Raw genomic sequence first — 115,343 nt, 5'->3', positions numbered from 1 at the left:
TCTGCCCCTGCCCGCCGCTGCTGGTGCCGGAGGTCGCCGCCGGTGCGGCGCCGGAGCTGGAGCCGCTGCGTGCGGCCTGCGCCGAGGCGGTGGCCGAGCTGGTCGCCGCGGGCCCCGAGCTGATCGTGGTGGTGGGCACCGGGCCGGAGCCTGACGTCTGGACCGAGGGCGGGGCCGGCTCCTTCCACCGGTACGGCGTGGAACTCGCCGTCCGGCTGCCGTCCGGCGGCGTGGAGGGCCCGGAGCTGGCGCCCTCGCTGACCGTCGGCGCCTGGCTGCTGGAGCGCGCCGGCGTGGCCCTGCCGACGCACGCCTGCGCCGTCCCCGCGGACGCCCCCGCCGACCGGATGCTGGGCCTCGGCACGGGCCTGGCCGGCCTGGCGGACCGGGTCGGGCTGCTGGTGATGGGCGACGGCAGCGCCTGCCGCTCGCTGAAGGCACCCGGCTACCTGGACGAGCGCGCGCAGCCGTACGACGAGGCCGTCGCGGCCGCGCTCGGCGCGGCCGACCTCGCCGCACTGGCCGCGCTGGACGTCACGCTCTCCGCCGAACTGCTGGCCGAGGGCCGGGCGCCCTGGCAGGTGCTGGCCGGTGCCGCGGAGGGCGCCGGGCTCGGGGCACGCCTCGGCTACCAGGACGCGCCGTACGGTGTCGGGTACTTCGTCGCGTCCTGGCGTCAGGAGCCGTAGGAGCCGCAGGAGCCGCAGGAACCGGACGGGCCGCCGACGGCCCCGGTGGCGTCCCGCTCAGGAGGCCGGGCCCTGGCCGTTCCCGTCCCGGGGCGACTGCGGCTGGGACTGCGACGGTGACCTGTGCGCGAAGTCCTCCACGGCGTCCTTGGCCTTGCTCGTCCCGTGTTCGATCTTCTCGCTGTACTTGCCCTTGGTGACCTTGTCGATGGCCTCGCCGGCCTTGTCGACCACGTGCTCGATCTGCTCGCTGTGCCTGTCGGTGAGCTCGCTGGCCTTGTCCTTCAGTTCCCCGGTCTTGACCTTGAGGTTGTCCTTCAGGTTCATGGTGCCCACTCCCTGTCCCTCGCCGCGCCGGCTCACGGCCGGCGCCTGCGCCCGCTCGGCTTGCGCTCCTCGCCTTCACCATTCCCGACCCTCGCGACGCCCGGCGCCGATGCTCTCCGGCACCGGAGTGCCGGCCGTGGAGAGTGTTGAGTGTGGGACGAAAGAGGTGAAAGCACTCATATCCTCCCTCCGTCCGCCCGTCGCGGACCACTGCGGCGGGCGCCGGACCGCCACCGCCGCGCTTTTGGGAGACTGGTGGGGTGAGCAGCTCCCTCCCCACCCCGCCCCGCGTCGTCTCCGTGGTCGGCGCGACCGCCGCCGGAAAGTCCGACCTGGCCGTCGCCATCGCCCGCAGCCTCGGCGGCGAAGTGATCAACACCGACTCGATGCAGCTCTACCGGGGCATGGACATCGGCACCGCCAAGCTCACCATGGACGAGCGGGCCGGCATCCCGCACCACCTGCTGGACATCTGGCCGGTGACCGAGGCGGCCAGCGTCGCCGAGTACCAGCGCCTGGCCCGCGCCGAGATCGACCGGCTGCTCGCCGAGGGCCGCACCCCGGTGCTGGTCGGCGGCTCCGGGCTGTACGTGCGGGCGGCCATCGACGAGATGGAGTTCCCCGGCACCGACCCGGCCGTCCGGGCCCGGCTGGAAGGCGAGCTCGCCGAGGCCGGCTCCGGCGAACTTCACCGGCGCCTGGCCGCCCTGGACCCGGCCGCCGCCGCCGCCATCCTGACCAGCAACGGCCGCCGGATCGTCCGCGCGCTGGAGGTCATCGAGATCACCGGGCAGCCGTTCACCGCCAATCTGCCCGGCAACACCGCCGTGTACGACGCCGTGCAGATCGGCGTCGCCCTCCCGCGGCCCGAACTCGACGAGCGGATCGCGCTGCGGGTCGACCGGATGTGGCAGGCGGGGCTGCTGGAGGAGGTGCGGGAGCTGGAGAAGCTCGGCCTGCGCGAGGGCCGCACCGCCGCCAGGGCGCTCGGCTACCAGCAGGTGCTCGACCACTTCGCCGGCGACTGCACGGAGGACGAGGCCCGCGCCGAGACCGTCCGGGCCACCAAACGCTTCGCCCGCCGCCAGGAGTCCTGGTTCCGCCGGGACGAGCGCATCCACTGGCTGTCCCGCCCGGCCGGTGCCGACCCCGCGGAGCTGCTGGAACGCTCACTCGAGCTGATCCACCATCAGATCTAGCCACGGCGGACGGCGAGATCCGGCCAATCGGCGGTGCAGCTGCGCGCGCAGGTTCCCGTGCAGGACGAACCCGGGGTTACAGGCGGATCACGTCATGGCCACGGATCACCCGCCGACCCCTCCGAGCGCCCTGTCCGCCACCCTGGACATGCCATCATCGAGACAATGGTGGCCGGCCGCGCGGGCCTGCCGCACCGGCCGCAAGTCCGGACTCGTGTCGAACTGTCAGGGGAGGCCGCGTGTCGACGGGTACCGGCCCCGAGACGGAGCAGCGGACGGGCGCCGCCGCAGGCGGCGAGGAGCTGCCCGATCTGCCCATCCTGCCCGGCCTTGACGCGCCGTCCAGCTACGCGATCGCGCTCCCCGCGCTGGACGCCCCCGCCGGGGTGGTGCACGAGCGGGAGATCCGCCCGCGTCGCAGACTCCGCTGGTGGCAGACGCTGCCGATCGCCCTGCTCGCCACCCTCGGCTCCCTGATGTTCGCCTTCCCGCTCGCCTTCGGTTCCGGTGACGGCGGCCCGATGGTCGGCATGCTCGGCCTGCTGCTCACCGCCGCCTCGGTCGGCTGGGGTGCGATGGCCGCCCGGCACGCGGGTTACAAGTGGCCGGGACTGCCCCGCCGCGGCTCCGGGCTCCGGGCCGGCTGGCGGGCCATCGTGATCTACACCCTGATCGCCCTGGCCGCCCTCGCGCTCGCCGTCTGGCGGGTCGCGCACCTGCGCGGCTGACCTCGCGTTCGGTCGGCTGACCACGCGCCCGCCGAGGGGGGACGTGCCGGGACCCGGGTGGTCCGCGCTCCGCCGGGTGGCGGACACCGCCGAGCCCTACCGCGTCCCGCGCGGCCGACCACCCAGCGGACCGCCCCCGCCGACCCCGTCCGGGCTCAGTACCATCGGTGACGTGAGCGAATCCCCGGTGCAGCAGGCCGGCCTCCCCTTCCTCAAGGGGCACGGCACCCAGAACGACTTCGTCATCCTTCCCGACCCGGACGGCGTGCTGACCCTCGGCCCGCGGGCCGTGGCGGCGCTGTGCGACCGGCGGGCGGGCATCGGCGGCGACGGACTGCTGCGCGTGGTGCGCTCCGCAGCCGACCCGGCCGCCGCCGCGCTGGCCGGCGAGGCCGAGTGGTTCATGGACTACCGCAACTCCGACGGCAGCGTCGCCGAGATGTGCGGCAACGGGCTGCGGGTCTTCGCCCGCTACCTGGTGCACGCGGGCCTGGCCGAACCCGGCCCGCTCGCCGTGGCCACCCGGGCCGGGGTGCTGCGGGTGCAGGTCGGGCAGGACGCCGCCGACGGCACGCCCGGTGGGGTCACCGTCGACATGGGCAGGGCCGCGCTGCCCGGGCCCGAGGACATCCAGGTGACGGTGGGGGAGCGGCGCTGGCCCGCCCGCAACGTCAACATGGGCAACCCGCACGCGGTCGCCTTCGTCGAGGACCTCGACCACGCCGGCGACCTGTTCACCGCCCCGCTGACCAGCCCGGCCGGGGTCTACCCCGAGGGCGTCAACGTGGAGTTCGTGGTGGACCGCGGCCCGCGCCACGTCGCGATGCGGGTGCACGAGCGAGGCTCGGGGGAGACCCGCTCCTGCGGCACCGGCGCCTGCGCCGTGGCCGTCGCGACGGCCCGCCGGGACGGCGCCGACCCGGCGGTCACGGGCGAGGCCGTCACCTACACGGTCGACGTGCCGGGCGGCCGGCTGGTCATCACCGAGCACCCGGACGGCCGGGTCGAGATGACCGGCCCCGCCGTCATCGTCGGCGCCGGCGTGCTCGACCCGGGCTGGCTGGCAACCCTGCCCTGCTGACCCGGAGCCTGGGCCACGGGGGCGGCGGCGTGGCTCCACGGCGCCCCCGCCGCCCCGGGATCGCTGCCGGGGCTGGCCCGGGGGCCGGTGCGATGGGGTGGTTTGCCCAATTCGTTCCGTGGCGAATCCCCCCGATCGGGTGATCTCGATGACAGCTGGGAAGCAGCGCGTCGCGGAACGTGTTGTGCTCGGTAGCATGGACCACCGGGTCGGGAGTCGCTCCGGTGATCGCTGCCGGAGGTGCCGATGACCATCGAAGCCGGGCAGCCCGGGACAGGGCAGCTCAGTGCCGGGCACGCGGGTGCCGAGCGGGCCGGTGCACCCAGGCGCCCGCTGGGCGGGCTGGGCCGGGTCGCGCTGGGCCGGGCCGGCCGGGCGGCGCTGCTGGCGACCGGCCGCGCGCCGGTGCCCGACGCCATCGAGCCGATCGTCCAGGCGCACCGCCGCCACCACCCCCAGGCGGACCTGGGCCTGCTCAGCCGGGCGTACCGCACCGCCGAGGCCAGTCACCGCGGCCAGACCCGCAAGAGCGGCGAGGCGTTCATCACGCACCCGCTGGCCGTCACCATGATCCTGGCCGAACTCGGCGCCGGCACCACCACCTTGGTCGCCTCGCTGCTCCACGACACCGTGGAGGACACCGAGGTGACGCTCGATCAGGTCAGTGCGGACTTCGGCCCCGAGGTGGCCTATCTCGTCGACGGTGTGACGAAGCTGGAGAAGGTCGACTTCGGCGCGGCCGCCGAGGCCGAGACCTTCCGCAAGATGCTGGTCGCCACCGGGGACGACGTCCGGGTGATGGTGATCAAGCTCGCCGACCGGTTGCACAACATGCGGACGATCCGTCACATGAAGCCCGCCAGCCAGGTGAGGATCGCCAAGGTCACCAGGGACGTACTGATCCCGCTGGCCGAGCGGCTGGGCATCCAGGTGCTGAAGACGGAGCTGGAGGACATCGTCTTCGCCACCCTCCATCCGGAGGAGTACGCCCGGGCGCGGTCGCTGGTCGCCGCCCACGAGGCCGTCCCCGACGCGCTGCTGGAGCCGTTCGCCGCCGCGCTGTCGCGCCAGCTCGCGGAGGCGGGCATCGCCGCCGAGGTCACCCTGCGGCCCCGGCACTGCGTGTCCGTGCACCGGGTGCTGCTCAAGCGCTCCGCCGCGCCCGGCCCGGACGGGCTCCCGCAGGGGCTGCACCCGGCGGACTTCGGCCGGCTGCTGGTCGTCGTCGAGGAGAACGCGGACTGCTACGCGGTGCTCGGTGAGCTGCACACCTGCTGGCTCCCGCTGCCGGGGGAGTTCAAGGACTTCGTCGCGGCGCCCAAGTTCAACCTCTACCAGTCCCTGCACACCGCCGTCACGGCGGAGGGCGGCGAGGTGATCGAGGTGCTGGTCCGCACCCGGCAGATGCACCGGGTGGCCGAGACGGGAGTGGTCGCGCTGGGCGACCCGCACCAGCCGGGCGGCCAGAGCGCCGGTGACGAGCTGGACCGCACCGACCCGGCGCGCCCGGGGTGGCTGAGCCGGCTGCTGGAGTGGCAGCAGGAGACCCCCGATCCGGACGCCTTCTGGTCCACCCTCACCGCCGATCTCTCCGGAGACCGCGAGATCACCGTGGTGACGGAGGGTGGCGAGACGCTTCAGCTGCGCGCCGGAGCCAGCTGCGTGGACGCCGCGTACCTGCTGGGGGAGGAGACCGGGCACCGATGTATCGGTGCCCGCGTCAACGGCCGGCTGACGGCGCTGTCCACCGTCCTGCGGGACGGCGATGTGCTGGGCATCCTCACCGAGACGGGGCTGTCCGGCCCGGTGCCGGAGTGGCTAGCGCACGCGCGCACGCCCGGCGCGCGGCTGGCGATCGAGCGCTGGCTGGCGGACCATCCCGCCGGGGCGCCCGTGGTGCACACCGGTCGCTCGGCCGACCAGCCGCTTCCCCCGCCGCCGCCGAGCGCCCGTCGCGGGGCGGCGCCGGTGGCCGTCCCCGCGTTTCCCGGGGCGCCCGTGCGGCTGGCCCGCTGCTGCACGCCGGTGCCGCCGGACGAGGTGACGGGCTACCTGATCCGCGGCGGCTCGGTGGCCGTCCACCGGGCGTCCTGCCCGGCAGGGGAGCGGATGCGGGAGGCCGGCCGCGGCCCGCTCACCCTCTCCTGGGTGCCGGACGCGGCGCCGCCCTCGGGGTACCGGGTGACGCTGCGCGCGGAGGCGCTCAACCGCCCCCGGCTGCTGGCCGACCTCACCGCCGCGATGTCCGCCGAGGGGGTCGGGATCATCTCGGCGGACGTCGAGCCCCCTCAGGAGCTCCGGGTCCGGCACACCTACACCATCGAGCTGCCGGCCGCCGCGGCGCTGCCGGTGGTGATGCGCGCGATGCTGCGGGTCTCCGGCGTGTACGACGTCTGCCGGCCGCAGCCCGCGCCGCCGGGCGAGCCGCAGAGCGAGCCGCAGGCCGAGCCGCGGCCGGGGCCGGGTGCGGCGGCGCCGCGATCCGGCGGTGGGAGCGGCGGTGGAAATGAGGATGACCGGCTTGGGCCGGGCGTGCGACCATCATGGGGAATTCACGGCCGGTCCGCGGCGTTCTCTGATCACAGAAGTGTCAGTGGCACCCGCGGTCCCGAGGGGTAGCTCATTCCCCGCCCGTACGGTGAACGGGCCGGCAGCTGGGCAGACTCCATGTGCGGGCCGTCCGACACGGTCCCACACTGGCCACCCTTACCAGCTAGCCAAAGGACAGAATGACCTCCACGTTCGACACCCGCGACCAGGCCGAGGACGCCACCCGGCGCGTCGGCAACCTCCGGGCGGAAGCCCTGATGGACGAGGACCTCGCGGCCATCGACGAGGACCTCGGCAACCACTACGACGGCGACCAGTACGACCGGAGTGAGCGTGCAGCGCTTCGCCGTGTCGCCGGACTCTCCACCGAACTCCAGGACGTCACCGAGGTCGAGTACCGCCAGCTCCGTCTGGAGCGTGTGGTGCTCGTCGGCGTCTGGACGGACGGCACCGTCGAGGAGGCGGAGAACTCGCTGGCCGAGCTCGCCGCGCTCGCCGAGACCGCCGGCTCCGAGGTGCTGGACGGCGTGATCCAGCGCCGTGACAAGCCCGACGCCGCCACCTACATCGGCTCCGGCAAGGCGCGGGAGCTGCGCGACATCGTCGCCTCCACCGGCGCCGACACCGTGGTCTGCGACGGTGAGCTCACCCCCGGCCAGCTGATCCAGCTGGAGGACGTCGTCAAGGTCAAGGTCGTCGACCGGACGGCCCTGATCCTGGACATCTTCGCCCAGCACGCCAAGTCCCGCGAGGGCAAGGCACAGGTCTCACTGGCCCAGATGCAGTACATGCTGCCCCGGCTGCGCGGCTGGGGTCAGTCGCTCTCCCGGCAGATGGGTGGTGGCGGCTCCGGCTCCTCCGGCGGCGGCATGGCGACCCGTGGTCCCGGTGAGACCAAGATCGAGACCGACCGGCGCCGGATCCGCGAGAAGATGGCGAAGCTCCGCAAGGAGATCGCCGACATGAAGAAGGGCCGCGACACCAAGCGCCAGGAGCGCAAGCGCCACCAGGTGCCGTCGGTGGCCATCGCCGGCTACACCAACGCCGGCAAGTCCTCCCTGCTGAACCGGCTCACCGGCGCCGGCGTCCTGGTGGAGAACTCGCTGTTCGCCACCCTGGACCCGACCGTCCGCCGGGCGCAGACCCCCAGCGGCCGGGTGTACACCCTGGCCGACACGGTCGGGTTCGTCCGGCACCTGCCGCACCACCTGGTCGAGGCGTTCCGCTCGACCATGGAGGAGGTCGCCGACGCGGACCTCATCCTGCACGTGGTGGACGGCTCGCACCCCGAGCCGGAGACGCAGCTGGCGGCCGTCCGCGAGGTGATCGTCTCGGTCGACGCACAGAACGTGCCGGAGATCGTGGTGATCAACAAGGCGGACGCCGCCGACCCGCACGTCCTTCAGCGCCTGCTGCGCCGCGAGCCGCACGCCATCGTGGTGTCGGCCCGCAGCGGCCTGGGCATCGAGGAGCTGCTGAAGCTCATCGACGAGGAGCTGCCGCGCCCCGCCATCGAGCTGGCGGCCCTGGTGCCGTACACCAGGGGAGACCTGGTCTCCCGGGTGCACGCGGAGGGTGAGCTGCTCTCCACCGAGCACACCGGTGAGGGCACCCTGCTGCGCGCCAAGGTGGCGGCGGAGCTGGCGGCCGAGCTGGAGCGCTACGCCGTGGTGACCCAGGGCTGAGCGGGCGGTCCACGTAACGGCCGCGGGCCCCGATCTCGGGAGAGATCGGGGCCCGCGGCCGTCGGCATGCCGGAGTCCGGTGGGCCGGTGTGCTCCGCGCGACTACTTGGCGCTCTTGGCGAAGTAGTCGAAGGCGCCCTTGGCGTTGTCCAGCAGCGCCGGGCCCGCCATCCAGGTGGCCGGGTCGTCACCGATCGAGTTGACGCTGATCAGGTTGGCCTTGCCGTCCTTGTTGATGAACCAGCCGCCGCCGCTGGAGCCACCCGTCATGGTGCAGCCGATGACGTACATCGGCGGGCGGGACTTGTCGTAGACGATGCCGGCCGGCTTGGTGGTCGAGTCGCAGTGGTTGAGCTCCATGCCGTCGAACGGACGGTCGGCCGGGTAGCCGTAGGAGAAGGCGGTGGTGACCTGGTCGCGCGGGGCGTTGAACCAGATCGGGACCGAGCCGCCGATGGTCTCCTCCAGCGACTTGCCGCCGCCGGCCTCGTTCACGACCTTGAGGATGCCGTAGTCGTACTGGTTGTGGGCGCCGACGCCGGTCTCCTTCACCCAGGTCGGCGAGACCATGGCGGAGGTGGCCTTCCAGCGGCCGTACGGGGAGACCTGCTCCTCGGTGTACTGCTTGCCCCTGCTGGCCTGGCCGTTCTTGTTGTAGGACGGCACGAAGGTGATGTCCTTGTAGAACGACCCGCCGCCGCCCTTGTGCAGGCAGTGCGCGGCCGTGTAGACCAGGTTGCTCTTGCCGGGGTGCTGCGGGTCGCTCACCACGGTGCCGGAGCACATCGAGTCGCCCTCCGGGGTGGTCATGAAGATCTTGCCGACCACGGCGGTGCTCGGGCTGTACGGGTGTGCCACCGGCTTGGCCGGGATGGCGGCCGGGAACTGGTCCTTCTGCGCGGCGGCGCCGGCCGACTTGGCGGCCGGGGCGGGCATGCCCTTGGCGTTCTCCATCTTCGTGAGGTTCCAGAAGCCCTGGACGACGTCGTTGTTGAAGACGTTCTCGTTGACGAACTTGGCCCAGTCGTCGAGCTTCCAGTTCGCCAGGTCCTGGAGGCTGGTCGGCAGGCCGGCGCCCGGCTGACCGGTCGAGGTGGCGTCAGCGGCGGCGGTGGCCGCGCCTCCGGCGACGTCCGTGCTCTGCTCGGCGTTGTCCGGCCCGCAGGCGGTCGCCGTGAGCGACAGTGCGGTCAGCAGTGCGGCGGAGGCGATCGCGGAGCGCTTGCTGATCGAACTGCTACGGCTGTTGGCTGACATGGTGTCCGTTCCCCGTTTGGTCGTCGTCGGTCGATGCTGCTCGGGTTGGTGGTACTTCGTACGCGCGGCGTGCGCGGATTGGTCTCCCGGTGCCGGAAAGTCGGCGGGTGTGCCCGCTACTTCTTCGAGATGTAGTCGAGCGCCTGCTTGGCGACGGTCTCCAGGTACGGGCCGCTCAGCGAGGTGTGCTCCGACGTGCCGATCGACGTGTTGCTGACCAGCGCGGTCTTGCCGTCCGGCATGGTGGCGAACCAGCCGCCACCGCTGGAGCCCTGGGTCATGTCGCAGCCGATGGTGTGCATCGAGGGCCGCTTGGCGTCGAACGAGAGCCGGGACGGCTTGCCCCCGTCGCACTTGTAGAGCTCCTGCCCGTCGAACGGTTTGACGAGCGGGTAGCCCTGGGCCGTGATGGTGATCTTGTCGCGCGGGGCGTCGAACCAGACCGGCACGGCCGAGCCGACCGTCTCCTCCAGGGACTTGCCGCCGCCGTTCTGGTTGTGCACCCGCATGATGGCGAAGTCGTACTGGCTGGCGGCGTCACCGCTTGGGCCGCCCTCGGCCGTCCACTGCGGCGAGGGCACCACCTTGTCGGCCCACCAGGTGCCCAGCGGTGCCAGCTTGTCCAGCGTCGCCTTCTTGCCGCCGCTGGAGGCGCCCGAGTTGTTGTACGCCGGTATGAAGACCAGGTCCTTGAAGAAGTCGCCGCCCTTGCCTGCGTGCACGCAGTGGCCGGCCGTCCAGACCAGGTTGCTCTTGCCCGGGTGCGCCGGGTCGGCGATCACGGTGGCCGAGCAGTTGCCGCGGCCACCCTCCGCGCTGAAGAAGACCTTGCCGGACGGCTGCTTGGTGTACGGGCGGGGCACCGCGGCGGCCTTGACCGGGGCGGGCTCGGGGTCGGTGACACCGTCCTCCTTGGCCGGCGCGGCCGTCGGCGGCGCGGGCTCGGCCGGCTTGGAGTCGCCCATCTTGTCCGGGTTCCAGAAGTCCTTGATCACCGGGTTGTTGAAGACGTGCTTGGACGCCCAGCTGTCCCAGTCCTCGAACCGCCACTTCTTGAGGTCCTCCCAGTTCTTGGGGAGACCCTCCAGCAGGCTGGTGGGGATGCCCGAAGGCAGCGTCAGACCGCCGATCACACCGCCGCCGGAGGTTGCGGAGCCGGTCGCGGCGGCCGGGGTGGCGCTCGGCGGTGGAGCCGCCTTCGAGCCGCTCGGGTCGTCGGGTCCGCAGGCGGACGCGGTCAGGAGGACAGCGGCGGCGACGGCCGCGCCGACTGCGGTACGACGCGCGCGGACCGACCCGGAGGCCGCCCCCTGCACGCGGTCGACTGATCGGCGGATCGATGACATGAGCTGCGCTTCCCCCTGATCCTTCGCTTCCGCGGCACCATCCGCGGCTGCTGCACCCTGCGATTCTCCCATTGGCCATCAGGACGAGGGTGGTGGCCCCCTGGTTGCGGTCCCTGAGCGACAGTCATCACTTCGTGACGGGCGACCGAGCGCGGCCGTGATCGGCGGCCCGCTGCCGCGCCGGACGAGGGCGAACTTCCCTCCTGCGGGTGAGGAACCGCTGGTCTTCCACTCCAACGAGTGAGCCGTCCTTGTGATCACCCGTCAGGGATAGGTAACCCTTACCTGAGGCCCCGACGAGATCCGCCCGCCGAGCGGTCCGCCGCCGCCGCGCAGTCCCCAGCGCCCCAAGGAGCAGCCTTGAGCACCGCCCTCACCGGAGCCCCGCCCGCCGCCCCGTGCCCGTCGGCCCAGGCCGGGCACACCCTGCCGGCGCCGGCCAGGCCGGAGCCGGTGCAGCTGGACCGGTTGCTGCATCCCGATCCGGCCATCGCCGCCGAGCACGCCGCCCTGGAGAACCTGCTGCGCTGCTGGGCCCGGGAGACCGGCGCGACCCCGGGGACGGACGGGCAGCTGCACATCCCGGTGCTCGGCGGCGCGGCCCGCCTGACCACGTCCGTCCGGCACTGGTCCCCCTGCGGGTGGCACCGCTTCGGCGCCGCCACCCTCGCCGGCGCCGACGGCGCCGACGGCGCCCCGGTGGACCCGGTCACCGTGGCCGCGCTGCTCGCCGCGGCCGCCGCCGACCGGCCCGACCCCGGCCGGATCGCCGACCTGACGGCCCGGGTCGCCGACTCGGTGATCCGGACCACCGACATCCTGGCCTACCGCAGGCAGGCCGGAGCGCGGCCGGCCTCCCCCTTCCTCAACGCCGAGCAGGCCCTGCTGCTCGGCCACCCGCTGCACCCCACCCCCAAGAGCCGCGACGGGCTCGGACCCGCGCAGAGCGCCGCCTACTCCCCGGAGCTGCACGGCTCCTTCCAACTCCACTGGTACGCGGTCGACCGCGAGCTGCTCGCCACCGGATCCGCGCTGCCCGAGAGCGCCGAGACGATCACCGCCCGGCTGCTCGGCGCACCCGGCCTGCTCCCGCCCGGCACCGCCGCGCTGCCCCTGCACCCCTGGCAGGCCCGCGAGCTCGCGCTGCGCCCCGCCGTCGCCGGCCTGCTCGCCGCCGGCCGGCTGCACGACCTGGGCCCGCACGGCCGGCCCTGGCACCCCACCTCCTCCGTCCGTACGGTCTGCCGGCCCGGCAGTCCGTGGATGCTCAAGCTCTCGCTGGGCCTTCGGATCACCAACTCCCGCCGGGAGAACCTGCGCAAGGAGCTGCACCGCGGCCTGGAGGTGCACCGCCTCCTGGAGTCCGGCCTCGGCACCGAGTGGCGGGCCGCGCACCCGGGCTTCGACATCGTCCGCGACCCCGCCTGGATCGGCGTCGACCTCCCGGCCGGCACCGACCCGAGCGGCCTGGACACCGTCCTGCGCCGGCAGCCGTTCGGCCCGGACGAGCGCGCGCTCTGCGTCGCCGGACTGGTGGCGGAGCGGCCACTGGGCGACGGCCGCGAGCAGCCGCCCGCCCAGCCGTCGTCCCAACTGGGGGACACCCTGCGCACCCTGGCGGCGCGCTGCGGCCGCCCGCTGCCCACCGTCGCCACCGAGTGGTTCCTGCGCTACCTGGACGCCGTCGTCCTGCCCGTGCTGTGGCTGGACGGCCGGGCCGGCATCGCGGTCGAGGCCCACCAGCAGAACAGCCTGGTGCTGCTGGACGCCGAGGGCTGGCCGGTCGGCGGGCGCTACCGCGACAACCAGGGCTACTACTTCCGCCGTAGCTGGGCCGAGCGGCTGGACGCCCGGCTGCCGGGCATCGGATCGGCCAGCGACACCTTCGTCGAGGACGAGGTGGTCGACCACCACTTCGTCTACTACCTCGGGATCAACCACGTGCTCGGCCTGATCGGGGCGTTCGGCTCGCAGCGCCTGGCCGACGAGACGGTGCTGCTGGCGGCCCTGCGCCGGTTCCTGGCCGGGCCACGGGTGGCGGCCACCGGATCGGCACTGCCGGCCCGGCTGCTGGACTCGCCGTCCCTGCCCTGCAAGGCCAACCTGTTGACCCGGCTGCACGGCATGGACGAGCTGGTGGGCCCGGTCGCCACCCAGTCGGTGTACGTCGACATCCCCAACCCGGTGGCCGCCGTATGAGGCCGGCCGCCGGCACCCGGGCGCGGATCGCCGCGCCCCGCGGCCCCGCCGACCTGCTGGACGGCATCGCCCGCTGGGGCACCATGCCGACCGACGCGGGCGACTTCCGGCTGCGCCCGGTGCGCCTGCCCGCCGACCTGCCCCTGCTCGTCGACTGGATGAACGATCCGGAGGTGGCCGCGTTCTGGGAGCTCGACGGGCCGCCCGCCACCACCGAGCAGCACCTGCGCGAGCAACTCGACGGCGACGGCCGCAGCGTGCCCTGCCTGGGCCTGCTGGACGGCACCCCGATGAGCTACTGGGAGGTCTACCGGGCCGACCTCGACCCGCTGGCCAGGCACTACCCGGCCCGGCCGCACGACACGGGGGTCCACCTGCTGCTGGGCCCGAGCCGGGCCCGCGGCCGGGGCCTGGGCAGCACGCTGCTCGCCGCGCTGGCCGAGCGGATCCTCGACGTCCGCCCGCGCTGCCGCCGCGTGGTCGCCGAGCCGGACGTGCGCAACCTGCCCTCCGTCCGGGCCTTCGAACGGGCGGGCTTCCACGTCGCAGCGGAGCTGGACCTGCCGACCAAGCGCGCCGCCCTGATGATCCGCCCACGCCGGGCCGTCCCGGGCCCCGCCGACCCGCGCGCGGCCGACGCACGCCCGGCCCGTCCGGGCCAGGACGACCCGCGCGCGAACCGTCAGCGGGGGCAAGACCCGCTGCCTCTCCCCTAGGACACCCTCTTCCTCATGCCCCTCCCCACGGACAATCCCCCTGGCGAGACCTACGACCTGCTCGGCGTCGGCATCGGCCCGTTCAACCTCTCGCTCGCGGCGTTGGCGGACCAGGTCGCCGGTCTGTGCACGCTGTTCTGCGACGCCCGGCCGGAGTTCCGCTGGCACCCGGGCATGCTGGTCGAGGGCGCCAGGATGCAGGTGCCCTTCCTGGCGGACCTGGTCTCCCTGGTCGACCCCACCAACCCGTGGTCCTTCCTCAACTACCTGCGCGAGCAGGACCGGCTCTTCCCCTTCTACTTCGCCGAACGGTTCCAGCTGCCGCGCCGCGAGTACGACCACTACTGCCGGTGGGCGGCCGAACGCCTGCCCGGCTGCCGGTTCGGCACCGAGGTGACGGCCCTGGACCAGGCCGGCGGCCTCTTCCGGGCCGAGCTGCGGGACACCGCCACCGGCGCCACGACGGCCGTCACCGCCCGCAACGTCGTGCTGGGCGTCGGCACCCGGCCGGTGCGCCCGCAGGCCTTCGCCGCGCTGGAGGGCCACCCGCGGGTCTGGCACTCGGCCGACCACCTGGAGCGCCGCCGCTCGCTGGACGGCGCCGGGGACATCACCGTGGTCGGCTCGGGCCAGTCCGGCGCCGAGGTCTTCCTCGACCTGCTGCGCGGGCGCGGTGGCGACGGCACCCGGCTGCGCTGGCTCACCCGCACCCGCGCGCTCGCCCCGATGGAGTACTCCAAGCTCGGCCTGGAGCACTTCACCCCCGACTACACCCGCTACTTCCACGGCCTGCCGGGCGCCGTCCGGGACGAGCTGGTCGCCGCCCAGTGGCAGCTGCACAAGGCGGCCAGCGCCGAGACCCTCGCCGAGATCCACGACCACCTGTACGAGCGGACCATCGGCCGCCCGCAGGCCGAGGACACCATCGAGATCACCCCCGGCACGGCCGTCACCGATGCCACGGCCGGCCCGTGCGGCGGCCTCGAACTGCGCTGCCGGCACACCGACTCCGGCGCCGAGCACGTGCTGCGTACGGATGCGGTGGTGCTCGCCACGGGGTACCGGGCCGCCCGGCCGGCCGCGCTGGAACCGCTGGCGGACCTGATCGACTGGGACGAGGCCGGCCGCTACCAGGTCGACCTCGACCACCGCGTCGCCACCAGGCCCGAGCTGACCGGCGGGCTGTACGTCCAGAACGCCGAACTGCACACGCACGGCGTCGGCACGCCCGACCTCGGGCTCGGCGCCCACCGGGCCGCCGTCATCCTCAACGCCGTGACCGGCCGGCGGATCCACCGGCTGCCGGGCCGCACCGCCTGGACGAGCTTCGCCCCGCCCGCGCAGCCGGGACCACCGGCCCGAGCGGCCGCACCTGCCGCGCCCGCCTCATCTGCCCAACCCGCCCCACCTGCCGTAACCGTCGGCGCCCCCGTGCCAAGCGGAACATCCGTGCCACCCGGCGATCCCGGGCCGGCCGGAGCCTCCGTGATCACCGGAACCCCCGCGACCCCCGGAAGCCCCGCGGCCACCGCCGCAGGCCTTCCGCGACCCCAGGAGTGGAACCGTGCAGCAGCCGCCAGCCGCTGAGCCAGCGCTGTACCTGCCCCCGCAGCTCACCCCGGAGCACTGGCAGCGGGCCGGCCGGGCCATGCTGGCCAAGATGCTCGGCGAGTTCGCCTACGAGGAGCTGATCACCCCCGAGCCGACCGGCGAGGACGCGGCGTCCCCCAGCCCGTCCGCGCCAGGCCCGTCCGCCTTCGGCGCGGGCCGGACCGGCTACCGCCTCGTCCTGCCCGGCGCCGCCGACTACCGGTTCGCCGCCCGCCGCGGCGCCTACGGCAGCTGGCAGGTCGACCCGGCGTCGATCAGCTGCACCCGCGAGGACGGCCTGGACCCGCTGCGCTTCGTCCAGTACGCCAGGCACCGCCTCGGCCTCGGCGGCGACACCACCGGGCACCTCGTCCGCGAGCTCACCGCGACCCTGCTCGCCGACGCCCACCAGCTCGCCACCGCGCCGACCGCCGCCGAACTCGCCGACCTCAGCCACACCGACCTGGAGGGCCGCCAGGGCGGCCACCCGTGGATCGTCCCCAACAAGGGCCGGCTCGGCTTCTCCGCCACCGACGCCGCCCGCTGGTCACCGGAGGCCCGTACGCCCCGGCCGCTGCCCTGGATCGCCGTCCACCGCCGGCTCGCCAGCTACCGCGGCGTGCCCGGCCTGGAGCGACCCGAACTGCTCTACCGGCGGGAACTGGACGACCCCGACGCGCTGCGCGCGGTGCTCGGCGACGCCGCCGAGGAGTACCTGCTGCTGCCCGTCCACCCCTGGCAGTGGGACGAGACCGTGGTGCCGCTGTTCGCCCCCTGGATCGCGAGCGGCGAGATCGTCCCACTGCCCTGTGACGGCGACCTGAGACTCCCGCAGCAGTCCATCCGTTCCTTCTTCAACATCACCCGGCCCGAACGCTGCACCGTCAAGCTGCCGCTGGCGATCCTCAACACCCTGGTCTGGCGTGGCCTGCCCACCGAGCGCACGCTCGCCGCCCCCGCCGTGACCCGCTGGATCCACGGGGTGCGGGACGGAGATTCGTTCCTGCGCGACGAGTGCCGGGTCATCCTGCTCGGCGAGATCGCCTCCGTCACGGTCGACCATCCGCTGTACCGGGAGCTGCCCGAGACGCCCTACCAGTACAAGGAACTGCTCGGCGCGATCTGGCGTGAGCCGCTCGGCCCCTTCCTCGACCCCGGCGAGCGGGCCCGCACGCTGGCCGCGCTGCTCCAGACCGGCTCGGACGGCCGCGCGCTGGCCGCCGAGCTGATCACCCGCTCCGGCCTGAGCCCCGCCCGCTGGGTGGCCCGGCTGTTCGCCGCCATGCTGCCGCCGCTGCTGCACTTCCTCTACCGCTACGGCACGGTCTTCTCCCCGCACGGTGAGAACGCCATCGTGGTGTTCGACGCCGACGACGTCCCGGTGCGCCTCGCCGTCAAGGACTTCGTCGACGATGTGAACCTCAGCGACCAGGACCTGCCGGAGCTGCGCGACCTCCCCCCGGAGATCAGCGGCGTGCTGCTGCGCGATCCGCCGGACTTCCTCTGCCAGTTCCTGCATTCCGGGCTCTTCATCGGTGTCTACCGCTATCTCGCGCCGCTGCTCGAACAGCAGCTCGCCCTGTCGGAGGCCGAGTTCTGGGCGCTGCTGCGCGCCGAGATCCTGCGCCACCAGGCCCGGTTCCCCGAGCTGGCCGAGCGCTTCGAGCTGTTCGACCTGTTCAGCCCGGCCATCGACCGGCTCTGCCTCAACCGCAACCGGCTGCTGCTCGACGGCTACCGGGACCGCCCCCACCGTCCGCACGCCGCCGTGCACGGCCAGGTCGAGAACGCACTGCACCCCGGCGTGCTGGCGGCGATGCCGGGGGCGGTGCCCCCGGCCGGAGAACGGGGAAGGGGCCGGATTGTCACCACCGCGCCGTAGGGTGGGAGCGTCATGACGAACGACTCCGAACCCCAGCAGCTGCCCGGCGACGACGCCGACGCAGCGCCCGCCGCCACCGGCCGGGCCCGCCTTCCCGAGCTGCTGCACGCGGCGGTGGCCGCCGTCGGCGGCGTCGAGCGGCCCGGCCAGGTCCGGATGGCCGAGGCCGTGGCCGACGCCGTCGAGCACGGCGAGCATCTGCTCGTCCAGGCCGGCACCGGCACCGGCAAGTCCCTCGCGTACCTGGTGCCCGCGCTCGCGCACGGCGACCGGGTGGTGGTCGCCACGGCCACCCTCGCGCTCCAGCGCCAGCTGGTGGAGCGGGACTTGCCGCGCACCGTCGAGGCGCTGCACCCGGTGCTGCGCCGCCGCCCGCTGTTCGCGATGCTCAAGGGCCGCTCCAACTACCTCTGCCTGCACCGCGCGCACGAGGGCACCCCGAGTGAGGAGGGTGAGGGCCTGTTCGACCCGGTCGACGCCCTCGGCGGCCCGACGGGCAAGCTCGGCCAGGACGTCCTGCGGCTGCGCGAATGGGCCGACGAGAGCGAGACGGGGGACCGCGACGACCTGAGCCCCGGCGTCTCCGACAAGGCCTGGGCGCAGCTCTCCGTCACCTCCAAGGAGTGCCTGGGCGCCTCCAGGTGCGCGTACGGCCAGGAGTGCTTCGCCGAGAAGGCCCGCGAGCGGGCCAAGCTGGCGGACGTGGTGGTCACCAACCACGCGATGCTGGCGATCGACTCGATCGAGGGCGCGCCGGTGCTGCCGGAGCACGAGCTGCTGATCGTCGACGAGGCGCACGAGCTGGTGAACCGGGTGACGGGCGCGGCCACCGCCGAGCTGACGGTGGGCTCCGTCAACCGGGCGGTGAAGCGGGCAGCCAGGCTGGCCAACGAGAAGGCCGTGGACGCGCTGCAGGCCGCCGCCGAGAGCTACCACGGCCTGATGGAGACGGCCCAGCCCGGCCGGGTCGAGGAGTTGCCCGAGTACCTCGGCTACGCCGTCACCGCGATCCGGGACGCCGCCCGGCAGGTGATCACCTCGCTGGGCGAGACCAGGGACAAGGCGCTCACCGACGAGGACGCGGTGCGCAAGCAGGCGATGGCCTCCGCCGAGACGCTGCACGAGACGGCCGACCGGCTGCTGTCGGAGTCCGCGTACGACGTGGTGTGGATCGAGCGCAGCGACCGCTTCGGCCTGGGCACGGCCTCGCTGCGGGTCGCCCCGCTGAGCGTCTCCGGGCTGCTGCGGGAGAACCTCTACCGGGAGCGCTCGGTGGTGCTCACCTCGGCCACCCTCAAGCTCGGCGGGGACTTCAACGGGGTGGCCGCCTCGGTCGGGCTGCCGGGGGAGGGCCGGCTGCCGGACGAGCGCGCCCCGCAGGAGCCCGCGCCCGAGCAGGGCGAGGACATCCCGCCGTACTGGCGCGGGATCGACGTCGGCTCGCCGTTCGCCTACCCCAAGCAGGGCATCCTGTACGTCGCCAGGCACCTGCCGCCGCCGGGGCGGGAGCCCGACCGGCCGGAGATGCTGGACGAGCTGACGGAGCTGATCGGTGCGGCGGGCGGCCGTACGCTCGGGCTGTTCTCCTCGATGCGGGCCGCCCAGGCGGCGGCCGAGGCGCTGCGCGAGCGCCTGGACAACCGGATCCTGCTCCAGGGCGAGGACACCCTGGGTGAGTTGATCCGGGAGTTCGCCGCCGAGCCCGAGACCTGCCTGTTCGGCACGCTCTCGCTCTGGCAGGGCGTCGATGTGCCCGGCTCCGCCTGCCAGTTGGTGGTGATGGACCGCATTCCGTTCCCGCGCCCCGACGACCCCCTGATGAGTGCCAGGCAGAAGGCCGTGGAGGAGGCGGGCGGCAACGGCTTCATGGCCGTCGCGGCCACCCATGCGGCGCTGCTGATGGCGCAGGGCGCGGGCCGACTGGTGCGGGCGGCGGACGACCGGGGAGTGGTCGCGGTGCTGGACCCGCGGCTGGCGACGGCCCGCTACGGCGGCTTCTTCCGCTCCTCGATGCCGGAGTTCTGGTACACCACCGATCGCAACCAGGTGCGCCGCTCGCTGGCCGCCATCGACGCCTCGGCGCCGGAGCCCCGGCCGGTGGCCAGGCGCGCGTGAGCCGGGCCGGCCAAGGCCCGGCTCACGGCCGAGGCGCGGTCGGGAACGACAGAGGGGGCTCCGGCGGGACGAACCGCGGGAGCCCCCTTCATCTGGGGTCTCGGCTTGGCCTCAGCCGAGGTTCGGCTGACGTACAGCCTGAGTTCCAGGCCCGAGCTTGGGGCCCGACCACCAGGGCTGAGCCATCAGCCGGCGGCCGGGGAGCGGCCGCGCGGTGCAGCCGGCTGCGGCTGCGGGGGCGTCAGAGGCGGCGCAGGACGGCGACCACCTTGCCGAGGATGGTCGCGTTGTCGCCGTTGATGGGCTCGTACGCCGGGTTGTGCGGCATCAGCCAGATCCGGCCGTCCTCCCGCTTGAGCCGCTTGACGGTCGCTTCGCCGTCGATCATCGCGGCCACGATGTCACCGTTCTCGGCGACCGGCTGGCGGCGGACGGTGACCCAGTCGCCGTCGCAGATGGCGGCCTCGATCATCGAGTCGCCGCGTACGGTGAGCGCGAAGAGCTCCCCCTCACCGACCAGCTGACGGGGGAGCGGGAAGACGTCCTCGACGGTCTGCTCGGCCAGGATCGGACCGCCGGCGGCGATCCGGCCGACCAGCGGCACGTAGGAGGTGGAGGGCCGGCCGGCCGTCTCGGCGGTGTTGGGGCGGGCCACCTCGACACCGCGCACCTCGTAGGCGCGCGGGCGGTGTGGGTCCCGGCGCAGGAAGCCCTTGCGCTCCAGGGCCATCAGCTGGTGGGCGACGGAGGAGGTGCTGGACAGGCCGACGGCCTGGCCGATCTCACGCATGCTCGGCGGGTATCCGCGGCGCTGGACCGAGTCCCTGATGACCTCGATGACCCGGCGCTGGCGTTCTGTCAGCCCGGCCTCGTCGGTGCGGATGCCGGGCGGGCGGCCCGGGAGGGAGCGGGTGGGGGTCTGCTGGCCGAGGCCGTCGTCCGGGATCGGGGAGTGCTCGAGCACCTGGTCGGGGACGCGGCCCGTGGCGGCGGCCTGGCCGACGAGGCGGTGTTCTTCGCTACGGTCCATGCTGTGGTCCACACTCTGCTGGATTGTGGTGCGCTGCCCCACCTTGAGCTGGGAGTGTTCCTGCACCGGGATGGTGTTGCTTTCGATCGTGTTCACGGCGGCCCCTCTCGACGGATGTCCTCCCCTTTTCCAGCCCAACGGCACCGCCTATCGAAAGGTTGCGCCAAACACACGTTCGAGTGAATTATTCGGGAGTTGACTGACTCGATCAAGGCTTTGTTGTACATCGATTAAATGTTCGACTCACGCAGTCTAATCCGTGTCGACACGCCTGGGGTCGAGCCTCCCTCAAAGACCTAGATCTAGTGGCTACAGTGCTCCCCGGAGCCCACAAGTTGTGGTTGGCCGCCCGGTCGGGTTGTCGAAGCCGGGCTCTCATCGCATAGACTCGACCGGTCCGCACGTCACGCCAGGGAGGGACTCCTCAGGTGCACTGCCCCTTCTGCCGGCACTCCGACAGTCGCGTCGTCGACAGCCGCACCACCGATGACGGCAGCTCGATCCGCCGTCGCCGGCAGTGCCCCGACTGCAGCCGCCGATTCACCACGGTGGAAACGGCAGCGCTGATGGTCATCAAGCGCAGCGGCGTCACCGAGCCGTTCTCCCGGGAGAAGGTCATCTCCGGCGTCCGTAAGGCCTGCCAGGGCCGTCCGGTCACCGAGGACGCCCTCGCCCAGCTCGGCCAGCGGGTCGAGGAGTGCGTACGCGCCAGCGGCAGTGCCGAGCTCTCGACGCACGACGTCGGGCTGGCCATACTCGGTCCACTCAAGGACCTCGACGTCGTCGCCTACCTGCGCTTCGCCAGCGTGTACCGGGCGTACGACGGACTCGAGGACTTCGAGGCGGCCATCGCCGAGCTCCGCACGGAGCGGCCCTTCGCCACGGAGGACACCGCGCCCGTGCCGGCCCCCGCGGCCGCGCCCTAGCGGCAGCACCCAGCACCAGACCGACCCGTAGCACCACCCCAGCAGCACAACCGGGCCCCGCGGGGACCACGCACGCCCGAAATCGGCGCGCAGAACACTACAGACCGTGCGTGAGCGACCGGCGACTCCGGCCTGCCCGCACACCAGGAAGAGCGAACGGGCACCCGGAAGCAATGGGGTGCTCAGGGCGTTTGCCCAGGAGGAGGAGAAGAAGTGACAGACACGACGAGCGGTTCCGCACGCGGGTCGAAGTCCGACAAGGCCACGAAGGGTGCCGCCAAGGCCCCCAAGGGCGGTCTGCGGATGGAGCGCATCTACACCACCCCTGGCGTCCACCCCTACGACGAGGTCAGCTGGGAGCGCCGCGACGTCGTCATGACCAACTGGCGCGACGGCTCGATCAACTTCGAGCAGCGTGGCGTGGAGTTCCCGGCCTTCTGGTCGGTCAACGCGGTGAACATCGTCACCTCCAAGTACTTCCGCGGCGCGGTGGGCACCCCGCAGCGCGAGTGGAGCCTCAAGCAGATCATCGACCGCGTGGTGCTCACCTACCGCGCCGCCGGTGAGAAGCACGGCTACTTCGCCACCCCCGACGACGCCGAGATCTTCGAGCACGAGCTGACGCACGCCCTCCTCCACCAGGTGTTCAGCTTCAACTCGCCGGTCTGGTTCAACGTCGGCACCAAGCAGCCGCAGCAGGTCAGCGCCTGCTTCATCCTGGCCGTCGACGACTCCATGGAGTCGATCCTCGACTGGTACAAGGAAGAGGGCATGATCTTCAAGGGCGGCTCCGGCGCCGGCCTGAACCTCTCCCGGATCCGCTCCAGCAAGGAACTGCTCTCCTCCGGCGGCAACGCCTCCGGCCCGGTCTCCTTCATGCGCGGCGCCGACGCCTCCGCCGGCACCATCAAGTCGGGCGGCGCCACCCGTCGCGCGGCCAAGATGGTCGTGCTGGACGTGGACCACCCCGACGTCGAGGCCTTCATCGAGACCAAGGTGAAGGAGGAGGAGAAGATCCGCGCCCTGCGCGACGCGGGCTTCGACATGGATCTCGGCGGGGACGACATCACCTCCGTCCAGTACCAGAACGCCAACAACTCCGTCCGGGTCTCCGACGAGTTCATGACCGCCGTCGAGAACGGCACCGAGTTCGGCCTGCGCGCCCGGATGACCGGCGAGGTCATCGAGACCGTCGACGCGAAGAAGCTCTTCCGCAAGATGGCCGAGGCCGCCTGGGCCTGCGCCGACCCGGGCATCCAGTACGACTCGACGATCAACCACTGGCACACCTGCCCGGAGTCCGGCCGTATCAACGCGTCCAACCCCTGCTCCGAGTACATGCACCTGGACAACTCCAGCTGCAACCTCGCCTCGCTCAACCTGATGAAGTTCCTGCGCGACGACACCGCGTCCAACGGTGGGCAGGGCTTCGACGCCGAGCGCTTCGCCAAGGTCGTCGAGCTGGTCATCACCGCGATGGACATCTCCATCTGCTTCGCCGACTTCCCCACCGAGAAGATCGGCGAGACCACCCGCGCCTACCGCCAGCTCGGCATCGGCTACGCCAACCTCGGCGCCCTGCTGATGGCCACCGGCCACGCGTACGACAGCGAGGGCGGCCGCGCCCTGGCCGGCGCCATCACCTCGCTGATGACCGGCACCGCCTACCGCCGCGGCGCCGAGCTCGCCGGCGTGGTCGGCCCGTACGACGGCTACGCCCGCAACGCGGCCCCGCACCAGCGGGTCATGCGGCAGCACGCGGACGCCAACGCCGCCGCCGTCGCGGTCGATGACCTGGACGCCCCGGTCTGGGCCGCCGCCACCGAGGCCTGGCAGGACGTGCTGCGCATCGGCGCGCAGAACGGCTTCCGCAACGCCCAGGCGTCCGTGCTCGCCCCGACCGGCACCATCGGCCTGATGATGGACTGCGACACCACCGGCGTCGAGCCCGACCTCGCCCTGGTCAAGTTCAAGAAGCTGGTCGGCGGCGGCTCGATGCAGATCGTCAACGGCACCGTGCCGCGGGCGCTCAAGCGCCTGGGCTACCAGCCGGAGCAGGTCGAGGCGATCGTCGCCCACATCGCCGAGCACGGCAACGTCGTCGGAGCGCCGGGTCTGAAGACCGAGCACTACGAGGTCTTCGACTGCGCGATGGGCGAGCGGGTCATCTCGGCGATGGGCCATGTCCGGATGATGGCCGCGATCCAGCCGTGGATCTCGGGCGCCATCTCGAAGACGGTCAACATGCCGTCCTCCGCGACGGTCGAGGAGGTCGAGGAGATCTACTTCGAGGCTTGGAAGCTGGGCGTGAAGGCTCTCGCCATCTACCGCGAGAACTCGAAGGTCGGCCAGCCGCTCTCGGCCAAGAAGAGCAGGGACGAGGCGAAGGCCACGGAGATTGCGGCCGCCGTCGAGAAGGTGATCGAGTACCGCCCGATCCGCCGCCGCCTGCCCAAGGGCCGCCCCGGCATCACCACCTCCTTCACGGTGGGTGGCGCCGAGGGCTACATGACCGCCAACTCCTACCCGGACGACGGCCTCGGCGAGGTCTTCCTGAAGATGTCCAAGCAGGGCTCGACCCTCGCGGGCATGATGGACGCCTTCTCCATCGCCGTCTCGGTCGGCCTGCAGTACGGCGTCCCGCTGGAGACGTACGTCTCCAAGTTCACCAACATGCGCTTCGAGCCGGCCGGCCTGACCGACGACCCGGACGTGCGGATGGCGCAGTCGATCGTGGACTACATCTTCCGCCGCCTGGCGCTGGACTTCCTGCCGTTCGAGACCCGCTCCGCCCTGGGCATCCACTCGGTGGAGGAGCGCCAGCGGCACCTGGAGACCGGCTCCTACGAGCCGCTGGACGCCGAAGAGCTCGACACCGAGACCCTGGCCCAGTCCGCCCCGCGCGCCGTGGAGCCCACCGCGCCGGCCAGGCCGGCCGCCGTACAGGCCCCCAAGCCGGCCCCGGCCCAGGCCCACAACTCCACCGAACTGATGGAGATCCAGCTCGGTCTCAACGCCGACGCGCCGCTCTGCTTCTCCTGCGGCACCAAGATGCGCCGCGCCGGCAGCTGCTACCTCTGCGAGGGCTGCGGCTCCACCAGCGGCTGCAGCTGATACCGGGCGGAATTGCGTTGGATGCAACATCCGACGTAGTCCGCACGGGTAGCTGACCAGCAGCTCACGAAGGGGACCGGCCGGAGGCCGGTCCCCTTCGTCGACGTCGCCCCGCCGGGCGCCCTTCTCCGGCGACCTGCCCGCACCGGTCCTCGCGAGCATCCTCGGACCGCACCCCAACACCGCCGTTCGCTGGGCCGGGTTCGCCAAGACCTCCTGGGCCGACTACCCGGCCGCCCGGGCCCGTGACATCCGGACAAGTTCGGGCAGGGCCACCCAAGACGGAGGCACTCGCTTCCTCCACCAGGTAGAAACGCGACTGACAACTGCTGCTGACTCCGAAACCATCAGGCAGCGACTACAGAACCGCATCGGCTGTCCCTCCGCGTCGTCGTGCCACTACTCGGAACCAGGCAGGCCAGCGTGGAATGCCGACCGATCGTCGACGGACGAGACGTCCTGACCGACGTGTTCGATGAGGGCCCAGCAGCGGACCCAGGCGCGCCTCACGGCCGAAGATCCCCGCGAGGTCGCTGAGGTCTGCGCAGGCTCGAAGGAGCTCGCCGACCAGCTCGGCTACCCCTGGCCTGGGCCCCGACGACGCGCGTGAGGAACGGGCGGGGCGAGGAATGCGACACCCCGGGAACAAGTGATCTCCGCCAGTAGAAGCGCGCAGCCGTAGCGACTACGGCACCCGGCGGGTCTGACCTGATTCGCCGGTACCGAGGGAGGGCGTGGGCCATCGGCCCGCGCCCTCCCTTCGTGCGCTCCGCGGGACTCCGGCGAGGCCTCGTTGTCAATCAGGGTTGACAGCCGAGTGGTGTCAACCTAGGTTGACATTATGAGCGAGAGCAAGGAGCTCGCGGCAGCCGCGAGCAGTCGTGACCCCGCTGTCGGGTTGAGGGCGGTCCGTGCGCTGCGTGATCTGGCGGACCGCCTGGAGGATCTCCAGGTCGGGAACGCGCGTGGCCTGGGCTGGTCGTGGCAGGACATCGCGGTGTGCCTGGGCGTGAGCCGGCAGGCGGTCCACAAGAAGTACGCCCGGCGTGAATTCGGGAAGGACGGAGGCTGAAGGATGTTCGAGCGATTCACCACGGCCGCACGGGATGTGGTCGTCCGGGCGCGCGAGGAGGCGGGCGAACTGGGGCATCGCGGCATCGGCACCGAGCACCTGCTGCTCGGTGCGCTCCGCCACCCCGAGGACCCGTCCGCCGCCGTCCTGGTCGAGGCCGGCCTGGACCACGCCGCCGCGCGGGCCGCCGTCGTCCGGCGGCTCGGCAAGGGTGACGACACCGAGGTGCTGGCCGCGATCGGGGTGGACCTGGACGCCGTCCGGGAGGCGGTCGAGGCCGCGTTCGGGGAGGGTGCGCTGGACGCCCCGGCCGAGCCCGAGCGGCGCCGGCGGGGCTGGTTCAAAAGCGACGGCGGCCGGAGCCCGTTCAGTGCGGCGGCGAGGAAGACCCTGGAACTGTCGCTGCGCGAGTCGATCCGGCTGGGATCCGGGAACATCGCCGTCGGGCACATCCTGCTCGGGCTGCTGCGGGAGGGGGAGGGGCTGGGGGCGCGGGTGATCGCCGATCACGGCCTGGACGCGGCGGCCGTCCGGCGGGCGATCGAGAGCAAGCTCGGCTGACGGCTGACGGCTGACGGCTGACGGCTTACGGCGGGCCGGGCTGAGGCGGCCCGGCTCCGGTCCCCGTGCTTCGCGTACGACGGCCGTGCGGTTCGGGTGAAGGCCGCGCGGGCGTCCGCGGCGGTGGGTGGCGCCTGACGGCGGTGAGATGTGTGAGCAGCGTGAACGTCCCAGGACTGATCGTCAACTCGCTGATCGGTGCTCTCCGGTGAGTGGATATGATCGCACGACCGCGTGTATTGATCAGTCAGCCCGAGGACGCCCCAGCATCCGCCGGGTGGTCGCGCGCTGTCCGCCACCCTGCCGTCGACGCCTGCTGCCGAGGACCGGATTGATGAGAGCACGCACCAGCCCAGCCGGCGGGCCGCTCCTGCGGCCTGCCGTGCGGACCGCAGCCCTGACGGTGGCGGCGGTGCTGCTCGCCGGTGTTGCCGGGCCGGTGGCCGTCGTCCGGGCGTCGGCCGCGCACCAGCCGCTGACGGTCGCGGCGGTCTGCGCCGTCGTCGTCCTGTGGTGCATAGCCGTCGGCCTCGCCGCCGTCGGCGCCGAGCGCGCCCGCAGGCTGGCCGCCGGGCTGGCGGACAGCCAGGCCGAGGCGTCCACCGCCTGGGCCGACGCCGCCGCTGCCAGGGCTGAGGCCACCAAGGCCAGGGCCGCCACCGAGGCCGCCCGGGCCGAACGGGACGCCGCCCGCACCGAGTGCGAGACCGCCCGGGCCGAGACCGAGGCGGTGCGCGAGGAGCTGGCGCAGGCCAGGGAGCAGGTCGAGGCCGAGCGGGCCGAGCGGCTCGCAGTCGACCGGCTGGGCGAGGAGGTGCTGCCCGCCCTGGTGAAGCGCCTGCGCGACGGAGCCTCGGTGGAGACGGTGCTGGCCGACCACCGCGCCCACCCGCAGGCCGCCCTGTTGCGAACCGTCGCCGAGGAGATCGGCCGGGGCGAGCGGCTGCGGTTGGCCGCGCTCGCGGTCTGCGCCACCGCGGCCGGCCGGGTCCAGGCGCTGGCGACCAGCATGCACGCCGAGCTGCGCGAGATGCAGCACCGGCACGACGAGGAGGTGCTCGGCGACCTGCTGAGCCTGGATCACTCCACCGCGCAGGCCGGTCGGATGGCCGACAGCATCGCGGTGCTCACCGGCGCACGCTCGGGCCGCCGCTGGACCAAACCGATCGGCGTGGAGTCCGTCCTGCGCGGCGCGCTCGGCCGGATCGGCGCCTACCAGCGGGTGCGGCTGCACAACGCCAGCTCCGCCGCCGTCGCCGGGTACGCCGCCGAGGGCGTCATGCACGCGCTCGCCGAACTCCTGGACAACGCGACCAACTTCTCCGCCCCGCCGGGCGAGGTGCACGTCTACGTCGAGGAGGTGAACGCCGGCCTGGTGATCACCGTCGAGGACGGTGGGCTGGGCCTCAGCGACAACTGGCTGCGCCGGGCCGAGCGCGCGGTGGGCCCCGAGTCGCTGGACCTCTCGCTGATCTCGGCCGGCACCCGGCTCGGCCTCGCGGTGGTCGGGACGCTGGCCCGCAAGTACGGCCTACAGGTCTCCTTCAGGCCGTCCTCGCGCGGCGGTACGGGGGTGGTGGTGCTGATCCCGGAGCAGCTGATCACCCACCCCGAGCAGGCGGTGGCGACGCCCGCTCATGCGCCGGCCCCCGAGTCCGCAGCGGCTGATCCGCACTCGGCGCCGGCCCCCGCCCTGACCAGCGCGCCCGCCGGCACCGGGCCGGCCCTGATCTCCGGCGCGCTGCCCGCGTCGGCCGCACTGCCCGCGTCCACTCCCGCGCCCGTCCGCGCGGCGGTCGAACGCAGGTCGGTGGAGCGCGCGCCCGAGGCCGTCTCCGACAGCGGGTTGCCGCAGCGGCGCCGCGGGCAGACCCTCGCGGCCGCCACCCAGCAACCGGGCACCCAGCAACCGGCCACTCAGCAATCGGCCACTGAGCCTGCGGCCTCCGCCCGGGCCGACGCGGCGAGCGCCGCCGCCCGCTTCGGCGCCTTCCGCAAGGCTCTGCGGAGCGCCCAGGACACCCCCGACGATTCCCCCGTCTCCCCGAAGGACGACTCCCGATGAGCAGCGCAACGGACCGTGATCTCGACTGGCTGTTGGAGAACCTGCTGGCCGCAACCCCCGGCGCCCGGCACGCCCTGGTGCTCTCGGCGGACGGCCTGAAGCTCTGCCACACCGCCGGCCTGAGCGTCGATCAGGCGGACCAGCTGGCCGCGATCGCCTCGGGGATGCAGAGCCTGGCGCACGGCGCCTCGATCGAGTTCGGCGACCGCAGCGGCGGCGTACGGCAGTCGATGACCGAGTTCCACGGCGGGATCCTGTGCATCGTGGCCGCCGGTGAGGGCGCGCACCTCGCGGTCGTCACGGACGACGACGCGGACGTGGGCGTGGTGGGCCACAACATGCACGGCCTGATCGAGCAGATCGGCGCCTACCTGAGCGCCCCGCCGCGCGAGGACGCGGCCGGTGCCCCGACAGCGGGTGCCCCAGGCCCCGGTGACCCGACCGCCGACGTCCCCGCCCTGACATGAGCGGGCGGCCGGTGCTGCCGGGCCGTGACGAGGACCCGGACCGCCTCTACACCGTCACCCGGGGGCGCAGCCGACCGCCGGAGAACGCCTTCGACCTGGTCACGCTGATCGTCGCGGAGCGTGAGCCGACGGCCGGCATGCAGTCCGAGCACGCCAGGATCCTCGGCATGTGCGCCGCGCCGGTCGCGGTGGTGGAGATCGCCGCGGTGCTGGGGCTGCCGGTGTCCGTGGTCAAGATCCTGCTCGGCGACCTGCTGGAGAGCGGGCAGATCACCGCCCGCCACCCCCGGTTCGCCCCCAGCAAGGCCCGGTTGCCGGACCTCGACACGTTGAAGCAGGTGCTGCATGGACTCCAACAGCTCTGACCGGGCCGCCGCGCCGTCCGCCCCGGCCGCCCCGCTGCGCAGCACGGCCGACAACGGTCTGAAGATCGTCGTGGTGGGCGGGTTCGGCGTCGGCAAGACGACGCTGGTCGGCGCGGTGAGCGAGATCCGTCCGCTGAACACCGAGGAGACCATGACCAGGGCCGGCGAGGGGATCGACGATCCCTCGGCGGCCTGGGGCAAGCGCTCCACCACCGTGGCCTTCGACTTCGGCCGGATCACCCTCTCCGCCCGCAACGTGCTCTACCTGTTCGGCGCCCCCGGGCAGGAACGCTTCTGGTTCCTCTGGGACCGGCTGTTCAGCGGGGCGCTCGGTGCGGTGGTGCTGGTGGACACCCGCCGCTTGGAGGAGTCCTGGTACGCGATCGACCGGCTGGAGCACCACGGCACGCCGTTCGTCGTGGCCCGCAACAACTTCGGTGAGCCGACGCACAGCCTGCAGCAGGTGCGGGACGCCCTCGACCTGCCCGCCGACGTCCCGCTGGTGGACTGCGACGCCCGGGACCGCGAGTCCAGCAAGCAGGTGCTGATCGAGCTCGTCCGCCATCTGCAAGGCCTTGCCGAGAAGGAGAGCACCTCGTGACCGAGCCCGCCGTCAACCCGCCGCCGGGCTGCCCGGCGCACGCCGGGGCCACCCCGCTGTACGGGCCGCGCTTCCAGACCGACCCGGCCCAGCTCTACCGCGAGCTGCGGGCCGCACACGGCCCGGTGGCGCCGGTCGAGCTGGCCGGCGGGGTGCCGGCCTGGCTGGTGATCGGCTACCGCGAGCTCCAGCAGGTGACCGGGCAGCCGCAGCTGTTCGGGCGGGACTCGACCCGGTGGAACGCCTGGCCCTCGATCCCCGAGGACTGGCCGCTCCGCCCGATGATGACGCCCGCGCCGTCGATCCTGTACGTGGAGGGCGCCGAGCACCGGCGCCGTGCGGAGGCCATCGGCGACGCGCTCACCGAGGTGGATCCGTACGAGCTGCGCAAGTACTGCGAGGAGATCGCCGACGCGCTGATCGACGAGTTCGCCGGGCGGGGTGAGGCGGATCTGGTGGCCGAGTACGCGCACCGGATGCCGCTGCTGGTGCTGTGCCGGATGCTCGGCATCAGCGAGGAGCAGGCCCCGGCGCTGATCAAGGGTCTGCTGGCGATGCTCGACGGCGGCCCCGACGCGCAGGCCGGTGCGCAGCAGCTGATGGCGGGCATGCAGGCGCTGGTGGAGGCGAAGCGGGACTCGCCCGGTGCGGACGTCGCCTCCCGGATGCGGGCGCACCCCGCCGGGCTGAGCGACGACCAGATCATGCGGGACATGCGGGTGCTGCTGATCGCGGGCCACCAGCCCTGCGCGTACTGGATCTCCAATGCGCTGCGGCTGATGCTCACCGACGAGCGGTTCGCGGCCTCGCTGTCGGGTGGACGGCGCAGTGTCAGCCAGGCGCTGAACGAGGCGCTCTGGGAGGACACCCCGACGCAGATCTTCGCCGGGCGCTGGGCCACCCGGGACACCCAGCTCGGTGGTCAGCGGATCGCGGCCGGCGACATGCTGCTGCTGGGCTTCGCCGGGGCGAACTCGGACCCGTCGGTGCGTCAGGCGGGCGGGGCGCCCGCCGAGGGCAACCGGGCGCACATGAGCTTCTCGTACGGCGAGCACGGTTGCCCGTTCCCCGCGCAGGAGGCGGCGGAGGTGATCGCGACCACGGCGATCGAGGTGCTGCTGGACCGGCTGCCGGATCTGCGGCTGGCGGTCGCGGAGCACGCGCTGGTGTGGCGTCCGTCGGCGTGGGTGCGCGGGCTGGTGGCGCTGCCGGTGTCGTTCACGCCGGGGTACGTGGCCGGCTGAGCCGGGCCCGGACCTCCTGACCGTCGTAAACCTGAAGGAGCCTGCCGATGACCGTCCCCCGTGTCCCGAGCGTCCCGAGCAACCTGGGCGAGCCGACTGGACCAGGTGCGCCGAGTGCGCCGAGTGGCCTGGGCGCCCTGAGCGATCCGAGCGCCCCGGGTGGCGTGCGTGATCCGAACCCGCGGATCGTCCTCGACCCGCTGGCGCGCGACAACGCGGCCGAGGGTGCGCTGCTGCGCGCCGCCGGCGCGGTGGTCCCCGTCGAGCTGCCGGGCGGGGTCTCGGCCTGGGCCGTGGCCCGGCACGCGCAGGCGCGGGAACTGCTGACGGACTCCCGGCTGGTGAAGGACGCGGCGCACTGGGCGGCGTTCCAGCGCGGTGACGTGCCCAGGAGCTGGCCGCTGATCGGCCTGGCCGTGCCCGGGCGCAGCATGGTGACCACGGACGGGGCGGAGCATCGGCGGCTGCGGGCGCTGGTGGCGCAGGCGTTCACGCCCCGCCGGGTGGAGCTGATGCGTCCCCGGGTGGAGGAGATCACCGCCCGGCTGCTGGACTCGCTGGCGGCCGCGCGGGAGCGGGAGGTGGACCTCAAGACCGAGTTCGCGTTCCCGCTGCCGATGACGGTGATCGGCACGCTGCTGGGTGTGGACGAGGCGGACCACGCGTATCTGCGCGAGCTGTACGAGCGGTTCTTCGGCAGCAAGCCCGACCCGGCGGGCATCCAGGCGACCATCGCCGCGCTGAACGCGTTCGTCGACGACCTGGTGGCGCAGCGCAGGGCGGCGCCGCAGGACGACCTGACCAGCGCGCTGCTGGCGGCCGCGGTGGAGGGCGGCGCGCTGACCGACGCCGAGGCGGCGGCGACCCTGCGGGTGATCATCGCGGCGGGCCACGAGACGACCGTCAACCTGATCAGCAACGCCGTCCGCGCGCTGCTGGCGCACCCCGAGCAACTGGCGCTGGTCCGCGCCGGCGAGGTGTCCTGGGACGCGGTGGTCGAGGAGTCGCTCCGCTGGACGCCGCCGACCAGCAACTTCCTCTTCCGGTTCACGACGGAGGACGTCAAGGTCGAGGACGTGGTGATCCCCGCGGGCGAGCCGGTGCTGATCTCGTACAACGCGATCGGCCGGGACCCGGCGCAGCACGGCATCACGGCCGAGGTGTTCGACGTGACCCGTGACCCGATCCGGCACCTGTCGTTCGGTCATGGTCCGCACGTCTGCCCGGGCTCGCCGCTGGCCCGGCTGGAGGCCGCAGTGGCGTTGCCGGCGCTGTTCCAGCGCTTCCCGGACCTGGCGCTCGCCGTGCCGGACGGTGAGTTGCAGCCGAGCCCGTCCCTGGTGGTCAACAGCCTGCGGGAGCTGCCGGTCCGCCTCGGCGCCGCGCGCTGAGCCCCGAGGGGCCGGCTCCGCCCTGCCTCGCCCGCCCCGCTCGCAGACCCCGCTCGCAGACTCCGCTCCGCCCCGTCCCGCCGCCGGTGTCCATGTCCACGGCGGGGTGGGGCACCTCGCGTTCACGCACGGTGAGCCGGCCGCCGAGGGCGGCCACACGGTCACGACCTGCCCCCTCCGATGACGGTCGAACGAACACCTTGGCGGCGGGTGGCGTGTGGGTTAACGTCTTCAAGCCAGCCGTCGCTGGATACAACTCGATCTCCGGTACAGCGCAGTGTCGTTCTGTCTTATTGCTGGCGTTCGCCGCCCTGGCAAGGAGGACCGCATTGACTTCCACCCCGATCGTGACCGAGGGCTGCCGATGAGTGCCCGCCGACGCCTGCTGGTGGTCCCCGCGGCCCTGGCCCTGCTGCTGACCGCCGCCTGTTCCAACAGTTCCGGCGGCTCGGGCGGCGGCTCGGGCTCGGCCGCCGCGCTCACCGGCGACTGCGCCGCGTACCAGCCGTACGCGGGTCACTCGGGGACGAAGGTGACGATGTTCGCGTCGATCCTCAGCCCCGAGTCCGACAATCTGGAGAAGTCCTGGGCCGACTTCAGTAGGTGTACGGGCATCAAGATCAGCTACGAGGGTTCCAACGACTTCGAGTCCCAGCTCCCGGTACGGGTGACCGGCGGCAACGCGCCGGACTTCGCGATCATCCCGCAGCCCGGCCTACTGGCGCAGATGGTGAAGACCGGCAAGGTCGTGAAGCCGCCGGCCGCGACCGTCGCCAACGAGGAGAAGTGGAGCCCGGTCTGGAAGACCTACGGTTCCGTCAACGGCACCTTCTACGCGGCGCCGATGAGCGCCAACATGAAGTCCCTGGTCTGGTACTCGCCGAAGACCTTCGCGCAGGCCGGCTACGCCGTGCCCAAGACCTGGGCGGACCTGATGGCGCTCAGTGACAGAGCCGCCAAGGCCGGTGCCGGCAAGCCCTGGTGCGGCGGCATCGCCTCCGGCACCGCCACCGGCTGGCCCGCCACCGATTGGCTGGAGGAGGTCGTGCTCGGCTCCTATGGCGGTGAGGTCTACGACCAATGGGTCAACCACCAGGTGAAGTTCGGCGACGAGAAGATCACCACCGCGATGCAGACCGTGGCCGGCTGGATGCAGAACCCGGCCTGGGTCAACGGCGGTTACGGTGACGTGAAGTCGATCGCCACCACCACCTTCCAGGACGCCGGGGCGCCGATCCTCACCGGCAAGTGCCTGATGCTCCAGCAGGCCTCCTTCTACAAGGCCCAGTGGCCCGCCAACACCAAGGTCGCGCCGGACGGCGACGTCTTCGCCTTCCACCTGCCGGCGGTGAACCCCGCCGTCGCCAACCCCGTCGAGGGTGGTGGCGAGTTCCTCGCGGCCTTCGCGAGCCGCCCCGAGGTACAGGCGGTGCAGAACTACCTCTCCAGCAGCGACTGGGCCGGCAGTCGGGTGAAGACCGCCACCGGCTGGGTCTCCGCCAACCAGGGCGTCGACAAGAGCCTCTACACCGACGCGATCGACCGGCTCTCGGCCGACGCGCTCACCGACCCCGCGGCGACCTTCCGCTTCGACGGTTCGGACCTGATGCCGGCCGGCATCGGCGCCGGGCAGGAGTGGAAGTCGCTGACCGCCTGGTTCGCGGAGGGCCAGTCGATCCAGAAGGTCGCCTCCGACATCGACGGCGCCTGGCCGCAGTAGCGCGGGCCGGACGCCGCCGGGTGCCCGCGGCCGCCCCGGCGGGCTGCCACCCGCCGGGGGCAGCCCGGGGGCAGCCGTCCTCACCCGAGGGTGCCGGCTCGCCGGCAGCGACCGCCCTCCTCCCGGTGACCCCAGGAAGGGAACAGCCATGTCCGCCACCAGCGTGCTGCTCGCCGACGGCGCGTGGAGCGATGCGACCGTCAAGCTGGGCAACAGCCTCGGTGCGATCGCCGGCTTCCTCGGCATCCTGCTGCTGGTCTTCCTCGCCGCAGGCCGCGCCTCCGGCCGGATCACCCGCCCGTTGGCCGTGGCCGTCTTCCTCGGCCCGGCCGTCCTGCTGCTGATCGTCGGCCTGGTCGCACCACTCGTCCGCACCCTCTACCTGAGCTTCTACAGCGACGACAGCAGCCGCTTCGTCGGCGGCCGCAACTACGGCTGGGCGCTGACCAACGACTCCGTCCACCATGTCCTGCTCAACACCCTGATCTGGCTGGTCGTCGCGCCACTGACCGCGACCGCCCTCGGCCTGGTGCTCGCGCTGCTGGTCGACCGGATGCGCGGGCAGGCCGTCTACAAGTCGCTGATCTTCATGCCGATGGCGATCTCGCTGGTCGGCGCCAGCATCATCTTCAAATTCGTCTACGAGGCCCGCGACGCCTCCCAGCAGCAGATCGGCCTGCTCAGTCAGCTCGCCATCACCCTGGGCTGGGAGCACCCGCCGAACTGGATGCTCACCCAGCCGCTGAACACCTTCCTGCTGATGGCGGTGATGGTCTGGGTACAGACCGGCTTCGCCATGGTGGTGCTCTCCGCCGCGATCAAGGCCATCCCGGACGAGGTGACCGAGGCAGCCAGGCTGGACGGCGCGGGCGGGCTGAAGCTGTTCTGGTTCGTCACCGTGCCGATGATCCGCACCACGGTGGTGGTGGTGCTCACCACCGTCATGATCACCACACTGAAGGCCTTCGACATCGTCCGCACCATGACGGGCGGCAACTTCGGCACCCAGGTGCTCGCCAACGAGATGTACTCGCAGTCCTTCGTGCAGTTCAACACCGGGCGGGGCAGCGCCCTCGCGGTGATCCTCTTCCTCGCGGTGCTGCCGCTGGTGGCCTACAACATCGTCCAGCTGCGTAAGGAGCGTGCGGTCCGATGAGCAAGCCAGTGGACACCCCGCCCGCGCCCGCGCCCGCGCCCACGCCGGCGGACGCCCGGCCTCGGCCCGCCGGCGGGGGGCCCGTGCGCCGCGCCTTCAGCAGCCCGCTCGCCTCGGTGTTCGTGATCGTGGTGACGGTGCTCTGGACCGTACCCACCCTCGGCCTGCTCGCCACTTCGCTGCGCCCCAAGCAGGACGTCGCCGCCAATGGCTGGTGGAACGTGCTGGCGCACCCCGACCTCGGCCTGTCCAACTACCACACGGTGCTCTTCGAGGGCGGCTTCGGCGTCAGCGGCGGCCTGCTGCCGTACCTGGTCAACTCACTCGCCATCAGCGTCCCGGCGACCGTCTTCCCGCTGGTGCTGGCGGCGATGGCGGCGTACGCGCTGGCGTGGGTGCGCTTCCGGGGGAGCGACACGGTGTTCTTCGTGATCTTCGCGCTCCAGGTGGTGCCGTTGCAGATGGCGCTGATCCCGCTGCTCCAACTGTTCTCCGGCGGTGCCCACCTCGGGTCGCTGACGCTGATTCCGGCGCTGGACCTGAGCGGGACGTACGCGCCCGTCTGGCTGGCGCACACCATGTTCGCCCTGCCGCTGGCGACCTTCCTGCTGCACAACTTCATCTCCCAGCTGCCGCGCGACCTGATGGAGGCGGCGGTGGTCGACGGCGCCTCGCACTTCAAGATCTTCCGGTCGATCGTGCTGCCGCTCTGCACCCCGGCGCTGGCCTCGTTCGCCATCTTCGAGTTCCTCTGGGTCTGGAACGACCTGCTGGTGGCGCTGACCTTCGCCGGCGGTACGCCGGAGGTCGCGCCGATGACGGTGCGCCTGGCCCAGCTGTCCGGATCGTTCGGCGGGCGCTGGGAGCTGCTGACGGCGGGGGCGTTCCTGTCGATCGTCATCCCGCTGGTGGTGTTCTTCAGCCTCCAGCGCTTCTTCGTCCGCGGGCTGCTGGCCGGGTCCGTCAAGGGCTGACCCGGGTGGCGCGGGCGGGCAGGCGCGGGGGCCCGGGCGGGGGCTCGGCCAGGCGCGGTCAGGCGCGCGATTGTGTCGATTCCGAGGACACGATCACCCCGCAGCCGGTACACCGTTAGGGGCAGTTCGCCGAAGCAGCGGTGGGGGCGGTCATGGGGTTCAGAACAAGACTCGCGGGTCTGGTGGCGGCTCTGATGGCGGCGGCGGCCCTGGTGGCCACCCCGGCGCAGGCCGCCACCGCGACCCTGGGCAACACCTCGGTAGGGGCCTCCACCGACTCCGACGACTCCAACTACCTCAACGCCTCCCGCTACGTCACCGGCGCCGCCGGCGGCACCGTGAACAGCGTCAGCGTGTACCTCGGCGCGGTGGGCGCGGCCCCGAACAACCAGTACCAGGTGGCGATCTACCGTGACAGCGCCGGGAAGCCGGGCGCCCTGCTGGCCGCCGGTGCCGGCGCCACGCTGACCGCCAACAGCTGGAACACCGCACCGCTGACGGCCACCCTCAGCCCCAACACCCCCTACTGGCTCGCCTACAACAGCAACGGCGCCAGCGGGGCGGTCAACAACCTCAGGTACAGCCCCGGCGGCACCAGCGTCTACGGCAACGGCGGCTCCCCGTACGGCAGCTGGCCCGCGAACTTCGGCGCGGCGACCTCCAGTGGCCTCAGCTTCTCCATCTACGCCACGTACACCCCGGACGGCAGCACCGGCACCCCGCCGCCGGGCGGCGGACCGGGCGGCGAGGGGCCGATCCTGCTGGTCGGCGGCGCCGCCAACCCGTACACCCGGTACTACGCCGAGATTCTCAGGGCCGAGGGCCTCAACTACTACCGCACCACCGACCTGTCCGCGGTGACGAGTGCCGTGCTCGCCTCCTACGACGTGGTGCTGCTCGGCGAACTCCCACTGACCGCAGCCCAGGTGACCATGCTCACCACCTGGACCAACGGGGGCGGGCGGCTGATCGCGATGCGACCCGACAAGCAGCTCGCGCCGCTGCTCGGGCTGAGCCCCACCGGCGGCACCCGCTCGGACGCCTACCTCAGGATCGACACCTCCGCCGCCCCCGGCGCCGGCATCACCGGCGACACCATGGGCTACCACGGCCAGGCCGACCTCTACACCCTGGGCGACGCGGCGGCGGTCGCGAGCCTGTACGCCGACGCAGGCACCGCCACCGCCAACCCCGCCGTCACCCTGCGCACGGCGGGCAGCGGCCGGGCCGCCGCGTTCACCTACGACCTGGCCAAGTCCGTGGTGCAGACCCGCCAGGGCAACATCGCCTGGGCCGGACAGCAGCGCGACGCCACCGACGGCTACGAGGCGAGCGAGATGTTCCTCGGCACCGGCGGCCAGCCGGACTGGAACAACCTCGACAAGGCACTTATCCCGATCGCCGACGAGCAGCAGCGGCTGCTGGCCAACCTGATCACCCTGATGGACTCCGCGAGGAAGCCGCTGCCCCGCTTCTGGTACTTCCCCCGGGACGTCAAGGCGGTGGTGGTGATGAGCGGCGACGACCACGGCATCGGCGGTACGGCCGGGCGCTGGGACGGCTACATCGGGCAGAGCCCGCCCGGCTGCAACGTCGCCGCCTGGGAGTGCGTGCGGGCCACCTCCTACCTCTACACCGACGGCCCGCTGACACCGGCCCAGGCCCAGGCCTACTCCGACCAGGGCTTCGAGGTCGCCCTGCACGTCACCACCAACTGCCGCCCGTGGGGCAGCGCCGGCGCACTCCAGGGCATGTACGCCGACCAGCTCGGTGCCTGGAAGGCCAGGTACCCGACCCTGCCGACCCCCGCGAGCAGCCGCACCCACTGCGTGGAGTGGGACGACTGGGCGACCCAGGCGAAGACCAAACTGGCCAACGGCATCCGGCTGGACGAGGACTACTACTTCTACCCCTCCTCCTTCACCCGGGACCGGCCCGGCTACTTCAACGGCACCGCCCAGATCATGCGGTTCGCCGACACCGACGGCAGCCTGATCGACGAGTACCAGGCGACCACCCAGCTGACCGACGAGTCCGGCCAGTCCTACCCCGCCACCATCGACACGCTGCTCGGCGCCGCGTACGGCAGCCAGGGCTACTACGCCGCGCTGACCGCCAACATCCACACCGACTACGCGGCCTCCGACGCCTCCGACGCCATCGTGGCGGCCGCCAGGGCGAAGGGCGCGCCGGTGGTCTCCGGCCGGCAGATGCTGACCTGGCTGGACGCCCGCAACGGCTCGGCGTTCAGCAAGCTCGCCTGGAGCGGCAGCTCGCTGACCTTCGACATCACGGGCGGGGCGAGCGGTCTGCGGGCGATGCTGCCGCTCTCCTCCGCCGCCGGGACTCTGGCCGGCATCTCCACGGGCGGTCACCCCGTCGGCTACCGGGTCGAGACGATCAAGGGCGTGGCGTACGCGTTCTTCGACGGCGCGGTGGGCTCGTACACCGCGACGTACGGCCAGGACACCACCGCGCCGACGGTCACCGGGACCTCGCCCGCGACCGGCGCGACCGGCGTCCCCGCCGGCACACCCGTGCGGTTCAACTTCAGCGAGCCGCTGGACCGGGCCACCGTCACCGCCGCCACGGTCACCCTGCGCACCACCGGCGGCCAACCGGTCAACGGCACGGTCGGGTACGACGGCGCGAGCAGCAGCGCCGTGTTCACCCCGGCCGCGCCGCTCGCCCTGACCACCGGGTTCACCGCCACCGTGCAGGGGGTGCGGGACGCCGCGGGCAACGCGCTGGCGAGCCCGTACAGCCTCTCCTTCACCACCGGCGGGGCGCCGCCGCAGACGCTGGGGAACACCGCCGTCGGCACCCTGATCGACGACACCGACTCCCACCACCTGAACGGCAGCAGAGTCACCACCGGGCCCGCCGCCGCGCCGCTCACCTCGCTCAGCGTGCACGTGGGCCCGGTGAGCCCGGCGCCCGACAACCAGTACCAGCTGGCCGTCTACACCGACGTCGCGGGCTCACCGGGGGCGCTGGTGGCCTCCACCGGCAGCGGCGCCCTGACCGCCAACGCCTGGAACTCGCTGCCGGTGAACGTCACGCTGGCCGCCAACACCGCCTACTGGCTGGTCTACAACAGCAACGGCAGTGGCTCGCAGGTCAACAACATGAACTACGGCGCGGGCGCACAGGGCCAGGGCGCGTACAGCAGCGGCGGGGTGCCGTTCGGGACCTGGCCGGCGAGCTTCGGGCCGGCGGTCAAGGACCGGCTCGTGTACTCGCTCTACGGCTCGTACTGAGCCGCGCGGGGCGGCGCCGGGCGGCTCAGGCGACCGGCCGCCGCCCGCCCGTTCCCCGCGCTGCGCCGGTCCGTCCCTCGCGCGCCGTCGGCACTGTGTGCTCCGGCCCCTGACGCGGCGTTGACCAGGGGGTTTCCCCGGGAGTTGCCCCCGGCGTTGTGTCACAACTCGGTGACACAACCACTCCGAGCCGGATTTGAACCTGTTCAGAACGATCGTGATGCCCGTAGAGTCCTCGTCGTGCCGCGGCGCCTCTTCGCGCCTGCCGGCGGGCTGCCCCCAGGGCGGTTTCCGTATGCCCACCCGACCTCTGAGGGGGACTCATGTCCGGAATGTCCACACCCGCAGCCCCGCCGCCACCGGCGTCTGCGGCGCCCGACCCGTTCCGGGCGCCCATCGTGGAGAAGCGCAGCCTGCTCACCGGCACGGCACCCGACCGGCGCGCCGCAGCCACCCCCCGGGTGCTGCTCGCGGCCCTGGCCGCCGGGGTGGCCACCGCCTGGACGATGGGCGACGGACTCGGCGCCAACCTGCTGATCTGCGCTCTCGTCGGGGCGGTCGCGGCCTCCCTCGCCGCCTGGTCGGCGGGCCGCCGGCTGCGGCCCTGGACGGTGGTGTGGAGCGTGCTCGCCCTGGTCCTGCTGGTGGTCCCGGTGATCTACGAGGCCGGCTGGCCGACGCTGCTGTCGGTGGCCGCGGCCGTGGCGCTGACCTCGCTCGCGCTGCACGGCGGGCGCCGCTGGACCAGCATGCTGCTGCCGCTGCCCGCCGTCCTCTGGCAGCTCGGTCCGTCGGTGGTGTGGGCCCGGGAGGGCCTGAAGGGCGGCAACTACCCGGCGACGGGCAAGGTCCTGCCGGTCATCAAGGCCGTCGCCGTGGCGGTGCTCCTGCTGGCGGTCTTCGGCTCCCTGTTCGCCAGCGCGGACGCGGCGGTCGCCGACATCATGGAGAGCCTGACCCCCTCCTTCGACGGCGGCGACCTGCCCCGGCGCGCCCTGCTGCTGGCACTGGGCACCGTCACGGCACTGGGCTTCGCGCACATGGCGGCGGGCCCCCGGCGCTTCGACCGCGCGGTCACCAAGCCCGGCCCGGAGCGCGGCCGCCTGGAGTGGGCCCTCCCGCTGGCGGCGCTGAACCTGATGTTCGCCGGCTTCGCGGTGGTGCAGCTCGTGGTGCTGGTCGGCGGCCCCGAAGCGATCATGAAGAACACCGGGATGAGCCGCTCCGAGTACGCCCGGCAGGGCTTCTGGCAGCTCACCGTGGTGACGGTGCTGACCCTGATCGTGGTGGCCGTGGCCAAGCGCTGGGCGCCCCGGACGACCCCCGCCGACCGGCGGCTGGCCAAGACGCTGCTCGGCTCGCTCTGCGTGCTGAGCCTGGTGGTGGTCGGCTCGGCGCTGCGCCGGATGCAGTTCTACGTGGACGCCTCGGGCCTGACCCAGCTGCGTCTGTGGGTGCTGGTGGTGGAGATCTGGCTCGGTGTGGTCTTCCTGCTGCTCATCGCGGCCGGCGCGCTGGGCCGGGCGTCCTGGCTGCCGCGCGTGGTGATGCTGAGCGGCGCGCTGACCGCCGCGGTGTACGGGCTGATGGGGCCGGACGCGATGATCGCCGAACAGAACGTGGCCCGCTTCGAGCAGACCGGCCAGATCGACCTGCGCAACGTCCGCGACCTCTCGACCGACGCGGTACCGGCACTCGACCGGCTGCCCGAGGACCAGCGCACCTGCGCGGTGGAGCTGATCTGGTACAGCGTCGGCGGGGAGCCGGCGCCGTGGTACGGGAGGAGCATCTCGCAGGACCGGGCCTGGGAGATCCTCAAGTCGCGTCCGCCGGGGCAGCGACCGGGTGAGGCCTGTCGGCGCGCTGGGCTGCACGACTACTACTCGGGTGGGTACTGACCTGGGCTCGGGCGGGTACTGCCCGAAGCGAAACGGTGCCGGCCGGCTGCCTTGGATGGCTGCCAGCCGGCACCGTGCGTGTTCCGTGCGTGTTCCGCGTGTGCTGCCGGGGTCGTTCCGGGCGTGCTGGTCGTCCCCGTGCGTACTGCGTTCCGTGCGCGCTGGTGGGGCGGCCGTCAGAGGACGGCGCCCGCGGCACCATCGGTCGGCAGGTCACTCGCCTTCGCCTTGATCGCGAAGACGGCCACCAGCAGGGCGACCCCGGCCATCGCGGCGCCGGCGATGAAGCCGTGCGAGATGCCGTACGCCAGCACCTCGTTGGCCCAGTTCGACCCGACGGGAAGCTCGTGCTTGCTGAGGAACTCGGCCTTCTGCTCGGGCGTGGCGCCGGCCATGAAGGCAGGGACCTGCCGGGTGGCCTCCTCGCGGGCGGCGGTGGCGAAGACCGTGGTCAGGATCGACAGACCGAGCGAACCACCGATCTGCTGCATCGAGTTGAGCAGGCCGGAGGCCGCGCCGGTGTCCTCTCCCGCGACACCCGCGACGGCCAGCAGCATCACCGGTACGAAGATCAGACCCATGCCGAAGCCGAACACGACCGTGGGGCCGAGCACCCCGTCGAGATAGCCGCTGTCCGCGCTCATCTGGGTGAGCCAGCTGAGGCCGGCGGTCACCAGCACGGCGCCCGAGACCATGAACGGCTTGGGGCCGTACTTCACCTGGAGGGTGGAGGCGATCTGCGCGGCCACGATGATCGAGGCGCTGATCGGCAGGAAGGCGAAGCCCGCGCGCAGCGGGCTGTAGCCCAACGGCCCCTGTACGAACAGGGTGATGTAGAAGAAGATGCCGAACATGGCCGCGGCCAGGCAGAGCATCATCACCAGGCCGCCGGTGCGGTTGCGGTTGGCGAACAGGTGCAGCGGGGTGATCGGCTGGGCGGTGCGCCGCTCGATCACCAGGAACGCGGCGACCAGCAGCACGCCGACGGCGAAGGACCCCAGCGTCAGCGGGTCCGACCAGCCGTCCGACGCCGCGCGGATGAACCCGTACACCAGGCTGACCAGGCCGACGGTCGAGGTCAGCGCCCCGGGGATGTCGAACCTGCCGGCCCGGCGCTCGGACTCGGCGATGTAGCGCGGCGCGGCGAACGCGATCAGCGCGGCGATCGGGACGTTGACGAAGAACACCCAGCGCCAGTCCAGGTACTCGGTCAGCAGACCGCCGGCCAGCAGGCCGATCGCGGCGCCTGATCCGGCCACCGCCGAGAAGACCCCGAAGGCCTTGTTGCGCTCGGGCCCCTCCTCGAAGTTGGTGGCGATGAGCGCGAAGGCGGTGGGCGAACAGATCGCGCCGCCGATGCCCTGCAGGGCGCGCGCGGCCAGCAGCATCTCGCCGTTCTGGGCCAGGCCGCCGAGCAGAGAGGCGAAGCCGAAGAGCAGCGTGCCGGCGATGAACACCCTGCGCCGCCCGAGGATGTCCCCGGCCCGGCCGCCCAACAGCAGCAGGCCGCCGAAGGTGAGCGTGTAGGCGTTGATCACCCAGGACAGGTCCGTGGTGGAGAAGGCGAACTGGTCCCGGATCTGCGGGAGTGCGATGTTCACGATCGTCGCGTCGAGGACCACCATGAGCTGGGTGGCCGCGATCACCGTCAGGGTGATGGCCTTGTTCCTGGCCTGGCCGTCGGGTGGTGAGGTGTGCTTGCTGAGAGTGTCTGAGATAGCCAAGATGTGCCCCCTGCTGGCTATTGCTTTGTATGCTGCCGGCCGGCCCCCGGGCGGTGTGCCGCGCTGCGGCCGCAGGCTATGAAGGAACGCAACCGTTCACTAAAGTGGACGATAGCGGCTGCGTGATTGTGAACGCAAGCGTTCTCTAGGGTTGGTGGCGATGGATCAGATGATTCGGCGGACAGGCGCGGCGGATGGCCACGCGGCCCGGGCGCAGCAAGCGAGTTGCTCGCTGAGGTCCGGTGTGGCCGAGGTGTTCGCCAGGCCGGCGCGCCGACGAGGCAAGGAGCTGGAGCGCGCGATCTTCGACGCCACTCTCGACCAGCTCACCTCCGGCGGGTACGCGCGACTGACGATGGAAGGCGTCGCCGGTGCGGCGCGCACCGGGAAGGCCGCGCTGTACCGGCGTTGGACATCGAAGGTCGAACTGGTCCTGGACGCCCTGGACTCAACTCTCCCACCCTTTACCGACATCCCCGACCTCGGGTCCGCCCGCAGCGAGTTCGTGCAGCTCATCGACCGTTTCATCGAGGCGCTCAACTCCCGTGCGGGGGGCGCGATGCATGCCCTGATGTCCGAACTGGAGCAGGAGCGGGCCGGAGTCTTCCGGGAGTTCGTCATCGAGCGGGTGGTCGACCCGGCCAAGTGCGCCACCTCGGGCATCCTGCGGCGGGGCGAGGCGCGCGGTGACGTCCGCCCGGGCGTGGCCGGGTCCATGGTCGTCGACGTCGCGCCGGCGATGCTGATGTACCAGTGGAAGATGTGCGGCGGGACGCTGGGCCCGGGGTTCACTGCGGAGCTGGTGGACGAGGTGCTGCTGCCGCTGGTGCGAAGCTAGCGGGTGCGGGTGCGGGTGCGGGTGCGGGTGCGGTGCGGTGGCTGACTGGTCCCGCTTCGCCCCTTTTGCTCCTGTCCGGCCGTCCGCCGTGGGGCTTGTGCCGTGGGGCTTAGGCTGGAGGCAGCCCTAGCTGAACGGACAGACCGATGCCCTACGTCCCCCCGACCCACTCCGTCGAGCGCTCCCTGCGTCGCGCCGGGGCGAAGCTGGTCGCCGGTCTCGACGAGGTCGGGCGTGGAGCCTGGGCCGGTCCGGTCACCGTCGGCGCGGCGATCACCGGGCTGCGCAGGGCGCCCGAGGGGCTCACCGACTCCAAGCTGCTCACCGAGCGCCGCCGCACCGCACTCGCGCCGATTCTCGTGGACTGGGTCACCGCGTACGCCCTCGGCCACGCCTCGGCGCAGGAGTGCGACGAGCTGGGCATGACGGCGGCGCTGCGGCTGGCCGCCGTCCGGGCGCTGGAGGCCCTGCCGGTGCGGCCCGACGCGGTGATCCTCGACGGCAAGCACGACTACCTGGGCGGCCCCTGGCAGGTGCGCACGGTGATCAAGGGCGACCAGTCCTGCGTGTGTGTCTCGGCGGCCTCGGTGCTGGCCAAGGTCCACCGCGACGGCATGATGGCCGAACTCGGCCTGGATCACCCCGAGTACGGCTTCGCCGAGAACGCCGGCTACCCGTCCCCGGTGCACCGCGCGGCGCTGGAGGAGCACGGTCCGACCGAGCAGCACCGGCTGTCCTGGGCCTACCTCGACGGACTGCCGAAGTGGCGCCACCTCAAGCGCGAACGACTGCCCCTCGCCGGGGCGGACGAGCAACTGACCCTCGGGTTCTGACGGATCGTCCGCTCACTGCGGGCCGGGGCGGGCAGGTGGCCTGATGTCCACGGGGTGGCGCCCGGGGGTGGGTCGTGGGTCTGTGGAGTGTGGAGCGTGTGGCGTGCGGTGCTCAAAGGGTGGGGTGCCCGTGCGCAGCCGAACGCCATTTGATAGATATCCGGGTATGCCTGTCTTCCCCGAGGAGCCGGAGATTCACGAGAGCATCCCGGGCCCCGGCGTTCCCTTCCCCCGCGAGTCGGACGCACAAGCCCTCCGTACGCCTGCCGCCGGCAGCGCGTCCCCCGTTGTCACCCCGAAAGCCGTCCCGGCCGTCCCGGGGCCCCGCCCCGCGCCGCCGCGCCCTGCGCCGCCGCAGGCCCGGCGGCCGGTGCCGTCGCCCCGGCCTGCCCCGGCGCCCAAGCCGGGCCCGGGCCCACGCCGCCAGGCGCCGGCCGTTCGGTACGTCGCGGCCGGTGTCCGCGACGCGCTGGAGCGCGCCGACGAGGCCGTGGACCTGCTGCTGGAGTCCGGCCGCCCGCCGGGCGAGGTGCTGGTCCTGACCGTCGGCGCGCCGCACCCGTGGCAGCAGCACGAGCTCTCCTTCGGAGAGGAGCGCTACTGGGCGCAGCTCGCCGAGGGCGGCGACGTGTTCTACGCCGACGCGGCGGCCGCACTGGCCCGGTCGGCGCGGCGTGAGGTCGTGGTGCTCGTCGTCAACGACGGCGCCGGGACGCGGGCGGCGGACGCGTACCGCGGAGCCCTCGGCCGCGCGGGCGAGCTGCTGGTGGTCTGTGGCGAGGCCGATCTCGTCGGTGCGCCGGGCGGGCCGGGCAGCCGCGCCGTCCTGGCCTGATCGCGCCGTCCGGACGCCGGCGTCCGGACGGCCGTGCTGGCCCGTGCGGCGGCGCCCCGGGGCGCCACGGCGCGGTCCGGCGCCGTCCGGGTCTCCGCCACCGGTTGCCGTCTGTGGCCTCCCGCCCCAGGCGCCTCACGCCCGCTCGTCATACCCGCTCGTCGTGCGTGCTCGTGCGCCCGCTCGTCCGTGCTTCGCAGCGCCGGCATCCCGGGGGATCCGGCGCTGTGGGCACGGTCAGCGTGCGGCGGTCCGTCTGGCGGGCTCGATGGCCGCCATCCGGGCCGGTCCCCAGGGGCGTTCGGGCGGCTGCGTCTCGCGGGTGGTCCGGGTGGGCAGCTCGGTGACGGTGTGGAGCGGTCCGTCCGCCCAGGATCCCGCGTGGGGGTCGCGCCCGCTGCGGCCGTCGCCCAGGGTCTGCCAGCCGGTCGGGGTGAGCGCGATGTACGAGCCGCAGCGCAGCCCGTGCAGGGCGGCCGCGTCGCGCAGGGCCCACATCCACGCGCCGTCCTGTTCGGTCCAGCCTGCGGCGCCCTCCCGGCAGCGCAGCAGGACGGCGGTGCGGCTCGGCCGGGCCAGCCGTAGGTCGTGCGGGGTGATCAGGCGCAGTTGGGCCAGCAGTGCGTTGCGGTGCTGCCATCCGTCGAGGTGGTGCGGCCGGGGCGCGAAGGATGCCGAGGCCGTGACGGACTGCTGGGCGTCCAGTACGGCGACGATCACCGTGCCGGGCTGGGGCAGATGACGCTGGTGCAGCTCCGTGACGAACTCGCGTGGTTCGGCCAGCAGTGGTACGCCGGAGGCTGCCCAGGTCTCCACGTCGAGGACGCGTCTGCGATTGGCGCTCCGGGCGAGGGGATGCTGATCTTGGTCGTTACCGTTGATCACGATCCTCCTTTCCCGAGCCACCGGGCGCGCCGGCGTGTGAGTACGCCGAAGGCGGGTCCGTCGGACCGGGCTCGGGGTACCGCCCAATTCTCGCGTTAAACGGGTCGGAGCGGCAATGATGAAATGATGAACGTCGCCCGGAAGTCGACGTTCTGCCGCATATATGCCACTATCGCTCAGCCGTCAATCCGCCGTGACCTGATCAGACGTACAAATGTGCGAAGAGGGTTGGCTCCCCACGCGAAGCAGCCGCCACACCAGCAACATCTCCCGGCCTGGCGCGCACTGCCCGCGCTGCGCCGCGCTTCCTGCGCAAGGCCCGTGCACCCATCGATCCCGGTGGATCCCCGTCCGTTCCGCCCCCTCTCCGTCCAGTCCCTCTCCCTGCGGCGCCTTCCGCCCGCCTCCTCCCCGCCGGTCTCCTCCGCTCCTGCGCCCGTTCGCTCCTCCTCCGGCTCTCCCGCGCCCGGGCTCCCCTCGCTCGTGGAGCAACCGCCTCACCCGGCTGATGCCGCGCCCGCCCGCAGCGGAGCCGGTGTCAGCCCTGGACGGCCAGCACCAGCGGCAGCACCGCGGCGGCGCCCGCCCTGCGCAGCAGCCGGGCCGCCACCGTGACCGTCCAGCCCGAGTCGACCGAATCGTCGACCAGCAGCACGGGCCCAGCCGCGGCCGCCACCGCGGACTGCACCTCGGGCGGCAGCACCAGCGCCCCCGCGAGTGAGTGCAGCCGCTGCGCGCTGTTGCTGCGCGCGCCGTGCGGGGGCCGGCCGGCCGCGTACTCGACCCGCCCGAGCATCGGCAGCCGCCCGATCGTCGCGATCTGCGCCCCCAGGCTCTCCACCAGCTGCGGCCGGGTGCTCGAAGCCATCGTGATGACGCCGACCGGCCGCTCCGATCGGCTGCCCTCGGATGTCTCCGGGCCGGCCCAGCCGCCGGGGCCGCGCGCCCAGTCGGCCAGCACGGCGACCAGCGCGTTCATGACGTCGGACGGCACCGGTGCGTCGGGCGCCTGCTCGGCCAGCATCGCCCGCAGCCGGTTGCCCCAGCCGATGTCGGAGAGCCGGCCGAGCGCCCGCCCGGTCTCGGCCTGCTCGCCGGCCGGAATGCGGCCCTTGAGCGGGACACCGAGCGCGTCCATGCCGGTCGGCCAGAGCCGCCGCGGCTCGAACGTCACGCCCGGCCGGCCCAGGGCCGCGCGGGCCGCGTCCAGCGCCTCGGCCGAGACGTCGGCGGTGTGCCGGGGGCCCGCGCAGTTGTCGCAGCGGCCGCAGGGGGCGGCCTGCTCGTCGTCCAGCTGTCGGCGCAGGAACTCCATCCGGCAGCCGCCGGTGGAGGCGTACTCACGCATCGCCCGCTGCTCGGCCTCGCGCGAGGCGGCGACCTTGGCGTACCGCGCGGTGTCGTACGCCCAGCTCTCGCCGGTGGACGTCCAGCCGCCCTTGACCCGCCGGACGGCACCGTCCACGTCCAGCACCTTCAGCATCGTCTCCAGCCGGGCCCGGCGCAGATCGACCCGTGGCTCCAGCGCGGCGGTGGACAGCGGCCTGCCCGCCTCGGCCAGCGCGTCGATCGTCCGGCGGACCTGCGCCTCGGGCGGGAAGGCGAGCGAGGCGAAGTAGCGCCAGATCGCCTCGTCCTCACGGCCGGGCAGCAGGAGCACCTCGGCCCGGTCGACCCCGCGCCCGGCGCGGCCGACCTGCTGGTAGTAGGCGATCGGGGAGCTCGGCGAGCCCAGGTGCACCACGAACCCGAGGTCCGGCTTGTCGAAGCCCATGCCGAGCGCGGATGTGGCGACCAGTGCCTTGACGCGGTTGGCCAGCAGGTCTGCCTCGGCGGTGCGGCGCTCGGCGTCCTCGGTCCGGCCCGAGTACGAGGCCACCGTGAAGCCCCGTTCGCGCAGGAACGCGGTGACCTCGTCGGCGGCGGCCACCGTGAGCGTGTAGACGATCCCCGACCCGGGCAGCCGGTCGAGGTGGTCGGCCAGCCAGGCGAGCCGGTGGGCGGGGTCGGGCAGCGAGAGCACACCCAGGCTGAGGCTCTCGCGGTCGAGCGCTCCGCGCAGCACCAGCGCGCGCTCGTCGCCGCTGCCCGTGCCCAGCTGCTCGGCGACATCGGCGGTGACCCGGGCGTTGGCGGTCGCGGTGGTCGCCAGCACCGGGACGCCCGGCGAGAGGTCGGCGAGCATGGTGCGCAGCCGCCGGTAGTCGGGGCGGAAGTCGTGGCCCCAGTCGGAGATGCAGTGTGCCTCGTCGACGACCAGGAGGCCGGTGGAGGCGGCGAGCTTGGGGAGCACCTGGTCGCGGAAGTCGGGGTTGTTCAGCCGCTCCGGGCTGACCAGCAGGATGTCGACGGCGCCGGCCGCCACCTCGGCCTGGATCGCGTCCCACTCGTCGGTGTTCGCCGAGTTGATGGTGCGGGCGTGGATGCCCGCCCGGGCGGCCGACTCCACCTGGTTGCGCATCAGGGCGAGCAGTGGGGAGACGATCACGGTGGGGCCCGCACCCCGGCCCCGCAGCAGTGCGGTGGCGATGAAGTAGACGGCGGACTTGCCCCAGCCGGTCCGCTGCACGACCAGCGCCCTGCGGTGGTCGACGACCAGTGCCTCGATCGCCAGCCACTGGTCCTCGCGCAGCGTCGCGCCGGCTCCGGCGAGCTCGCGCAGCACGGCCTCGGCCCGCGCCCGGACGTCGGCGCGGTGGGCGGCGGTGGTGCCGGAGTCGGTCGCGTGGTGGGTCTCAGGCTGATCCATGCGTCCATGTAACCCCGAGGGACCGACAAACGACGAACGAGCGCCTGCGGTGCGGGCTCCCGGAGGGCGGCGTGCATGGCCAGAGATAGTCCGAAGAGAATCTGAATTACCGTCAGAACTGCTCCATGTGAGTGACTTTGCTGTCACTCGGGAGAGTGAACGATATTCACAGGCCGGGTTTATCCACAGGCTGGAGATAATTTCTGCCGGCGAATTCCGCGTCCGGCATTCTTCCGTCCATGAACGACGAGCGAGACATTTCGCAGCCCGGCGGTCCGATCCCCGGCCACCCGCCGGTCAGAATGCGTGGCCCCGGCGACATGGCGGAGGCGCTGCCCTACCTGATGGGCTTCTTCCCGGACGACAGCATCGTCGCGGTCGGCCTGCAGGGCACCGACCTGCACCAGGGCGGGGTGATCCGGATCGACATCCCGGAGAACCCGGCCACCTGGCGGCGCGTGGCCACCGAGACGGCCCGCCTGCTCCTGCGGCTCTCCGAGCAGCGCGACCGCCGCCCGGCACAGGTGCTGCTGTACCTGTGCCGCGATCCGCGGGAGGGGGGCGGCCCGCAGGTGCTCGACGGGCTCAGACCGCTGGCCGACGCCTTGCGCGCCGCCTTCGAGGGTAGGGGCGTGAAGGTCAAGGAGTCGCTCTGCATCTCCGACGGCCGCTGGCGGTCCTTCCTCTGCCGGGGCGCGGACTGCTGCGCCCCGACGGGCAACCCGATCCGCTCCGTGGCCGGTCCCGGGCCGGTCGCGGTGGCCGCGACCGTTGCGGGGCTGGCGCCACGCGGCAGCCGCCGGGCGATCATCGCCGGGCTGGCCCCGATCGGGCCGCCCGGGGCGGACTCCCAGCGTCGGGCCATCGCCCGGGCGGCGGCCCGGCACCGCCCGGGCGGGGGCGGCCCGGCACTGACGCCCGAACGGGCGGCGGGCCTGCTGGAGCGGGCCATGGCGGAGTTCGCCGCCGGCGCGCGCGAGCTCGACGAGCAGCGGGCGGCGCTGCTCCTCCTCGCACTCCAGGACAAGCGCACCCGCGATCGCGCCGCCGAGTACGCGGAGCCCGCCGAACTCGGCCCGGCCCAGCGGCTGTGGCGGTTCCTGGCCCGACGCTGTGTACCGCCCTTCGAGAGCTGCGCGCCCGCGCCGCTCACCCTGCTGGCCTGGGTCTCCTGGCTCGCCGGGGACAGCGCGACGGCCCGGGTGGTGCTGGCCCGCGCGCTGGATCTGGACCCGCACTACCTGCTGGCCCAGCTGCTGTACGAATCGCTCAACGGCGGGCTGGCGCCCGACCTGCTGCTGGCGAGCGTGCGGGCCGAGCGGGCCGGGCGGGCCGCCAGAACGTCTCCCGGTCCATCCCACCGGTCCGAGCGGCCGCCGTCCGCCTCGTCCGCCACGTCCACGCCCGCCGAGCCACCCGCGCCCGCCGACCCCGTCGGGAACCCACCCGGCGACGCGCCGGCGCGTAGCCGGCCGCCGGGCAACGACGAGGCCGACTGCGGGGCCGCCGGCGTTGCGGCGCCCGATCCGCAGGGGCCGCCCGAGCCGGGCCAGCCCGCAGCCCGTTCCGAGGATGACCGCAGGCCGCCACCCCGGCGCCGCACCAGACTGCGCCGGCGGGTGCGCCGGGCCGGCGGTGCCAGGGCGGCGGCCCTGACCCCCGAGCAGACGATCGGATCGTGACATGCGCGCCACCACACTGCCCGCCGAACCCGGCGCCGCCCGGCGATGCGCCGGAGCGCGTCGCCTGCCCCCGGAGTGGAGCAGGAGCCACAGTCGTCGTCCGACCACCCGCCCGAGCGCACGGCGGCGAGCCGCGCCCGCTCCCGGGCCGGCCTTCACACCCGGCACAGGGCGGCCGCGCCGCCCCGGCGAGGCGCTACACCTCGCCGCGCGCCATCGCGATCAGCCGGTCGAGCACCTTTCCGCCGCTCACCCGCAGCCCGTCGTGCTCCCACTCGTTGGTGATCCACGTGCGAAGCCCGCGCACCGCACGCGCCGTCTCCAGCGAGTCGGCGGTGTCCACGTACATGTCGTCGTGGTACACGGCCGCCATCACCGGCACCTCGTTGGCCGCCAGGCGCTGCGGGTCGTAAAGGTCGGGCCAGTCGGTCCGCTCGGCCAGCAGCTGGGCCACCTCTCGGAGCGGGCGCAGCGCGGGGTCGGTCTCGAACATCCAGGGGTAGATCATCTCCCCGGTGAACAGCACCGGAGCCCCCGACTCGAGCGCGGCCTCGGCGTCGAACTCCGCGAACTCCTTGCGTACCCGCTCGGCCGCCCACGCCGTGCCCGCCGGGTCCACCGACCGCTGCCCGTAGATCGACTCGTGCAGCACCGCGTACAGCGGGCCCTCGACGAACGACAGCGCGGCGTGGACGCCGGCCAGGAACGTGTCCGAGAGCTCCGGCCCGGCCGCGCCCTCGATCCAGGCCTCCTCCAGCAGGTAGTGCAGGCTGTCCGACCCGTTGCCGCGCCCGAGCATCATGCCCAGGGACTGGAAGGCCTGGACGGTGAGCAGCCCGCCGTCCGGGAGTACGGCGGGGGAGTCGCCCAGGTACGCCGCGATCCGTCGCACCGCCGCCACGTCCTGCGGGTAGCGGGCGTAGTGCGCCTCGTTCTTGCGCACGACCCGGGGGTACGCCGAGCGGTAGACGTCCTCGGCCGAGCTGCGCAGCCCTGCCAGACCTCCGGTCACGAAGGCCTCGCGCAGCCCTTCCGGCGCCAGCGAGAGGTAGGTCAGCGTGCAGAAGCCGCCGAAGCTCTGCCCGAGCAGGCTCCACCGCCGGTCCTCGCCCAGCAGCCGGCGGCGGATCAGCTCGGCGTCGCGCACGATCGAGTCGGCCCGGAAGTGCGCCAGGTAGTCGGCCTGCTCCCGCGGCCCGCCGTGGCGGGCGAGCGTCTGCCGGTTGGCGGGCGTGGACCGTCCGGTGCCGCGCTGGTCGAGCAGCAGCACCCGGTAGCCGTCCAGGGCGCGCACCAGCCAGCCGTCCCGGCCGAGCGGGCGGCCGGCCTTGCCACCGGGGCCGCCCTGCAGGAAGAGCAGCCAGGGCAGGTCATCGGCCTCCCGGCCGCAGGCCACCACCTCGCGCGCGTACACCTCGATCTGCTCGCCCTCCGGGGCGGCGTGGTCGAGCGGCACGTGGAAGACGTGATCGGTCGTGACAATCCCGGGCAGCCGGCTGGCGGTGGACATACAACTCCTCGGTATCTGCTGGTCACAGCTGTCGCGCCGCCGCTCACGGGGTTGCCGGTGCCGACGCCGGGACTCCCGCACCGTATCCTGGCGGCGGTCGGGCACCGCCTCGCCGGGTGCCGGACACCGGCCCTGACGCGACGGCGCACACGGCCCCCGAGCGGTGGGTGCCGGCCGGCCGGCGGGGCAGGCTGTCGGCGTCGGATTTCGCCGGGCGGGTACCGAGTCGGGTGTCACGGCGTGACCTGTCGCGGGTCCCGGGCGTTCATCCTGCGGGATGCCGTGCCGGGGCGGTGGGCCGTGCCGTCGTCCGTGCGCGGGTGTTCGGGCGGCGTGGCCACCCGGCACCCCGGGGCGATCACGGCCGGGCCGTGCGGCCGGCGCCGGCCGGTGCCGGTCCCGGTGCACATCGACCGAGCCCGCACCGGAGGCCCCGCGAGCTCTCGGCCACGGCCTGCCGGCCGGTCCGAGCGCACAGCGGGCCTCGCGGGCCCACCGGCTCACGGGTCGGGGGTTTCAGGAGTCCACGGGCCCACCGGTCCAAGGCTCCGCAGAGGCGTGGACCTACGAGCCGGCCGGCCCATCGGCCCGGCCGGGGCCCACCGGCCTGGCCGGCCCTGTGCGCAGGACCGAACCCGCCTGGCGGGAGGTCAGCAAAGGACCGACGGGGACTCCTGCCGGCCCAGCACCACCAGAACGCGATCGAGCACGCGCGCGGCCGACCGGCCTGACCGGCCACCGGACCGCCGAGGGGAGGAGAGTCCGGTGACCGCCATGAGGCCACCACAGGCCGCGCCGGCCGAGAGTGTGGTCGGCGCACCGAGACCAGCCGCACGGCCCGACCAGGCCCACCCGGGCCAGCAGCGCCCGATGGCGCCGCCGCGGCCGCAGCCCGCCGCCGCCCACCACACCATCCTCTGCGTCAACGCGCCGGCGATGGCGGCCTCCGGCCCGGACGGACAGCTGCGCGGCCACGGCCTGCACGGCTTCTATCGCTCCGGCATCCGGGTCGTGGCACGGATGGAGCTGAGGCTGGGCGGGATCGAGCCGCTGCCGCTCCAGGGCACCCTCACCTCGGCCGCCGAAGCGCGGTTCCTCGGCGCCGTCCGCCTCCCCGGCGACCCGGACCCGGACCCGGCGCTCACCGTGGAGCGGCTTCGGCACGCCGACGGCGTGGAGACCGTGACCGTGCGCAACACCGGCGCCCGCCCGGCCCGCCTCCCGCTGGAGCTGGCCCTCGGCACCGACCTCGGCCCGGTCGCCGAGATCGCCGCCGGCCAGCGCTCACCGGACCTGCCCTGCCAGGTGCAGTCCGCCGGACTGCGCTGGGCGAACCCCGCCCACAGCGCGACCGTCACCGCAAAGCCTTCGCCGCACGCCGTCCTCGCCGGAGCCGGCGTACTGCGCTGGGACTTGGAGATCCAGCCCGGCGCCCGCTGGTCCGTCGAGCTGCGTACCGAGCTGGAGAGCGCGCTGCCCGGCCCCCGCCCCCCGGGCGGCCGGGGTGCCGGAGTCCCGCTGCCCTGGTCCGAGCCGAACGTGCGGTGCGACGACCACCGGGCCGAGCTGCTCGTTCCGCGCTCGCTGGACGCCCTGGCCGGGCTGCTGCTCGCCGACCCCGACCGCCCCACCGACCTCTACGCCGCCTCCGGCGCCCCCTGGCGCTTCGGCCTCGCCCCGGCCGACGCACTCTGGGCGGCCAGACTGACGCTGCCCCTGGGCACCCGGCTCGCGGCGGGGACGCTCCGGGCCCTGGCGCGCCGTCAGCAGATCGCCACCGGCCCCGGTCAGCACACGGAGGGCCTGCTCCCGGGCGCCATGCGGCACGCCGGCCCCGATCTTCCGCCCTCCTGCACCGCCACCGAGGCCACCCTGCTCTTCGTCACCGTGCTGGCCGAGGCCTGGCGCTGGGGGCTGCCCCGGCAGGAGGTCGCGGAGCTGCTCCCGGCCGCCGAGCGGGCACTCGCGGCGCTGCGCGGCGGCCTGGTCGAGGGCTTCGTCACCGACCTGAGCCGCCCGGCGGAGGAGCGTGCGGCGCACCCGCCGGCGGCCCGCAGCGATGTCCAGGCCCAGGCCCATCGGGCCGCGCTGCACGGCGCGGAGCTGCTGGCGGCCTTCGGCCGGCCGGGAGCGGAGGAGTGGTGCGGCTGGGCGGCCGCACTGCGGGCGCGCTTTCGTGATCAGTTCTGGATCGACGACCTGTCAGGCGGGCGGCCGGCGGCGGCGCTTGCCCCGGGCGGCCGCCCGATGCCCGCGGTGACGGCCTCGCTGGTCCACCTGCTCGACCTCGGCCTGGCGGCCGAGGGAGAGCTGCACGAGGGCCTGCTCGACCGCGAGCAGGCCCGGGTCCTGGCCCAGCGGCTGGCGGCTCCGGAGCTGGACTGCGGCTGGGGCCTGCGCACGCTCAGCGCCAAGTCCGCCCGGTTCAACCCGCTCGGCCACCGCAGCGGAGCCGTCCGCGTCCACGAGAGCGCCCTCGCGGTGGCGGGCCTGGCCGACGCCGGCTTCGAACGCGAGGCGGGCGCCCTGCTGGAGGGGCTGCTCGGCGCGGCCGCGCACTTCGACGGGCGACTGCCCGAGATGTACGCGGGGGAGCAGCGGGTGGCCGGCTGCCCACCCGTGCCCCATCCGGCGGCCAGCCATCCGGCGGCCGTTTCGGCGGCGGGCGCCGCGCACGCGGTGTTCGCGCTGGCCGGGGTGCGGCCGGACGTCCCGGCCGGGCGGGTGCTGGTCCGTCCGGCGAGTACGGCTCCGCTCGGTGAGCTGGAGCTCACCGGCCTGCGGGTGGCGGGCGAGCCGTTCTCGGTCCGGGTGAGCCGGATCGGCGTCGCGGTGGTGGAGGAGGCGTCCGGCGCGTTGCAGCTCGGCGCCCGCTGAGCCCGGGGGCGCGGCCCGGTCCGCCGCGCCCACCACCTGCTGGGCCCTACCCGCCACCCGCCCACCACCCGTCACCGGCCGCGTGGCACACCCCGGCACGGCGTCTGGAAGGCGGCCGGCGCAGGCAGCTCCCTAGACCTCCGAGGCCGGGCGCGTCGTCGGCCTGTGCTTATCGTCAGAGAGACGACTATGATCGGCGTCATGTCGCGTTATGACCCGTCAGCCTTCCCCCCGTTCGCTGTCACGGTCGACCTGGTGGTGCTGACGGTGCGGGACCACGCGCTGTGTGCACTGCTGGTGCGACGTGGCGAACCGCCCTTCCAGGGGTACTGGGCGCTGCCCGGTGGCTTCGTCCGCCCGGACGAGGGCCTCGCCGAGGCCGCCTCCCGCGAGCTCGCCGAGGAGACCGGCCTGCGCGCGCACTCGGCCCCCGGCCACGGCTCGGCGGCTGCCCACCTTGAGCAGCTCGCGACCTACGGCCACCCGCAGCGGGACCCGCGGATGCGCGTCGTCAGCGTCGCCTACCTGGTGCTCGCGCCGGACCTGCCCACGCCCCGCCCCGGCGGGGACGCCAGCAGCGCTCGCTGGGCGCCGGCGGCGGAGCTGCTCGGCCAGAACCCGGCGGACGGCGTGCCGCTCGCGTTCGACCACGGCCTGATCCTCGCCGACGGCGTCGAGCGTGCCCGCTCCAAGATCGAGTACTCCTCGCTCGCCACCGCGTTCTGCCCGCCCGAGTTCACCGTCGGCGAGCTGCGCCGGGTGTACGAGGCGGTCTGGGGGGTGGCGCTCGACCCGCGGAACTTCCACCGTAAGGTCACCGGCACGCCGGGCTTCCTGCTGCCTTCCGGCGGTACCACCACTCGTCAGGGTGGCCGCCCGGCGCAGCTCTTCACGGCCGGTGGCGCCACCGTGCTCAACCCGCCGATGCTCCGCCCGGACTCCTGACCACCGTGGGCCCGGAGTCCTGACGCCGGGCCCACGGACTGTAGCCCGGTCAGCTCGCAGGCCCCGGCCCGAGCCCGGGCCACGGCCCGACGGCCCGGCCGCGACCCCGCCCGCCCGATCGATCCCGGGTCGGATTGTCCCCTGATCGGGTGAGGTGTGCGGGTGGGCTGCCCGTGCCGCTCCCGTAATGCCCGAAATCTCCATGGCGGAGACCTAGTGTGCTGGCGCGGGACGGACGGTGACGATCGACGTCGCGCAGACCGGGCCGGCCGAAGGCATGGGAGCGCCAGCGATGATCCAGAGCACCGGACTGACCAAGATCTACCGCCGAGGTCGCCCCCCGGCGCTGTTGGACCTCACCTTCGACGCCAGGCCCGGCGTGGTGACCGCCCTGCTCGGCCCGGAGAACTCGGGCAAGAGCACCGCGCTGCGGCTGATGCTCCAACTCGAACGCGGTCTGGGCGTCGCCCTCTTCGACGGCCGCACCTACCGCCGCCTGCGCCGCCCCGAGCGCGAGGTCGGAGTCGTCCTGCATACCCCCCGGAGCATGGGCGGCCACCCCGGCCGCAAGGCCCGCGGCCACCTGCGGATGCTGGCAGCCGCCGTGGGCGTGCCGGCCGGCCGGGCCGACGAGCTGCTGGAGCAGACCCGTCTCGCGACCGTCGCCGACCACCGGCTCCGCTCCTTCTCACCGGGCATGAGCCGCCGGCTGGCCCTGGCCGCCGCCCTGCTCGGCACTCCGGGCACCCTGCTGCTGGACGCGCCGACCGAAGGGCTCTCCCCCCGGAACGTCGAGTGGTTCCACTCCTTCCTGCGCTCCTTCGCCGTCGCGGGCGGGACGGTCCTGGTGACCACCCGGACCCCGCAGGAGGCCGCCCAGCTCGCCGACCGGGTACTCACCCTGGACCAGGGCAGGCTCGTCACCGACCAGCCGGTCGCCGAGTTCCGCCGGACGAGGCTCCGCCCCGAGGTGGCGGTGCGCGGCCCCCAGATGGCCAGGCTCGCCGATCTGCTCATCGGGCAGGGCGCCCAGGTCCGCCGGGACGGCGGGGCGGGCCTCGCCGTGGTCGGGATCGGGCGCACCGAGATCGGTGAGCTCGCCTACCGAAACGGCATCCTGCTGCACGAGCTCTCCGACCGCGCGGTCGAGCAGCCCGCACCCAGAGCGACCCTGCCGAGCTCCTCGGGCCGCTCCGGCCACGTGCAGGTCAAGCGCGCCACCATCGTCGGCCAGAGCCCCGGCCCCGCGCCGGCCCCCGCATCGGCCACTGCCGCCGCGCCTGCCGCGCCGGCCCCGACGCCGGACCGTGCGCTCCGATCAGGCGTCGCCGCCTCCGCCTCCGCCGCTCCCGCCGCTCCCGCCACTCCTGCCGTCTCGGGCAGGGAAGGGGCGGCGGCTCTCCCCGCCAAGCGGGCCCACGCACCCGGCCTGCCTCGCGCCGGTGAGCTGTCCGGAGGCGGTGCCCACACCGGTCGGTCCGCCGCCCGCAGACCCTCCGCCGGCCTGTCGGCCGCGCTGTCCGCCGTCCGGGCGGCCCTGGTGGACCCTCCCGGCGACGACCACGACCCGGCCGAGCAGCCCGAGGAACACCGGCCCGCCGCGGGTTCCCGCCACACCGCCGGCGCCCACCGGACCCCGGACGCCCCGCCCGCCGCCGGACGGTCGCAGCGGCCCGAGCCCCTTCCGCTGTTCCGGGACGAGCCGACCATCGTCCTGAACCCCGTCCCCCGGCCCGTCACCGGGCCCGACCACCGGAGCGAGTGACCCCGTGCGCGTACTGGCCTACGAGCTGCGCCGACTGCGCGGCCTCCGCTCGACCTGGATCCTCCTCGCCGGCGTGCTGCTGTGTGACGCGGCCGTCGCCGCCCTGCTCACCCGCCAGCTGCCGGCCGGGCAGCTCACCGCACCGGACGCGGTCCGCTCGCTGACCGCCGCCGTGCCGCTGCTCCCACTGCCGATCGCTGCCCTGGGGGCGGGTGCCCTGGGGGCCCTCTCGTACGGGCACGAGGTCCGCCACCCGGGTCTCCCGGCGTCACGGGTGCCCTACCTGCGCCGGGCACGGCTGCTGCTCGGCAAGCTCGCCGTGACCGGGGTGCTGTCCGCGTTGCTCGCCGGGGTCACGGTCCTGCTCGACGCCGTGGTGACGCGGTTCGTGGCACTGCCCGGGGTGGACACCTCGCGGGTCTTCTCGCCGGGCTCCGTTGCCGCGGCCCTGGGCGACGCCGCCCGGCACCCGTCGGCCACGCTCGGGGCGCTCGGGGCGCTCGGGGTGTTCACCGCCCTGGTCGTGGGAGCCGGTGCGACCGGGGTGCTGACGGCCTCGCTGACCCGCAGCGCGACCGCCGGGTTCCTGCTGCTATGTGCCGTGCCCGCGCTGTTCGACTCCGCCCTGGCGCTGCTGGTACGCCGCGCCGGCGCGCACTGGGCCGCCCATGCCTCCGAGCTGCTTCCCGCCCGGTACGGCTACCAGTGGGCGTACGGCGCCCGCCCGGCCGCCGCCGGCGCCGCGGCCCCCGTCCAGGCCGTCACCGACGCGCTCGGCCTCACCGGCCAGGTGCTGGGCGCGGCCCTGGTGGCCCCGGTGGGCGTGCTGCTGCTCCTGTGCCTGCTGGTCCAGACCCGGCGGCGCGAGCTCTGATCGCGGGCTGCGGCGGGCGGTGGTGACCGTGCCTTGTGACCGTGGGTGGTGACAGCCCGTTGCGAAGATCGACAAAGAGTGGCCGAAATAAGCGGTTCTGCCTGATAAGAAGTCAATTATCCAGTCGCGGGCGATCACCCTTTCGTGTGCTTTTCACGAGAATCCTCAAGCTGGGCTCTCCGATCGCCGACAAAGGACCTGTGAGTACCCTTGCGCACCCCACCATGACCTCCGCCCGCCCCGCCGAAAGCGGCCCCCAGGGCCCCGGTGAGTTGGACCGATTCTCCTACGCCGACCGGCCGACCCCGCCCGCACCCCGCTGGGAGGGCACCGAGTCCGACCTCGTCCGGGTCGGCCGCAAGACCACCAGCAGCCGTGGCCGCGGCCTGCACGGCCAGCTGGTCCAGCAGCTCGGCCAGATGATCGTCTCCGGTGACCTCGGCGCCGACCGCCCGCTCGTGCCGGAGGAGATCGGCCAGCGGTTCGAGGTGTCCCGCACCGTCGTCCGCGAGTCGCTGCGTGTCCTGGAGGCCAAGGGCCTGGTCAGCGCCCGGCCGAATGTGGGTACCCGGGTCCGCCCGGTCGCCGACTGGAACCTGCTCGACCCGGACATCATCGAGTGGCGTGCATTCGGCCCGCAGCGTGACGAGCAGCGCCGGGAGCTGTTCGAGCTCCGCTGGGCGATCGAGCCGCTGGCGGCCCGCCTGGCCGCCGGCCACGGCCGCGAGGACGTCCAGCACCGGCTGGTCGAGCTGACCGAGATCATGGGCCACGCGACTTCGCAGGCCGATCTGGTCACGTACACCCGGGCCGACGCCGAGCTGCACGTGCTGGTCCTGCAGATGGCCGGCAATCGGATGCTGGAGCACCTCTCCGGGATCGTCTCCGGCGCCCTTCAGGTCTCCGGCGGCCCGGCCACCTCCTGCGAGCGCCCCTCGGAGTCCTCGGTCAGCCTGCACGCCCGCCTGGTCGACGCCCTCGGCACCGGGGACGGCACCGCCGGCGAGGCCGCCATGCGCGCGCTGCTCACCGTCCACCCGGAGGTCGAGCCCTCGGTCCCGGCCCCCCGCGAGCACTGAGCGGGCACCCGACGGACCGAGACGGGACCGCGATCCGATGGCCCTCCGGCTGCCCCACACGGCGCAGCCGGAGGGCCGTGTCCGTGTCCGGGCGCAGCCCCGGGAAGCACCGCCTGGGCGACACGGCACACCGAGCCAGCAGGACAGGCAGGACAGGCAGGGCGGCCAGGACGAGCACCACCAGGACGAGCAGGACCACCGTGACCAGGATGAAGACCGGCGTGACGGCGGCCACGACGTGGGCCGTGACCGGCACCGCAGCTGCACGTGGCACGATGGGAATCAGCGCGGAGGGCAGCCCCGGGAGCAACGCCGGGGGAGGGCCGGGAGGGGCCTTGGGCCGCGCGCGCCGGACGGTGTGACCCGCGACACCAACGGCATGCGTAACACTTGACGGGTAGCAGCGATGTGTACGGAGCGGAAGCAACTCCGGAATACGACCACCATGTCAGAATGCTGTGTTGGTCTGCGGCGCTGCTGCCGTCCTGCAAACCCAGTCCTCAAGCCCGAGTCGGTCGGAATCGACGCCGCGCGCTGCCGTGCGTGATCCTTCCCCGCCCCCTCGGGCGGCCCGGTACGGGTTCGAGTCCACTCATCGTCCGAGAGGTTGTTCGTGTCGGCCAGCACATCCCGTTCGCTCCCCCCCGAGATCGCCGAGTCCGCGGCTTTGCTGGCGCTCATCGAGCGGGGCAAGGCCCAGGGGCAGATCGCCGGTGACGACGTGCGTCAGGCTTTCGAGGCGGACCAGATCCCGGTCACCAAGTGGAAGAACGTCATGCGCAGCCTCAACCAGGTTCTGATTGAGGAAGGGGTGGACCTCATGGTCAGCGCGGCCGAACCGGCCGGCGCCAAGCGCAAGAGCGTCGCGGCCAAGAGCACCACCAAGCGCACCGCCACCAAGGCGGTCACCACTCGGACTCCGGCCGCCCCCACCAAGCCCCCCGTGCGGATCGCCCCCGGCGCGCCGGTCAGCCCGGCCGCGACCGTCGCCGTGAGCACGGTCTCGGCCGAGGTCACGGTCGAGGAGACCGTCACCCTCGCCGAGGCCAAGGCCCCGGCCAAGAAGGCCGCTGCGCCGGCCAAGAAGGCGGTGGCCAAGAAGGCCGCCGCCCCCGCCAAGAAGACCGCTGCCAAGAAGACCACCGCCAAGGGCGGCAAGGGCGACGAGGACGCGGGCGGCGAGGAAGAGCTGCTCGAGGACGTCGCGCTGCCGGGCGACAAGGCCGGCGAGGAGGCCGAGCCCGAGGAGGAGTCGCAGGGCTTCGTGCTCTCCGACGACGACGAGGACGACGCCCCTGCCCAGCAGGTCGCCGTCGCCGGCGCCACCGCCGACCCGGTCAAGGACTACCTGAAGCAGATCGGCAAGGTCCCGCTGCTCAACGCCGAGCAGGAGGTCGAGCTCGCCAAGCGCATCGAGGCCGGCCTCTTCGCGGAGGACAAGCTCAGCGCCGCCGACAAGCTCGCCCCCAAGCTCAAGCGCGAGCTGGAGATCATCGCCGAGGACGGCCGCCGCGCCAAGAACCACCTGCTGGAGGCCAACCTCCGTCTCGTGGTCTCGCTGGCCAAGCGCTACACCGGCCGCGGCATGCTGTTCCTGGACTTGATCCAGGAGGGCAACCTCGGTCTGATCCGCGCAGTCGAGAAGTTCGACTACACCAAGGGCTACAAGTTCTCCACGTACGCCACCTGGTGGATCCGTCAGGCGATCACCCGAGCGATGGCCGACCAGGCCCGCACCATCCGTATCCCGGTGCACATGGTCGAGGTCATCAACAAGCTGGCCCGCGTCCAGCGCCAGATGCTCCAGGACCTGGGCCGCGAGCCCACCCCGGAGGAGCTGGCCAAGGAACTCGACATGACCCCCGAGAAGGTCATCGAGGTCCAGAAGTACGGCCGCGAGCCCATCTCCCTGCACACCCCGCTCGGTGAGGACGGCGACAGCGAGTTCGGTGACCTCATCGAGGACTCCGAGGCCGTCGTCCCGGCCGACGCGGTCAGCTTCACCCTGCTCCAGGAGCAGCTGCACTCGGTGCTGGACACCCTCAGCGAGCGCGAGGCGGGCGTGGTCTCGATGCGCTTCGGCCTGACGGACGGTCAGCCGAAGACGCTGGACGAGATCGGCAAGGTCTACGGGGTCACCCGTGAGCGCATCCGCCAGATCGAGTCCAAGACGATGTCCAAGCTGCGCCACCCGTCCCGTTCCCAGGTGCTGCGCGACTACCTGGACTAGCGGTCCCCGCGACGCCCGGTGTCGCACCGAGGAGGCCCGGAGCCATGCTCCGGGCCTCCTTTCGTCATTGCGGGGGAAGTCCTTTCGCTCGTCCGGGTGTTCCGCGCGCGAGGGAACGTGGCGGGGTGTAGTCGATCAACTACGCTGTGCCGGTTGCCTGCCGCCGAATCAACCTGGAGACACGGTGCCGCCCACCCCTGACCTGCTGGACGCCCCGTCTGCCACCCGGCCTCGGCGCACCCGCCGCCGAGTGGCCGCGCTGGCGCTGCTCGTCGCACTGCCGGTGCCACTGGTGGCGCTGGGGCCGGCCTCGCCCGCCGAGGCGCAGCGCCGGATCATCGGCGGCACGCCGGCCAGCAGCGCGGCTCATCCGTGGGTGGTGGCGCTGGCCAGCAGGCAGCAGTTCGGGAGCGCCCGGTCCGGCCAGTTCTGCGGCGGCGCGCTGGTGACGCCGACCAGGGTGGTCACCGCCGCGCACTGCTTCTACGACGAGGGCACGGGCCGCCGGGTGGACCGCCCGGGACTGCGCGTCCTGGTGGGGCGGGAGGATCTGACCGGCCGGGCCGGGAGCGAGGTGGAGGTGGCTGCGATCTGGGTTCACCCCGCCTACTCCTTCAGAGCCAACACGGACGATGTGGCGGTGCTCACCCTGGCGAAGTCGCAGGGCTCGCGGCCGGTGATCCCGCTGGTCGGCCAGGGCGAGACCGAGTCGTACCGGCCGGGCACGCGCTCGCAGGTCTACGGCTGGGGGGACACCGTCGGGAACGGTCACTACTCGCCCACGCTGCGTGAGGTGGACGTGCCGGTCATCTCCGACGAGACGTGTGGCCGCGCCTATCCGGGCGGGTCGCAGGGCAAGTTCGACGCCCGGAGCATGGTCTGTGCCGGTGAGGAGAAGGGCGGCAAGGACGCCTGCCAGGGTGACAGCGGTGGGCCGATGGTGGTCGAGGGCCGCCTGGCCGGGCTGGCCTCCTGGGGTACCGGGTGTGCGGAGGCCGCCCACCCGGGTGTCTACACCCGGATCGGGGCGGTGTCGGACGCGGTGCAATCGGTCCTGTGAGTACGGTGACGGCCATGCGGCCCGCGCAGGTCCGCAGGCCCTGACCGCCATGACCGAGCCGACCGCCATGACCGAGATCACCGGGTCCGCGGCGGTGACGGCCGTGGCAGCCGGGGTGTTTGGGCTCCGACGCGCTGTCAGAAGGTGACTGCGCCGTCACGCGCAGTCCGGGAACGTCAAAGCCGGACGACCGGCCCCTGGCTGGGGCCCGTCGTCCGGCTCTTCGGACCGTGCCGGATGGGCAGACCGATACAGCTCGTGCGCGGAACGCTTGTGATCAGCGCTCGTCGTCGGTGGCCGTGGCGGTGGTGGCGGTGGTGAGACGGCCGCTCTCGTCCTGTATCTCCACGGCGATCTTCTTGAGCTCGGGCTCGAACTTCCGGCCGTGGTGGGCGCAGAAGAGCAGCTCTCCGCCGCTCGCGAGTACGACGCGCAGGTAGGCCTGGGCGCCGCACCGGTCGCAGCGGTCAGCCGCGGTCAGCGGGCTCGCAGGTGTCAGAACAGTAGTCACGTCGCCTCTTCTCTAGCTCGACGAGCTGTCGTACCAGGGTCAACATCCAACCAGGCCGAAAACGTTCCCGCTCGTGGCTTTTCTTCTTTGAGGATTCTGCATGTTGTGTTGATGAGGACGTGCCCCGGGCGTCGGTGGTTCATGCGTACCGAATCCCAGGATCCGCCTGTCGCTCGAACGTCCGATCGGGGCGAGGTTCGAGGTCCGCGTAGCATAATCCTCTGCTGGGTTGGAGCATAAGCCCCGTCCCAAGCACCGGTAGCCTGCATCACGGCAGTTCCAGGCCCTGCACTCCACCCTACGGTCCGCCAGGACCGCTGATTCCGGGAGGAGATGGCGCTCCTGCGGCTCCGTGCCCGGCGGAGAGCTTGTTCGCGCAGCGCGTACACGCTGCGCGGGGCCGGCCCGCCGTGCCAACGGCCCCGGAGCGGGACGTGTGCGTACCGGACGGAGGGGAGCGCACACGCAGTGGCACGACTGTCGGCCCGGTGTGATGCACTGGGTGACGCACTGGCCGGGCCGGATGTGACCGACGAGACAGAACTTCACTGAGGAGAGCACAGCGTGAGCGCCGAAACGACCGTGCCGTCCGCCCTGCTGGCCGGCGACGACGGGTCCAACTACACCGCTCGGCACCTGCTCGTCCTGGAGGGGCTGGAGGCGGTCCGCAAGCGCCCGGGTATGTACATCGGCTCGACCGACAGCCGGGGCCTGATGCACTGCCTGTGGGAGATCATCGACAACTCGGTCGACGAGGCCCTGGGCGGCCACTGCGACCGGATCGACGTCCTCCTGCACGAGGACGGCTCGGTCGAGGTCCGAGACAACGGCCGGGGCATCCCGGTGGACGTCGAGCCCAAGACCGGCCTGTCCGGCGTCGAGGTCGTGATGACCAAGCTGCACGCCGGCGGCAAGTTCGGCGGCGGCTCCTACGCGGCCTCCGGCGGCCTGCACGGCGTCGGCGCCTCCGTGGTCAACGCCCTCTCCGCCCGCCTCGACGTCGAGGTCGACCGAAACGGCCACACCCACGCGATCAGCTTCCGACGCGGCACCCCGGGCATCTTCACCGAGCTCAGCCCGGACGCGCCGTTCGAGCCGGCCAACGGCCTGACCAAGGCCCGCAAGGTCCCCAAGGCCCGCACCGGCACCCGCATCCGCTACTGGGCCGACCGGCAGATCTTCCTGCGCGAGGCCAAGCTCTCCCTGGAGCACCTGCACAACCGCGCCCGCCAGACGGCCTTCCTCGTCCCCGGCCTCACCATCGTGGTGCGTGACGAGCGGCTGACGGAGAGCGAGAAGGTCGAGGAGTCGACCTTCCGCTTCGACGGCGGCATCGGCGAGTTCTGCGAGTTCCTCGCCCCGGACAAGCCGGTCTGCGACGTGCTGCGCCTGCGCGGCGAGGGCACCTTCAAGGAGACCGTCCCCGTCCTGGACGAGCTCGGCCACATGACACCCACCGAGGTCACCCGCGAACTCGGTGTCGACATCGCGCTGCGCTGGGGCGCCGGCTACGACACCACCCTGCGCTCCTTCGTCAACATCATCGCCACGCCCAAGGGCGGCACCCACGTCACCGGCTTCGAGCGCTCCCTCGCCAAGACCGTGAACGAGGTGCTGCGCTCCAGCAAGCTGCTGCGGGTCGCCGAGGACGACATCACCAAGGACGACGCGACCGAGGGCCTCACCGCCGTCGTCACCGTCCGGCTGGCCGAGCCGCAGTTCGAGGGGCAGACCAAGGAGGTGCTCGGCACCTCGGCGGCCAACCGGATCGTCGCCGCCGTCGTCGCCAAGGAGCTCAAGGCGTTCCTGACCTCGGCCAAGAAGGACGAGAAGCTCCAGGCCAGGTCCGTGCTGGAGAAGGTCGTCGCGGCCGCCCGGACCCGGGTCGCCGCCCGCCAGCACAAGGAGGCCCAGCGTCGCAAGACCGCGCTGGAGACGTCCTCGCTGCCGGCCAAGCTCGCGGACTGCCGCAGCGACGACGTCGAGCGCAGCGAGCTCTTCATCGTCGAGGGAGACTCCGCGCTCGGCACCGCCAAGCTCGCCCGCAACTCCGAGTTCCAGGCCCTGCTGCCGATCCGCGGCAAGATCCTCAACGTCCAGAAGGCCTCGGTCTCGGACATGCTCAAGAACGCCGAGTGCGCGGCCATCATCCAGGTCATAGGAGCCGGCTCCGGGCGCACCTTCGACATCGACCAGGCCCGCTACGGCCGGGTCATCTTCATGGCCGACGCCGATGTCGACGGATCGCACATCCGCTGCCTGCTGCTGACGCTCTTTCAGCGGTACATGCGTCCGATGGTCGAGCAGGGCCGGGTCTTCGCGGCCGTCCCGCCGCTGCACCGGATCGAGCTCACCAACCCCAAGCGCGGCCAGGAGAAGTACCACTACACCTACTCCGACGCGGAGCTGCGCAGCACCCTGCTGGAGTTCCAGCGAAAGGGGCAGCGCTGGAAGGAGCCGGTCCAGCGCTACAAGGGCCTCGGTGAGATGGATGCCGACCAGCTGGCCGAGACCACGATGGACCCGCGCCACCGCACCCTGCGCCGGATCAACCTCGGCGACCTGGAGCAGGCCGAGAAGATCTTCGACCTGCTGATGGGCAACGACGTCGCCCCGCGCAAGGAGTTCATCGTCGACTCCGCGGCCACCCTGGACCGCTCCCGCATCGACGCCTGACGCCCATCGACGACTGAGGGCCCCTCGGCGTCCGGGAGCCCTGGCGAGGTGGGGGGGGGGGGGGGGGGGCCCCGCCCGGGGGGCCCCCCCCCCCCCCCCCCCCCCACCCCCCCCCCCCCCCACCCCCCCCCCCCCCCCCCCCCCCCCCCCCCCCCCCCCCGGGGGCCCCCCGGGGGGGGGGGGCCGCGGGGGGGGGGGGGGGGGGGCCCCCCCCCCCCGGGGCCCCCCCCCCCCCCCCACCTGCTTCAACCCCCGCTCCGATCACCCGTTGCCCGGCGATCCGTAGCGTCGTGGAGGTCAGCAAACCCCACGTCAGGTACGGAGATCCTCCGATGAGCGGGCTCGTCAACCTCCTTCTTCCCATCGCGGTCCTCGCCCTGGTCGTACGCCGTCAGCTTCGCCCGCAGCGGCTCGACACCGAGCGGCGCTTCTGGCTGGTCCCGTTGATCCTGGGCGGCTGCGCCCTGCGCGACCCACAGCTGGTCGACCCCGGCCGCGTCGGCCCGGCCGTCGCCCTGCTGGCCGTCGCCCTGCTCGCCACGCTCGCGATGGGATGCGTCTGGGGCTGGACGGTCCGGCTCTGGTGCGACGACGAGGGCACTCTCTGGGCGCGGGGGACGAAGGCCACCGCGGCCGCCTGGGCCGGCCTGATCGCCGTCCGGCTGGGCGTGTACGGCGTCGGCCGCGCGCTGCACATCGACCAGGGTGGCGCCGGGCTGCTGCTCGGCCTCGCGATCCTGCTGCTGGTCAGGGGCGCCGTGGTGAACTGGAGGGCGCGCGAGCTGGGCACGGCCCGCCCCGCCCCGGTCCTGCACTGACCGGCGCCGAGCCGACCGCTACCCGAGGGGCCGCCCGAGGCGCCACCCCGAGGCGCCACCCCGAGGCGTCGCCGAGCAGACCCGTCCGAGACCGGCCGGGCACGAGGAAGGACCACCCGTGGCATTGGAGACCTGGACCCGATGGCCCTCCCGAGAGGGGCTTGCCAGGGAGCGGCTGAGCGGGGCGAGGCTGGTGCTCTCCTGGCTCTCCCGGGCCGCGCTGCTCGCGCTGCTGGCCTGGGGCACCTACTCGCGCGGGGCCTACACGGGCTGGGGCGCGACGGCGGCCGCGCTCGGGCTGGCGGCCACGGTGGCGCTGGCCGCCGGCTACCTGCGGGCCGGCCGGGAGCAGCAGCTGTGGCCGGCCCTCGCCCTGGCCGCCGGCCTGCTGGGCACCGCCTGGACCGCCGAGTGGGGGCAGGCCTACATGCTGGCGGACTTCACCTGGGGCGGCCTCGGCCTCACCGCGCTGGTCCGGCTGCCCTTCGCCGCCGCGGTGCCGGTCTGGGCGGCGGCGTTCGGCTCCTACACCCTCGCCAGCTGGGAGAGTTGGCTGGCCGTCTCGGCCACCGTCGGGGGGCTGACCCTGCTCGGCTACCTGCTGCGGCTGGACGCCGAGTCCCGGGGGGCCGCCGTCCGGCTGCTCCGGCAGGAGCGCGCCGCCAGGTCCGCCGAGGCGGAGAGCGCGGCGCTGGCCGAACGGGCCAGGATCGCCCGGGAGATCCACGACGTGCTCGCGCACAGCCTCTCCGCGCAGCTCGTCCATCTGGAGGCGGCCCGGCTGATGCTGGACGCGGGCACCGACCGGGCCCAGGTTCGCGAGCGGGTGGTGGCCGCCCGCCGGATGGCGCAGGACGGGCTGGTCGAGACCCGGCAGGCGCTCTCGGCGCTGCGCGGGGAGTTCACCCCGGTCGGCGAGTACCTGGTCGAGCTGACGAGCCGTGAGCACGCCGTGCTCACGGTGGAGGGTGCGCCCAGGCCGCTCGCCGCCGAGGCCGGGCTGGCGGTGCGCCGCACCGCGCTGGAGGCGCTGACCAACGTACGCAAGCACGCGGCCGGCGGCGGGTGCACCCTCGAACTGCGTTACCTGGCGGACGCGGTGGAGCTGGAGGTGTGCAACACCCGGGCCCCGCGCGGCGAGGCGCCCGGTCCGCTGGCGGACAGCGGCAGCGGGTACGGTCTGCTGGGGATGCGCGAACGCGCGGAACTGCTCGGCGGCAGCCTGCTGGCGGGCCCCGAGGACGGAGGATGGCGCGTGCTGCTGCGGGTGCCGGCATGACCGGGCAGGACGGCGGGGCGCAGCCGCCCGCCGCCGGGGCGGCGCCGACCAGGGTGCTGGTCGCCGACGACCAGACCGTGGTGCGCGAGGGCATCGTGATGCTGCTGGGGCTGCTCCCGGGCATCGAGGTGGTGGGCGCCGCCGCCGACGGCGAGGAGGCCGTGCGGCTGGTCGAACTGCACAGCCCCGACGTCGTCCTGATGGACCTGCGGATGCCGCGCTGCGACGGGGTCGAGGCCACCCGCCGGATCCGCACCGCCCACCCGGGCACCGAGGTGGTCGTGCTCACCACCTACGCAGACGACGACTCGCTCTTCCCGGCCCTGCAGGCGGGCGCCCGCGGTTACCTCACCAAGGACGCCGGCGGCGAGGAGATCGCCCGGGCCATCACCGACGTGCGCTCCGGCGCCGCCGGACTCTCGCCGCAGATCCAGGCCAGGCTGCTGGAGCACCTGTCCGCCCCGCCGCCCAGGCCCGCGAACACCCGGCTGCCGCACGGCCTGACCGCCCGGGAGGCGGAGGTGCTGGCGCTGATCGCCGAGGGCCTGTCCAACACCGAGATCGCGCAGCGCCTGTACGTCAGCCCGGCGACGGTGAAGACCCACATCAACAACCTGTTCGCCAAGACGGCCGTCCGGGACCGCGCACAGGCCGTCGCCTACGCCTACCGGCACGGCATCGCGCCGATCTCGTAGTACCGCTGCCGGCGGGGCTTCGCGACGCATCGTCACCTCATTGAGTGAACGTATCTGCGATCCGGCTCGCGGGTGTGCGCAGACGACCATTCTGGTCCGGTCCGAAACGTGTCCGGCCCAGGAGCAGCAGTGCGACCACAGCACCCGAGCAGTGCCGACCAGGGGGAACGGTTCGACTGGTGGGCCGGAAGGCCCGGGCGGCCGGGCGGCCCGGTGCCGGCGGCCCGTCCAGCGGAAGACGCCGCACCGGCCGGACCGGCCACGACCGTGGTACCGGGCGCCACCTCGGTACCGGCCACCCCGGCCACGACCGCGGTACCGGCCGGGCCGGGCGCGCCCGCCGCACCCCGCCCGGCGGGCGGATCCGTCACCGACTCCGCCCAGGTCTACCGGGCGGTCCAGCGCAGTGCCGCCTTCCAGGACATCCGCCGCGGCTACCGGGCCTTCGTCTTCCCGGCCGCCGGCGTGTTCCTGGGCTGGTACCTGCTGTACGTCGGTGCCCAGGCCGCCGCCCCCGCCCTGATGCGCCACCGGGTGGCCGGCCCGGTCAACGTCGCCTGGCTGCTCGCCCTGCTCCAGTTCGCCTCGACCTTCCTGCTCACCTGGCTGTACGCCAGGAACGCCCGCACCAGGCGCGACCACGCCGCGCTGGAGCTGCGCTGGGACACCCAGGACCAGCTCCGGTGAGGGCCGCCACCCCGCTCCCGGGCCCCGCTGACGGCCAGCACCACGGCCTGGCCGTCACCCTGTTCGCCGTCGTCGTGCTGATCACCCTGGCGATCACCCTGTGGGCCGGCCGCCGCGGCCAGGCCGCCGAGGACTTCTACGCGGGCGGCCGCGACTTCAGCCCCCTTCAGAACGGCTTCGCCCTCTCCGGCGACTATCTCTCCGCCGCCTCCTTCCTCGGCGTCACCGGCCTGATCGCGCTCTACGGCTACGACGGCGTGCTCTATCTCATCGGCTTCCTGGTCGCCTGGCTGGTGGTGCTGATGCTGGTCGCCGAACTGGTCCGCAACGCCGGCCGCTACACCCTGGCGGACGTGCTCGCCCTGCGGATGAACCACCGCCGGGTCCGCGCGGCGGCCGGCAGCGCCAGCGTCGTCGTCACCCTGCTCTACCTGATCGCCCAGATGGTCGGCGCGGGGAGCCTGGTCGCCCTGCTGCTGGGCACCGACAGCGGGCAGGCGAAGACCTGGACGATCGTCGGCGTCGGCGCACTGATGATCGTCTACGTCACCGTCGGCGGCATGAAGGCCACCACCTGGATCCAGATCGTCAAGGCCTTCCTGCTGATCGCCGGCTCGGTGCTGCTCACCGTCCTGGTCCTGCTCCGCTTCCACGGCGACCTCGCCGAGCTGATGCGCTCCGCCGCCCGGCACAGCGGCGCCGGCCGGCGCTACCTGGAGCCCGGCCTCAGGTACGGCACGGGCCTCGGCAGCCGACTCGACTTCTTCAGCCTGGGCCTGGCCCTCGTCCTCGGGACGGCGGGCCTGCCGCACATCCTCTCCCGCTTCTACACCGTGCCCACCGCCCGCGCCGCCCGGCGCTCCACGATGTGGGCGATCGGCCTGGTCGGCTGCTTCTACCTGATGGCCATCGTGGTGGGCCTGGGCGCCACCGCCCTGGTCGGCTCGGCCGCCGTGCGGGCCGCGAACCCGGCCGGCAACACCGCCGTCCCGCTGCTCGCCATGGACCTGGGCGGCGGCGCGGGCAGCACCGGCGGCCTGGTGCTGTTCGCGCTGATCTCGGCCATCGCCTTCGCCACCATCCTCGCCGTGGTCGCCGGGCTGACCCTCGCCTCCTCCGCCGCCTTCGCCCACGACCTGTACGCCCGGGCCTGGCGCCGCCCCGGCCGACGCGCGGTGACCGAGCGTCAGGAGGTGGTTGCGGCCCGGACCGCGGCCGCCGTGATCGGGGCGCTCGCCATCGTGCTCAGCCTGTTCGCCCAGCAGTTGAACGTCGCCTTCCTGGTCGGCCTGGCCTTCGCCGTCGCCGCCTCCGCCAACCTTCCGGTGCTGCTCTACAGCCTGTTCTGGCGGCGGTTCACCACCCGCGGCGCCCTCTGGTCGGTGTACGGCGGGCTGGTGCCCGCCCTGCTGCTGGTGGCCTTCTCACCGGTGGTCTCCGGCAGCCGCGCGGCGCTCTTCCCCGGGGTGGACTTCCACTGGTTCCCGCTGGAGAACCCCGGCTTGGTCTCCATCCCGCTGGGCTTCCTGGCCGGCTGGGTCGGCACCCTCACCTCCCGGACGGCCGCGGACCCCGACTGCTACGCCGAGCTGGAGGTCCGCTCCCTCACCGGCACGGGCGCCGCCTGACACCCCGCGCCCCGTGACCCGCGACCCCCGACCCGCGGCGCGGGCCCGGAGTCCCGGTACGGCCCGTCGGCCGTCCGGCCGCCGAAGCCTGTCGGAAGGAGGCCTGCGCGGCGGCCGCGGCGGCGGACGAGTTCGCCGAGCTGCCCGGCGAGCCGGTGGGCGGTGCCGGCGGCAGCGAGTAGACGTTGCCCGGGCTGACGATCTCCGTGATCGCCCGGCCGAACAGCGTCGACGGCTCCGACCCCTGGAACGGGACATCCGTGTTGGCCAGCACCACCAGCGTGGCCTGCGACGACGGCAGGTACAGCACCAGGCTCTGGTAACCCGGCAGCGAGCCGTTGTGCCCGATCCACCCGTGGTTGATGAACAGTCCCAGCCCGTAGCTCGTGCCCGGCAGCCCGGTGGGCAGTGCCCGCAGCCGCTGCGCCTGGGTGGCGGGGCTGAGCAGGGTGCCGGTGGCCAGTACGTCGGCCCACGTCTGCATGTCGTCGAGCTGGGAGATCATCGCGCCGGCCGCCCATGCCCAGGACGGGTTCCAGTCCGTCGCGTCGACCGTCTCGCCGTTGGCCGTCTGGTTGGTGTACCCCTGCGCGTGCGGGGCGGGGAACGCGGCATCGACGGGGAAGACGGTGTGGGTCAGACCCGCGGGCGAGAACACCTCCTGCTGAAGGAAGTCGCCGAGCGGCCGGCCACCGGCCTTCTCCACGGCGAGCCCGAGCAGCACCGTGTTGGTGTTGGAGTACTGGAACTGCGTACCGGGCTGGAAGCCGGACGGGTGCCGGAAGGCGTACGCCAGCAGCTCCTGCGGCGAGAACTGCCGGTCCGGATTGCTGATCAGCGCGTTCTGGAAGTCCGGGTCGTTGGAGTACGAGTACAGGCCGCTGCGCATCTCGGCGAGCTGACGCAGGGTGATGCCGTCACCGCCGGGCACGCCCTGGACGTACGCCGAGATCGGATCGTCCAGCTGCATCCTGCCGGCGTCCACCAGCCGCAGGACGGCGGTGACGGTGAAGGTCTTGGTCTCGCTGCCGATCCGCATGTTCAGCGCGGTGCTCATGGGCGTGCCGTCGCTCTGGTTCGCGACACCGAACGCCTTGACGTACCGCTCGCTGCCCGGCACCGACACGCCGACGATCACGCCGGGGACGGCGGCCTGCGCCAGCACCCTGGTGATCGCGGCATCGAGACGCGCCGTCACGGCGGGGGTCAGCGCCAGCGCCGGCCCGCCGCCCGAGGGCGCTGTCGGGGCACCGGGGGAGGCCGAGGCCGAGGAACCGGTGGAACCGGTGGCGGTGCCGTCGTCCACCGGTGTGACGACGGCGGGGGCGGCCGTCGGCGCCGGAGAGCCCGCGCAGCCGGCCGCCGCCAGCAGACCCACCACGGTGAGCGCGGCCACGCGGACCCGGCGGCGCGCCGTGTGCAGAGGACGAAGCTGCGGTGTTGGCGCCATGTCGAAGTGCCTCTCTTGGCCGCGCGTGGACAGCGGCCCGGAACCCGCTCGGCGGGAGGAACGGGAGGAAGGTGTCAGCTCCCGCCAACGTAAGCGGCTGCCCGGGAGCCCGCGACGCCAGCGCCCGTGGACGGACCCGTTCGGATGGCCCGCGCCGCCGGGCTGCTACGGCCGGGCCCCAGCGGCCGGGCCCCTACGACCAGGCCCCGCGCCGGACGCACCAGCCCGTCCGCCCGGCCCCGCACACGGAAGGCGCGGCGTCAGCGCGGCCCGGCGGCCGGCAGCAGGTAGCGGTGCTCCGGTCGGCCGGTGTCCCCGTACCGCAGGCTCAGCCGCAGCCGGCTGTCACGCTCCAACTGCTTGAGGTAGCGCTGCGCGGTGGAGCGGCTCAGCCCGGTGGCGTCCGCGACCTCCTGCGCGGAGAGCGGCCGGCCCGCCCGGCGCAGCACCCCGAGCACCAGGTCGGTGGTCGGCGCGGAGTGCCCCTTGGGCAGGCCGGCCCCGGCCGGGGCGGCACTGCGCAGCGTCGCGAACATCCGGTCCACCTCGTCCTGGCACGCCTCCCTGGCCGTCGGCCCGGCGGCCAGCGCATGCCGCAGATCCGCGTACGCGACCAGCTTCTCGCGCAGCCCGGCGAAGGTGAACGGCTTCACCAGGTACTGCAGCGCGCCGTGCTGCATCGCGGCGTGCACCGTGGACACGTCCCGCGCCGCGGTCACCATCATCACGTCGCACGCGACCTGCCGTTCGCGCAGCCGCCGTACCAGCGCCAGACCGCTCTCGTCGGGCAGGTGCTGGTCCAGCAGCACCAGGTCCACCGGCCGGCGCTCCAGCGCGGCGAGCGCCGCCCCCGCGCTGTGCGCGCTGGCGACCACCCGGAATCCGGGGACCTTCGCCACGTACGCCGCATGCACCTCGGCGACCCGGAAGTCGTCGTCCACCACCAGTACGTCGATCATCGTGCCTCCACCAGGGGTGTCGCCTCGGGGTGCAGCGCCTCCGGCAGCTCGACGGTGAACCGGGCGCCGCCCAGCGGGCCGCAGTCGACGGCGATCCGGCCGCCGGCCCGCTCGACCAGCCGGCGCACCATCGCCAGGCCCAGACCGCGCGGACGGTGCGCGGGCGCGTCCTTGCTGCTCCAGCCCTCCTCGAAGATCCGCTCGCGCAGCTCCGCAGGGACGCCCGGCCCGCTGTCCGAGACCTCGACCAGCAGCGTCGAACCGGCCGCCAGCAGCGTCACCTCGACCCGGCCGCCACCCGCAGCGGCCAGCGCGTCCACCGCGTTGTCCACCAGATTGCCGATCACCGTCACCAGCGCCCGGGAGTCCAGCGCCGCGTCCGGCAGGTGCCCGGCCGGGGTGATCACCAGCAGCACGCCGCGCTCGGCCGCCACCGCGGCCTTGCCGGCCAGCAGCGCCGCCACGTGCGGGTCCTGCACCCGCTCGGCGATCTTCGCGGCGACGGCCGCGTGCGAACCCGACTGCTGCGAGATGAACTCCACCGCCTGCTCGTGCCGCCCCAGCTCCAGCAGCCCCAGCAAGGTGTGCATCCGGTTGGCGTGCTCGTGGTCCTGCGCCCGCAGCGCCTCCGTCAGGCTGCGCGTGGTGTCCAGCTCACGCACCAGCGACTCCAGCTCGGTGCGGTCGCGCAAGGTCACCACCGCGCTGCCGTCCGCCGTGGCCATCCGGTTCACCACCAGTACCTCGTCCTCGCGGACGGCCGGCAGGTCGGCCCCCTCGATCCGGCCGGCCAGCGCGTCCGCCAGGCGGCCCGGCGCCAGCACCGCGTCGATCGGCTGCCCGGTGCAGTCCTCGGGCAGCGCCAGCAGGCGCATCGCCTCGTCGTTGGCGAGCCGGATCCGCCCGCCCGCATCCAGCGCCACCACGCCCTCGCGGATGCCGTGCAGCATCGCCTCACGCTCCACCAGCAGCGCCGAGATGTCCGCCAGCGCGATGTTGTGCGTGCGCCGCTTCAACCGGCGGGCCAGCACCAGCGTCGCCGCCGTACCGGCCACCAGGCCCGCACCCGCGCAGAGCAGGATGCCGGCCACCATGCCGAGCAGCCGTCTTCGGATCGAGTCATCGCTGATCCCCACCGAGACCTCGCCCACGATCCGCCCGTCGGCCAGGCGCAGCGGCACCTTGCCGCGCGCGGTCCGCCCCAGCGTGCCCTCCTGCATGGCGGTCACGCTGCGCCCGCCGAGGGCCGGCTCGGGATCGGTGCTGACCCGGTGGCCGATCTTCGCCGGGTCGGTGTGCGAGAGCCGGATCCCGTCCAGGTCGGTGATCACCACGAAGCTGGCTCCGGTGGCCAGCCGGATCTGCTCGGCGCCCAGCTGCGCGGCGGTGGAGTCCTTGACCGCCGCCGCCCGGGCGAGCGACTCGTCCGCGGCGGTGGCCTGCGCGATCGACAGCGCCCGTTGCATGGCGTCGTGGTCCAGCTCCGAGCTGACCGGCGCGAGGAACAGGCCGGCGGTCAGCGCGGTGACGCCGACGGTGACCACGCTCTGGCTGAGCAGCAGCTGGGCGAAGACCCGGCGGGGCCAGTGCGGGCGCTTCATCCGGGCTCCTCTCGGGCCGCCGGGCGGGGTGTGAGGTGGGGGTGGAGGTGTGGGGTGGAGGCGGGGGACGGCCGCCTCCGGGGGAGGGCTGCCCCTCCGGGAGGTCGGGATCGGGCAGGTCGGGGAGGCACACCCTACGTTTCCCCGGTGTTCCTGTCAGCGGCCCCCTGCTGTTGTAACGCAAGCAAAACGAGCAGAACAGGCCTCAACGCGCTCAAGCCGCAGTACGCCGACAAGGCTCCCGCCGAGGGGCCGGCCGCTCCTAACCTCCGGACCACAGCACAACCTGGAGGTGCTCGATGAGCGGCCCGAAACAGCCCGGGGTGGTCCCGGCGATCGAGTTGACCAATGCGACCAAGCGGTTCCGGACCCCGTCCGGAGCCCTGCACACCGCCGTACGGGATCTCGACCTCACCGTCGCGCCGGGCGAGTTCGTCGCCGTCGTCGGCCCCACCGGCTGCGGCAAGTCGACGACGCTGACCCTGGTCAGCGGCCTGGAGGAGCCCACCGAGGGCGAGGTGAGGGTGCACGGCGAGCCGGTCGCCGGAATCAACGGGCAGGTCGGCTTCGTCTTCCAGCAGGACGCCGTCTTCCCCTGGCGCACCGTGCTGTCCAACGTGATGGCCGGCCCCCGCTTCCGAGGCGTACCGACCGCCGAAGCCCGCGAGCGGGCCCGCGACTGGCTCGCCCGGGTCGGCCTCGCGGCCTTCGAGGACCGCTACCCCCACCAGCTCTCCGGCGGTATGCGCAAGCGCGTCGCGCTCGCCCAGACCTTCGTCAACGAGCCACGGATCCTGCTGATGGACGAGCCGTTCTCGGCCCTGGACGTACAGACCCGCGCACTGATGTCGGACCAGCTGCTGGAACTGTGGGCCGGCTCCTCCAGCACGGGCCCCGACGGCGACGGCGCCGCCGCCTCCGTCGTGTTCGTCACCCACGACCTGGACGAGGCCATCGCCCTCGCCGACCGCGTCGTGGTGATGACCGCGGGCCCGGCCACCGTCAAGGAGATCTTCACCGTCGACCTGCCGCGCCCGCGCACCGTCGAGGCCGTCCGCCTGGAACCCCGCTTCGTCGAGCTCTACCGCGAGATCTGGGCGTCGCTCGGCGAAGAGGTCCGCATCACCCGTGAGAGAGGAGCCGGCCGTGCCGCTTGAGAGCGCGCTCCCCGCCGCCCCACCCGCCCCCGCCACCAGGACCGAGGCCCGCGAACGGGCCGCCCGCCGCCGCAGGCTCACCGTCCACGGCGCCCGCGTCCTGGTCCTGGCCGCCTTCCTCGGACTCTGGGAGATCTGCGCCCGCACCGAACTGATCGACCCGTTCAACTTCTCCCAGCCGTCCAGGATCTGGCGGCAGATCTGGCAGTGGATCACCCACGGAACCGCCCAGGGCTCGCTCGGCGAACAGATCGGCTACACCCTCTACGAAGCCCTCACCGGCTGGATCATCGGCGTCATCGGCGGCGTCCTGCTGGGCATCGCGCTCGGCCGGATCCGCTTCCTGGCCGACGTGTTCGGGCCCTACATCAAGGTGCTCAACGCGATCCCGAGAATCGTCCTGGCACCGATCTTCCTGATCTGGTTCGGCCTCGGGCCCGCCTCCAAGGTCGCCTCCGCCGTGGTGCTGGTCTTCTTCCCGGTCTTCTTCAACGCCTTCCAGGGTGCCAGGGAGGTCGACCGCAACCTCGTCGCCAACGCCCGCATCCTGGGCGCCGACAACCGCCGCGTCACCTTCCAGGTCGTCATCCCCGCCGCCACCACCTGGATCTTCACCAGCCTGCACGTCAGCTTCGGCTTCGCCCTGATCGGCGCGATCGTGGGCGAGTACATCGGCGCCACCAAGGGGCTGGGCCTGCTCGTCGCCGCCGCCCAGGGCACCTTCAACGCGGCCGGCGTCTACGCCGCCATGACCATCCTCGCGGTCGTCGCGCTGCTCACCGAGGGCGTGCTCACCGTCGCCGAGAAGAAGCTGTTCCGCTGGAAGCCGGCCGACTCCGGCGACGGACGCTGACCACCGACGCCGACCGCCCCTGCGCGCCGGCCTCCCCGCCCCATCCCTTGCCCCCACCGCCCCATCCCTTGCCCCCACCGCCCCATCCCTTGCCCCCACCGCCCGACGCCGCCCGTTGAGCCCCGATCCCCGCCCTTCGCCGAGAGAGGCCACCCACCTCATGCGCAGAACCGCCGCACTGGCACTCGCCGCCGCCCTGCTCGCCCCGCTCACCGCCTGCGCCAACGACGCCGCCACCGCCCAGCACGGCGCGGCCCCCGCAGGCCCGGCCGTCGACGGCCCCAAGGTCAAGATCATGGTCGGCGGCCTGGACAAGGTCATCTACCTGCCCGCCATGCTCACCCAGCGCCTCGGCTACTTCGCCGAGGCCGGCGTCAACGTCGAGCTGCTGAGCGAGCCCGCCGGCGTCAACGCCACCACCGCCCTGCTCGCCGGCGACGTCCAGGGCGCCGTCGGCTTCTACGACCACACCATCGACCTCCAGGCCAAGGGCAAGAACGTCGAATCCGTGGTCCAGTTCTCCCAGGCACCCGGCGAGGTCGAGATCGTCGCCGCCGCGCAGGGCGAGGCGATCAGGTCCGGCGCCGACTTCAAGGGCCGCAAACTCGGCGTCACCAGCATCGGCTCCTCCACCGACTTCCTCACCAAGTACCTCGCCGTCAAGAACGGCACCCCCGTCAGCCAGTTCAGCCCCATCGCGGTCGGCGCCGGGCAGACCTTCATCGCCGCCCTCCAGCAGGGCAGCATCGACGCCGGTATGACCACCGACCCCACGGTGGCGAACATCCTCGACAAGGGCCTCGGCAAGGTGCTGTACGACATGCGCACCCCCGAGGGCTCCCGGGCCGCCCTCGGCGGGCTCTACCCCTCCTCCTCGCTCTACATGAACACCGACTGGGTCGAGAAGAACCGGGACACCACGCAGAAGCTGGCCAACGCCTTCGTCCGGACGCTGAAGTGGATGTCCACCCACTCGCCCGAGGAGATCGCCGCCAAGATGCCCGCCGACTACGGCCAGGGCGGCGCCGACCAGTACGCGGCCGCGATCAAGGCGACGCTGCCGATGTTCACCACCGACGGCGTGATGCCCGCCGACGGCCCCGCCACCGTCCTCGCCGTCCTCGCCGCCTTCCACCCGGACGTCAAGGGCAAGGAGGCCTCGATCGACTTGGCCAGGACGTACACCACGGAGTTCGCCCGCAAGGCGGCGACCGGCTGAGCCGCCCGGCGGCCCGTACGCCGACCGCGCTCCGACGGCCCGGCACCCCCCTGGACAGCGGGTGCCGGGCCGTCACAGCTGCCGGAGCGCCGTCACATCCATCCGCGACGGTGTACCAGCCGCCTTGCCGCAACTCTCCGGGCGCGGCGGCTCGCTGACCCCCTCGGTGACCTCGGCCTCCCACGCCCGGCCGTCCGCGTGCCGCACACCGACCAGCCAGCGGCGCTCGCCGGCCGGCCGCTGGGCCAGCGTCAGGGCGTCGACCCTGGTCTCGCCCGTCGCCAACCGGACGGCCTGCTCGGCGGCCTGGCCCGGACGGTCCCAGCCCGAGCACCCGCGCGAGAACTGCGGCACCATGTGCCCCGCCGCCGTCGCGGCCAGCACCTCCTTCGCGCTCTCCGCCGTCAACCGTCCGTACGCATAGCCGTACGGCAGCACCAGCATGGTGGGGGAGAAGCGATGCCCGCCCAGATGGGTGACCTCCCACACCTCACTGTGGCCGGCCACCGCCAGCTCGGCGGCCAGCGGCCGGCCCAGCAGCGCGCAGCACCGGTCCCGGCGCCCGTTGGTGCACACCAGCGCCAGCGGCCCGCCGACGTGCCCGGCACCGAAACCCGTGTGATCGCCCGCCCCCAGCGCCCCGAAGTCCAGCGCCAGCAACTGCGCGGGATCGGCGACCGTCGTACGCCGCACCCAGGACCGGCCCGGCACCGTATGCGCGACGATCACCGCGCGACGGGCGCTCGGCAAGCAGTCCGCATGCCGGCCCGGGCGCCGGATCAGCGCCACCCGCACACCCGTGCCCCGGCAGGCCGCGTCCAGCGCCCGGCCCAGCTCCGGATCGAGATGGCTCTCGGTGAGTGCCTTGGCGCCCCACGGCCCGCTCTGCTCGACCAGCAGCCACGTCGTCGCCGTCGCCGCAGTCGCGGCCAGCGGCTCGGACAGTTCACCGGACAGCGCTGCACAGGTGCTCACGCGGCAACCCTACCGTCGGGCGGCCGGCCGGGTTCCGCACCGAAACCGGACCGCCCCGCACAGGTCGCACAGCCCGCGGCCCGCCCCGGCGGTACCCGCGGCAGGGAAGGAAGGGGGTGCCGGCCGGCACCCCCTTCCTGCCGACAACCGACCGCTACGCCGGCCCGGCCACCGCAGCGATCACCGTCGTCACCGCGGTACCCGAACCATCCCGGCGCGGATCCCGCTCCGGCAGCTCCACCGGAGCACCCTTCGCCGTCGCCGCCCGCGCCGGAGCCGCACCGGCCCACGCGAACGACAGCACATCCTCACCCCGCAGGAACCGCTGGCACCGCACCCCGCCCGTAGCGCGCCCCTTACGCGGGTACTGCTCGAACGGAGTCACCTTCCAACTGCTCTGCGCCTCACCCGTCAACGTCCCCGACGCACCCGCCACCGAGACCACCACCGCGTCCACCGCCGGATCCACCGCCGTGAACGACAGCACCCACGCGCCCTCCGCCAGCTTGATCCCCGCCATACCGCCCGCCGGACGGCCCTGCGGACGCACCTGACCGGCCGGATACCGCAGCAACTGCGCATCCGACGTGATGAAGACCAGATCCTCCTCGCCGGTACGCAACTCCACCGCACCGACCACCACATCACCCTCCCGGAGGGCGATCACCTCGAACTCGTCCTTGTTCGCCGGCCACTCCGGCACCACCCGCTTCACCACACCCTGCGACGTGCCCAGCGCCAACCCCGGCGAGGACTCGTCCAGCGTCGTCAGCGCGATCGCCCGCTCACCCTCGTCCAACCGCAGGAACTCACTCACCGGAGCACCCCCCGCCAACGACGGCGAAGGAGTCGGCGGCAACCCCGGCAGATCGATCACCGGCATCCGCAGCACCCGGCCCGCAGACGTCACCACACCCACATCAGCCCGCGCCGTCGCCGGCACCGCGGACACGATCAGGTCGTGCTTCGCCCGGGACGGCGACAGCTCGAACGGCTCGCCGTCCGCCGTCCGCGCCAACAACCCCGTCGAGGACAGCAACACCCGGCACGGATCGTCCGCCACCTCCAACGGGACCGCCAACGCCGCCGCCGGCACCGCCCCCGCCTCCAGCAGCACCGTCCGCCGCTCCGTACCGAACTGCTTCGCCACCGCACCCAGCTCACCCGACACCACGCCGCGCAGCTTGGCGTCCGAGTCCAGGATCTCCGACAGCTCGGCGATCTCCGAGTTGAGCTTCGCCTGCTCCTCCTCCAGCTCCACCCGGTCGAACCGCGTCAACCGGCGCAGCGGAGTGTCCAGAATGTACGCGGTCTGCGTCTCCGACAGCGAGAAGCGCTCCATCAACCGCTCCTTCGCCTGCGCCGCGTTGTCACTGGAGCGGATCAGCGCGATGACCTCGTCGATGTCGACCAGCGCCACCAGCAGACCCTCGACCAGGTGCAACCGCTCCTGACGCTTGCGCCGTCGGAACTCACTACGTCGACGCACCACCTCGAACCGGTGGTCGACATAGACCTCCAGCAGCTCCTTCAACCCCAGCGTCAACGGCTGCCCGTCCACCAACGCCACGTTGTTGATACCGAAGGTCTCCTCCATCGGCGTCAACTTGTACAGCTGCTCCAGCAGCGCCTCCGGCACGAACCCGTTCTTCACCTCGATCACCAGGCGCAGCCCGTGCTCGCGGTCCGTCAGATCCTTGACATCCGCGATGCCCTGCAACTTCTTCGCGTTGACCAGGTCCTTGATCTTCGCGATCACCTTCTCCGGACCCACGCTGTACGGCAGCTCCGTGACCACGATGCCCTTGCGCCGGGCCGTCACCGCCTCCACCGTCGCCGTCGCCCGGATCCTGAACGTCCCCCGGCCGCTCTCGTACGCGTCCCGGATCCCCGACAGGCCGACGATCCGCCCGCCCGTCGGCAGATCCGGGCCCGGCACGAACCGCATCAGCGTGTCCAGATCCGCACTCGGGTGCTTGATCAGATGCCGGGCCGCCGCCACCACCTCGGACAGGTTGTGCGGCGGCATGTTCGTCGCCATCCCCACCGCGATCCCCGACGTGCCGTTCACCAGCAGATTCGGGAACGCCGCAGGAAGCACCAACGGCTCCTGCTCACTGCCGTCGTAGTTCGGCCCGAAGTCGACGGTGTCCTCGTGGATCGACTCCACCAACGCCATCGACGCCGCCGTCAACCGCGACTCCGTGTACCGCATCGCCGCCGGCGGATCATCGTTGCCCAGCGAACCGAAGTTCCCGTGCCCGTCGATCAACGGAATCCGCATCGAGAACGGCTGCGCCATCCGCACGACCGAGTCGTAGATCGACGCGTCACCGTGCGGATGCAGCCGGCCCATCACCTCGCCCACCACGCGCGCACACTTCACATGCGCACGCTCCGGACGCAGACCCATCTCATTGGCCTGGTACAGGATCCGGCGATGCACCGGCTTCAGACCGTCCCGCGCGTCCGGCAGCGCACGCGAGTAGATCACCGAGTAGGCGTACTCCAGGAAGGAGCCCTGCATCTCGTCCACAACATCGACATCAAGGATCCGCTCCTCGAAATCTCCGGGCGGCGGGGTAGGCGAACTGCGGCGGGCCATCGCGGCGGGGCTCCCTTGCGTCTGTCGGCTTCTACGTCTGTTCCTGCGTCTGTCAGCTGGTCGCTCCAGGGCACAGCGACCCCCATTGTGGACCCTGCGGCCGACACTCCCCGCCAACGCCCCTCTTCAGCCCCTGGCGAACGCCTCCCTGGCGCGGACACAACCACGCCCCCCACGCGTTGCACCACAATGGGGGACGCCACACGAACCCAACCCCCGACCCTCGACGACGGGAAGGACCCGAGCGCATGGCCAACGCGGCCCCCGCCTCCACCGGAGGCATCGCCATCACCGAGCACCGCCTGGCCAACGGCCTGCGCGTAGTGCTCTCCGAGGACCACCTCACCCCCGTCGCCGCCGTCTGCCTCTGGTACGACGTCGGCTCCCGCCACGAGGTCAAGGGCCGCACCGGACTGGCACACCTCTTCGAACACCTGATGTTCCAGGGCTCCGCCAACGTCTCCAACAACGGACACTTCGAACTCGTCCAAGGCGCCGGCGGCTCCCTCAACGGCACCACCAGCTTCGAGCGCACCAACTACTTCGAGACCATGCCCACCCACCAACTCGAACTCGCGCTCTGGCTCGAAGCCGACCGCATGGGCTCCCTCCTCACCGCCCTCGACGACGCCTCCATGGAGAACCAGCGCGACGTCGTCAAGAACGAACGCCGCCAGCGCTACGACAACGTCCCCTACGGCACCGCCTTCGAGAAGCTCACCGCGCTCTCCTACCCCGACGGCCACCCCTACCACCACACCCCCATCGGCTCCATGGCCGACCTCGACGCCGCCACCCTCGAAGACGCCCGCACCTTCTTCCGCACTTACTACGCACCCAACAACGCCGTCCTCGCCATCGTCGGCGACATCGACCCCCAGCAGACCATCGCCTGGGTCGAGAAGTACTTCGCCACCATCCCCGCCCACAACGGCAAGCAGCCCCCCCGCGACGGCGCCCTCCCCGACACCATCGGCACCGAACTTCGCGAACTCGTCCGCGAAGACGTGCCCAGCCGCGCCCTCATGGCCGCCTACCGCCTCCCCCACGACGGCACCCGCGAAGCCGACGCCGCCGACCTCGCCCTCACCATCCTCGGCTCCGGCGAATCCAGCCGCCTCTACAACCGCCTCGTCCGCCGCGACCGCACCGCCGTCGCCGCCGGATTCGGCCTGCTGCGCCTCGCTGGCGCACCCTCCCTCGGCTGGCTCGACGTCAAGACCTCCGGCGAAGCCACCATCGACCAGATCGACACCGCAGTCGACGAGGAACTCGCCCGCTTCGCAGCCGATGGCCCCACCGCCGAGGAACTCGAACGCGCCCAGGCCCAGATCGAGCGCGAATGGCTCGACCGCCTCACCACCGTCGCCGGCCGCGCCGACGAACTCTGCCGCTTCGCCGTCCTCTTCGGCGACCCCAACCTGCTGAACACCGCCCTCAGCAAGGTCCTCGACATCACCGCCGAAGAGGTCCAGGCCGTCGCCGCCGCCCGACTGCGCCCCGACAACCGCGCCGTCCTGGTGTACGAGCCCACCACCGCCGACGAGACCCAGGAGGAGACGGCCGCATGAGCAACGACCAGACCCCCGCCATGACCTTCCACCCCCAGCCCCAGCCCGGCACCCCCACCCCCTGGGCCTTCCCCCGGCCCGAGCGCACCAGCCTCGCCAACGGCATCACCGTCCTGCACAAGGACCGCCCAGGCCAGCAGCTCGTCGCCGTCGACGTCCTCCTCGACGCCCCGCTCGCCGCCGAACCCGAAGGCCTCGACGGCATCGCCGGCATCCTCGCCCGGGCCCTCAACGAAGGCACCGACACCCTCACCGCCGAAGAGTTCGCCGCCGAACTCGAGCGGGCCGGCGCCACCCTCGATGCCCACGCCGACCACCCCTGCATCCGCGTCTCCCTGGAGGTCCCCGCCTCCCGCCTGGAACGCGGCCTCACCCTCCTCGCCGACGCCCTGCGCGCCCCCGCGCTGCCCGCCGACGAGATCGAGCGCCTGGTCGCCAACCGCCTCGACGAGATCGTCCACGAGCAGGCCAACCCCGCCCGCCGCGCCGCCAAGGCCCTCTACGCCGAACTCTTCGACGCCGACGACCGGCTCTCCCGCCCCCGCGGCGGGACCGCCGACACCGTCAAGACCATCGACCGCCCGGCCGTCAAGGCGTTCTACGACGCCCACGTCCGGCCCGCCACCACCACCGTCGTCATCGTCGGCGACCTCGCCGACACCCACCTCCCCGCCCTGCTGGAGAACACCCTCGGCACCTGGACCGGCACCCCCGCCGACGCCGGCGCCCACGCGCCCGTCGCCGCCGACGACACCGGCCGCGTCGTCATCGTCGACCGCCCCGGCTCCGTCCAGACCCAGCTCCTCATCGGTCGCATCGGCCCCGACCGCCACCACCCCGACTGGGCCGCCCAGATCCTCGGCACCTACTGCCTCGGCGGCACCCTCACCTCCCGCCTCGACAAGGTCCTGCGCGAGGAGAAGGGCTACACCTACGGCGTCCGCGCCTTCGCCCAGCCGCTGCGCTCCGGCGCCGACGGCTCCGGCCGCGCGATGCTCGCCATCAGCGGCTCCGTCGACACCGCCTCCACGGCCCCCGCCCTGGCCGACACCTGGGCCATCCTGCGCAAGCTCGCGGCCGAGGGCCTCACCGACGGCGAGCGCGACGAAGCCGTCCAGTTCCTCGTCGGCGTCGCCCCGCTCAAGTACGAGACCGCCGGCTCCGTCGCCGCGACCCTCGCCGACCAGGTCGAACAGCACCTGCCCGACGACTTCCAGTCCGAGGTCTACCGCAAGCTCGCCGAACTGCCGACCGCCGAGGCCACCCGCGCCGTGGTCGCGGCCTTCCCGCCCGAGCGCCTGGTCACCGTCCTCGTCGGCGACGCCGCCGAGATCGCCGAACCGGTGAAGAAGCTCGGCATCGGCGAGGTCACCGTCGTCACGGCCTGACCGCCGGCGATCACGGGGCCCGGTGGAGCAACCGCTCCACCGGGCCCCTTCGCGTCCACCCCGGGCCACCCTCGGGGCCCGTCCTCCCCGCGAGCGTTAATCCATTGCGGGGCCGGCGCACCCCGTGGCTAGATATCCCCCGGCACCGGATACACACACGGAGAGGAGGCGGTCACCATGCGGGTCGAGCGAACCGAGCAGCGCTCCCCACGGCCGTCCTCCCGAACTGCCCAGGCCGCCTGAGCGCGCGCCCACCCGACGTTCCCGAGCCGCACCGGGCCCCTCGTGCGGCACCCCACCTAGGCTTGAATCAACCGACCTTTGGAGGTCGTTCAACCATGTCGTACACCGAGGTACCCGGCGTCCGGGTCCCGATCCGGATGTGGACCGACCCGGCCACCGTCGAGGGCCAGGCCATGCAGCAGCTGCGCAACATCAGCTCGCTGCCCTGGCTGCACGGCCTCGCCGTGATGCCCGACGTCCACCTGGGCAAGGGTGCGACGGTCGGGTCCGTGATCGCCATGAAGGGCGCCGTCTGCCCGGCCGCGGTCGGTGTCGACATCGGCTGCGGAATGAGCGCGGTGAAGACCTCCCTCACCGCCAAGGACCTGCCGGACGATCTCTCCCGGCTGCGCTCCAAGATCGAGCAGATCATCCCGGTCGGCCGGGGCATGCACTCCGACCCCGTCGACCCGCGCAAGCTGCACGGCTTCCAGACGGCCGGCTGGGACGACTTCTGGCAGCGCTTCGACGGCGTCGCCCATGAGGTGAAGTGGCGCCGCGAGCGGGCCATGCAGCAGATGGGGACGCTCGGCGGAGGTAATCACATGATCGAATTGTGTGTTGATACACAGGGTTCGGTATGGCTGATGCTGCACTCGGGCTCGAGGGGCATCGGCAAGGAGCTGGCCGAGTACCACATGGGCGTCGCTCGCTCGCTGTCGCACAACCAGGGCCTGGTCGACCGTGACCTGGCGGTCTTCATCTCGGACACCCCGCAGATGGCGGCCTACCGCCAGGACCTGTTCTGGGCGCAGGAGTACGCCGCGAACAACAGGTCGATCATGATGGCGCTCTTCCAGAGCGTTGTGCGGCGTGAGTTCGCCAGGGCCAAGGTCGTCTTCGAGGAGACGATCAGCTGCCACCACAACTACGTCGCCGAGGAGCGCTACGACGGCGTGGACCTGCTGGTGACCCGCAAGGGCGCGATCAGGGCCGGCACCGGGGAGTACGGCATCATCCCGGGCTCGATGGGAACCAGTTCGTTCATCGTCCGGGGCCTGGGGAACGAGGACGCGTTCAACTCGGCCTCGCACGGCGCCGGGCGGAAGATGAGCCGGACCGCCGCCAAGAAGCGGTTCACCACCAGGGACCTGGAGGAGCAGACCCGGGGTGTGGAGTGCCGCAAGGACAGCGGTGTCGTGGACGAGATCCCGGGTGCGTACAAGTCGATCGAGAAGGTCATGGCTCAGCAGCGGGATCTGGTAGAGATCGTCGCCCAGATCAAGCAGGTGATCTGCATCAAGGGCTGAGGTGGCCCGAGAACGAGTAGGGCCCCAACATTGTCGGGGCCCTACTCGCGCGTCGGTGGGTCACTTGAACCTGACTCGGGCGCGTTTGGGGCCGATCAGGCGCCAGCGCCGGATTCGCAGCTCTTCAGGGTCCGCCCGAGCTGCTCGGCGGCGGCCTCCACGGTGGAAGCCGAGAGCGGGATCCGGTCCTCCTCCGCGGTCCACCGCCGCCTCGGAGGAGCGAACCTCATGTCCGCCGGGCGGACCCAGCCAGTGGCACCACCAGCCGCGCGCACCTTGCGCTCCAGGGCGAGGCAGCCCGGGTGGTAGAGGTCCGTTATGAGCGCCACGGCGTGCTCGGTGGTTCCGAGGTTCAGGAAGGTCATGTCCGAAGCGTCGGGCCGCCCTGCCGCTGGTGTGCCCCGGTCGATCACCAGTTCCCCCGATCGTGTGGTTACGATCGACTTTGCGCTTGAGTCTGCTCGTGCCAACTTCCCGTGCTCGCCCGCCAGATCGGCTCCGCCGGCAGCAGCAGGCCGCTGCCCGGCGCCTCGGCCGGGTCCTCCGCGGCACGGAGCAGGCGGTCGACGAGGGCGTCCGCGATGGTGGCCAGGGGCAGCCGGACGGAGATGAGGCCGGGCTGGAGGAGAGTGCAGAGGGGGATGTCGTTGAAGCCGGTGACGGCGATGTCGGTGCCGACGGCGAGGCCGGTGGTGCGGACGGCCTCGTAGGCGGTCAGGGCCAGCCAGTCGTTGGCGCAGACCAGCGCGGTGGGGCGGTCGGGGCCGGTGAGCAGACGCTCGACGGCCCGGGAGAGCGCGGCGGGGTCGTCGGCGGGGACGCTGACCTCGAAGCAGCCGTCGGGGGCGGCGGTGGCGGCGTTGAGGAAGCCGGCCCGACGGTCGGCGAGCCAGGGCAGCGGGGCGGCGGAGTTGAGGTAGCAGATCCGGCGGTGGCCCTGGTCGAGCAGCGTGCGTACCAGGCCGGTCATGGCGGTGGTGGAGTCGATGTCGACCCAGGTCTGCGGGCGCCCGGGCGCGGTGCGGCCGAACGCCGTGAAGGGGAAGCCGGCGTCGGCGAGGCTGTCGACCCGGGGGTCGTCGTGGACGACGTCGGAGAGGATGAAGCCGTCGACCTGGCGGGCGGCGATCAGGCCGCCCAGGGCTTTGGCGACGGCTGCGGAGCCCTGGCGGGGGTCGGAGCGGAAGAGCAGGATGCGGTGGCCGACGGCGTCGGCGGCGGTGACCAGTGCCTCCAGGAAGCCGCCCATCAGCGGGTTGGGGTTGGCGGGGTCGTCGGCGGGCGCGGGGTAGCCGATGACCCTGCGGGTGCCGGTGCGCAGGCTGCGGGCGGACTGGTCGGGCTGGTAGCCGAGTTCGTCGATGGCTGTGGTGACGCGGGCGAGGGTGGTGGCGCGCAGCCGGTGGGGCGCGTTGAGTGCGTTGGAGACGGTCTGCCGGGAGACTCCGGCGGCGCGTGCCACGTCTTCGATGGTCACCTGTCGTGCGGTCATCGTTCCTCTGCTGGCGGTGGGTGGCGGGGCCGGGGGCGGTGGCCGCCCCCGGCCGTCAGGGCTCGCGGGTGAGGGTGAGCAGTCCGCCGGTCGGTACGGTCACGGGGTTGGGGCCGGGGGCGAGGTCGAGGGTGGTCCGGGACGGGATCTCACCGCGGCAGCCCTGGATGGTGGCGTGTGCGCGGTCGGCGCGGACGGCGGTGAGTTGGACGGCGGTGTCGCGGTCGGCGTTGGCGACGAGCAGGGTGGGGCGGCCGGTGTCGGGCAGGGGGACGGGTATCGGTGCGTAGCGTGCGATGACGGTGGTGTCGTCGTGGTGGGTGCGTACGAGGGGGTAGCCGAGTTCGGGGCGGGCGGGGTGGAGGGTGCCGAGTTGGAGGGCGGCGCGGTGGCGGCGGGCGATGCCGAGCCAGAAGGTGAGGGTGGCGAGCTGGTCGGGGGTCTGGCGGGTGAGGTCGGCGGAGATCTGGGGGACGGCGAAGAGGGCGTTGATGAGGTGGACGGCGATGTTCTCGGGGGTTTCGCCGTGGTGCCACATGATCATGTCGGAGTGGACGGCGAGGGGTCCGGCGGTGAGGCGGCAGTCGATGGTGCGCTGGCGGTTCTCGGCGGGGCTGAGGGGGCAGTCGGTGGCGCGGAGCATGGTGGCGTAGGGCCAGAGGGCGGGGCTGGTGTGGGGCTGGCGGTGTTCGACGATGGCGTCGGGGCGGGTGCGGCGTAGCCGGGTGTCGATGTCGGCGAGCAGGCGGCGGACGCCTTCGTGGGCGTCGGTGCAGTCGGCGCCGGTGGGGGGTGCGGGGGCGGGGCGGGCGGCGAAGCGGTCGATGAAGTCGATCTTGACGCCGTCCATGCCCCAGCGTTCGACGCTCTGGGCGACGCGTTGGGTGAGGTGGTCGCGGACGTCGGGGTGGCGGGGGTCGAGGACGGCGGCGTCGAGGTGGGGTTCGTGGTGGAGGATCTTGTCCTGGAAGCGGTGCCAGGCGTCGCCCAGCCGGCCGATGAAGGGCAGGGCGTACCAGAGCAGGTAGGACAGGCCCAGGCGGTGGACCTCGGTGACGTGGGCGGCGAGGTCGGGGAAGGCGGCGGGGTTGGGTTGCCAGTCGCCGCAGTGGCCGTAACCGCGGGTGCGGTCGGTGGTCTGCCAGCCGTCGTCGACGATGACGCTCTCGCAGCCGATGGCGGCGGCGATGGCGGCCTGGCGTTCGACGGAGGGTGCGTCGACGCTCTGGTGGAGGCTGTACCACGTGGAGTAGGCGGGCATCCGGGCGGCGGGGGCGACGCCGGGGTGCGGTTCTCCGGCTTCGGCCCACCAGTCGGTGACCGAGCGGAGGGTGTCGGCGAAGTGCCGGCCGCTGAGGTCGATGCGCAGGTGCAGTGGCGGGCCGCCGGGGGTGAGGTGCTGTTCGACGGTGAAGGCGAAGTCGCCGCTCTCCTCGACGACGCCGGCTCCGACGCTCACGGGTGCGCTGGTTTCGGCGAGCGCGGCGGTGCACCGGGAGCGGTCGCCGGTGGCGATGAGGGCGGCGACGGGTGCGCCGAGGGCGAGGGAGACGGTGTGGGGGGGTGGTCCAGGAGGGCGGCAGCCAGCGGGAGGCGCTGGTGTCGGGGGTCCAGTAGGCGGTGGCGTCGAGGCAGGGCAGGCGCCATTCGGCGCGGACGGTGGTGGGTGCGGTGGCCCGGACCTCGATGTGGGCGATGCCTTCGCCGGGCTCGGTGAGGGTGGTGTGCAGGTCGGTGGGGTCGGGTGCGCTGAGGTGGAGGTCGAGGGGGCGGCCGGTGGCGAAGAGGGTGAGTGAGCTGCGGGTGGCGGGGAGCGCGGGGTTGCCGGGCTGCCAGACCGGCGGAAGCTGCCCGGCTGCTGATATGGCTGATATGGCCGAGGGGGCCGAGGTGTTTGGGGTCCGGTCGGCGGCCGGTGGCTGGTCGGTGGTCAAGGGTGGTCACTCCTTGGTGGCGCCGGCGAGCAGGCCGGAGATGAACTGGCGTTGGAGGAGCAGGAAGAGGGCCATCACGGGGACGGCGGCGATGGCGCCGGCGAGCAGCACCTGGCCGTAGTCGGTGGTGGACAGGCCCTGGAGGGTCGCGGTGGCGACGGGCAGGGTGTACATCTCGGGGCTGCGCAGCGCGATCAGCGGCCAGACGAACTGGTTCCAGCCGCCGAGGAAGACGAACAGGGCGAGGGCCGCGATGACGGGCCGGTTGACGGGGATGACGATCCGCCACAGGACGCGCAGTTCGCCGGCGGCGTCGAGGAGTTCGTCGGGCATGGAGCGCAGGGCCCGGCGCATCAGGAAGATGCCGAACGGGGTGACCAGCCCGGGGAGGATCACCGACTGGTAGGAGTCGAGGTGTTGAGCAGGACGCGGCTGAGGCCGATGGACTGCTGGAGTCCGTGCAGGTTGTCGGCGAGGTGGCCGCCGGGGAGGAGTCTGGGGGGCCAGGCGAAGATGTCCTCGTCGTCCTGGGTGGCGGCGACGGCGAGCCAGTAGAAGGGGCCTACGCAGAGGCCGAAGGCGCCGGCGAGCAGCAGGGTGAGGAGTGGGCCGCGGTGTTTCACCGGCGTTCTCCCATCAGCTTGACCTGGAGGACGCCGAGCGCGGAGACGATCAGTGCCAGGGCGTAGGCCAGCGCGGAGGCGTAGCCGAAGCCGAAGTACTTGAAGCCGTTGTTGTAGAGGTACATGGTGACGGTGAGGGTGGCGTTGTCGGGGCCGCCGCCGGTGAGTACGTACGGTTCGTCGAAGAGCTGCAGGGTGCCGATGGTGGAGAGCACCACGGTGAGCAGCAGGATGGGCCGTAGCTGGGGGATGGTGATGGCGGTGAAGCGGCGGACGGGGCCGGCGCCGTCGACCATGGCGGCTTCGTGGAGTCGGCGAGGCCGGTGGGGAACTTCTCCAGGTAGCCGGGGAGGTAGTCGACGCCGATGTGCAGGACGTCGGCGAGGCCTTTGCCGCCGGAGGCCAGGCCGACGGTGATCTTGTCCCAGATGGCGGGGTGGCCGACGTCCTGGATGTCGACCTGGATGTCGGGGTTGTCCCGCTGGAAGTCGGGGACGACGACGCGCAGGGCTTCGGCGGCGGTGGTCCAGCTCCAGACGGTGATCCGGCCGCTCGCTCCGTCCCCGCCGCCGCTGCCGGAGCCGCCGCCGCAGGAGGTGAGGCCGAGGCCCGCGGTGGTGGCGGCGGCGTACCTGAGCAGTTGACGGCGGTTCAGCTGGTGGGTCATATCGGCTCCTCGGTACGCGGGTGGGTGAGCGGCGGGGTGGTGCGCGGGCCCGTGGTCGGCGGGGCGGTGGTGCGCGGGCGGGTGAGGCCGCGCAGGGCCTCGGTGAGCAGCTGGGCGGCGGCGGGGGTGGTGGAGGTGTGCGGGGAGAGGCGGATCCACTGCGCGCGGCGGGTGGTGATCACCCCGGCGGCCTGCAGGGCGTCGTGGACGGCGGCGGGGTCGTGGCCGGGCAGGTGGAACGCGCCGATGCCGCCGCGTTCGTGCGGTGCGAGGTCGTCGAGCAGGACCTTGGCGCCGGCCCGGCGGGCGTGGTCGAGCAGCAGGCCGAGCGTGTCGCGGATGCGGGCACCGACGGCCCGGGGGCCGGTGGCGAGCAGGTCGTCGAGGGCTGCGCCGAGGGCGGCGGCGGCCGGGTAGTGGGGGTTGGTGGCGAGGTGGGCGGCGGTGCCGGGCAGCGAGGGCGCGGGGTGGTGCTCGGCGAAGGGGTCGGTGGCGCCGGCCCAGCCGCCGAGGCCGGGGTGCAGTCGGGCGGCGCAGCGGTCGCGGATCAGCAGCAGGGCGGTGCCCCAGCCGGCGCGCAGCCGCTTCTGGCCGCCGCTGACGAGGATGTCGGCGGCGTCCGGTTCGAGGGGGACGCAGCCCAGGCCCTGGATGGCGTCGACGATCAGCAGCCGGTCGGGGCCGAGGAGTTCCTTGAGGTCGGCGAGTGGCGCGAGGTGGCCGGTGAGGGAGTCGACGGCGCTGACGGAGAGGGCGGTGACGTCGGGGGTGAGGTGGCGGCGCAGCAGGTCGGGGGTGATGTGGCGGTGCAGGGGGGGTGCCGATGGCCCGTACGGCGGGGCCGCCGCGGGCGGCGAAGCGCAGCCAGGGGTAGAGGTTGGCGGGGAACTCGCCGCGCGGCACGAGCAGGGTGCCGTGGTGGGGGAGGGCGGCGGCGACGGTGAACAGGCCATGGCTGGTGGACGGGGCGAGGGTGATCTCGTGGGGCGCGGCGCCGAGCAGCCGGGCGGCGCGGGCGCGGGTGGTGTCGGCGAGGCCGAAGAGGCGGTCGACGTCGGCGGGGTCGACGCGGGTGGCGAGCCGGGAGGCGGCGGTGAGTGCGGCGTCGGCCGGCGGGGAGAGCGGGCCGATCCTGGCGAAGTCCAGGTAGCCCGGTGCGTGGTCGGGTAAGGCCGTTCGGTCTTGGCCTGGCTGTGTTTGATCGTTCAAATTGTGCTCCAGGCGATTCGAAGCCCTGCACATCCCGTGATTTGAAGGTTCACATTAGGGAGGGCGGTGCCACCCGACAAGACTCCGGACCGAGGGACTTCGGCCCGGGGTTGCGCGCCGGGGCATGTGCGAAGCCCGCACCCCCGGGCGGGGTGCGGGCTTCGCGTGCGCGTGGGCTCAGGCGGCGGGGAGCTCGTCCAGGCCCTCCTGGACGAGCTTGGCGAGGCGGTCCAGAGCCGCGTCGGCGCCCTCGGCGTCGGAGGCCAGGACGACCTCCTCGCCGCCCTGGGCGCCCAGGCCGAGCAGGCCGAGCATGGAGGCGGCGTTCACCGGGGTGCCGCCCGGCTTGGCGATGGTGATCGGCACGCCCGTGGCCGTCACGGCGCGGACGAAGATCGAGGCGGGACGGGCGTGCAGGCCCTCGGCCCAACCGATGGTGACGCGGCGCTCAGCCATGAGACGTGCCTTTCCGGTGATGCTGGTTCACGGCCGCTCTGGGGTGCGGCCATGTTGTCTAGACCAGTGTTGCATGCGCTCGGGCCTGTCGCGCCGCCGCGTCCGCAACTCGGGACCACGACCCGCCCACGCCGGGCATGACCTCTGCCCGCGCCGGGCCACCACCCGCACCCGGCGACCACCACCCTTCGCCGTACGCCACTCCCCGGCCACTCCCCGGCCACCCCCGGCCGTCACTCCCGCCGTCACCTTCGCCGCCGCACGCCCGCAGCCAACCGCCGCGCCGCCCGCTAGCCTGACGGGTGTGGAGGACTCCCCGGTACCGCAGGTCAGGCAGGCCGACGAGAAGCCGACCGAGGAGCCGGGCTACCCCCGGCACTGGGAGGCCGACGTCCTGTTGCGCGACGGCGGCACCGCCCGGATCCGCCCGATCACCACCGCCGACGCCGGCCGCCTGGTCGAGTTCTACGAGCAGGTCTCCGAGCAGTCCAAGTACTTCCGCTTCTTCGCGCCGTACCCCCGGCTCTCCGATCGTGACGTCCGGCGCTTCACCCACCACGACTACGTCAACCGGGTGGGCCTGGCCGTCGTCGTCCGCGACCGCTTCATCGCCACCGTCCGCTACGACCGGATCGACTCCGCCGGGCGCCCCAGCGACGCCGGTACCGACGCCGAGGTCGCCTTCCTGGTCCAGGACGCCCACCAGGGCCGGGGCGTCGCCTCCGCGCTGCTGGAGCACATCGCCGCCGTCGCGCAGGAGCGCGGGATCCGCCGCTTCATCGCCGAGGTGCTGCCGGAGAACCGCAAGATGGTGAAGGTCTTCACCGACGCCGGCTACGTCCAGCAGCGCAGCATCGCCGACGGCGTCGTGCACCTGGAGTTCGACCTCGAACCCACCGCCGCCTCACTCGCCGTGATGCGCGCCCGCGAGCACCGCGCCGAGGCCCGCTCCGTCCAGCGGCTGCTCACCCCGCGCTCGGTCGCCGTCCTCGGCGTCTCGCGCAACCCGCAGACCGTCGGCCGCGCGGTCCTGCGCGACCTGGCCGGCTTCCACGGCCCGGTGTACGCGGTGAACCGCAACGCGCTGCCCGGCACCGTCCTGGACGGCGTGCCGGTGTACCGCTCGGTGCTGGAGATCCCCGGCCCGGTGGACCTCGCGGTGATCGCCGTCCCCACCGCGGCGGTGCCCGTCGCCGTCGGCGAGTGCGGCGCGCACGGCGTCCAGGGCCTGGTGGTGCTCACCGCCGGGTACGCCGAGACCGGCTCCGAGGGGCGCGAGCGCCAGCGGGCGCTGGTCCGCCAGGCCCGGGCCGCCGGGATGCGGGTGATCGGCCCGAACGCCTTCGGCCTGATCAACACCGACCGGGAGCGCCCGCTCAACGCCTCGCTCGCCCCGGTCCTGCCCCGGCGCGGCGGCTTCGGGATCTTCTGCCAGTCCGGCGCGATCGGCGTCGCCCTGCTGGAGGCCGCCCACCGGCGGGGCCTGGGGGTGTCGTCCTTCGCCTCGGTCGGCAATCGCGCCGACGTCTCCGGCAACGACCTGCTCCAGTACTGGGAGGAGGACGAGGCCACCGAGGTCGTCCTGCTGTACCTGGAGTCCTTCGGCAACCCCCGCAAGTTCACCCGGATCGCCAGGCGGCTGGCCGCCGCCAAGCCCGTCGTGGTGGTCAAGGGCGCCCGGCACACCGGCAGCCTGCCGCCGGGCCACGCCGTCGAGTCCGCCGCCGGAGGCCTGCGCGATGCCACCGTCGACGCGCTCTTCCAGCAGGCCGGCGTACTGCGGGTGGAGACGATCACCGAGCTGTTCGACACCGCCGAACTGCTCGCCCAGCAGCCGCTGCCGCCCGGCGACCGGGTCGCGGTCGTCGGCAACTCCGACTCACTGGGGCTGCTCACCCACGACGCCTGCCTCAGCGCCGGGCTGCGCCCGCGCACCCCCGTCGACCTCACCACCGGTGCCACCGGCGAGAACTTCCGGATAGCGCTGGACGTCGCGCTCGGCGACCCGGCCGTGGACGCCGTGATCGCCGTGGCCATCCCCCCGATCGGCACCTCCGCGCACGCCTTCATGGGCGGCCGGCTGCACTCCGCGGACCTCGGCTCCGACGACCCCGAGATCGCCGAGGCCCTGCTCGAATCCGCCGTCCGGGCGAAGGAGTTGGGCAAGCCCCTGCTGCTCGCGCACCTGGCCCTGACCGACCTCCCGGCCCGGCTCAGGCAGGGCCGGCTACCCGCCTACCCGGCGCCCGAGCGAGCCGTGCACGCCCTCGCGCAGGCCGTCCGCTACGCCGACTGGCGCCGTCGTACCGCCGAGGCCGAGCAGACCGCCCGCGTCCCCGAACTCGACCGGATCGAGGAGGCCGCCGCCCGTGCCCTGGTCGAGCGCGCCCTCAGCAGCCGCCCGGCCCGGCCGGCGCCCACCACCAGGCTGTCCGGCGGGGTCACCCGCCGCACCCTGCTCGCCCGGGGTCAGGGAGCGGGCGCGCCGATCCTCCTCCCGGACCCGGACGCCACCGCGCTGCTCGCCCGCTACGGCATCGACGTCCACCCGACCCTGCCCGCCCCGGACGAGGAGAGCGCCCTGCGCGCCGCCGCCACCCTCGGTTACCCCGTCGCACTGAAGGCCACCGCCGCACACCTGCGCCACCGCCCCGACCTCGGCAGCGTCCGCCTCGACCTCACCGGCGAGCCGGGCCTGCGCCGGGCCCACCGCGAGCTGGACGCCCTGCTCGGCGGCGCCGCCCAGGCCCAGCTGGTCGTCCAGCGGCTGGCCCCGCGCGGCGTGGACACCGTGATCGGCGCCACCGTGGACCCGGCGGTCGGCACCATCCTCTCCTTCGGCCTGGCCGGCGCCCCCGCCGAACTGCTGGGTGACGTCGCCCACCGCCTGGTGCCCGCCACCGACCAGGATGTGGCGAGTCTCATCCGCGAGGTCCGTGCGGCCCCGCTGCTGTTCGGCTGGCGCGGCGCCGAAGCGGTCGACACCGCGGCCCTGGAGGAACTGCTGCTCAGGGTGTCCCGCCTGGTCGACGACCTGCCCGAGGTCGCCTCGCTGGACCTCGAACCCGTGGTCGTGGCCCCGCACGGGCTGGCGATCCTGGGGGCGCGGGTGCGGCTCGCACCCCTGCCCGTGCGCAGCGATCTGGGTCCGCGCGCCATGAGCACCCTGTAACCTTCCTTGGTTGCGCCCCATCCAGGGGCGCTGCTGCCGGGAAGTCCAGCGCCGCGGCGCCTGCTTCCGCGGCGGACCATGCCAGGATGGAGTTATGGCGAAGACCGGTACCACCACCACACAGGACCTGCGCTCGGCTATCGAGCGCAGCGGCTACTACCCGGCCCTGGTGTCCGAGGCGGTCGAGTCCGCGGTGGGTCCGGAGCCGATCAGCTCCTACCTGGTGCACCAGGAGACCACCTTCGACGCCAACGAGGTCCGCCGGCACGTGACCGTGCTGGTCCTCACGCCGACCCGCTTCGTGGTCAGCCACACCGACGAGCAGGCCGGCGACGCGAACAGCCCGGTGCCGTACGCGACCACCTCCACCGAGAGCGTCCGGCTGGACCGGATCGGCTCGGTGGTGCTCAGCCGGATGGTCTCCAACCCGGAGACGTACACCCCGGGGACGCTGCCCCGCGAGGTGGTGCTGACCATCGGCTGGGGTGCGGTGCAGCGCCTGGACCTCGAACCGGCCGGCTGCTCGGACCCGAACTGCGAGGCCGACCACGGCTACACCGGCTCGGCCACGGCTGACGACCTGTCACTGCGGGTCAGCGAGGCCGGCGACGGCCCGGAGACGGTCGCCCAGGCGCTGGTCTTCGCCCGGGCACTGTCCGAGGCGACGATCACCAGCGGCCCCCGGGTCTGAGCGCGGACGAGGACCGGCCACACCACGATGACACTCGCACCCCCCAGCGGCTACGACTCCTTCGAGATCCTCGACCCCGCCGGCGCCCCGGCGCCCCCGTACGGCAGCGGCTCGCTCAGCGACCTGCTGCCCTCGGTGGCGGCCGGCCTCGGCGTGCCCGGGTTCACCGCGACGCTGCCGATCGCGCCCGCCGACCGGGCCTGCGTCTTCCTGGTGGACGGCCTGGGCTGGGAGCTGCTGCTGCGCCACCCCGAGTACGCGCCGTTCCTGACCTCGCTGCTCGCCACCTCGCTGGGCAACACCGGCCGTCCGCTCACGGCGGGCTTCCCGTCCACCACGGCGACCTCGCTGGCCTCGGTCGGCACCGGCCTGCCGCCGGGCCTGCACGGCCTGGCGGGCTACACGGTGGCGGTGCCCGGCGCCGGGTACCTGATGAACCAGCTGCGCTGGCAGCCGCCGACCGATCCGGGCGCCTGGCAGCCGTACCCGACGGTCTTCGAGCAGGTACACGCGGCCGGGGTGGCGACCTGCCAGGTCTCCTCCCCGCTGTTCGCGCAGACGCCGCTGACCAGGGTCGCGCTCTCCGGCGGGACGTTCCTGGGCCGCACCACCGGCGAGGAGCGGATGGACCTCGCCGCGCAGTGGCTCGGCGAGCACGACCGGGCGCTGGTGTACACGTACGTCAGTGAGCTGGACGGTGCCGGGCACCGCTTCGGCGTCGACTCGGACGAGTGGCGGATGACGCTCAACACGGTGGACCGGCTGGCCGAGCGGCTGGCCCGGCAGCTGCCGCCGCGCTCGGCGATGTACGTCACCGCAGACCACGGCATGATCGACATCGCGCCCGAGGACCGGATCGACTTCGACGAGGACTGGGAGCTCGGCGCGGGCGTCGCCCTGCTCGGCGGCGAGGGCCGGGCCCGGCACGTCTACGCGGTGCCCGGCGCGGCCGCCGACGTCCACACGGTGTGGAGCGAGGTGCTCGGCGACCGGATGTGGGTGGCCACCCGGGACCAGGCGATCGCGGCCGGCTGGTTCGGTCCGGTGATCGACGACCGGGTCTACCACCGGATCGGCGACGTGGTCGCGGCCGCCCGCGACGACATCGCGGTGATCGCCTCCCGCAGCGAGCCCGGCGAGTCGACGATGATCGGCCTGCACGGCTCGATGACCCCGGTCGAGCAGTACGTGCCGCTGCTCGAAGCCCGTGCCTGAACCCCCTGATCCGAATGATCCGAAAGGCCTCTGCACCACCCATGGCTGAACTGGTGTTCTTCTCGGGCACGATGGACTGCGGCAAGTCGACGCTCGCCCTCCAGCTGGACCACAACCACGCCGCCCGCGGCCGGCAGGGGATCATCTTCTCCCGCCACGACCGGGCCGGCGCGTCCACCATCTCCAGCCGGCTCGGCCTGCGTGCGGACGCCGTCGAGGTGAGCGACGACTTCGACTTCCACGCGCACGTGGTGCACCTGCTCTCGGCGGGCGGCCGGGTGGACTACCTGATCTGCGACGAGGCGAACTTCTACGCCGCCGAGCAGGTCGACCAGCTCGCCCGGGTGGTCGACGAACTGGGCATCGACGTCTTCACCTTCGGGATCACCACCGACTTCCGCACCCGGCTCTTCCCCGGCTCGCAGCGCCTGATCGAACTCGCGGACCGGGTCGAGGTGCTCCAGGTGGAGGCGCTCTGCTGGTGCGGTGCCCGGGCCACCCACAACGCCCGGACGGTCGGCGGCGTGATGGTCGTCGAGGGCGCGCAGGTCGTGGTCGGCGACATCAGCGTCAACGAGGACGAGATCGGCTACGAGGTGCTCTGCCGCCGCCACCACCGCCGGCGCCTGACCGCCGCGACCGCCCGCGCCGCCGTGATCTCCCCGGACGTCCTGCCCTTCGAGGGCCAGCAGGCCTGAGCCCGATCCCGGCGCCTGGGGCCGGCGCCCGGCGCCCGCGGTTCAGTTCGAGCGGCTCGGCCCGACCACCGAGAAGTGCCCGCCCTGCGGGTCCGCCAGCCGGGCGGCACGGCCCTGCGCGCTCTCGTACGGCTCGACCAGCACCCGCCCGCCCAGCCCCTCGGCCCGGCGTGCCGTCAGATCGGTGTCGGCGACGGCGAAGCAGACCCGCCAGCGCGGCGGGCGGCCGCGCAGCTCGGTGCTGCGCCGGATCCCGGCCGCCGGCGGCCCCTGCGGATCCTCCCCGCCCCCGGCGCCGGGCCGGCCAAGCACGGCGCGGTAGAACGAGGCGGCGCCGGCCTCGTCGGCGGTCACCAGCTCCGCCCAGGCCGGGGCGCCCGGCTCGCCGACCACCTCCCAGCCCAGATGCTCCTCACCCTGCCAGATGCCGAAGACCGCACCCGACAGGTCCGCCGCGATGGCCAGCCGCCCGGCCCGCTCGGCCTGCAACGGGCCGACTGCCAGCGTGCCGCCGCACTCGCGGATCCGCTGGGAGACCTCGTCGGCGCTGTCCACCGCGAGGTAGGTCGTCCACTCCACCGGCAGGCCGGTCCCGCCGGGGGAGATCCCGAGGCCGGCCACCTTGGCGCCGCCCAGACTGGCCCGCACGTACGCGCCCAGCTGGGCGGGCCCGGGGGAGTACTCCCAGTCGAACAGGGCGCCGTAGAACGCCTGGGCGCCCTGCAGATCGCCGGTCATCAGGCTCACCCAGCAGGGTGTGCCCTGGGCCAGGCGGACTTTCACCGCGGGCATGGCGGGCCTCCTCACAGGGGCGGTCGACGCGCCCGGTGCGCGTGTGAGGGTGATGGTTCCACCAACGCGCCGGTGCCGCCGACGGGCCGCGCGGGAATTCCTGGCAAAGACCGCACAAAGAGCCGGGGGACGAGCACGCCGCGCGACAATGGCCGGCATGGACAGCTTCTCCCAGGACCTCCCGCCGGACTCCGGACCGGACTCCCCGCTGATCTCGGTCGGCGACCTCGCCCGGGCCCTCGGCTCCGCCCGGACGCCCGTACTGCTCGACGTGCGCTGGCAGTTGGGCGGCCCGCCCGGTGCCGAGGAGTACGCGGCCGGGCACCTGCCGGGCGCCCACTTCCTCGACCTGGACCGTGAACTCGCCGCTCCGCCCGGCGCGGCCGGCCGGCACCCGCTGCCCGACCCCGAGGCGCTCGGCCGGGCGCTGCGCCGGGCCGGGGTCGGCACCGGCGTACCGGTGGTCGTGTACGACGCGGGCCCGGCGACCTCGGCGGCCCGGGCCTGGTGGCTGCTGCGCTGGGCCGGGCACCGGGACGTCCGGGTGCTGGACGGCGGCCTGGCCGCCTGGCGCGCGGCCGGTCAGTCGCTCTCGACGGCGCTCCCCGCGCCCGCCGAGGGCGACTTCAAGCCCGTCCCCGGGCAGCTGCCGACCCTCGACGCCGACCAGGCCGCCGGCTTCGCCAGGACCGGTCTGCTGCTGGACGCCCGCGCGGGCGAGCGCTACCGGGGCGAGGTGGAGCCGATCGACCCGCGCGCGGGGCACATCCCCGGCGCGGTGAGCGCCCCGACCGCCGCGAACGTGGGTTCGGACGGCCGCTTCCTGGCGCCCGCGGCCCTCGCGGAGCGCTTCCGCGCGCTGGGCGCGGGCGAGCGGGAGGTCGCGGTGTACTGCGGTTCCGGGGTGACGGCGGCTCACCAGATCCTCGCCCTGGAGATCGCCGGCCACCGCGCCGCCCTCTACCCGGGCTCATGGAGCGAGTGGTCCGGCGACCCGGCCCGCCCCGCCGCCACCGGCCCCCAGCCGGGCTGACCCGCGGACCCGTACGTGCCGTGGAGTGGGAAGTCGGACCGGCCGACTTCCCACTCCACGCGCGGTACTACTCCTGTTTCTTGCGGCGGCTGCCGAAGACGATCTCGTCCCAGCTGGGTACCGTCGCCCGACGCCCGGGGCGGACGCCGTCCGCCTCGGCCTGACGGTCCGTCGTGCCGACCAGCCGCTCGCGGTGCGGGGCGACCGCACGCGGCATCAGGATGTCCGCGTACGCCGAGCCCGCGCCGATGTTGGCGGCGGGGGCGGCCGGCTCCTCGCTCTCCTCGGCGACCTCGGGCGGCGCCACCGGTTCGATCTGGGCCGGACCGGCCGCGAGGTCCCCGCGGAAGGCGGGCACCACGTCCAGCAGGCTGGTCAGCGAGTCCCGGGACTCGGCCGTGGCCTCACGGGACTCCCGTACCTCACGCGCCGACATGATCCGGTCCGCCGAGGGCCGATCGATCATCGGGCGCAGCGGACGCTCGTGCGGGAGCCGGGCGATCCGCGGGATGAACGGGAAGACCTGTTCCTCCTCGCGCTCGACGTTCTCGCCGATCAGCGCGCGGGCCTCGTCGTCGTTGGGCTGGACCAGGCGGCGGGGCGGGTCGTACGTCCAGCTGGCGCTGCGGCCCTCGCCGTCGGCGCGGTACCCGAGGATGACCTCCCAGGTGCCGTCGTCGCGGCGCCAGGAGTCCCAGCGCTCGGTGTCCTTCTCGGCGCCGCGCAGGGCGAGCCGCTCCGCGACGGCCTCGCCGAGCTGCGGTCCGGTGGATTCGCCGTGCCGGCGGATGGCGGTCTTCCTGGCCCGCTCGGCCATGAAGGCACGCTCGGCGAGCACGGGGCCTTCGAAGCGGCGGACCCGGTCGACCGAGATGCCCGCTGCCTGGGCCACCTCCTCGGCGGAGGCACCGGCTCGTATCCGCGCCTGGATGTCGCGGGGCCGCAGGTGGCTCTCGACCTCGATCTCGATCTGGCCGAGGCGCGGGCGGTCCCCGCGGATGGCGGCGCGCAGCCGCTCGTCGATGGGGAGGGTGTACTCCGTGCTGTCGGCAGCCTTGAGCACCAGCCGTGTGCCGTCGTTGCTGACGGCCACGACGCGCAGTTCGGGCACGGTTACCTCCCGGGTGGTGCCTGCCGACGTCACCTGCGTCGCTGCTCCCGTACTGAGTGTGGCCTGCCCACTCGCGACTGGCCACAACCTTGCTGAGTTCCCCGGCGTGTCGGGCTGTCGCCCGAGTCAGCCGCTGTGGCACGGTTGCCTTTTTGCCACGTCACTGATCGACGTCGCGCCTGGGTGTCCCGGCCGTCCTCGCACCTGGAGTGGAGCGACGATCCGGGACGGGCGTCGCCGTGCGTACCTGGCCCGTAGTCCTTGGGCGATCTACCGGTTGATGGGTAGTCGACAAGTTGACCGAAGGCTCAGGCTCCACGAACAGTACTCCATTCGTGGCATCGGGAGGGGCGGCTCGCCGCTCAAGTCTCCCGCGATTCACGGGAATCTCAAGAGCGGGCACCCCAATGGCCGACCACCCGCCCGGCCCACGGTGATCATCTTCACATATATCGACCGAGTGGAACCGGATTTCCGCCCCTTGTGTCCTGGTTTGGAAGAATAGAGCGACTTGACCGAGAAAGTGCCGTACTGGCCGGGGGGGGGGTGTTGATGCCTCCCCGGGTGCGCCGGCGCCCTGACCGTCCGCGCCCCGGCGCGGCCGGGGCGCGGGCCTACTCGCCGAGCACCCGCCGCAGGTGGTCGTTGCCGAACAGCCGGCTCGGGTCGACCTTGTCCCGCAGCGCGGTGAAGTCGGCGAAATGCGGGTAGACGCCGGCCAGGTACCCGGCGTCCCGGGTGTGCAGCTTGCCCCAGTGCGGCCGCCCCCGGTAGGCGGTCATCAACTTCTCCACCTCCGTGAAGTAGCCCTGCTCGGCGGTGCCCCGGTAGAGGTGGACGGCGATGTAGGCGCTGTCGCGGCCGCTGGCGGTGGAGAGCCAGAGGTCGTCCGCGGGCGCGAAGCGCACCTCCACCGGGAAGCTGATCCGCCAGCGCGAGCGCTCGACGAGCGCCTTGAGCTCGCGCAGCACCTCGACGACGGCCGCGCGCGGCACGGCGTACTCCATCTCCGTGAAACGCACCCTGCGGGGGCTGGTGAACACCCGGTACGCGGTGTCGGTGTAGGTGCGCTCCGACCAGGCGCGGCTGGCGAGCGCGGCGATCGCCGGGATGGCGGCGGGGCAGCGGCGGCCGATCCGGCAGGCGCCCTCCCAGACGGTGTTGGAGAGGAAGTCGTCGTCCAGCCAGGCCTTGAACGCGGGCAGCGGCGCGGCCGGCCCCTGGCTTCGGTTGTTGCGCTTGGTGGAGCAGCGGTCGGTGTGCGGGAACCAGTAGAACTCGAAGTGCTCGTTGACGGCCGTCAGCTCGTCCAGCCCCGCGAGTACCTCGCCGAAGCGCATGGGCTGTTCACGGGCGGTGAGCAGGAAGGCCGGTTCGACGCCGAAGGTGATCGCGCTGATCACGCCGAGGGCGCCGAGGCCCAGGCGTGCGCCCTGGAAGAGTTCGGGCTGCTCGGTCGGTGAGCACTGCTGCACGCTGCCGTCCGCGAGGACGATCTCCAGGGCCCTGATCTGCGCGGCGAGTGAGCCGGAGTCCCGGCCGGTGCCGTGGGTGCCGGTGCTGGTGGCGCCGGCCACGGTCTGGACCTCGATGTCGCCCATGTTGGTCAGGGCCAGACCCGCGGCCTCCAGCAGCCGGTTGAGGCGCGCGAGCGGCAGGCCCGACTCGACGGTGACCGTCCCGGCGGCGTGGTCCAGTTCACGGACGGCGGTGAGGGCGTCGGGACGGATCAGGACGCCGTCGCCCGCGCCGGCGATGGCGGTGAAGGAGTGTCCGGAGCCGACCGCCTTGACCGTCCGCCCGGCCTGCGCGGCCCGGCGGACGATCTCGCCCAGTTCGGCCGCCGAGGCCGGCGCGAGGACCTCGGCGGGGCGGGCGCTCTGGTTGCCGGCCCAGTTGGTCCAGCTCCCGGCGGTGGTGGCCTGAGACATGCGGTGCCTCCTGCTACGTGGCCGAACGAGGTCGGCGCGCTCCGGGCGGCAGGTCCCCGCCTACCCGTGGGTAGCAGGAGCGTAGTCAGTTCACCGTTCCAGGTCTACGGTCAGTGCGGGCCCTTCGGCGTCCGCCTCCGGCAGCCCGGAGCGCAGCCTTCCCAGACCCGCCAGCGCGGTCAGCGCACCGAACGCGGCGGCGCTGACGGGCACCCAGTACGCGGCCGGGGCGCCCGCCGCGTCCACCATCCAGCCCGCCGCCGAGGAGCCGAGCGCGACGCCCAGGGCGAGGCCGGTGGTCGTCCAGGTCATCCCCTCGGTGAGCTGCGCGGCCGGGACGAGCCGCTCGACCAGGGCCATCGCGGTGATCAGGGTGGGCGAGATGGAGATGCCGGCCAGGAACAGCGCGGCGCCGATCGAGACCAGCCCGGCGATGCCGGTGACGGTCTCGGCCACCACGACCAGCGGGATCATGCTCACCGCCATCACGGCGACGCCGCCGAGGAATCGCCCGGCCATCGAGCCCTTGAGCCGCAGCGTCCCGAAGACCACCCCGGCCAGGCAGGAGCCCAGCGCGTACAGGGCGAGCACCAGGCTGGCGGCGGCGGTGTGCCCCTGCTCCTGGGCGAACGCCACGGTGACCACCTCCACCGAGCCGAAGATCGCGCCGGTCGCGACGAAGGTCAGCACCAGGACCTGGAGCCCGGCGTTGCGGATCGCCGAGCCGCCGGTGTGGTGGGCCGCCGGGTGCACGGGCGGCTCGGTGCGGCGCTGCGCGGTGAACAGCACCATGCCCACGCTCAGGAACACGCCCGCGAGCAGCACGCCGGCCTCCGGGAAGACCGCGGTGGCCAGGCCGATGGCGAGGATCGGGCCGACGATGAAGCAGACCTCGTCCATCACGGCCTCGAAGGAGTACGCGGTGTGCAGCTTGGGCGCCTCGTCGCTGTACAGGTACGCCCAGCGGGCCCGGACCATCGCGCCGGTGCTCGGCATGCCGCCCATGGCGGCCGCGCAGACGAAGAGCGTCCAGTCCGGCGCGTCCAGACGGGCGCAGAGCAGCAGGCCGGCGGCGGCCGCGATGGTGATCGCGGTCGCGGGCAGGGCGACCCGGCGCTGCCCGTAGCGGTCCACCAGCCGGGAGACCTGCGGGCCCGCCACGGCCGCCGCCAGCGCCAGCACCGCCGAGACCGCGCCCGCCACCCCGTAGGAGCCGCGGAGCTGGGAGAGCATGGTCACGATGCCGATGCCGGTCATCGAGATCGGCAGCCGGCTTATGAAGCCGGTGAGCGAGAAGGCCAGACTGCCGGGGGCGGCGAAGATCTGGCGGTAGCTGGACAGCACTGGGGCTCCGCGGTTGAGGGTAAGGAACATAGCTGGCGTACACAGCTTACGTACCCTGGCAATCGAGATATGCCGGTCTCGGGGCGCGGGCGCGTCGGCCCGCCCGACGCCGACAGTGGCAGGATCAGTCCCATGTCCGACGCGCGCAAACCCTCACCTTCCGGCGCCGCCCCTTACGACGCGCTGCTGCTCCTCTCCTTCGGCGGGCCCGAGGCCCCCGAGGACGTCGTCCCGTTCCTGGAGAACGTGACCCGGGGCCGGGGCATCCCCAAGGAGCGGCTCCAGGAGGTCGGCAAGCACTACTTCCTGTTCGGCGGCGTCAGCCCGATCAACGAGCAGAACCGCGAGCTGCTCGCCGCGCTGCGCAAGGACTTCGCCGAGCACGGCCTGGACCTGCCGGTCTACTGGGGCAACCGCAACTGGGCCCCGTACCTGACCGACACCCTGCGCGAGCTGGCCGCCGACGGCCACCGCAGCATCGCGGTGCTCTGCACCAGCGCGTACGCCGGCTACTCCGGCTGCCGCCAGTACCGCGAGAACCTGGCCGACGCGCTGGCGCAGCTCGCCGACGAGGGCGTGGCGCCGCTGCGGGTCGACAAGCTGCGGCACTTCTACAACCACCCCGGCTTCGTCGGCCCGATGATCGACGCGACGCTCGCCGCGCTCGCCGAGCTGCCCGCCGCCGTCCGCGACGAGGCCCGGCTGGCGTTCACCACCCACTCCATCCCCGAGAGCATGGCGCAGAGCTCCGGCGCGCCCGGCGACCCGGCCCGGGACACCCCCGGCGGCGCGTACGTCGCCCAGCACCTCGACGTCGCCCGGCTCATCGCCGAGGCGCTCGCCCAGGCCACCGGCGTCCAGGACCGCCCGTGGGAACTGGTCTTCCAGAGCCGCAGCGGCGCCCCGCACATCCCGTGGCTGGAACCCGACATCTGCGACCACCTGGAGGCCGTGCACGGGGCCGGCGCGCCGGCCGTGGTGATGGTGCCGATCGGCTTCGTCTCCGACCACATGGAGGTCAAGTACGACCTCGACACCGAGGCCCGCGCCAAGGCCGCCGACCTGGGCCTGCCCGTCGCCCGGGCCGCCACCGTCGGTGCCGACCGGCGCTTCACCGCCGCCGTGCGCGAACTCCTGCTGGAGCGGGCCGCCACCGAGCGCGGCGAGGCCGTCACCCGCTGCGCCCTGGGCGCGCTCGGGCCCAGCCACGACCGCTGCGCGGTCGCCTGCTGCCCCAACCCGCGGGCCCCGCGCCCGGCCGCCGCCCAGGCCTGACCTGCCCCGCACCCGCCGAGAGGACCACACCCGTGCCTAGCCCAGAACTGCTGGACGAGCTGCTCGCCGTCGCCCTGGACGCCGCCCGGCAGGCCGGGGACCTGCTGCGCGACGGCCGCCCCGCCGACCTGGGCGTGGCCGGCACCAAGAGCAGCCCGGTCGACGTGGTCACCGAGATGGACCTCGCCTCCGAGAAGCTCGTCCTGGAGCTGATCACCGGCCGCCGCCCGCAGGACGGCTACCTCGGCGAGGAGGGCGCCGACCGGCCGGGCAGCAGCGGGGTGCGCTGGGTGGTCGACCCGCTCGACGGCACCGTCAACTACCTCTACGGGCTTCCCTCCTGGGGGGTCAGCGTGGCCGCCGAGCTGGACGGGCGCGCGGTGGTGGGCGTGGTGGCCGTGCCGGCCAGGGACGAGGTCTTCCACGCCGTCCTGGGTCGCGGCGCGCACCTGGGCGGCCGGCCGCTGACGGCCCGCCCCGCCCCGCCGTGGGGCCAGGCGCTGATCGGCACCGGGTTCAACTACGTCCAGGCCGCGCGCGTTCACCAGGCCGAGGTGCTGCTCGCGCTGATGCCCGAGGTGCGCGACATCCGCCGGGCGGGCGCGGCCGCCGTCGACCTGTGCGACGTCGCGGCCGGCCGGCTCGACGGCTTCTACGAGCGCGGCCTCCAGCCCTGGGACCGCGCGGCCGGTGTGCTGATCGCGGCCGAGGCCGGGGCCCGCACCGGCGGCCGCCCCGGCCGGGAGGCCGACGGCGAGCTGACGGTCACCGCGCCGCCCGGCGTCTTCGAACCGCTCCAGGCCAGGCTGGAGGAGCTCGGCGCCTGGCACGACTGACCCCGCCCGGCGAGCGGACCCCTGCCGCCCGGCGGGCGGATCGGGGCAGCGAAGAGCCCTGGCACACGGCAGGTGCCAGGGCTTGGGTTTCGCGGGCGCTGGGAGCCCTCGGGTACTGCTGTCGGGGCCGGTCAGGGCCCCTGGGTGGGGTGGGTCGGGTCTCTCGGGTCAGGCGGCGCTGCGGTGCCGCTCCAGCACCGTGTCGACGCCGTGTTCGGCGGCGAGTCGGCGGAGATCGTCCAGTTCGGACTGCTCCACCTCGGCCAGGAACTCGTCCCCGGACTCGAGGGCGCGGTGCAGATCCTGTTCGGCGTTCTGAATGCGCTGCAGGATTCCGGCGGTGAAGGCGTCCATACGGGCCCCCTTACTTTGTCGGACGTGCACGGTCGGGCGTTCTCCGGCTCGGAGTGCGGTGGCCAACGGAAGCGTCCGGAACCGGTGCCAATGCTCCGGTCGGGCGCGGAGACGGCCTACGGCCACTCCCGGTGACAATCCAACCCCAGGCCGGCGCGGATGAACGCACGGCGGGTGGGTGCGACCGGCCAACAGCCAGATCGCGGGTGTGCACCTGTCCTCCCCACCCCCCGGCCGGGGAAACCTCCCACCCTGAGAAAGTTGCCCGCGTCACAGTCCAATCGGAGCCCGGGCGCCCGCTACCGCCACCGCCCGTGGCCGCGCCCTGCCCCGTGGGAGCCCGATCCGCTGGTCTTACCGCTGCTTTACGAGCGGACCAGGCAGGATGTAGACACCGTCGGAGTCGAATGGTCCGCTCCCGGGGCCGGCCGCCGGTCCCGCCGTGGCCGTCGGCGCCGCGCCCGCCGCACAGCCGGCCCGCACGGGCGGTGGACGGGGGCCGGACTCCAGAAAGGACAACCATCGTGCGGGTACTCGTCGTCGAGGACGAGCAGCTGCTCGCCGAAGCCGTCGCGACCGGCCTGCGCCGCGAGGCCATGGCCGTCGACGTGGTGTACGACGGGGAGGCCGCGCTCCAGCGGATCGCGGTCAACGACTACGACGTGGTCGTCCTCGACCGTGACCTGCCGCTGGTGCACGGGGACGACGTCTGCCGCAGCATCGTGGAGCAGAGCCTGGCCACCCGGGTGATCATGCTGACCGCCTCCGGCGACATCAGTGACCGGGTCGAGGGCCTGGAGATCGGCGCCGACGACTACCTCCCCAAGCCGTTCGCCTTCAGCGAACTCGTCGCCCGGGTACGCGCCCTGGGCCGACGCGCCACCGTCCCGCTGCCGCCCGTCCTGGAGCGCGCCGGCATCTCGCTCGACCCCGGCCGCCGCGAGGTGATCCGCGACGACAAGCCGATCCAGCTGGCCCCCAAGGAGTTCGCCGTGCTGGAGGTGCTGATGCGCGCCGGCGGCGCCGTGGTCTCCGCCGAACAGCTGCTGGAGAAGGCGTGGGACGAGCACACCGACCCGTTCACCAACGTCGTCCGGGTCACCGTGATGACCCTGCGACGCAAGCTCGGCGACCCGGCCGTCATCGTCACCGTCCCCGGCTCCGGCTACCGGATCTGACCCGCCGCCGGCGCTCTCCCGCGCCCGGCCGTCCGACATTCTGGCTGAGAGGAACGCCATGACCACCCCGCCCCCGGCCGGCGGGCCCTCCGGCGCGCCCGCCGGCGGCCCCCGCGCCGTACCGCCCCGCCCGCCGCACCCCCCACGCCCACCCAAGATCCACGAGCCGCAGCTCTACACCCCCGGTGACGGGATGCTCGCCTGGCTGCCGTTCCGGCCGACCATCCGCATCCGCCTCACCCTGCTCTACGGCGGGATGTTCCTGATGGCCGGCGTGGTCCTGCTGCTGGTGATGTACTTCTTCGTCCGGCAGGCGTTCCAGGACGTCCCCCCGCCGACATTCCGCTTCCAGCCGGACCTGATCAACGTCAACGGCCGGGACCAGACCTCCCAGCAGTTCAACCAGCAGCTGATCCAGAGCCAGGCGGCGACCACCAACGTCGCCCTCAACACCCTGCTGCGCAAGTCCCTCACCGTCCTGGTCTGCCTCGCCGTGATCGCCTTCGCCGCGGGCTACGCGATGGCCGGCCGGGTGCTGCGCCCACTGGGCCGCATCACCCGTACCGCCCGCGAGGTGGCCAGCTCCGACCTGCACCGGCGGATCGAGCTGGACGGCCCGGACGACGAGCTCAAGGAGCTCGCCGACACCTTCGACGACATGCTCGACCGCCTGGACCGCTCCTTCGACTCCCAGCGACGCTTCGTCGCCAACGCCTCGCACGAGCTGCGCACCCCGCTGGCGATCAACCGCACCCTGCTGGAGGTACAGCTCTCCGACCCCGGTGCCTCCGCCGACCTCCAGCAGCTCGGCAAGACCCTGCTCGCCACCAACGAACGCAGCGAGCAACTGGTCGAGGGCCTGCTGCTGCTGGCCCGCAGCGACAACGAGCTGCTCGACCGGCGCCCGGTCGAGCTCTCCGAGGTCGCCACCCGGGCGCTGGAACAGATCCGCCCGGAGGCCGAGCGGCGCGAGGTCAAGCTGCGCCCCACGCTCGCCCTGACCACCGTCTCGGGCAACGGCGTGCTGCTGGAGCGGATCGCCCTCAACCTGGTGCAGAACGCCGTCCGGTACAACTCGCCCGACGGCTGGGTTGAGATCTCCACCCACGAGGTGCCCGGCGGGGGCGGTGAGCTGGTGGTGAGCAACACCGGACCGATCGTCCCCGGGTACGAGCTGGAGCACATCTTCGAGCCGTTCCGGCGGGTCAAGGGCGCCGACCGGACCCGCAGCGACAAGGGCGTCGGCCTCGGCCTGTCCATCGTCCGCTCGGTGGTCCGCGCCCACGGCGGCGTCATCGAGGCCACACCGCGCGCCGGAGGGGGTCTGACGATGCGCGTGCGTATCCCGGGCGCCTGAACCGCTCGCCGCGCTGCTACGCACCCCTGTATGCCCTCTGCGTGCCCCTCGGGGCGCGAGGCGCTCCGAGGGGCGACCGATTCACCACACACCAAGCCGCCCCGGCCGGGCCTGTTAAGACCGCATAAGCCCTGGCCCGGGGCGGCTTGTCATTTCCGGTCCGAGCAACTTACGGTGTCGTAACCTACGCATCCGTAAGTGAGCCCGTCCGCGTCGTCAGCAAGGCCGTCCCTCAGGAGCAAGTCGTGACCATCGCACCCGTGCAGCGCACCGCATCGGCCGGTTCGGCCGCCTGGACCGACGCGCGTCTGATCCTGGCCCTGGAGGAGGTGGTCGAGACCGAACTCAACCGCCACCTGAAGGTCGCCAAGGAGTGGATGCCGCACGAGTTCGTCCCGTGGAGCCAGGGCCGCGACTTCGACGGCGTACTGGGCGGTGAGGCGTGGTCGGTGGAGCAGTCCAAGGTGACGCCGCTCGGGCGGATCTCGCTGGTCGTGAACCTGCTGACCGAGGACAACCTCCCCAGCTACCACCACGAGATCGCCACCATGTTCGGCCGCGAGGGCGCCTGGGGCACCTGGGTGCACCGCTGGACGGCCGAGGAGGGCCGGCACGGAATAGCGATCCGTGACTACCTGCTCGCCACCAGGGCCGTCGACCCGGTGGAGCTGGAGCGGGCCCGGATGTTCCACATGTCCGAGGGCTTCGAGTCCGACAACGCGCACAGCATGCTGCACTCGGTCGCCTACGTGGCCTTCCAGGAGCTGGCGACCCGCATCTCGCACCGCAACACCGGCCACTTCGCCGGCGACCCGCTCTGCGACCAGCTGCTCGCCAAGATCGCCAATGACGAGAACCTGCACATGGTCTTCTACCGGAACCTGCTGAGGGCCGCCCTGGAGATCGCGCCGGACCAGGCGATGCGCGCCGTCGCCGACGTGGTGATCAACTTCCGGATGCCCGGCCACGGCATGCCCGGCTTCGAGCGCTCCGCCGCCCAGATCGCCATCGGCGGGATCTACAACCTGCGCATCCACCACGACGATGTGCTTCAGCCGGTGCTGCGCCACCTCAAGGTGATGGACATCGGCGGCCTCGGCCCGGAGGGCCTGCAGGCCCAGCAGGAGCTCGGACTCTTCCTCGACGGACTGGACGCGCAGGCGACCAAGTTCGACGAGCGGCAGGCCGCGCTGCTGGCCCGGCGGGCCGCCAACGCCGCCCGGAAGTAACCCACCGGTCGTCCGCGAACGCGTCGGTCAGGGCGCCGGAAGGTGTCGGTCGGGGCGCCCGACGGGGTGCCGGACGGGTGTCGGAGGGAGCATTGGACGGGGCGTCGGGCTGGGTGGATTTCCCAGACTTTGCCCCGAAAATTCCTCGAACGTGACGAAGGTCACAATCCATCGCTCCACACGTTCGGATGACCCCGTAGGGTGATCATGACCCGCGTCACTCCGGTCGCGGTCCGTGATCGGTCGCCCGCCCGGGCCGCCGGGCAGGGGTTAGCGGTCCATGCTGGTGGGCAGGGGAGTTGGCGAAGGCTCGCACGCCGCGCGATCACTGTGGGTGTCCGTCCGAAGGGGCGTACAGTTCGTCGGTGATGGCCCTGAGTGAGGCCGTCCGGTCCTCGTTCGATCACCCCAACGGCCCCCCGGCTGAGTGTCGATTGAGTAACAGGGCTTGAAGTAAGGCAAAATCTCCGCCTCGGGTCGGGCACAAGACCGACCCCCCATGCGTTACGTGCGCTGGAGATACCGCACACACCGCAAACACCCGGAGGGGGAGAGCGAAAAAATGGCAACGGACTACGACACCCCACGCAAGACCGATGACGACCTCAACGAGGACAGCATCGAGGAACTCAAGGCTCGGCGGAACGAGAAGACGACCAGCTCGGTCGACGTCGACGAGTTCGAGGCGGCCGAGGGACTGGAGCTCCCGGGCGCCGACCTCTCGAACGAGGAGCTCTCGGTCCGGGTGCTCCCGCGCCAGGCCGACGAGTTCACCTGCATGAGCTGCTTCCTCGTGCACCACCGCAGCCAGCTGTACAGCGAGAAGAACGGCAACCCGATCTGCCGGGACTGCGGCGCCTGAGCACGGGGCGGTCTCGGCCCGGGACCCACGCTCCGCGTGGGCTCGGCACACCGCCCCTTCCGGCCCCGGGCAGCGGGGCCGGAGGCAGATCCGGCGGTCGCCCAGGCGGCGGCCGCACCGGCAGGACAGTCCTGCGGCGTGGAGCAGTGAACAGCGCGTCAACAGCAGTACCGGAGTACATGGGGCGGTCCCGCACAGTGCGGAGCCGTCCCTCCTCCGTATCCGGGCCCGGGCGCCGGGGCCCGCTCCGCCCGGTGGGCGCCCCCCAGCACCTGCCGGGGTGCGCCCTGTCCCCAGGGGCCTCCGGGCCTCTTCGAGCCGGGACCACCGCGGCCCGCCGGCCGGGACGCCGCCCGCGCGGCCCGGCCGGTCGTCAGGCCGCCGTACGCCGGGCCTCGGCCAGCGCAGCCGCCAGCCGCTCGGGTGAGCGCGTGGACAGGTACAGGTACGGCGTCGGGTCGGCCGGGTCGACCACCTCGACCCGCAGCGCCGTCGGGACGTAGCTGCGCAGCAGCATGAAAGCCCGGGGGTCGGCCTTGACCCCGCGCCAGGCCACCGCCTCGACCTGGTTCAGCGGGTGGGCCTTGCCGAGCGCCTCCACCGGGATCCGGGCCTGGCCCGCCACCAGCGAGCCCTGCACCACCCTGATCCGGGCCGAGCCGTAGCTGCTCACGGCGGCGGCGCCGGCCGCGATGCCGACCACCAGCCCGATCAGCGCACCGACCGCGCTGAGCCGCAGCAGGATCAGCGCGAGCGTCAACCCCAGCGCGACGGGAAGGAGCCACCAGGAGCGCGGAGCGGTGAGGCGTTCGTCGTACATGAGCCCATTGTGGGCGCCGGGGCGCGCGAGACCGGACGCACCCCCGGCCGAGCCCTTGCTACCGGTCGGTAGGGTTTGCGCCTGTGACCGGAACCATCGCCTCCCCGTCAGCGCCGCAGGGCTCAGAGGAGCCCGCCGAGCGCCAGTCCGCACAGCCCCTCCCGCCCGAGCGGCCCGGCCTGCCGCCGGTACCGCTCCCGCCGACCCGGCTCTCGCCGACCACGCCGCCGGCGGAGGCCGTCCTGCCGCCCCGCCCCGCCGGGGCCCCGGCACCCGGCATGCCGCTCGGCACCCACTACGACGAGTGCTTCGGCTGCGGCCCGCACCACTCGTCGGGCCTGCGGCTGGACGCGATCGCCGGCGAGGGCCTGGACGTCACCGCCGAACTCACCGTCCGGCCCTTCCACCAGGGCGGTCCCGGCCTGGCCCACGGCGGCCTGCTGACCACCGCCATGGACGAGACGCTCGGCACGCTCAACTGGCTGCTGCTCGCCCCCGCCGTCACCGGCAGGCTGGAGACGGACTTCCTGCGTCCGGTGCCGGTCGACTCGGTCCTGCACATCCATGCCTGGGTGACGGGTGTGCACGGCCGCAAGGTCTACAGCGCGGGGGAGGGGCGGATCGGTGGCCCCGGCGGCCCGGTGGCGATCCGGGCGCAGGCACTCTTCATCCAGGTGAAGCTGGAACACTTCACTACGCACGGTCGCCCCCAGGACATCAAGAAGGTCCTGGACGACCGCGATCTGATGAAGCGCGCCCAAGCCTTTGAGGTGAATCCGTGAGCACCACCGCCCGCCCGCCGGTAGACGTTCTGATCAGGCGAATCGATCCCGAGCTGCCGCTGCCCGCCTACGCGCAGCCCGGCGACGCGGGAGCCGACCTGCGCACGACGGTCGACGCCGAACTGGCCCCCGGTGAGCGGATCGTGCTGCCCACCGGCATCGCCGTCGCGCTGCCGGACGGCTACGCGGCCTTCGTGCACCCGCGTTCGGGACTCGCAGCTCGTTGCGGCGTTGCACTGGTGAACGCCCCAGGGACGGTCGATGCCGGGTACCGTGGGGAGATCAAGGTGATCGTCGTCAACTTGGACCCGCGCGAGGGGGTCAGCTTCCGCCGCGGGGACAGAATCGCCCAGCTGGTGATCCAGCAGGTCGAGAAGGCCCGCTTCCACGAGGTGGCAGAGCTGCCCGGGTCGGCCCGTGCCGAAGGCGGGTTCGGGTCGACTGGTGGCCATGCCGCGGTCTAGCGGACCCACGCTATTCGCAGATATTCTCGTCGGTCTTTGACCGGGAAGGACAGTGACCGTGTTCCGTCGTCGCCAGAAGAGCGAGGACGCTGTCGAGCAGCTCGCCGACGACGCCATCAGCGCCGACGAGACGGCCGATGACGTCGAAGGTTCCGCCGACTCCGAGAGCGAGAACGTGACCGAGCTGGACCCGGGTGACCGGGTCGGCCTGCCGCCGGCTCCGCGTCCGGACGGCCCGTGGGACCACTCCGAGCTGGAGCAGCCGGAGGAGGGCCGCGTGGATCTCGGGGGCCTGCTGGTTCCCGGGGTCGAGGGCATGGAGCTTCGGGTGGAGGTGGCCGGCGACTCGATCGTGGCCGCCACGCTCGTGCTCGGTAACAGCGCCATCCAGTTGCAGGCCTTCGCCGCCCCCAAGTCCGAGGGCATCTGGGGCGAGGTCCGCGAGGAGATCGCCAACGGCATCACCGCGCAGGGTGGTCTGGTCGAGGAGGAGGAGGGCCCGCTGGGCTGGCACCTCCGCGCCCAGGTCCCGGTGCAGCTGCCGGACGGCACCCAGGGCGTCCAGCTCGTGCGCTTCGTCGGCTGTGACGGCCCGCGTTGGTTCCTGCGCGGTGTGATCTCGGGCCAGGCGGCCGTGCAGCCGGAGATGGCCGGGATCCTCGAGCAGGTCTTCCAGCAGACCGTCGTCGTCCGCGGTGAGAGCCCGATGGCCCCGCGCGACCCGATCGTGCTGAAGCTCCCCGAGGACGCGCAGATGGTCGCCGACGGCGGCGTCGCCGGCGCCGGCGAGGGCGACGGGGCCCGCTTCGGTGGCACCTCGCTCGACCCGTTCGCGCGCGGCCCGGAGATCACCGAGGTCCGCTGACACCACGATCGCCCTCGCTCCGGGAGACCGGCGCGGGGGCGATTTGCTTGTGGCGGCGGGGTGGCCGTAGAGTTCCGGAGTCGCACCGAGAGGGGCGGCGGAAAGCAAGTCGGAAAGCGAAACTCCGGAAAACGGAGCGGAAAACATCTGATAAGCTTGGAACACGAAAGAGCGAAGCGCCCGGAGAGTTCACGAGAGTGGCTCGAAGGAAGTGTCCGTTCCTTGAGAACTCAACAGCGTGCCAAAAGTCAACGC

General features: G+C 73.0%; 91 protein-coding genes (1 of these 91 running past the window's edge). 63 read left to right on the top strand and 28 right to left on the bottom strand.

Annotation, left to right across the window (positions count from 1 at the left end):
• A protein-coding gene (locus ACIBH3_RS23150; protein ID WP_396313944.1) for a hypothetical protein crosses the window boundary here: on the top strand, window positions 1-689 show its 3' portion. 19 nt of this gene lie to the left of the window's left edge; 689 of the gene's 708 nt are visible here — the last part of the coding sequence; its start codon lies beyond the left edge, outside the window; its stop codon occupies window positions 687-689.
• A 57-nt stretch (window positions 690-746) separates the two neighbouring features.
• Here ACIBH3_RS23150 and ACIBH3_RS23145 read toward each other — a convergent pair whose 3' ends face one another.
• The gene (locus ACIBH3_RS23145; RefSeq protein ID WP_396313943.1) at window positions 747-1,016 is read right to left on the bottom strand and encodes an antitoxin; all 270 of its coding nucleotides are present in this window, start codon (window positions 1,014-1,016) and stop codon (window positions 747-749) included.
• A 260-nt stretch (window positions 1,017-1,276) separates the two neighbouring features.
• On the opposite strand from ACIBH3_RS23145, the gene miaA reads away from it, so the two are divergent.
• From miaA to hflX, 5 genes are all read left to right on the top strand, one after another.
• A complete protein-coding gene (miaA, locus tag ACIBH3_RS23140; protein ID WP_396313942.1) occupies window positions 1,277-2,215 on the top strand; it encodes a tRNA (adenosine(37)-N6)-dimethylallyltransferase MiaA in 939 nt (312 codons plus the stop codon).
• A gap of 239 nt (window positions 2,216-2,454) precedes the next feature.
• On the top strand, window positions 2,455-2,943 hold the full coding sequence (locus ACIBH3_RS23135; RefSeq protein WP_396313941.1) for a hypothetical protein: 489 nt from the start codon (window positions 2,455-2,457) through the stop codon (window positions 2,941-2,943).
• A gap of 172 nt (window positions 2,944-3,115) precedes the next feature.
• The gene (gene dapF / locus ACIBH3_RS23130) at window positions 3,116-4,024 is read left to right on the top strand and encodes a diaminopimelate epimerase (RefSeq protein ID WP_396313940.1); all 909 of its coding nucleotides are present in this window, start codon (window positions 3,116-3,118) and stop codon (window positions 4,022-4,024) included.
• Window positions 4,025-4,270: 246 nt separating this feature from the next.
• The gene (locus ACIBH3_RS23125; protein ID WP_396313939.1) at window positions 4,271-6,643 is read left to right on the top strand and encodes a RelA/SpoT family protein; all 2,373 of its coding nucleotides are present in this window, start codon (window positions 4,271-4,273) and stop codon (window positions 6,641-6,643) included.
• Window positions 6,644-6,753: 110 nt separating this feature from the next.
• Window positions 6,754-8,259, top strand: coding sequence for a GTPase HflX (gene hflX / locus ACIBH3_RS23120; protein WP_396313938.1), 1,506 nt, complete (start codon window positions 6,754-6,756; stop codon window positions 8,257-8,259).
• 102 nt (window positions 8,260-8,361) lie between these two features.
• Here the strand turns inward: hflX and ACIBH3_RS23115 are convergent, their stop codons facing one another.
• Window positions 8,362-9,516, bottom strand: coding sequence for a trypsin-like serine peptidase (locus ACIBH3_RS23115; protein ID WP_396313937.1), 1,155 nt, complete (start codon window positions 9,514-9,516; stop codon window positions 8,362-8,364).
• A 116-nt stretch (window positions 9,517-9,632) separates the two neighbouring features.
• Window positions 9,633-10,862, bottom strand: coding sequence for a trypsin-like serine peptidase (locus ACIBH3_RS23110; RefSeq protein ID WP_396313936.1), 1,230 nt, complete (start codon window positions 10,860-10,862; stop codon window positions 9,633-9,635).
• Between the two features lie 360 nt (window positions 10,863-11,222).
• On the opposite strand from ACIBH3_RS23110, the gene ACIBH3_RS23105 reads away from it, so the two are divergent.
• From ACIBH3_RS23105 to ACIBH3_RS23085, 5 genes are all read left to right on the top strand, one after another.
• Window positions 11,223-13,061: an IucA/IucC family protein gene (locus ACIBH3_RS23105; RefSeq protein ID WP_396313935.1), complete on the top strand. Its 1,839-nt coding sequence runs from the start codon at window positions 11,223-11,225 to the stop codon at window positions 13,059-13,061.
• Window positions 13,058-13,777, top strand: a complete 720-nt coding sequence (locus ACIBH3_RS23100; protein WP_396313934.1) for a GNAT family N-acetyltransferase — start codon at window positions 13,058-13,060, stop codon at window positions 13,775-13,777. The genes ACIBH3_RS23105 and ACIBH3_RS23100 overlap by 4 nt, the downstream gene beginning before the upstream one ends.
• Window positions 13,778-13,792: 15 nt before the next feature.
• Complete coding sequence (locus ACIBH3_RS23095) at window positions 13,793-15,364, top strand: lysine N(6)-hydroxylase/L-ornithine N(5)-oxygenase family protein (RefSeq protein WP_396313933.1); 1,572 nt, start codon at window positions 13,793-13,795, stop codon at window positions 15,362-15,364.
• Between the two features lie 61 nt (window positions 15,365-15,425).
• Window positions 15,426-17,249, top strand: a complete 1,824-nt coding sequence (locus ACIBH3_RS23090) for an IucA/IucC family protein (RefSeq protein ID WP_396313976.1) — start codon at window positions 15,426-15,428, stop codon at window positions 17,247-17,249.
• A 12-nt stretch (window positions 17,250-17,261) separates the two neighbouring features.
• On the top strand, window positions 17,262-19,364 hold the full coding sequence (locus ACIBH3_RS23085) for an ATP-dependent DNA helicase (protein ID WP_396313932.1): 2,103 nt from the start codon (window positions 17,262-17,264) through the stop codon (window positions 19,362-19,364).
• 241 nt (window positions 19,365-19,605) lie between these two features.
• Here the strand turns inward: ACIBH3_RS23085 and lexA are convergent, their stop codons facing one another.
• Window positions 19,606-20,490 (bottom strand): transcriptional repressor LexA, encoded by an 885-nt coding sequence (lexA, locus tag ACIBH3_RS23080; RefSeq protein ID WP_396313931.1) that lies wholly within the window; start codon window positions 20,488-20,490, stop codon window positions 19,606-19,608.
• Between the two features lie 332 nt (window positions 20,491-20,822).
• Between lexA and nrdR the strand changes: the two genes are divergently transcribed.
• From nrdR to ACIBH3_RS23005, 15 genes are all read left to right on the top strand, one after another.
• Window positions 20,823-21,320, top strand: a complete 498-nt coding sequence (nrdR, locus tag ACIBH3_RS23075; RefSeq protein ID WP_396313930.1) for a transcriptional regulator NrdR — start codon at window positions 20,823-20,825, stop codon at window positions 21,318-21,320.
• 213 nt (window positions 21,321-21,533) lie between these two features.
• Window positions 21,534-24,434 (top strand): vitamin B12-dependent ribonucleotide reductase, encoded by a 2,901-nt coding sequence (locus ACIBH3_RS23070; protein ID WP_396313929.1) that lies wholly within the window; start codon window positions 21,534-21,536, stop codon window positions 24,432-24,434.
• An 841-nt stretch (window positions 24,435-25,275) separates the two neighbouring features.
• Window positions 25,276-25,506, top strand: a complete 231-nt coding sequence (locus ACIBH3_RS23065; protein ID WP_396313928.1) for an RNA polymerase subunit sigma-70 — start codon at window positions 25,276-25,278, stop codon at window positions 25,504-25,506.
• A gap of 3 nt (window positions 25,507-25,509) precedes the next feature.
• Entirely contained in the window at window positions 25,510-26,067 is a 558-nt protein-coding gene (locus ACIBH3_RS23060; RefSeq protein ID WP_396313927.1) for a Clp protease N-terminal domain-containing protein, read from the top strand.
• A gap of 334 nt (window positions 26,068-26,401) precedes the next feature.
• A complete protein-coding gene (locus tag ACIBH3_RS23055; RefSeq protein ID WP_396313926.1) occupies window positions 26,402-28,132 on the top strand; it encodes an ATP-binding protein in 1,731 nt (576 codons plus the stop codon).
• Window positions 28,129-28,599: a roadblock/LC7 domain-containing protein gene (locus ACIBH3_RS23050; protein ID WP_396313925.1), complete on the top strand. Its 471-nt coding sequence runs from the start codon at window positions 28,129-28,131 to the stop codon at window positions 28,597-28,599. The genes ACIBH3_RS23055 and ACIBH3_RS23050 overlap by 4 nt, the downstream gene beginning before the upstream one ends.
• Window positions 28,596-28,964, top strand: a complete 369-nt coding sequence (locus ACIBH3_RS23045; RefSeq protein WP_396313924.1) for a DUF742 domain-containing protein — start codon at window positions 28,596-28,598, stop codon at window positions 28,962-28,964. Before ACIBH3_RS23050 ends, ACIBH3_RS23045 begins: the two co-directional genes overlap by 4 nt.
• Window positions 28,945-29,565, top strand: a complete 621-nt coding sequence (locus ACIBH3_RS23040; protein WP_396313923.1) for a GTP-binding protein — start codon at window positions 28,945-28,947, stop codon at window positions 29,563-29,565. Before ACIBH3_RS23045 ends, ACIBH3_RS23040 begins: the two co-directional genes overlap by 20 nt.
• Complete coding sequence (locus ACIBH3_RS23035) at window positions 29,562-30,809, top strand: cytochrome P450 (RefSeq protein ID WP_396313922.1); 1,248 nt, start codon at window positions 29,562-29,564, stop codon at window positions 30,807-30,809. Before ACIBH3_RS23040 ends, ACIBH3_RS23035 begins: the two co-directional genes overlap by 4 nt.
• A gap of 47 nt (window positions 30,810-30,856) precedes the next feature.
• On the top strand, window positions 30,857-32,200 hold the full coding sequence (locus ACIBH3_RS23030) for a cytochrome P450 (protein WP_396313921.1): 1,344 nt from the start codon (window positions 30,857-30,859) through the stop codon (window positions 32,198-32,200).
• 364 nt (window positions 32,201-32,564) lie between these two features.
• Window positions 32,565-33,920: an ABC transporter substrate-binding protein gene (locus tag ACIBH3_RS23025; RefSeq protein ID WP_396313920.1), complete on the top strand. Its 1,356-nt coding sequence runs from the start codon at window positions 32,565-32,567 to the stop codon at window positions 33,918-33,920.
• Window positions 33,921-34,068: 148 nt separating this feature from the next.
• Window positions 34,069-35,076, top strand: coding sequence for a carbohydrate ABC transporter permease (locus ACIBH3_RS23020; protein WP_396313919.1), 1,008 nt, complete (start codon window positions 34,069-34,071; stop codon window positions 35,074-35,076).
• Complete coding sequence (locus tag ACIBH3_RS23015; protein WP_396313918.1) at window positions 35,073-36,050, top strand: carbohydrate ABC transporter permease; 978 nt, start codon at window positions 35,073-35,075, stop codon at window positions 36,048-36,050. The genes ACIBH3_RS23020 and ACIBH3_RS23015 overlap by 4 nt, the downstream gene beginning before the upstream one ends.
• A 152-nt stretch (window positions 36,051-36,202) precedes the next feature.
• Window positions 36,203-39,310, top strand: coding sequence for an Ig-like domain-containing protein (locus ACIBH3_RS23010; RefSeq protein ID WP_396313917.1), 3,108 nt, complete (start codon window positions 36,203-36,205; stop codon window positions 39,308-39,310).
• A gap of 332 nt (window positions 39,311-39,642) precedes the next feature.
• Entirely contained in the window at window positions 39,643-41,208 is a 1,566-nt protein-coding gene (locus ACIBH3_RS23005; protein ID WP_396313916.1) for a DUF4153 domain-containing protein, read from the top strand.
• A 176-nt stretch (window positions 41,209-41,384) separates the two neighbouring features.
• Here the strand turns inward: ACIBH3_RS23005 and ACIBH3_RS23000 are convergent, their stop codons facing one another.
• A complete protein-coding gene (locus tag ACIBH3_RS23000) occupies window positions 41,385-42,932 on the bottom strand; it encodes an MFS transporter (protein WP_396313915.1) in 1,548 nt (515 codons plus the stop codon).
• A gap of 244 nt (window positions 42,933-43,176) precedes the next feature.
• Here ACIBH3_RS23000 and ACIBH3_RS22995 point away from each other — a divergent pair, with 244 nt between their 5' ends.
• From ACIBH3_RS22995 to ACIBH3_RS22985, 3 genes are all read left to right on the top strand, one after another.
• On the top strand, window positions 43,177-43,770 hold the full coding sequence (locus tag ACIBH3_RS22995; protein WP_396313914.1) for a TetR/AcrR family transcriptional regulator: 594 nt from the start codon (window positions 43,177-43,179) through the stop codon (window positions 43,768-43,770).
• Window positions 43,771-43,916: 146 nt separating this feature from the next.
• Window positions 43,917-44,603: a ribonuclease HII gene (locus ACIBH3_RS22990; protein WP_396313913.1), complete on the top strand. Its 687-nt coding sequence runs from the start codon at window positions 43,917-43,919 to the stop codon at window positions 44,601-44,603.
• A gap of 166 nt (window positions 44,604-44,769) precedes the next feature.
• Window positions 44,770-45,438: a hypothetical protein gene (locus ACIBH3_RS22985; RefSeq protein WP_396313912.1), complete on the top strand. Its 669-nt coding sequence runs from the start codon at window positions 44,770-44,772 to the stop codon at window positions 45,436-45,438.
• Between the two features lie 237 nt (window positions 45,439-45,675).
• Here ACIBH3_RS22985 and ACIBH3_RS22980 read toward each other — a convergent pair whose 3' ends face one another.
• Window positions 45,676-46,323, bottom strand: coding sequence for a hypothetical protein (locus ACIBH3_RS22980; RefSeq protein ID WP_396313911.1), 648 nt, complete (start codon window positions 46,321-46,323; stop codon window positions 45,676-45,678).
• Between the two features lie 538 nt (window positions 46,324-46,861).
• Window positions 46,862-49,072: a RecQ family ATP-dependent DNA helicase gene (locus ACIBH3_RS22975; protein ID WP_396313910.1), complete on the bottom strand. Its 2,211-nt coding sequence runs from the start codon at window positions 49,070-49,072 to the stop codon at window positions 46,862-46,864.
• A 239-nt stretch (window positions 49,073-49,311) separates the two neighbouring features.
• Between ACIBH3_RS22975 and ACIBH3_RS22970 the strand changes: the two genes are divergently transcribed.
• The gene (locus ACIBH3_RS22970) at window positions 49,312-50,754 is read left to right on the top strand and encodes a DUF4192 domain-containing protein (RefSeq protein ID WP_396313909.1); all 1,443 of its coding nucleotides are present in this window, start codon (window positions 49,312-49,314) and stop codon (window positions 50,752-50,754) included.
• 196 nt (window positions 50,755-50,950) lie between these two features.
• On the opposite strand, the gene ACIBH3_RS22965 is transcribed toward ACIBH3_RS22970, so the two are convergent.
• A complete protein-coding gene (locus tag ACIBH3_RS22965; RefSeq protein WP_396313908.1) occupies window positions 50,951-52,264 on the bottom strand; it encodes an alpha/beta fold hydrolase in 1,314 nt (437 codons plus the stop codon).
• Between the two features lie 774 nt (window positions 52,265-53,038).
• On the opposite strand from ACIBH3_RS22965, the gene ACIBH3_RS22960 reads away from it, so the two are divergent.
• From ACIBH3_RS22960 to ACIBH3_RS22930, 7 genes are all read left to right on the top strand, one after another.
• Window positions 53,039-55,141 (top strand): glycogen debranching N-terminal domain-containing protein, encoded by a 2,103-nt coding sequence (locus tag ACIBH3_RS22960; RefSeq protein WP_396313975.1) that lies wholly within the window; start codon window positions 53,039-53,041, stop codon window positions 55,139-55,141.
• Window positions 55,142-55,342: 201 nt separating this feature from the next.
• On the top strand, window positions 55,343-56,086 hold the full coding sequence (locus tag ACIBH3_RS22955) for an NUDIX domain-containing protein (RefSeq protein WP_396313907.1): 744 nt from the start codon (window positions 55,343-55,345) through the stop codon (window positions 56,084-56,086).
• Window positions 56,087-56,378: 292 nt separating this feature from the next.
• Window positions 56,379-57,851: an ATP-binding cassette domain-containing protein gene (locus tag ACIBH3_RS22950; RefSeq protein ID WP_396313906.1), complete on the top strand. Its 1,473-nt coding sequence runs from the start codon at window positions 56,379-56,381 to the stop codon at window positions 57,849-57,851.
• A 4-nt stretch (window positions 57,852-57,855) separates the two neighbouring features.
• Complete coding sequence (locus ACIBH3_RS22945; protein WP_396313905.1) at window positions 57,856-58,725, top strand: hypothetical protein; 870 nt, start codon at window positions 57,856-57,858, stop codon at window positions 58,723-58,725.
• A 146-nt stretch (window positions 58,726-58,871) separates the two neighbouring features.
• A complete protein-coding gene (locus tag ACIBH3_RS22940; protein ID WP_396313904.1) occupies window positions 58,872-59,804 on the top strand; it encodes a FadR/GntR family transcriptional regulator in 933 nt (310 codons plus the stop codon).
• Window positions 59,805-60,417: 613 nt separating this feature from the next.
• Window positions 60,418-62,034, top strand: coding sequence for an RNA polymerase sigma factor (locus tag ACIBH3_RS22935; protein ID WP_396313903.1), 1,617 nt, complete (start codon window positions 60,418-60,420; stop codon window positions 62,032-62,034).
• Between the two features lie 184 nt (window positions 62,035-62,218).
• Window positions 62,219-63,094: a S1 family peptidase gene (locus ACIBH3_RS22930; RefSeq protein ID WP_396313902.1), complete on the top strand. Its 876-nt coding sequence runs from the start codon at window positions 62,219-62,221 to the stop codon at window positions 63,092-63,094.
• A 277-nt stretch (window positions 63,095-63,371) separates the two neighbouring features.
• Here ACIBH3_RS22930 and ACIBH3_RS22925 read toward each other — a convergent pair whose 3' ends face one another.
• On the bottom strand, window positions 63,372-63,605 hold the full coding sequence (locus tag ACIBH3_RS22925) for a hypothetical protein (protein ID WP_396313901.1): 234 nt from the start codon (window positions 63,603-63,605) through the stop codon (window positions 63,372-63,374).
• Window positions 63,606-64,169: 564 nt separating this feature from the next.
• Here ACIBH3_RS22925 and ACIBH3_RS22920 point away from each other — a divergent pair.
• The 6 genes from ACIBH3_RS22920 to ACIBH3_RS22895 all read left to right on the top strand — a co-directional run bounded on the left by ACIBH3_RS22920 (window position 64,170) and on the right by ACIBH3_RS22895 (window position 71,388).
• Window positions 64,170-66,281 (top strand): type IIA DNA topoisomerase subunit B, encoded by a 2,112-nt coding sequence (locus ACIBH3_RS22920; protein ID WP_396313900.1) that lies wholly within the window; start codon window positions 64,170-64,172, stop codon window positions 66,279-66,281.
• A gap of 332 nt (window positions 66,282-66,613) precedes the next feature.
• Window positions 66,614-67,099 carry a DUF1453 domain-containing protein gene (locus ACIBH3_RS22915; protein ID WP_396313899.1) on the top strand — a complete coding sequence of 162 codons (486 nt, stop codon included), beginning with the start codon at window positions 66,614-66,616 and terminating at the stop codon, window positions 67,097-67,099.
• A 118-nt stretch (window positions 67,100-67,217) separates the two neighbouring features.
• Window positions 67,218-68,378 carry a sensor histidine kinase gene (locus ACIBH3_RS22910; protein ID WP_396313898.1) on the top strand — a complete coding sequence of 387 codons (1,161 nt, stop codon included), beginning with the start codon at window positions 67,218-67,220 and terminating at the stop codon, window positions 68,376-68,378.
• On the top strand, window positions 68,375-69,073 hold the full coding sequence (locus tag ACIBH3_RS22905) for a response regulator (protein ID WP_396313897.1): 699 nt from the start codon (window positions 68,375-68,377) through the stop codon (window positions 69,071-69,073). Before ACIBH3_RS22910 ends, ACIBH3_RS22905 begins: the two co-directional genes overlap by 4 nt.
• A 129-nt stretch (window positions 69,074-69,202) precedes the next feature.
• A complete protein-coding gene (locus ACIBH3_RS22900) occupies window positions 69,203-69,760 on the top strand; it encodes a DUF485 domain-containing protein (RefSeq protein WP_396313896.1) in 558 nt (185 codons plus the stop codon).
• Window positions 69,757-71,388 (top strand): cation acetate symporter, encoded by a 1,632-nt coding sequence (locus tag ACIBH3_RS22895; protein WP_396313895.1) that lies wholly within the window; start codon window positions 69,757-69,759, stop codon window positions 71,386-71,388. Before ACIBH3_RS22900 ends, ACIBH3_RS22895 begins: the two co-directional genes overlap by 4 nt.
• On the opposite strand, the gene ACIBH3_RS22890 is transcribed toward ACIBH3_RS22895, so the two are convergent.
• From ACIBH3_RS22890 to ACIBH3_RS22880, 3 genes are all read right to left on the bottom strand, one after another.
• On the bottom strand, window positions 71,366-72,838 hold the full coding sequence (locus ACIBH3_RS22890) for a serine hydrolase domain-containing protein (RefSeq protein WP_396313894.1): 1,473 nt from the start codon (window positions 72,836-72,838) through the stop codon (window positions 71,366-71,368). The two genes, ACIBH3_RS22895 and ACIBH3_RS22890, sit on opposite strands and share 23 nt — an antisense overlap.
• A 260-nt stretch (window positions 72,839-73,098) precedes the next feature.
• On the bottom strand, window positions 73,099-73,797 hold the full coding sequence (locus ACIBH3_RS22885; RefSeq protein ID WP_396313893.1) for a response regulator: 699 nt from the start codon (window positions 73,795-73,797) through the stop codon (window positions 73,099-73,101).
• A complete protein-coding gene (locus ACIBH3_RS22880) occupies window positions 73,794-75,398 on the bottom strand; it encodes an ATP-binding protein (protein ID WP_396313892.1) in 1,605 nt (534 codons plus the stop codon). The genes ACIBH3_RS22885 and ACIBH3_RS22880 overlap by 4 nt, the downstream gene beginning before the upstream one ends.
• A 299-nt stretch (window positions 75,399-75,697) precedes the next feature.
• Here ACIBH3_RS22880 and ACIBH3_RS22875 point away from each other — a divergent pair, with 299 nt between their 5' ends.
• The 3 genes from ACIBH3_RS22875 to ACIBH3_RS22865 all read left to right on the top strand — a co-directional run bounded on the left by ACIBH3_RS22875 (window position 75,698) and on the right by ACIBH3_RS22865 (window position 78,627).
• Entirely contained in the window at window positions 75,698-76,555 is an 858-nt protein-coding gene (locus tag ACIBH3_RS22875; protein WP_396313891.1) for an ABC transporter ATP-binding protein, read from the top strand.
• Window positions 76,545-77,408 (top strand): ABC transporter permease, encoded by an 864-nt coding sequence (locus ACIBH3_RS22870; protein WP_396313890.1) that lies wholly within the window; start codon window positions 76,545-76,547, stop codon window positions 77,406-77,408. Before ACIBH3_RS22875 ends, ACIBH3_RS22870 begins: the two co-directional genes overlap by 11 nt.
• 160 nt (window positions 77,409-77,568) lie before the next feature.
• Window positions 77,569-78,627: an ABC transporter substrate-binding protein gene (locus ACIBH3_RS22865; protein WP_396313889.1), complete on the top strand. Its 1,059-nt coding sequence runs from the start codon at window positions 77,569-77,571 to the stop codon at window positions 78,625-78,627.
• Between the two features lie 72 nt (window positions 78,628-78,699).
• Here the strand turns inward: ACIBH3_RS22865 and ACIBH3_RS22860 are convergent, their stop codons facing one another.
• Both ACIBH3_RS22860 and ACIBH3_RS22855 read right to left on the bottom strand, forming a co-directional pair.
• Window positions 78,700-79,602: a sucrase ferredoxin gene (locus tag ACIBH3_RS22860; protein WP_396313888.1), complete on the bottom strand. Its 903-nt coding sequence runs from the start codon at window positions 79,600-79,602 to the stop codon at window positions 78,700-78,702.
• A 154-nt stretch (window positions 79,603-79,756) separates the two neighbouring features.
• Window positions 79,757-82,207, bottom strand: coding sequence for a DNA topoisomerase (ATP-hydrolyzing) subunit A (locus tag ACIBH3_RS22855; RefSeq protein WP_396313887.1), 2,451 nt, complete (start codon window positions 82,205-82,207; stop codon window positions 79,757-79,759).
• 248 nt (window positions 82,208-82,455) lie between these two features.
• Here ACIBH3_RS22855 and ACIBH3_RS22850 point away from each other — a divergent pair, with 248 nt between their 5' ends.
• The 3 genes from ACIBH3_RS22850 (at window position 82,456) to ACIBH3_RS22840 (ending at window position 86,698) form a co-directional block, all read left to right on the top strand.
• Entirely contained in the window at window positions 82,456-83,778 is a 1,323-nt protein-coding gene (locus ACIBH3_RS22850; protein WP_396313886.1) for a M16 family metallopeptidase, read from the top strand.
• 20 nt (window positions 83,779-83,798) lie between these two features.
• Window positions 83,799-85,166 carry a M16 family metallopeptidase gene (locus ACIBH3_RS22845; RefSeq protein WP_396313974.1) on the top strand — a complete coding sequence of 456 codons (1,368 nt, stop codon included), beginning with the start codon at window positions 83,799-83,801 and terminating at the stop codon, window positions 85,164-85,166.
• 338 nt (window positions 85,167-85,504) lie between these two features.
• Window positions 85,505-86,698: an RtcB family protein gene (locus ACIBH3_RS22840; protein WP_396313885.1), complete on the top strand. Its 1,194-nt coding sequence runs from the start codon at window positions 85,505-85,507 to the stop codon at window positions 86,696-86,698.
• A 95-nt stretch (window positions 86,699-86,793) separates the two neighbouring features.
• Here the strand turns inward: ACIBH3_RS22840 and ACIBH3_RS22835 are convergent, their stop codons facing one another.
• The 8 genes from ACIBH3_RS22835 to ACIBH3_RS22800 form a co-directional block, all read right to left on the bottom strand.
• Window positions 86,794-87,063 carry a hypothetical protein gene (locus ACIBH3_RS22835; protein ID WP_396313884.1) on the bottom strand — a complete coding sequence of 90 codons (270 nt, stop codon included), beginning with the start codon at window positions 87,061-87,063 and terminating at the stop codon, window positions 86,794-86,796.
• Window positions 87,064-87,131: 68 nt separating this feature from the next.
• Window positions 87,132-88,190, bottom strand: a complete 1,059-nt coding sequence (locus ACIBH3_RS22830) for a LacI family DNA-binding transcriptional regulator (protein ID WP_396313883.1) — start codon at window positions 88,188-88,190, stop codon at window positions 87,132-87,134.
• A 55-nt stretch (window positions 88,191-88,245) separates the two neighbouring features.
• Entirely contained in the window at window positions 88,246-89,649 is a 1,404-nt protein-coding gene (locus tag ACIBH3_RS22825; RefSeq protein ID WP_396313882.1) for a glycoside hydrolase family 36 protein, read from the bottom strand.
• A gap of 481 nt (window positions 89,650-90,130) precedes the next feature.
• Window positions 90,131-90,520, bottom strand: a complete 390-nt coding sequence (locus ACIBH3_RS22820) for a carbohydrate ABC transporter permease (protein WP_396313881.1) — start codon at window positions 90,518-90,520, stop codon at window positions 90,131-90,133.
• On the bottom strand, window positions 90,517-90,747 hold the full coding sequence (locus tag ACIBH3_RS22815) for a hypothetical protein (RefSeq protein ID WP_396313880.1): 231 nt from the start codon (window positions 90,745-90,747) through the stop codon (window positions 90,517-90,519). Before ACIBH3_RS22815 ends, ACIBH3_RS22820 begins: the two co-directional genes overlap by 4 nt.
• Window positions 90,744-91,043: a carbohydrate ABC transporter permease gene (locus ACIBH3_RS22810; protein ID WP_396313879.1), complete on the bottom strand. Its 300-nt coding sequence runs from the start codon at window positions 91,041-91,043 to the stop codon at window positions 90,744-90,746. The genes ACIBH3_RS22815 and ACIBH3_RS22810 overlap by 4 nt, the downstream gene beginning before the upstream one ends.
• Before the next feature lie 367 nt (window positions 91,044-91,410).
• Entirely contained in the window at window positions 91,411-92,367 is a 957-nt protein-coding gene (locus ACIBH3_RS22805; protein ID WP_396313878.1) for an aminotransferase class V-fold PLP-dependent enzyme, read from the bottom strand.
• Between the two features lie 433 nt (window positions 92,368-92,800).
• Window positions 92,801-93,079 carry an HPr family phosphocarrier protein gene (locus ACIBH3_RS22800; protein WP_396313877.1) on the bottom strand — a complete coding sequence of 93 codons (279 nt, stop codon included), beginning with the start codon at window positions 93,077-93,079 and terminating at the stop codon, window positions 92,801-92,803.
• A 304-nt stretch (window positions 93,080-93,383) separates the two neighbouring features.
• On the opposite strand from ACIBH3_RS22800, the gene ACIBH3_RS22795 reads away from it, so the two are divergent.
• The 4 genes from ACIBH3_RS22795 to ACIBH3_RS22780 all read left to right on the top strand — a co-directional run bounded on the left by ACIBH3_RS22795 (window position 93,384) and on the right by ACIBH3_RS22780 (window position 98,855).
• Window positions 93,384-96,251: a GNAT family N-acetyltransferase gene (locus ACIBH3_RS22795; protein WP_396313876.1), complete on the top strand. Its 2,868-nt coding sequence runs from the start codon at window positions 93,384-93,386 to the stop codon at window positions 96,249-96,251.
• A 94-nt stretch (window positions 96,252-96,345) separates the two neighbouring features.
• The gene (locus tag ACIBH3_RS22790) at window positions 96,346-96,942 is read left to right on the top strand and encodes a DUF5998 family protein (RefSeq protein ID WP_396313875.1); all 597 of its coding nucleotides are present in this window, start codon (window positions 96,346-96,348) and stop codon (window positions 96,940-96,942) included.
• A 27-nt stretch (window positions 96,943-96,969) separates the two neighbouring features.
• Window positions 96,970-98,157, top strand: coding sequence for an alkaline phosphatase family protein (locus tag ACIBH3_RS22785; RefSeq protein ID WP_396313874.1), 1,188 nt, complete (start codon window positions 96,970-96,972; stop codon window positions 98,155-98,157).
• Window positions 98,158-98,198: 41 nt separating this feature from the next.
• Window positions 98,199-98,855, top strand: coding sequence for a thymidine kinase (locus ACIBH3_RS22780; RefSeq protein ID WP_396313873.1), 657 nt, complete (start codon window positions 98,199-98,201; stop codon window positions 98,853-98,855).
• A 42-nt stretch (window positions 98,856-98,897) separates the two neighbouring features.
• Here the strand turns inward: ACIBH3_RS22780 and ACIBH3_RS22775 are convergent, their stop codons facing one another.
• Complete coding sequence (locus tag ACIBH3_RS22775; RefSeq protein ID WP_396313872.1) at window positions 98,898-99,647, bottom strand: VOC family protein; 750 nt, start codon at window positions 99,645-99,647, stop codon at window positions 98,898-98,900.
• Between the two features lie 157 nt (window positions 99,648-99,804).
• Between ACIBH3_RS22775 and ACIBH3_RS22770 the strand changes: the two genes are divergently transcribed.
• A complete protein-coding gene (locus ACIBH3_RS22770; RefSeq protein WP_396313871.1) occupies window positions 99,805-100,680 on the top strand; it encodes a sulfurtransferase in 876 nt (291 codons plus the stop codon).
• A gap of 67 nt (window positions 100,681-100,747) precedes the next feature.
• Here the strand turns inward: ACIBH3_RS22770 and sepH are convergent, their stop codons facing one another.
• The 3 genes from sepH to ACIBH3_RS22755 all read right to left on the bottom strand — a co-directional run bounded on the left by sepH (window position 100,748) and on the right by ACIBH3_RS22755 (window position 105,066).
• On the bottom strand, window positions 100,748-101,824 hold the full coding sequence (gene sepH / locus ACIBH3_RS22765; RefSeq protein ID WP_396313870.1) for a septation protein SepH: 1,077 nt from the start codon (window positions 101,822-101,824) through the stop codon (window positions 100,748-100,750).
• 581 nt (window positions 101,825-102,405) lie between these two features.
• Window positions 102,406-103,722: a D-arabinono-1,4-lactone oxidase gene (locus ACIBH3_RS22760; RefSeq protein ID WP_396313869.1), complete on the bottom strand. Its 1,317-nt coding sequence runs from the start codon at window positions 103,720-103,722 to the stop codon at window positions 102,406-102,408.
• Window positions 103,723-103,812: 90 nt separating this feature from the next.
• Window positions 103,813-105,066 (bottom strand): MFS transporter, encoded by a 1,254-nt coding sequence (locus tag ACIBH3_RS22755; protein WP_396313868.1) that lies wholly within the window; start codon window positions 105,064-105,066, stop codon window positions 103,813-103,815.
• A gap of 132 nt (window positions 105,067-105,198) precedes the next feature.
• Here ACIBH3_RS22755 and ACIBH3_RS22750 point away from each other — a divergent pair, with 132 nt between their 5' ends.
• Window positions 105,199-106,341: a ferrochelatase gene (locus ACIBH3_RS22750; RefSeq protein ID WP_396313867.1), complete on the top strand. Its 1,143-nt coding sequence runs from the start codon at window positions 105,199-105,201 to the stop codon at window positions 106,339-106,341.
• Between the two features lie 32 nt (window positions 106,342-106,373).
• Entirely contained in the window at window positions 106,374-107,177 is an 804-nt protein-coding gene (locus tag ACIBH3_RS22745) for an inositol monophosphatase family protein (RefSeq protein WP_396313866.1), read from the top strand.
• 168 nt (window positions 107,178-107,345) lie between these two features.
• Here ACIBH3_RS22745 and ACIBH3_RS22740 read toward each other — a convergent pair whose 3' ends face one another.
• A complete protein-coding gene (locus tag ACIBH3_RS22740) occupies window positions 107,346-107,531 on the bottom strand; it encodes a hypothetical protein (protein ID WP_396313865.1) in 186 nt (61 codons plus the stop codon).
• 524 nt (window positions 107,532-108,055) lie between these two features.
• On the opposite strand from ACIBH3_RS22740, the gene ACIBH3_RS22735 reads away from it, so the two are divergent.
• The 4 genes from ACIBH3_RS22735 to ACIBH3_RS22720 all read left to right on the top strand — a co-directional run bounded on the left by ACIBH3_RS22735 (window position 108,056) and on the right by ACIBH3_RS22720 (window position 112,157).
• On the top strand, window positions 108,056-108,709 hold the full coding sequence (locus ACIBH3_RS22735; protein ID WP_396313864.1) for a response regulator transcription factor: 654 nt from the start codon (window positions 108,056-108,058) through the stop codon (window positions 108,707-108,709).
• A gap of 58 nt (window positions 108,710-108,767) precedes the next feature.
• Complete coding sequence (locus tag ACIBH3_RS22730; RefSeq protein WP_396313863.1) at window positions 108,768-110,066, top strand: sensor histidine kinase; 1,299 nt, start codon at window positions 108,768-108,770, stop codon at window positions 110,064-110,066.
• Between the two features lie 245 nt (window positions 110,067-110,311).
• Window positions 110,312-111,295 (top strand): acyl-ACP desaturase, encoded by a 984-nt coding sequence (locus tag ACIBH3_RS22725; protein WP_396313862.1) that lies wholly within the window; start codon window positions 110,312-110,314, stop codon window positions 111,293-111,295.
• 562 nt (window positions 111,296-111,857) lie between these two features.
• Window positions 111,858-112,157 (top strand): DUF4193 domain-containing protein, encoded by a 300-nt coding sequence (locus ACIBH3_RS22720; RefSeq protein ID WP_396313861.1) that lies wholly within the window; start codon window positions 111,858-111,860, stop codon window positions 112,155-112,157.
• 373 nt (window positions 112,158-112,530) lie between these two features.
• On the opposite strand, the gene ACIBH3_RS22715 is transcribed toward ACIBH3_RS22720, so the two are convergent.
• A complete protein-coding gene (locus tag ACIBH3_RS22715; protein WP_396313860.1) occupies window positions 112,531-112,977 on the bottom strand; it encodes a DUF3093 domain-containing protein in 447 nt (148 codons plus the stop codon).
• Window positions 112,978-113,255: 278 nt separating this feature from the next.
• Here ACIBH3_RS22715 and ACIBH3_RS22710 point away from each other — a divergent pair, with 278 nt between their 5' ends.
• The 3 genes from ACIBH3_RS22710 to ACIBH3_RS22700 are packed head-to-tail and all read left to right on the top strand — an operon-like array spanning window position 113,256 to window position 115,088.
• Entirely contained in the window at window positions 113,256-113,759 is a 504-nt protein-coding gene (locus ACIBH3_RS22710; protein ID WP_396313973.1) for a PaaI family thioesterase, read from the top strand.
• Window positions 113,756-114,223 carry a dUTP diphosphatase gene (gene dut, locus ACIBH3_RS22705; RefSeq protein ID WP_396313859.1) on the top strand — a complete coding sequence of 156 codons (468 nt, stop codon included), beginning with the start codon at window positions 113,756-113,758 and terminating at the stop codon, window positions 114,221-114,223. The genes ACIBH3_RS22710 and dut overlap by 4 nt, the downstream gene beginning before the upstream one ends.
• Before the next feature lie 58 nt (window positions 114,224-114,281).
• Window positions 114,282-115,088: a DUF3710 domain-containing protein gene (locus tag ACIBH3_RS22700; RefSeq protein ID WP_396313858.1), complete on the top strand. Its 807-nt coding sequence runs from the start codon at window positions 114,282-114,284 to the stop codon at window positions 115,086-115,088.
• Window positions 115,089-115,343: the final 255 nt, after the last annotated feature.

The sequence above is a fragment of the Kitasatospora sp. NPDC050543 genome (assembly GCF_044457565.1).
Classification (GTDB): domain Bacteria; phylum Actinomycetota; class Actinomycetes; order Streptomycetales; family Streptomycetaceae; genus Kitasatospora.
Note: the sequence above shows the minus strand (reverse complement) of the source record. Positions and strands in the feature narration are given on the sequence as shown.

Excerpts from the sequence above, each read along its gene's own strand:
- ACIBH3_RS23060 (WP_396313927.1), top strand. The coding sequence starts at position 25,510 with ATGTTCGAGCGATTCACCACGGCCGCACGGGATGTGGTCGTCCGGGCG.
- ACIBH3_RS22800 (WP_396313877.1), bottom strand. The coding sequence starts at position 93,079 with ATGGCTGAGCGCCGCGTCACCATCGGTTGGGCCGAGGGCCTGCACGCC.
- ACIBH3_RS22975 (WP_396313910.1), bottom strand. The coding sequence starts at position 49,072 with ATGGATCAGCCTGAGACCCACCACGCGACCGACTCCGGCACCACCGCC.
- ACIBH3_RS22730 (WP_396313863.1), top strand. The coding sequence starts at position 108,768 with ATGACCACCCCGCCCCCGGCCGGCGGGCCCTCCGGCGCGCCCGCCGGC.
- ACIBH3_RS22915 (WP_396313899.1), top strand. The coding sequence starts at position 66,614 with ATGAGCGGGCTCGTCAACCTCCTTCTTCCCATCGCGGTCCTCGCCCTG.
- ACIBH3_RS22810 (WP_396313879.1), bottom strand. The coding sequence starts at position 91,043 with ATGGTCGACGGCGCCGGCCCCGTCCGCCGCTTCACCGCCATCACCATC.
- ACIBH3_RS22865 (WP_396313889.1), top strand. The coding sequence starts at position 77,569 with ATGCGCAGAACCGCCGCACTGGCACTCGCCGCCGCCCTGCTCGCCCCG.
- ACIBH3_RS23025 (WP_396313920.1), top strand. The coding sequence starts at position 32,565 with ATGAGTGCCCGCCGACGCCTGCTGGTGGTCCCCGCGGCCCTGGCCCTG.
- ACIBH3_RS23015 (WP_396313918.1), top strand. The coding sequence starts at position 35,073 with ATGAGCAAGCCAGTGGACACCCCGCCCGCGCCCGCGCCCGCGCCCACG.
- ACIBH3_RS23030 (WP_396313921.1), top strand. The coding sequence starts at position 30,857 with ATGACCGTCCCCCGTGTCCCGAGCGTCCCGAGCAACCTGGGCGAGCCG.
- ACIBH3_RS22965 (WP_396313908.1), bottom strand. The coding sequence starts at position 52,264 with ATGTCCACCGCCAGCCGGCTGCCCGGGATTGTCACGACCGATCACGTC.
- ACIBH3_RS22885 (WP_396313893.1), bottom strand. The coding sequence starts at position 73,797 with ATGATCGACGTACTGGTGGTGGACGACGACTTCCGGGTCGCCGAGGTG.
- ACIBH3_RS22785 (WP_396313874.1), top strand. The coding sequence starts at position 96,970 with ATGACACTCGCACCCCCCAGCGGCTACGACTCCTTCGAGATCCTCGAC.
- ACIBH3_RS22740 (WP_396313865.1), bottom strand. The coding sequence starts at position 107,531 with ATGGACGCCTTCACCGCCGGAATCCTGCAGCGCATTCAGAACGCCGAA.
- ACIBH3_RS23090 (WP_396313976.1), top strand. The coding sequence starts at position 15,426 with ATGCTGGCCAAGATGCTCGGCGAGTTCGCCTACGAGGAGCTGATCACC.
- ACIBH3_RS23005 (WP_396313916.1), top strand. The coding sequence starts at position 39,643 with ATGTCCACACCCGCAGCCCCGCCGCCACCGGCGTCTGCGGCGCCCGAC.
- ACIBH3_RS22880 (WP_396313892.1), bottom strand. The coding sequence starts at position 75,398 with ATGAAGCGCCCGCACTGGCCCCGCCGGGTCTTCGCCCAGCTGCTGCTC.
- ACIBH3_RS23010 (WP_396313917.1), top strand. The coding sequence starts at position 36,203 with ATGGGGTTCAGAACAAGACTCGCGGGTCTGGTGGCGGCTCTGATGGCG.
- ACIBH3_RS22750 (WP_396313867.1), top strand. The coding sequence starts at position 105,199 with ATGTCCGACGCGCGCAAACCCTCACCTTCCGGCGCCGCCCCTTACGAC.
- ACIBH3_RS23110 (WP_396313936.1), bottom strand. The coding sequence starts at position 10,862 with ATGTCATCGATCCGCCGATCAGTCGACCGCGTGCAGGGGGCGGCCTCC.
- ACIBH3_RS22790 (WP_396313875.1), top strand. The coding sequence starts at position 96,346 with ATGGCGAAGACCGGTACCACCACCACACAGGACCTGCGCTCGGCTATC.
- ACIBH3_RS23040 (WP_396313923.1), top strand. The coding sequence starts at position 28,945 with ATGGACTCCAACAGCTCTGACCGGGCCGCCGCGCCGTCCGCCCCGGCC.
- ACIBH3_RS22905 (WP_396313897.1), top strand. The coding sequence starts at position 68,375 with ATGACCGGGCAGGACGGCGGGGCGCAGCCGCCCGCCGCCGGGGCGGCG.
- ACIBH3_RS22850 (WP_396313886.1), top strand. The coding sequence starts at position 82,456 with ATGGCCAACGCGGCCCCCGCCTCCACCGGAGGCATCGCCATCACCGAG.
- ACIBH3_RS23125 (WP_396313939.1), top strand. The coding sequence starts at position 4,271 with ATGACCATCGAAGCCGGGCAGCCCGGGACAGGGCAGCTCAGTGCCGGG.
- ACIBH3_RS22780 (WP_396313873.1), top strand. The coding sequence starts at position 98,199 with ATGGCTGAACTGGTGTTCTTCTCGGGCACGATGGACTGCGGCAAGTCG.
- ACIBH3_RS22805 (WP_396313878.1), bottom strand. The coding sequence starts at position 92,367 with ATGGCCTGTTCACCGTCGCCGCCGCCCTCCCCCACCACGGCACCCTGC.
- ACIBH3_RS23020 (WP_396313919.1), top strand. The coding sequence starts at position 34,069 with ATGTCCGCCACCAGCGTGCTGCTCGCCGACGGCGCGTGGAGCGATGCG.
- ACIBH3_RS23065 (WP_396313928.1), top strand. The coding sequence starts at position 25,276 with ATGAGCGAGAGCAAGGAGCTCGCGGCAGCCGCGAGCAGTCGTGACCCC.
- ACIBH3_RS22720 (WP_396313861.1), top strand. The coding sequence starts at position 111,858 with ATGGCAACGGACTACGACACCCCACGCAAGACCGATGACGACCTCAAC.
- ACIBH3_RS23145 (WP_396313943.1), bottom strand. The coding sequence starts at position 1,016 with ATGAACCTGAAGGACAACCTCAAGGTCAAGACCGGGGAACTGAAGGAC.
- ACIBH3_RS22970 (WP_396313909.1), top strand. The coding sequence starts at position 49,312 with ATGAACGACGAGCGAGACATTTCGCAGCCCGGCGGTCCGATCCCCGGC.
- ACIBH3_RS23115 (WP_396313937.1), bottom strand. The coding sequence starts at position 9,516 with ATGTCAGCCAACAGCCGTAGCAGTTCGATCAGCAAGCGCTCCGCGATC.
- ACIBH3_RS22840 (WP_396313885.1), top strand. The coding sequence starts at position 85,505 with ATGTCGTACACCGAGGTACCCGGCGTCCGGGTCCCGATCCGGATGTGG.
- ACIBH3_RS22890 (WP_396313894.1), bottom strand. The coding sequence starts at position 72,838 with ATGGCGCCAACACCGCAGCTTCGTCCTCTGCACACGGCGCGCCGCCGG.
- ACIBH3_RS22855 (WP_396313887.1), bottom strand. The coding sequence starts at position 82,207 with ATGGCCCGCCGCAGTTCGCCTACCCCGCCGCCCGGAGATTTCGAGGAG.
- ACIBH3_RS22990 (WP_396313913.1), top strand. The coding sequence starts at position 43,917 with ATGCCCTACGTCCCCCCGACCCACTCCGTCGAGCGCTCCCTGCGTCGC.
- hflX (WP_396313938.1), top strand. The coding sequence starts at position 6,754 with ATGACCTCCACGTTCGACACCCGCGACCAGGCCGAGGACGCCACCCGG.
- ACIBH3_RS22875 (WP_396313891.1), top strand. The coding sequence starts at position 75,698 with ATGAGCGGCCCGAAACAGCCCGGGGTGGTCCCGGCGATCGAGTTGACC.
- ACIBH3_RS22770 (WP_396313871.1), top strand. The coding sequence starts at position 99,805 with ATGGACAGCTTCTCCCAGGACCTCCCGCCGGACTCCGGACCGGACTCC.
- ACIBH3_RS22710 (WP_396313973.1), top strand. The coding sequence starts at position 113,256 with ATGCCGCTCGGCACCCACTACGACGAGTGCTTCGGCTGCGGCCCGCAC.
- ACIBH3_RS22760 (WP_396313869.1), bottom strand. The coding sequence starts at position 103,722 with ATGTCTCAGGCCACCACCGCCGGGAGCTGGACCAACTGGGCCGGCAAC.
- ACIBH3_RS22835 (WP_396313884.1), bottom strand. The coding sequence starts at position 87,063 with ATGACCTTCCTGAACCTCGGAACCACCGAGCACGCCGTGGCGCTCATA.
- ACIBH3_RS22960 (WP_396313975.1), top strand. The coding sequence starts at position 53,039 with ATGAGGCCACCACAGGCCGCGCCGGCCGAGAGTGTGGTCGGCGCACCG.
- ACIBH3_RS22985 (WP_396313912.1), top strand. The coding sequence starts at position 44,770 with ATGCCTGTCTTCCCCGAGGAGCCGGAGATTCACGAGAGCATCCCGGGC.
- ACIBH3_RS22955 (WP_396313907.1), top strand. The coding sequence starts at position 55,343 with ATGTCGCGTTATGACCCGTCAGCCTTCCCCCCGTTCGCTGTCACGGTC.
- ACIBH3_RS23095 (WP_396313933.1), top strand. The coding sequence starts at position 13,793 with ATGCCCCTCCCCACGGACAATCCCCCTGGCGAGACCTACGACCTGCTC.
- ACIBH3_RS23055 (WP_396313926.1), top strand. The coding sequence starts at position 26,402 with ATGAGAGCACGCACCAGCCCAGCCGGCGGGCCGCTCCTGCGGCCTGCC.
- ACIBH3_RS23085 (WP_396313932.1), top strand. The coding sequence starts at position 17,262 with ATGACGAACGACTCCGAACCCCAGCAGCTGCCCGGCGACGACGCCGAC.
- ACIBH3_RS23045 (WP_396313924.1), top strand. The coding sequence starts at position 28,596 with ATGAGCGGGCGGCCGGTGCTGCCGGGCCGTGACGAGGACCCGGACCGC.
- ACIBH3_RS22950 (WP_396313906.1), top strand. The coding sequence starts at position 56,379 with ATGATCCAGAGCACCGGACTGACCAAGATCTACCGCCGAGGTCGCCCC.
- ACIBH3_RS22715 (WP_396313860.1), bottom strand. The coding sequence starts at position 112,977 with ATGTACGACGAACGCCTCACCGCTCCGCGCTCCTGGTGGCTCCTTCCC.
- ACIBH3_RS23050 (WP_396313925.1), top strand. The coding sequence starts at position 28,129 with ATGAGCAGCGCAACGGACCGTGATCTCGACTGGCTGTTGGAGAACCTG.
- ACIBH3_RS22775 (WP_396313872.1), bottom strand. The coding sequence starts at position 99,647 with ATGCCCGCGGTGAAAGTCCGCCTGGCCCAGGGCACACCCTGCTGGGTG.
- ACIBH3_RS23100 (WP_396313934.1), top strand. The coding sequence starts at position 13,058 with ATGAGGCCGGCCGCCGGCACCCGGGCGCGGATCGCCGCGCCCCGCGGC.
- ACIBH3_RS22830 (WP_396313883.1), bottom strand. The coding sequence starts at position 88,190 with ATGACCGCACGACAGGTGACCATCGAAGACGTGGCACGCGCCGCCGGA.
- ACIBH3_RS22845 (WP_396313974.1), top strand. The coding sequence starts at position 83,799 with ATGACCTTCCACCCCCAGCCCCAGCCCGGCACCCCCACCCCCTGGGCC.